At 47.5% G+C, this 115,343-nt stretch carries 110 protein-coding genes, 1 tRNA gene and 2 pseudogenes; 70 read left to right on the top strand and 43 right to left on the bottom strand.

The window, feature by feature from the left end:
• Positions 1–262: 262 nt before the first annotated feature.
• Positions 263–613, bottom strand: coding sequence for a hypothetical protein (locus Q7J08_RS09205; protein ID WP_304911400.1), 351 nt, complete (start codon positions 611–613; stop codon positions 263–265).
• 17 nt (positions 614–630) lie between these two features.
• Between Q7J08_RS09205 and Q7J08_RS09200 the strand changes: the two genes are divergently transcribed.
• The 5 genes from Q7J08_RS09200 to uvrA are packed head-to-tail and all read left to right on the top strand — an operon-like array spanning position 631 to position 6,977.
• Positions 631–1,122 (top strand): gamma carbonic anhydrase family protein, encoded by a 492-nt coding sequence (locus Q7J08_RS09200; RefSeq protein WP_304911399.1) that lies wholly within the window; start codon positions 631–633, stop codon positions 1,120–1,122.
• Complete coding sequence (locus tag Q7J08_RS09195; protein ID WP_304911398.1) at positions 1,115–2,401, top strand: CoB--CoM heterodisulfide reductase iron-sulfur subunit A family protein; 1,287 nt, start codon at positions 1,115–1,117, stop codon at positions 2,399–2,401. The genes Q7J08_RS09200 and Q7J08_RS09195 overlap by 8 nt, the downstream gene beginning before the upstream one ends.
• Entirely contained in the window at positions 2,398–3,414 is a 1,017-nt protein-coding gene (mtnA, locus tag Q7J08_RS09190) for an S-methyl-5-thioribose-1-phosphate isomerase (protein WP_304911397.1), read from the top strand. The genes Q7J08_RS09195 and mtnA overlap by 4 nt, the downstream gene beginning before the upstream one ends.
• Positions 3,415–4,152 carry a DUF116 domain-containing protein gene (locus Q7J08_RS09185; protein ID WP_304911396.1) on the top strand — a complete coding sequence of 246 codons (738 nt, stop codon included), beginning with the start codon at positions 3,415–3,417 and terminating at the stop codon, positions 4,150–4,152.
• 29 nt (positions 4,153–4,181) lie between these two features.
• Entirely contained in the window at positions 4,182–6,977 is a 2,796-nt protein-coding gene (uvrA, locus tag Q7J08_RS09180) for an excinuclease ABC subunit UvrA (protein ID WP_304911395.1), read from the top strand.
• Positions 6,978–7,360: 383 nt separating this feature from the next.
• Here the strand turns inward: uvrA and Q7J08_RS09175 are convergent, their stop codons facing one another.
• From Q7J08_RS09175 to Q7J08_RS09165, 3 genes are all read right to left on the bottom strand, one after another.
• On the bottom strand, positions 7,361–7,723 hold the full coding sequence (locus tag Q7J08_RS09175; RefSeq protein WP_304911394.1) for a hypothetical protein: 363 nt from the start codon (positions 7,721–7,723) through the stop codon (positions 7,361–7,363).
• Between the two features lie 34 nt (positions 7,724–7,757).
• Positions 7,758–8,690: a hypothetical protein gene (locus tag Q7J08_RS09170; RefSeq protein ID WP_304911393.1), complete on the bottom strand. Its 933-nt coding sequence runs from the start codon at positions 8,688–8,690 to the stop codon at positions 7,758–7,760.
• A gap of 1,003 nt (positions 8,691–9,693) precedes the next feature.
• Positions 9,694–10,659 (bottom strand): EF-Tu/IF-2/RF-3 family GTPase, encoded by a 966-nt coding sequence (locus Q7J08_RS09165; protein ID WP_304911392.1) that lies wholly within the window; start codon positions 10,657–10,659, stop codon positions 9,694–9,696.
• A gap of 148 nt (positions 10,660–10,807) precedes the next feature.
• On the opposite strand from Q7J08_RS09165, the gene Q7J08_RS09160 reads away from it, so the two are divergent.
• On the top strand, positions 10,808–10,990 hold the full coding sequence (locus Q7J08_RS09160; protein WP_304911391.1) for a hypothetical protein: 183 nt from the start codon (positions 10,808–10,810) through the stop codon (positions 10,988–10,990).
• 65 nt (positions 10,991–11,055) lie between these two features.
• Positions 11,056–11,733 (top strand): 2,5-diamino-6-(ribosylamino)-4(3H)-pyrimidinone 5'-phosphate reductase, encoded by a 678-nt coding sequence (locus tag Q7J08_RS09155; protein ID WP_304911390.1) that lies wholly within the window; start codon positions 11,056–11,058, stop codon positions 11,731–11,733.
• 3 nt (positions 11,734–11,736) lie between these two features.
• Here the strand turns inward: Q7J08_RS09155 and uvrC are convergent, their stop codons facing one another.
• The gene (gene uvrC, locus Q7J08_RS09150) at positions 11,737–13,338 is read right to left on the bottom strand and encodes an excinuclease ABC subunit UvrC (RefSeq protein ID WP_370651248.1); all 1,602 of its coding nucleotides are present in this window, start codon (positions 13,336–13,338) and stop codon (positions 11,737–11,739) included.
• A 30-nt stretch (positions 13,339–13,368) separates the two neighbouring features.
• Between uvrC and Q7J08_RS09145 the strand changes: the two genes are divergently transcribed.
• Positions 13,369–13,566: a hypothetical protein gene (locus Q7J08_RS09145; RefSeq protein WP_304911389.1), complete on the top strand. Its 198-nt coding sequence runs from the start codon at positions 13,369–13,371 to the stop codon at positions 13,564–13,566.
• A 15-nt stretch (positions 13,567–13,581) separates the two neighbouring features.
• Here Q7J08_RS09145 and Q7J08_RS09140 read toward each other — a convergent pair whose 3' ends face one another.
• The 4 genes from Q7J08_RS09140 to Q7J08_RS09125 are packed head-to-tail and all read right to left on the bottom strand — an operon-like array spanning position 13,582 to position 17,209.
• Positions 13,582–15,312, bottom strand: coding sequence for a DUF2070 family protein (locus Q7J08_RS09140; RefSeq protein WP_304911388.1), 1,731 nt, complete (start codon positions 15,310–15,312; stop codon positions 13,582–13,584).
• Position 15,313: 1 nt separating this feature from the next.
• A complete protein-coding gene (locus Q7J08_RS09135) occupies positions 15,314–15,970 on the bottom strand; it encodes a diphthine--ammonia ligase (protein ID WP_304911387.1) in 657 nt (218 codons plus the stop codon).
• The gene (locus Q7J08_RS09130) at positions 15,970–16,860 is read right to left on the bottom strand and encodes a PfkB family carbohydrate kinase (protein WP_304911386.1); all 891 of its coding nucleotides are present in this window, start codon (positions 16,858–16,860) and stop codon (positions 15,970–15,972) included. The genes Q7J08_RS09135 and Q7J08_RS09130 overlap by 1 nt, the downstream gene beginning before the upstream one ends.
• Positions 16,850–17,209, bottom strand: a complete 360-nt coding sequence (locus Q7J08_RS09125) for a DUF555 domain-containing protein (RefSeq protein WP_304911385.1) — start codon at positions 17,207–17,209, stop codon at positions 16,850–16,852. The genes Q7J08_RS09130 and Q7J08_RS09125 overlap by 11 nt, the downstream gene beginning before the upstream one ends.
• A 215-nt stretch (positions 17,210–17,424) precedes the next feature.
• Here Q7J08_RS09125 and Q7J08_RS09120 point away from each other — a divergent pair, with 215 nt between their 5' ends.
• From Q7J08_RS09120 to brxD, 13 genes are all read left to right on the top strand, one after another.
• The gene (locus Q7J08_RS09120) at positions 17,425–17,571 is read left to right on the top strand and encodes a hypothetical protein (RefSeq protein ID WP_304911384.1); all 147 of its coding nucleotides are present in this window, start codon (positions 17,425–17,427) and stop codon (positions 17,569–17,571) included.
• A 136-nt stretch (positions 17,572–17,707) separates the two neighbouring features.
• Positions 17,708–18,037, top strand: a complete 330-nt coding sequence (locus tag Q7J08_RS09115; protein ID WP_304911383.1) for a nucleotidyltransferase family protein — start codon at positions 17,708–17,710, stop codon at positions 18,035–18,037.
• Positions 18,034–18,381 carry a DUF86 domain-containing protein gene (locus tag Q7J08_RS09110; protein WP_304911382.1) on the top strand — a complete coding sequence of 116 codons (348 nt, stop codon included), beginning with the start codon at positions 18,034–18,036 and terminating at the stop codon, positions 18,379–18,381. The genes Q7J08_RS09115 and Q7J08_RS09110 overlap by 4 nt, the downstream gene beginning before the upstream one ends.
• A 379-nt stretch (positions 18,382–18,760) precedes the next feature.
• The gene (locus Q7J08_RS09105; protein WP_304911381.1) at positions 18,761–19,054 is read left to right on the top strand and encodes a DUF424 domain-containing protein; all 294 of its coding nucleotides are present in this window, start codon (positions 18,761–18,763) and stop codon (positions 19,052–19,054) included.
• Positions 19,054–20,145 carry a 60S ribosomal export protein NMD3 gene (locus Q7J08_RS09100; RefSeq protein ID WP_304911380.1) on the top strand — a complete coding sequence of 364 codons (1,092 nt, stop codon included), beginning with the start codon at positions 19,054–19,056 and terminating at the stop codon, positions 20,143–20,145. Before Q7J08_RS09105 ends, Q7J08_RS09100 begins: the two co-directional genes overlap by 1 nt.
• The gene (locus tag Q7J08_RS09095; RefSeq protein WP_304911379.1) at positions 20,096–20,965 is read left to right on the top strand and encodes a class I SAM-dependent methyltransferase family protein; all 870 of its coding nucleotides are present in this window, start codon (positions 20,096–20,098) and stop codon (positions 20,963–20,965) included. Before Q7J08_RS09100 ends, Q7J08_RS09095 begins: the two co-directional genes overlap by 50 nt.
• Positions 20,962–22,095, top strand: a complete 1,134-nt coding sequence (coaBC, locus tag Q7J08_RS09090) for a bifunctional phosphopantothenoylcysteine decarboxylase/phosphopantothenate--cysteine ligase CoaBC (RefSeq protein ID WP_304911378.1) — start codon at positions 20,962–20,964, stop codon at positions 22,093–22,095. The genes Q7J08_RS09095 and coaBC overlap by 4 nt, the downstream gene beginning before the upstream one ends.
• Positions 22,077–22,913: a pantoate kinase gene (locus Q7J08_RS09085; protein ID WP_304911377.1), complete on the top strand. Its 837-nt coding sequence runs from the start codon at positions 22,077–22,079 to the stop codon at positions 22,911–22,913. The genes coaBC and Q7J08_RS09085 overlap by 19 nt, the downstream gene beginning before the upstream one ends.
• Positions 22,906–23,643 (top strand): 4-phosphopantoate--beta-alanine ligase, encoded by a 738-nt coding sequence (locus tag Q7J08_RS09080; RefSeq protein WP_304911376.1) that lies wholly within the window; start codon positions 22,906–22,908, stop codon positions 23,641–23,643. Before Q7J08_RS09085 ends, Q7J08_RS09080 begins: the two co-directional genes overlap by 8 nt.
• Positions 23,630–24,628, top strand: a complete 999-nt coding sequence (locus Q7J08_RS09075) for a replication protein C (RefSeq protein WP_304911375.1) — start codon at positions 23,630–23,632, stop codon at positions 24,626–24,628. Before Q7J08_RS09080 ends, Q7J08_RS09075 begins: the two co-directional genes overlap by 14 nt.
• 86 nt (positions 24,629–24,714) lie before the next feature.
• On the top strand, positions 24,715–25,227 hold the full coding sequence (locus Q7J08_RS09070) for a DJ-1/PfpI family protein (RefSeq protein ID WP_304911374.1): 513 nt from the start codon (positions 24,715–24,717) through the stop codon (positions 25,225–25,227).
• Between the two features lie 6 nt (positions 25,228–25,233).
• Positions 25,234–27,057 carry a lipopolysaccharide assembly protein LapB gene (locus tag Q7J08_RS09065; RefSeq protein WP_304911373.1) on the top strand — a complete coding sequence of 608 codons (1,824 nt, stop codon included), beginning with the start codon at positions 25,234–25,236 and terminating at the stop codon, positions 27,055–27,057.
• Entirely contained in the window at positions 27,044–28,336 is a 1,293-nt protein-coding gene (brxD, locus tag Q7J08_RS09060) for a BREX system ATP-binding protein BrxD (protein WP_304911372.1), read from the top strand. The genes Q7J08_RS09065 and brxD overlap by 14 nt, the downstream gene beginning before the upstream one ends.
• A 293-nt stretch (positions 28,337–28,629) precedes the next feature.
• On the opposite strand, the gene Q7J08_RS09055 is transcribed toward brxD, so the two are convergent.
• Positions 28,630–29,061, bottom strand: coding sequence for a hypothetical protein (locus Q7J08_RS09055; protein ID WP_304911371.1), 432 nt, complete (start codon positions 29,059–29,061; stop codon positions 28,630–28,632).
• Positions 29,062–29,482: 421 nt separating this feature from the next.
• Here Q7J08_RS09055 and Q7J08_RS09050 point away from each other — a divergent pair, with 421 nt between their 5' ends.
• The 3 genes from Q7J08_RS09050 (at position 29,483) to uvrB (ending at position 33,336) form a co-directional block, all read left to right on the top strand.
• A complete protein-coding gene (locus tag Q7J08_RS09050; protein ID WP_304911370.1) occupies positions 29,483–30,424 on the top strand; it encodes an HD domain-containing protein in 942 nt (313 codons plus the stop codon).
• Between the two features lie 66 nt (positions 30,425–30,490).
• Positions 30,491–31,399 (top strand): DUF4013 domain-containing protein, encoded by a 909-nt coding sequence (locus Q7J08_RS09045; protein ID WP_304911369.1) that lies wholly within the window; start codon positions 30,491–30,493, stop codon positions 31,397–31,399.
• Between the two features lie 2 nt (positions 31,400–31,401).
• Complete coding sequence (gene uvrB / locus Q7J08_RS09040) at positions 31,402–33,336, top strand: excinuclease ABC subunit UvrB (RefSeq protein WP_304911368.1); 1,935 nt, start codon at positions 31,402–31,404, stop codon at positions 33,334–33,336.
• Positions 33,337–33,739: 403 nt separating this feature from the next.
• Here the strand turns inward: uvrB and Q7J08_RS09035 are convergent, their stop codons facing one another.
• Together Q7J08_RS09035 and Q7J08_RS09030 are read right to left on the bottom strand one after the other, a co-directional pair.
• Positions 33,740–34,663: an SDR family oxidoreductase gene (locus Q7J08_RS09035; RefSeq protein WP_304911367.1), complete on the bottom strand. Its 924-nt coding sequence runs from the start codon at positions 34,661–34,663 to the stop codon at positions 33,740–33,742.
• A gap of 263 nt (positions 34,664–34,926) precedes the next feature.
• A complete protein-coding gene (locus Q7J08_RS09030; RefSeq protein ID WP_304911366.1) occupies positions 34,927–35,418 on the bottom strand; it encodes a hypothetical protein in 492 nt (163 codons plus the stop codon).
• A 201-nt stretch (positions 35,419–35,619) separates the two neighbouring features.
• Between Q7J08_RS09030 and Q7J08_RS09025 the strand changes: the two genes are divergently transcribed.
• Entirely contained in the window at positions 35,620–35,877 is a 258-nt protein-coding gene (locus Q7J08_RS09025; protein WP_304911365.1) for a hypothetical protein, read from the top strand.
• Positions 35,878–35,971: 94 nt separating this feature from the next.
• Here Q7J08_RS09025 and Q7J08_RS09020 read toward each other — a convergent pair whose 3' ends face one another.
• Entirely contained in the window at positions 35,972–36,961 is a 990-nt protein-coding gene (locus Q7J08_RS09020) for a Fic family protein (RefSeq protein WP_304911364.1), read from the bottom strand.
• A gap of 251 nt (positions 36,962–37,212) precedes the next feature.
• Here Q7J08_RS09020 and Q7J08_RS09015 point away from each other — a divergent pair, with 251 nt between their 5' ends.
• Positions 37,213–37,788 carry a hypothetical protein gene (locus Q7J08_RS09015; protein ID WP_304911363.1) on the top strand — a complete coding sequence of 192 codons (576 nt, stop codon included), beginning with the start codon at positions 37,213–37,215 and terminating at the stop codon, positions 37,786–37,788.
• Positions 37,789–38,420: 632 nt separating this feature from the next.
• Here Q7J08_RS09015 and Q7J08_RS09010 read toward each other — a convergent pair.
• Complete coding sequence (locus tag Q7J08_RS09010; protein WP_304911362.1) at positions 38,421–38,624, bottom strand: hypothetical protein; 204 nt, start codon at positions 38,622–38,624, stop codon at positions 38,421–38,423.
• A 196-nt stretch (positions 38,625–38,820) separates the two neighbouring features.
• Between Q7J08_RS09010 and Q7J08_RS09005 the strand changes: the two genes are divergently transcribed.
• Both Q7J08_RS09005 and Q7J08_RS09000 read left to right on the top strand, forming a co-directional pair.
• Positions 38,821–39,705 carry a glycosyltransferase family 2 protein gene (locus Q7J08_RS09005; RefSeq protein ID WP_304911361.1) on the top strand — a complete coding sequence of 295 codons (885 nt, stop codon included), beginning with the start codon at positions 38,821–38,823 and terminating at the stop codon, positions 39,703–39,705.
• Positions 39,706–40,017: 312 nt separating this feature from the next.
• Positions 40,018–40,953: a hypothetical protein gene (locus Q7J08_RS09000; protein WP_304911360.1), complete on the top strand. Its 936-nt coding sequence runs from the start codon at positions 40,018–40,020 to the stop codon at positions 40,951–40,953.
• 11 nt (positions 40,954–40,964) lie between these two features.
• Here Q7J08_RS09000 and Q7J08_RS08995 read toward each other — a convergent pair whose 3' ends face one another.
• From Q7J08_RS08995 to acpS, 9 genes are all read right to left on the bottom strand, one after another.
• The gene (locus Q7J08_RS08995) at positions 40,965–41,444 is read right to left on the bottom strand and encodes a hypothetical protein (RefSeq protein ID WP_304911359.1); all 480 of its coding nucleotides are present in this window, start codon (positions 41,442–41,444) and stop codon (positions 40,965–40,967) included.
• A gap of 686 nt (positions 41,445–42,130) precedes the next feature.
• Positions 42,131–43,114, bottom strand: coding sequence for a transketolase family protein (locus Q7J08_RS08990; protein ID WP_304911358.1), 984 nt, complete (start codon positions 43,112–43,114; stop codon positions 42,131–42,133).
• Positions 43,111–43,941: a transketolase gene (locus Q7J08_RS08985; RefSeq protein WP_304911357.1), complete on the bottom strand. Its 831-nt coding sequence runs from the start codon at positions 43,939–43,941 to the stop codon at positions 43,111–43,113. The genes Q7J08_RS08990 and Q7J08_RS08985 overlap by 4 nt, the downstream gene beginning before the upstream one ends.
• A gap of 4 nt (positions 43,942–43,945) precedes the next feature.
• Entirely contained in the window at positions 43,946–44,692 is a 747-nt protein-coding gene (locus tag Q7J08_RS08980; RefSeq protein WP_304911356.1) for an SDR family NAD(P)-dependent oxidoreductase, read from the bottom strand.
• Positions 44,693–44,697: 5 nt separating this feature from the next.
• Positions 44,698–45,885, bottom strand: coding sequence for an acyl-CoA reductase (locus Q7J08_RS08975; protein ID WP_304911355.1), 1,188 nt, complete (start codon positions 45,883–45,885; stop codon positions 44,698–44,700).
• A complete protein-coding gene (locus Q7J08_RS08970; RefSeq protein ID WP_304911354.1) occupies positions 45,872–46,951 on the bottom strand; it encodes an acyl-protein synthetase in 1,080 nt (359 codons plus the stop codon). The genes Q7J08_RS08975 and Q7J08_RS08970 overlap by 14 nt, the downstream gene beginning before the upstream one ends.
• Positions 46,951–48,345, bottom strand: coding sequence for an AMP-binding protein (locus tag Q7J08_RS08965; RefSeq protein ID WP_304911353.1), 1,395 nt, complete (start codon positions 48,343–48,345; stop codon positions 46,951–46,953). The genes Q7J08_RS08970 and Q7J08_RS08965 overlap by 1 nt, the downstream gene beginning before the upstream one ends.
• A 29-nt stretch (positions 48,346–48,374) precedes the next feature.
• Positions 48,375–48,611 (bottom strand): acyl carrier protein, encoded by a 237-nt coding sequence (locus Q7J08_RS08960; protein WP_304911352.1) that lies wholly within the window; start codon positions 48,609–48,611, stop codon positions 48,375–48,377.
• Positions 48,612–48,646: 35 nt separating this feature from the next.
• Complete coding sequence (gene acpS, locus Q7J08_RS08955) at positions 48,647–49,021, bottom strand: holo-ACP synthase (protein WP_304911351.1); 375 nt, start codon at positions 49,019–49,021, stop codon at positions 48,647–48,649.
• A gap of 80 nt (positions 49,022–49,101) precedes the next feature.
• Between acpS and Q7J08_RS08950 the strand changes: the two genes are divergently transcribed.
• Positions 49,102–49,416, top strand: a complete 315-nt coding sequence (locus tag Q7J08_RS08950; RefSeq protein ID WP_304911430.1) for a holo-ACP synthase — start codon at positions 49,102–49,104, stop codon at positions 49,414–49,416.
• Between the two features lie 339 nt (positions 49,417–49,755).
• Here the strand turns inward: Q7J08_RS08950 and Q7J08_RS08945 are convergent.
• Positions 49,756–50,756 (bottom strand): annotated as a pseudogene (locus Q7J08_RS08945) (IS5 family transposase).
• A gap of 100 nt (positions 50,757–50,856) precedes the next feature.
• Positions 50,857–52,089: a glycosyltransferase family 4 protein gene (locus tag Q7J08_RS08940; protein ID WP_304911350.1), complete on the bottom strand. Its 1,233-nt coding sequence runs from the start codon at positions 52,087–52,089 to the stop codon at positions 50,857–50,859.
• A gap of 102 nt (positions 52,090–52,191) precedes the next feature.
• Here Q7J08_RS08940 and wecB (Q7J08_RS08935) point away from each other — a divergent pair, with 102 nt between their 5' ends.
• Genes wecB (Q7J08_RS08935) through Q7J08_RS08915 form a run of 5 tightly spaced genes read left to right on the top strand, consistent with a single transcriptional unit; the run spans position 52,192 to position 57,726 of the window.
• The gene (wecB, locus tag Q7J08_RS08935) at positions 52,192–53,295 is read left to right on the top strand and encodes a non-hydrolyzing UDP-N-acetylglucosamine 2-epimerase (RefSeq protein WP_304911349.1); all 1,104 of its coding nucleotides are present in this window, start codon (positions 52,192–52,194) and stop codon (positions 53,293–53,295) included.
• Positions 53,292–54,326: a polysaccharide biosynthesis protein gene (locus Q7J08_RS08930; protein ID WP_304911348.1), complete on the top strand. Its 1,035-nt coding sequence runs from the start codon at positions 53,292–53,294 to the stop codon at positions 54,324–54,326. Before wecB (Q7J08_RS08935) ends, Q7J08_RS08930 begins: the two co-directional genes overlap by 4 nt.
• Positions 54,323–55,432, top strand: coding sequence for an NAD-dependent epimerase/dehydratase family protein (locus Q7J08_RS08925; RefSeq protein ID WP_304911347.1), 1,110 nt, complete (start codon positions 54,323–54,325; stop codon positions 55,430–55,432). Before Q7J08_RS08930 ends, Q7J08_RS08925 begins: the two co-directional genes overlap by 4 nt.
• On the top strand, positions 55,433–56,563 hold the full coding sequence (gene wecB, locus Q7J08_RS08920) for a non-hydrolyzing UDP-N-acetylglucosamine 2-epimerase (protein ID WP_304911346.1): 1,131 nt from the start codon (positions 55,433–55,435) through the stop codon (positions 56,561–56,563).
• On the top strand, positions 56,560–57,726 hold the full coding sequence (locus Q7J08_RS08915) for a glycosyltransferase (RefSeq protein ID WP_304911345.1): 1,167 nt from the start codon (positions 56,560–56,562) through the stop codon (positions 57,724–57,726). The genes wecB (Q7J08_RS08920) and Q7J08_RS08915 overlap by 4 nt, the downstream gene beginning before the upstream one ends.
• A 276-nt stretch (positions 57,727–58,002) precedes the next feature.
• Here Q7J08_RS08915 and Q7J08_RS08910 read toward each other — a convergent pair whose 3' ends face one another.
• The 3 genes and pseudogenes from Q7J08_RS08910 to Q7J08_RS08900 all read right to left on the bottom strand — a co-directional run bounded on the left by Q7J08_RS08910 (position 58,003) and on the right by Q7J08_RS08900 (position 63,961).
• A complete protein-coding gene (locus Q7J08_RS08910; protein WP_304911344.1) occupies positions 58,003–58,908 on the bottom strand; it encodes a hypothetical protein in 906 nt (301 codons plus the stop codon).
• 1,718 nt (positions 58,909–60,626) lie between these two features.
• A pseudogene (locus Q7J08_RS08905) lies at positions 60,627–62,074 on the bottom strand (transposase).
• A 336-nt stretch (positions 62,075–62,410) separates the two neighbouring features.
• Positions 62,411–63,961, bottom strand: a complete 1,551-nt coding sequence (locus Q7J08_RS08900; protein WP_304911343.1) for a hypothetical protein — start codon at positions 63,959–63,961, stop codon at positions 62,411–62,413.
• A 327-nt stretch (positions 63,962–64,288) separates the two neighbouring features.
• Here Q7J08_RS08900 and Q7J08_RS08895 point away from each other — a divergent pair, with 327 nt between their 5' ends.
• From Q7J08_RS08895 to Q7J08_RS08850, 10 genes are read left to right on the top strand one after another with little or no spacing between them, the layout of a single operon-like run.
• Positions 64,289–65,272 (top strand): NAD-dependent 4,6-dehydratase LegB, encoded by a 984-nt coding sequence (locus Q7J08_RS08895; protein WP_304911342.1) that lies wholly within the window; start codon positions 64,289–64,291, stop codon positions 65,270–65,272.
• 14 nt (positions 65,273–65,286) lie between these two features.
• Positions 65,287–66,435: a LegC family aminotransferase gene (locus Q7J08_RS08890; RefSeq protein WP_304911341.1), complete on the top strand. Its 1,149-nt coding sequence runs from the start codon at positions 65,287–65,289 to the stop codon at positions 66,433–66,435.
• Entirely contained in the window at positions 66,432–67,490 is a 1,059-nt protein-coding gene (locus tag Q7J08_RS08885; protein WP_304911340.1) for a nucleotidyltransferase family protein, read from the top strand. Before Q7J08_RS08890 ends, Q7J08_RS08885 begins: the two co-directional genes overlap by 4 nt.
• Positions 67,483–68,124, top strand: a complete 642-nt coding sequence (locus tag Q7J08_RS08880) for an acetyltransferase (protein WP_304911339.1) — start codon at positions 67,483–67,485, stop codon at positions 68,122–68,124. Before Q7J08_RS08885 ends, Q7J08_RS08880 begins: the two co-directional genes overlap by 8 nt.
• Positions 68,121–69,119 (top strand): N-acetylneuraminate synthase, encoded by a 999-nt coding sequence (gene neuB / locus Q7J08_RS08875; protein ID WP_304911338.1) that lies wholly within the window; start codon positions 68,121–68,123, stop codon positions 69,117–69,119. The genes Q7J08_RS08880 and neuB overlap by 4 nt, the downstream gene beginning before the upstream one ends.
• Complete coding sequence (gene neuC, locus Q7J08_RS08870) at positions 69,116–70,294, top strand: UDP-N-acetylglucosamine 2-epimerase (RefSeq protein ID WP_304911337.1); 1,179 nt, start codon at positions 69,116–69,118, stop codon at positions 70,292–70,294. Before neuB ends, neuC begins: the two co-directional genes overlap by 4 nt.
• Entirely contained in the window at positions 70,291–71,277 is a 987-nt protein-coding gene (locus Q7J08_RS08865; RefSeq protein WP_304911336.1) for a Gfo/Idh/MocA family protein, read from the top strand. The genes neuC and Q7J08_RS08865 overlap by 4 nt, the downstream gene beginning before the upstream one ends.
• A 4-nt stretch (positions 71,278–71,281) precedes the next feature.
• Entirely contained in the window at positions 71,282–72,223 is a 942-nt protein-coding gene (locus tag Q7J08_RS08860) for a Gfo/Idh/MocA family protein (protein WP_304911335.1), read from the top strand.
• Positions 72,220–72,993, top strand: coding sequence for an acylneuraminate cytidylyltransferase family protein (locus tag Q7J08_RS08855; protein ID WP_304911334.1), 774 nt, complete (start codon positions 72,220–72,222; stop codon positions 72,991–72,993). Before Q7J08_RS08860 ends, Q7J08_RS08855 begins: the two co-directional genes overlap by 4 nt.
• A gap of 46 nt (positions 72,994–73,039) precedes the next feature.
• On the top strand, positions 73,040–73,459 hold the full coding sequence (locus Q7J08_RS08850) for a hypothetical protein (protein WP_304911333.1): 420 nt from the start codon (positions 73,040–73,042) through the stop codon (positions 73,457–73,459).
• Between the two features lie 225 nt (positions 73,460–73,684).
• Here Q7J08_RS08850 and Q7J08_RS08845 read toward each other — a convergent pair whose 3' ends face one another.
• Together Q7J08_RS08845 and Q7J08_RS08840 are read right to left on the bottom strand one after the other, a co-directional pair.
• Positions 73,685–75,259: an oligosaccharide flippase family protein gene (locus Q7J08_RS08845; protein ID WP_304911332.1), complete on the bottom strand. Its 1,575-nt coding sequence runs from the start codon at positions 75,257–75,259 to the stop codon at positions 73,685–73,687.
• A gap of 952 nt (positions 75,260–76,211) precedes the next feature.
• Positions 76,212–77,051 (bottom strand): hypothetical protein, encoded by an 840-nt coding sequence (locus Q7J08_RS08840; protein WP_304911331.1) that lies wholly within the window; start codon positions 77,049–77,051, stop codon positions 76,212–76,214.
• Between the two features lie 155 nt (positions 77,052–77,206).
• Between Q7J08_RS08840 and Q7J08_RS08835 the strand changes: the two genes are divergently transcribed.
• Positions 77,207–77,605 carry a hypothetical protein gene (locus Q7J08_RS08835; RefSeq protein WP_304911330.1) on the top strand — a complete coding sequence of 133 codons (399 nt, stop codon included), beginning with the start codon at positions 77,207–77,209 and terminating at the stop codon, positions 77,603–77,605.
• A gap of 62 nt (positions 77,606–77,667) precedes the next feature.
• Here the strand turns inward: Q7J08_RS08835 and Q7J08_RS08830 are convergent, their stop codons facing one another.
• Together Q7J08_RS08830 and Q7J08_RS08825 are read right to left on the bottom strand one after the other, a co-directional pair.
• The gene (locus tag Q7J08_RS08830; protein WP_304911329.1) at positions 77,668–77,850 is read right to left on the bottom strand and encodes a hypothetical protein; all 183 of its coding nucleotides are present in this window, start codon (positions 77,848–77,850) and stop codon (positions 77,668–77,670) included.
• A 172-nt stretch (positions 77,851–78,022) separates the two neighbouring features.
• A complete protein-coding gene (locus tag Q7J08_RS08825) occupies positions 78,023–80,521 on the bottom strand; it encodes an SIR2 family protein (protein ID WP_304911328.1) in 2,499 nt (832 codons plus the stop codon).
• 1,079 nt (positions 80,522–81,600) lie between these two features.
• Here Q7J08_RS08825 and Q7J08_RS08820 point away from each other — a divergent pair.
• The 10 genes from Q7J08_RS08820 to Q7J08_RS08775 all read left to right on the top strand — a co-directional run bounded on the left by Q7J08_RS08820 (position 81,601) and on the right by Q7J08_RS08775 (position 91,817).
• Positions 81,601–81,849, top strand: a complete 249-nt coding sequence (locus tag Q7J08_RS08820; RefSeq protein WP_304911327.1) for a hypothetical protein — start codon at positions 81,601–81,603, stop codon at positions 81,847–81,849.
• A gap of 494 nt (positions 81,850–82,343) precedes the next feature.
• Positions 82,344–82,610, top strand: coding sequence for a hypothetical protein (locus Q7J08_RS08815; protein WP_304911326.1), 267 nt, complete (start codon positions 82,344–82,346; stop codon positions 82,608–82,610).
• Positions 82,607–84,322: a DUF4129 domain-containing protein gene (locus Q7J08_RS08810; protein WP_304911325.1), complete on the top strand. Its 1,716-nt coding sequence runs from the start codon at positions 82,607–82,609 to the stop codon at positions 84,320–84,322. The genes Q7J08_RS08815 and Q7J08_RS08810 overlap by 4 nt, the downstream gene beginning before the upstream one ends.
• A gap of 51 nt (positions 84,323–84,373) precedes the next feature.
• The gene (locus Q7J08_RS08805; RefSeq protein WP_304911324.1) at positions 84,374–85,879 is read left to right on the top strand and encodes a hypothetical protein; all 1,506 of its coding nucleotides are present in this window, start codon (positions 84,374–84,376) and stop codon (positions 85,877–85,879) included.
• A complete protein-coding gene (locus Q7J08_RS08800) occupies positions 85,876–86,724 on the top strand; it encodes a DUF4350 domain-containing protein (protein ID WP_304911323.1) in 849 nt (282 codons plus the stop codon). The genes Q7J08_RS08805 and Q7J08_RS08800 overlap by 4 nt, the downstream gene beginning before the upstream one ends.
• On the top strand, positions 86,721–87,686 hold the full coding sequence (locus Q7J08_RS08795; RefSeq protein ID WP_304911322.1) for a MoxR family ATPase: 966 nt from the start codon (positions 86,721–86,723) through the stop codon (positions 87,684–87,686). Before Q7J08_RS08800 ends, Q7J08_RS08795 begins: the two co-directional genes overlap by 4 nt.
• A gap of 3 nt (positions 87,687–87,689) precedes the next feature.
• Positions 87,690–88,952, top strand: coding sequence for a DUF58 domain-containing protein (locus Q7J08_RS08790; RefSeq protein ID WP_304911321.1), 1,263 nt, complete (start codon positions 87,690–87,692; stop codon positions 88,950–88,952).
• Positions 88,952–89,386, top strand: a complete 435-nt coding sequence (locus Q7J08_RS08785; protein WP_304911320.1) for a hypothetical protein — start codon at positions 88,952–88,954, stop codon at positions 89,384–89,386. Before Q7J08_RS08790 ends, Q7J08_RS08785 begins: the two co-directional genes overlap by 1 nt.
• Positions 89,383–90,159: a hypothetical protein gene (locus Q7J08_RS08780; protein ID WP_304911319.1), complete on the top strand. Its 777-nt coding sequence runs from the start codon at positions 89,383–89,385 to the stop codon at positions 90,157–90,159. Before Q7J08_RS08785 ends, Q7J08_RS08780 begins: the two co-directional genes overlap by 4 nt.
• Positions 90,160–90,893: 734 nt before the next feature.
• On the top strand, positions 90,894–91,817 hold the full coding sequence (locus tag Q7J08_RS08775; protein WP_304911318.1) for a cation diffusion facilitator family transporter: 924 nt from the start codon (positions 90,894–90,896) through the stop codon (positions 91,815–91,817).
• A 22-nt stretch (positions 91,818–91,839) separates the two neighbouring features.
• Here Q7J08_RS08775 and Q7J08_RS08770 read toward each other — a convergent pair whose 3' ends face one another.
• The 5 genes from Q7J08_RS08770 to Q7J08_RS08750 are packed head-to-tail and all read right to left on the bottom strand — an operon-like array spanning position 91,840 to position 97,182.
• Positions 91,840–92,994, bottom strand: coding sequence for a DUF362 domain-containing protein (locus tag Q7J08_RS08770; RefSeq protein ID WP_304911317.1), 1,155 nt, complete (start codon positions 92,992–92,994; stop codon positions 91,840–91,842).
• Between the two features lie 51 nt (positions 92,995–93,045).
• Positions 93,046–93,702: a phosphate signaling complex protein PhoU gene (gene phoU / locus Q7J08_RS08765; RefSeq protein WP_304911316.1), complete on the bottom strand. Its 657-nt coding sequence runs from the start codon at positions 93,700–93,702 to the stop codon at positions 93,046–93,048.
• Positions 93,699–94,448, bottom strand: a complete 750-nt coding sequence (gene pstB, locus Q7J08_RS08760; protein ID WP_304911315.1) for a phosphate ABC transporter ATP-binding protein PstB — start codon at positions 94,446–94,448, stop codon at positions 93,699–93,701. The genes phoU and pstB overlap by 4 nt, the downstream gene beginning before the upstream one ends.
• A complete protein-coding gene (pstA, locus tag Q7J08_RS08755) occupies positions 94,445–96,328 on the bottom strand; it encodes a phosphate ABC transporter permease PstA (RefSeq protein WP_304911314.1) in 1,884 nt (627 codons plus the stop codon). The genes pstB and pstA overlap by 4 nt, the downstream gene beginning before the upstream one ends.
• Entirely contained in the window at positions 96,325–97,182 is an 858-nt protein-coding gene (locus Q7J08_RS08750; RefSeq protein ID WP_304911313.1) for a phosphate ABC transporter substrate-binding protein, read from the bottom strand. Before Q7J08_RS08750 ends, pstA begins: the two co-directional genes overlap by 4 nt.
• Positions 97,183–97,311: 129 nt before the next feature.
• Here Q7J08_RS08750 and Q7J08_RS08745 point away from each other — a divergent pair, with 129 nt between their 5' ends.
• Both Q7J08_RS08745 and Q7J08_RS08740 read left to right on the top strand, forming a co-directional pair.
• The gene (locus Q7J08_RS08745) at positions 97,312–98,313 is read left to right on the top strand and encodes a phosphate uptake regulator PhoU (protein ID WP_304911312.1); all 1,002 of its coding nucleotides are present in this window, start codon (positions 97,312–97,314) and stop codon (positions 98,311–98,313) included.
• A 2-nt stretch (positions 98,314–98,315) separates the two neighbouring features.
• On the top strand, positions 98,316–99,209 hold the full coding sequence (locus Q7J08_RS08740) for an A/G-specific adenine glycosylase (protein ID WP_304911311.1): 894 nt from the start codon (positions 98,316–98,318) through the stop codon (positions 99,207–99,209).
• Between the two features lie 339 nt (positions 99,210–99,548).
• Here Q7J08_RS08740 and Q7J08_RS08735 read toward each other — a convergent pair.
• Positions 99,549–99,620: transfer RNA gene (locus tag Q7J08_RS08735), tRNA-Arg, on the bottom strand.
• Between the two features lie 254 nt (positions 99,621–99,874).
• Between Q7J08_RS08735 and Q7J08_RS08730 the strand changes: the two genes are divergently transcribed.
• A complete protein-coding gene (locus tag Q7J08_RS08730) occupies positions 99,875–100,057 on the top strand; it encodes a hypothetical protein (RefSeq protein ID WP_304911310.1) in 183 nt (60 codons plus the stop codon).
• A 3-nt stretch (positions 100,058–100,060) separates the two neighbouring features.
• Positions 100,061–100,393: a hypothetical protein gene (locus tag Q7J08_RS08725; protein WP_304911309.1), complete on the top strand. Its 333-nt coding sequence runs from the start codon at positions 100,061–100,063 to the stop codon at positions 100,391–100,393.
• Between the two features lie 6 nt (positions 100,394–100,399).
• On the opposite strand, the gene Q7J08_RS08720 is transcribed toward Q7J08_RS08725, so the two are convergent.
• Both Q7J08_RS08720 and Q7J08_RS08715 read right to left on the bottom strand, forming a co-directional pair.
• Positions 100,400–101,083, bottom strand: a complete 684-nt coding sequence (locus Q7J08_RS08720; protein WP_304911308.1) for a small multi-drug export protein — start codon at positions 101,081–101,083, stop codon at positions 100,400–100,402.
• The gene (locus Q7J08_RS08715) at positions 101,080–101,802 is read right to left on the bottom strand and encodes a small multi-drug export protein (protein WP_304911307.1); all 723 of its coding nucleotides are present in this window, start codon (positions 101,800–101,802) and stop codon (positions 101,080–101,082) included. The genes Q7J08_RS08720 and Q7J08_RS08715 overlap by 4 nt, the downstream gene beginning before the upstream one ends.
• Before the next feature lie 99 nt (positions 101,803–101,901).
• Here Q7J08_RS08715 and Q7J08_RS08710 point away from each other — a divergent pair, with 99 nt between their 5' ends.
• Both Q7J08_RS08710 and Q7J08_RS08705 read left to right on the top strand, forming a co-directional pair.
• The gene (locus Q7J08_RS08710) at positions 101,902–102,627 is read left to right on the top strand and encodes a sugar phosphate isomerase/epimerase (RefSeq protein ID WP_304911306.1); all 726 of its coding nucleotides are present in this window, start codon (positions 101,902–101,904) and stop codon (positions 102,625–102,627) included.
• Entirely contained in the window at positions 102,624–103,379 is a 756-nt protein-coding gene (locus Q7J08_RS08705; protein WP_304911305.1) for a hypothetical protein, read from the top strand. The genes Q7J08_RS08710 and Q7J08_RS08705 overlap by 4 nt, the downstream gene beginning before the upstream one ends.
• Positions 103,380–103,392: 13 nt before the next feature.
• Here the strand turns inward: Q7J08_RS08705 and Q7J08_RS08700 are convergent, their stop codons facing one another.
• The 3 genes from Q7J08_RS08700 to Q7J08_RS08690 are packed head-to-tail and all read right to left on the bottom strand — an operon-like array spanning position 103,393 to position 105,463.
• Positions 103,393–103,716, bottom strand: coding sequence for a type II secretion system protein E (locus tag Q7J08_RS08700; protein WP_304911304.1), 324 nt, complete (start codon positions 103,714–103,716; stop codon positions 103,393–103,395).
• Between the two features lie 38 nt (positions 103,717–103,754).
• Positions 103,755–104,174: a DUF5804 family protein gene (locus Q7J08_RS08695; protein ID WP_304911303.1), complete on the bottom strand. Its 420-nt coding sequence runs from the start codon at positions 104,172–104,174 to the stop codon at positions 103,755–103,757.
• Positions 104,174–105,463 (bottom strand): proteasome-activating nucleotidase, encoded by a 1,290-nt coding sequence (locus Q7J08_RS08690; protein WP_304911302.1) that lies wholly within the window; start codon positions 105,461–105,463, stop codon positions 104,174–104,176. Before Q7J08_RS08690 ends, Q7J08_RS08695 begins: the two co-directional genes overlap by 1 nt.
• A 278-nt stretch (positions 105,464–105,741) precedes the next feature.
• Here Q7J08_RS08690 and pyrG point away from each other — a divergent pair, with 278 nt between their 5' ends.
• The 9 genes from pyrG (at position 105,742) to Q7J08_RS08645 (ending at position 114,998) form a co-directional block, all read left to right on the top strand.
• Positions 105,742–107,325 carry a glutamine hydrolyzing CTP synthase gene (gene pyrG / locus Q7J08_RS08685; RefSeq protein WP_304911301.1) on the top strand — a complete coding sequence of 528 codons (1,584 nt, stop codon included), beginning with the start codon at positions 105,742–105,744 and terminating at the stop codon, positions 107,323–107,325.
• A gap of 1 nt (position 107,326) precedes the next feature.
• On the top strand, positions 107,327–108,853 hold the full coding sequence (gene guaA, locus Q7J08_RS08680; protein ID WP_304911300.1) for a glutamine-hydrolyzing GMP synthase: 1,527 nt from the start codon (positions 107,327–107,329) through the stop codon (positions 108,851–108,853).
• 83 nt (positions 108,854–108,936) lie between these two features.
• A complete protein-coding gene (locus Q7J08_RS08675; protein ID WP_304911299.1) occupies positions 108,937–109,563 on the top strand; it encodes a flavodoxin family protein in 627 nt (208 codons plus the stop codon).
• Between the two features lie 609 nt (positions 109,564–110,172).
• Positions 110,173–110,712, top strand: a complete 540-nt coding sequence (locus Q7J08_RS08670) for a flavodoxin family protein (RefSeq protein ID WP_304911298.1) — start codon at positions 110,173–110,175, stop codon at positions 110,710–110,712.
• 145 nt (positions 110,713–110,857) lie between these two features.
• Positions 110,858–111,499 (top strand): putative quinol monooxygenase, encoded by a 642-nt coding sequence (locus tag Q7J08_RS08665; RefSeq protein ID WP_304911297.1) that lies wholly within the window; start codon positions 110,858–110,860, stop codon positions 111,497–111,499.
• Positions 111,500–111,696: 197 nt separating this feature from the next.
• A complete protein-coding gene (locus Q7J08_RS08660; RefSeq protein WP_304911296.1) occupies positions 111,697–112,824 on the top strand; it encodes an aspartate aminotransferase family protein in 1,128 nt (375 codons plus the stop codon).
• Positions 112,802–113,857: a histidinol-phosphate transaminase gene (locus tag Q7J08_RS08655; RefSeq protein ID WP_304911295.1), complete on the top strand. Its 1,056-nt coding sequence runs from the start codon at positions 112,802–112,804 to the stop codon at positions 113,855–113,857. Before Q7J08_RS08660 ends, Q7J08_RS08655 begins: the two co-directional genes overlap by 23 nt.
• Positions 113,854–114,366, top strand: a complete 513-nt coding sequence (locus tag Q7J08_RS08650) for an adenylate kinase family protein (protein ID WP_304911294.1) — start codon at positions 113,854–113,856, stop codon at positions 114,364–114,366. The genes Q7J08_RS08655 and Q7J08_RS08650 overlap by 4 nt, the downstream gene beginning before the upstream one ends.
• On the top strand, positions 114,363–114,998 hold the full coding sequence (locus tag Q7J08_RS08645; RefSeq protein ID WP_304911293.1) for a CDP-alcohol phosphatidyltransferase family protein: 636 nt from the start codon (positions 114,363–114,365) through the stop codon (positions 114,996–114,998). Before Q7J08_RS08650 ends, Q7J08_RS08645 begins: the two co-directional genes overlap by 4 nt.
• Positions 114,999–115,343 lie beyond the last annotated feature (345 nt).

The following is a 115,343-nucleotide window of genomic DNA, read 5'->3' as shown; positions in this document are numbered from 1 at the left end:
AGGATTTGCCCGAACACTCCCGATGAGGGATGAACCGGCGGGGCGATAAGACCCGCCGTGTTCAAGTGAGGAAAAGCAAATCCGATTCTGGGAGCCCGAAGGGCGGGATTCGCGCCGATTCGCGGTTTGTTTTTTCTCTTGTATCCACAACCAGCCAACTCCTTTCTTTTGAGAGCCACCAAATATCTCCCGTCCTTCCGCCCCTGTCTCCCTTTTCGTGCATTTCGTTGATTTGCGGGTTGGACGCTGAAAGCGGCCGACCTCAGCTGAGCAAATCTTTGATTTGCGTTTTCGCGAATTTCGTGTGGGGGGCGGGTTGGACGCTGAAAGCGGCCGACCTCAGCTGAGCAAATCTTTGATTTGTGAACAAACGGGAGGGGACGATATGCATGCCCCATCTCTCCTCTTTTAGATTTTTCGTGTTTTCGTCTTGTTTTCGTGAATTTCGTGTGATGGATGCGCCCATCAAAAAAATCCCGTACACGAAACCGAAGCGTACACCAAAAAGAAAACCAGCATCGGAAAAAGAAGGAGGCATGAATAGAGCGAAAGCCACTTTTGGACAAACCCGAAAATATTCATCCCTATCCACAATACTCATAACTTCCGGCATGCAATTATATAACCACTATGGACTTCGGCGGTTCTATCGGAAAAAACACCTATGTCGCACCCAATGCGACCCTCAAAGGCGACGTAACGCTCGGCGATAACGTCACCATCCTTTTCGGGGCGGTCCTTCGTGCAGATATGGAAAAAATATCAATCGGCAACGGCTCAAATGTCCAGGATAATGCCGTCATCCATGAAAGTGTCGGCTATCCCGTCTCGATCGGGAAAAACGTCTCGATCGGCCACGGGGCGATCATTCACGGGGCAGTGATCGAAGACAACGCACTCATCGGCATGGGAGCGATCGTTTTGAACGGTGCAAAGATCGGCAAAGGATCCCTCATCGCCGCCGGAGCTCTCGTCTCCGAGCGAAAGGAGATCCCCCCGAACTCGCTTGTCATCGGCGTTCCCGGAAAGGTCGTTCGCGAACTCACCCCCGAAGAGGCTGCCGGCAATCTGAAAAATGCGGCGACCTACGTCTCTCTTGGGCAGAGGTATCTCCATGAGTAATGTTGTTGTCATTGGCGGAGGGGTCGCCGGCATCCAAAGTGCCATGGACATCGCCAATCACAACATCCATGTTTATCTGATCGAGCGTGAGCCCTCGATCGGCGGCCACATGGCCATGCTCGACAAAACCTTCCCGACAAACGACTGTTCGATGTGTATCCTTTCGCCGAAGATGGCCGAGATCTCCCGGCACCCGAACATTACCATCCTCACCCTCGCCGAGGTCGAGAAGATCGAAGGAGAGGTTGGGAATTTCACCGTGACCGTCACCAAATATCCCCGATACATCAATGAAAAAGAGTGCACCGGCTGCGGAGATTGTATCACCATCTGCCCGATCGAAGTCTACAATAAATTCGATGCCGGCATCGGGGTTCGAAAAGCGATCTACAAACCCCATGCCCAGTCGATCCCGAACCTTGTCGTCAAAGACAATCTTCACTGTATTGAATGCGGCCTCTGCTACGGAGTCTGCGGCAAAGACGCCGTCCTCAAAGTCACCGAGGCAAAAGTTGAAACCCTCGAGATCAATGCATCCGCCGTCGTGATCGCGACCGGTTACTCGCTTTTTGACCCGCAGAAAAAGTCCAGATTCGGCTATCTTCGCTACCCCGACGTCATCACCTCCCTCGAGTTCGAACGGATGATCAATGCAGGCGGACCGACCGAAGGAAACATTCGCCGGCTCTCGAACGGCGAGACCCCGAAAAGCATCGTCTTTGTCCAGTGCGTAGGTTCGCGTGACATGACGATCAAAAGGAACATATGTTCCTGCGTTTGCTGCATGTATGCCCTCAAAAACTCCATGCTCATCAAAGAGCATTATCCCGACTGCGAGGTCTCAATTCTCTACTCGGACATCCGTGCCTACGGAAAAGGCTACGAGGAGTATTATGAACGTGCGATCAACGCCGGCGTCAAGATCATTCGCGGTCTGCCGGGGGATGTGCAGGACACCGGAAAAGGCCGGCTCGTTCTCCCGGTCGAGAACACCGAGACAAGGGAGTTCATCAATCTGGAAGCCGATCTCGTCATCCTCTCGGTCGGCATGCTGCCCGAACCGGACACCGTGCGTCTTGCGAAGTCGCTCGGTCTCGGCCTCGACGAACACCAGTTCCTGAGTTCAGCCGATATGAAGCTCGACCCGGCGGGAACGATCCGTCCCGGGATCTACATCGCCGGCGCCGCCCTTGCGCCGAAGGATATTCCCGACTGCGTAATGTCCGCCGGCGCCGCTGCGATGAAAGCCTCCATCGATGTCATCAGGAGCGAACAGTGACCGAGGACAAAACCATCTGGTGGAACGATGAAAACAGTTCCGTGATGCTGATCGACCAGACGCTTCTCCCGACCGAGTATAAGGTGATCGAGATCACCGAAGTATCCCGGCTCGCGGACGCGATCCGCCGGCTCGAGGTCAGAGGAGCTCCCGCTCTCGGCGTTGCCGGCGCATTTGGGGTCGCTCTCTCGGCGACACGCTGTGTCTCGGACGTCGAGTTCGACGAGACGATCGCGTCCGACGCTGCTCTCTTAAAGAGCACACGCCCGACCGCCGTGAATCTTGCATGGGGCGTGGACAAAGTTCTCCGCAGTATGGAGAACCTCCCGCCGGAAATGGCACGGATAATGGCGCTTTTCGCTGCGAAAAACATCGCTGAAAACGATACGAAAGCCTGCATGCTTCTGGGTCACAACGGCGCCTCGCTTCTCCCGCAGATCGGGACCGTTCTTACCCACTGTAATGCCGGAGCTCTCGCCTGCTCTTCATGGGGCACGGCTCTCGGGGTCATCCGCTCTGCCAAAAAAATGGGCAAGAAGATCTCGGTCATCTCCTGCGAGACCCGCCCTCTTCTTCAGGGCTCCCGGCTCACCGCCTGGGAACTTGCGAGGGACGACATCCCCGTGACAACGATCGTCGACTCCGAAGCCGCATTCCTTATGCGTCAGGGAAAAATCGACGCCGTTATCGTCGGAGCCGACCGGATCACGAAAGACGCCGTCTTCAACAAGATCGGGACCTACATGCACGCCGTCTGTGCAAAACATCACGGCATCCCGTTCTATGTCGCGGCTCCTGTCTCAACCTTTGACGCCGAGGCGTCCGAGACCGACATCACCATCGAACAGCGTGACCGAAACGAGGTCTCCGGCTTCTTTGGAAGAACGACCGTCCCGGAAAACGTTCCGGTCATCAACTACGCATTCGATGCGACGCCTCTCGCTCTCGTCACCGCGATCATAACCGAAAAAGGTGTCCTATATCCCCCGTATGATTTCCAGGACATGAAATAAATGGCTGCGACCCTCTCACTTGCATATTTCGACAGTCCGATCTGGAACAATCTTGCACTGATACTTGGTCAGCTTCTTCTGATCTTCATAGCCTTCTGGCTGATCTTTTCCATTCTGATGGCGATCTTGATCGTCATCTCGATCCATCAAAAACAGATGTACTTCCCGCGGCTTCTCCGGCCGTTCTTCACGATCATGGAAGGCACGGTCAAAATCGTCTGCCTCCTCCTCGGTGTCGACGGCAAAGAGCTGATGGAGTTTCTGATCCGGATCGACAACGAGATGAACTTCTCGAATTTTGCGAAGACCCCGGTGGAACAACGGGCCATCTTCTTTCCCCAGTGTCTTCGTGCCCGCGAATGCCCGGCGCGTCTGACCCCCGACGGGCTCAAATGTGTTTCCTGCGGACGCTGCGGACTTGGACGTGCGGTCCCTGCACTCAACAAAGCCGGATACAAGACCTTCATCATCCCGGGCTCGACCTTCATCAAAAGGATGGTAAAAAAATATCAGCCGAAGGCAATGATCGGCGTCGGATGTATGATGGAAGTCAAAGAAGGTCTCCAGATGGGACGAAAGATCTCCATGACGACGATCGGCTTCGTGACAAAATCGGACGGGTGCGTGGAGACGACCATGGACTATGAAGAACTCATGGAGGTCGCGTCCCTTGGGCTCGCCCACCCGGTGGTCATGAAATCCGTGACCGACGATAAACTCCCCGGTTCTAAAACATAATAACCCCATGCCGCAAACATGTACCCCGCATGAAAAACCTCATCGTGAAGGGTGCAAGACAGCACAACCTTCAGAATATTTCTATAGAACTCCCGCGTGACAAACTCATTGTCATCACGGGTGTTTCAGGCTCGGGAAAATCCACACTCGCTTTTGATACGATTTATGCGGAAGGGCACCGCAGATATGTCGAATCGCTCTCCGCCTACGCCCGTCAGTTCCTTGGACTGATGAGCAAACCCGATGTCGATTCCATCGAAGGTCTCTCCCCCGCAATATCCATCGAACAGAAAACGACGTCCAAAAATCCGCGCTCCACTGTAGGTACGGTGACGGAGATCTATGATTACCTGCGTTTACTGTATGCAAGGATCGGGGTGCCCTACTGTCCGGTCCATCAGGTAAAGATCGAGTCAAGGACCCCCGGACAGATCGCCGATTCGATCCAGAAAGAGTATCCGGAGACGATGGTCACGATCCTCGCCCCGATCATCCGGAAAAAGAAAGGGACCTACGAACAGCTGATCCGGGATCTGCATGCCGACGGATTTGCGAGGGTCCGGGTCGACGGCGAGATTTTCCGGACCGATGACGAGATCAAACTCGGCAGATACATCATGCACAACATCGAGATCGTTATCGACCGGGTCGATACGACCGACCGAAGCCGGCTGACCGAGGCGATCGAATCGGCGCTGAAGCATGCCGAGGACGGACTCGTGTATGCAAACGCCGGCGAGACGGACTCCGTCTACTCGGCACGGATGGCATGCCCGGTCTGCGGTCTCTCGTTCGAAGAGCTTCAGCCGAGAATGTTCTCCTTCAACAGTCCGTTCGGGGCATGCCCGACCTGTAACGGGCTTGGGTTCCAGATGGTCTTCGATCCCGACCTGATCATCCCGGACAAGACCCTCTCGCTTGCGGACGGCGCCGTCGCGGTGTACAAAAATTTCCTCGACGGGTTCCGTGTCCAGTATCTGGACGCCGTCGCGAAACATCTGGGCTTTTCCCTGATGACGCCGGTGAACGAGTTCACGAAAGAGCAGTATGACGGTCTGATGTACGGCGTGAACGAGGACATGAAGTTCAGCCATACCTCGAAGAATGCCGAGTGGGCATACCATGGAAGCTGGGAAGGTCTTCTGCCCCAGACCGAACGTCTGTATAAGGACACGAAGTCGGATTACCGCAAAGAGGAGCTGGAAAAGTTCATGCGGATCCTTCCCTGTCCGACCTGTCACGGCAGAAGGCTGAAGGATCACGTGCTCGCGGTCAAAATCGGCGGTCAGTCCATCGCGGACGTAGCCGATATGTCGATCGACGCAGCTCTTGAATTCTTCGAGTCGCTGCCGCTTACGCAGAAAGAGGAGGAGATCGCGAAGCTGATTCTTCGGGAGATCAAGTCCAGACTGAACTTCCTGAAGTCGGTCGGTCTCGGCTATCTGACGCTTTCCCGAAATTCCGGGAGCCTTTCCGGAGGGGAGGCCCAGCGTATTAGGCTTGCCACCCAGATCGGTTCGAATCTGATGGGGGTCTTGTATATCCTGGATGAGCCGTCGATCGGTCTCCACCAGAGGGACAACCAGAAACTTATCCAGACTTTGCAGAAGCTTCGTGATCTCGGCAACACGCTGATCGTGGTCGAACACGACGAGGACACGATCCGGGCGGCTGACTACGTAGTGGATATCGGTCCGGGCGCCGGGATCCACGGCGGCAGGGTCGTTGCCGAAGGAACGCCGGATATGATCGAGACCTTCCCTGAGTCCCTGACCGGCAGGTATCTTTCGGGCGAGCTCTCGATCCCCGTCCCAGAGAAGAGACGGCCGGCGAAGAAGTTCATCCGGATCAACGGCTGCACGGAGAACAATCTGAAAAATATCGATGCGGCGATCCCTCTTGGGACGCTGACGGTCATCACGGGAGTTTCCGGCTCGGGAAAATCCACGCTGATCTACGATACGCTGTATCAGGCTTTGATGAAGGAGATCTATTCGTCACGCGTGACGCCGGGTGCCTATAAGGAGCTGATCTTCGAGTCGGAGATCGATAAGGTGATCGTGATCGATCAGTCACCGATCGGAAGGACGCCGCGGTCGAATCCGGCGACCTACACAAAAGTGTTCGACGATATCCGGAAACTGTTTGCCGAGACGAAGGAGGCGAAGCTCCGGGGATACGGACCGGGCCGGTTTTCGTTCAACATCAAAGGCGGCCGCTGCGAGGCGTGTTCGGGTGACGGCGTGATGAAGATCGAGATGAACTTCCTGCCTGATGTGTATATCGAGTGCGAGGAGTGTAAGGGGGCCCGCTATAATGAGGAGACGCTCGAGGTGAAGTATAAGGGGAAGTCGATCGCGGATGTTCTGGGTATGAGCGTGGACGAGGCCCTTGAACTGTTCGAAAACGTGCCGTCGATCAGTGCGAAACTGCAGACTCTTGTCGATGTGGGTCTCGGGTACATCAAGCTCGGGCAGAGTTCGACAACGTTGTCCGGAGGCGAGGCCCAGCGTATCAAACTGACCCGTGAGCTTGCAAAGCGGGCGACGGGGAAGACGGTGTATCTCTTAGATGAGCCGACGACGGGTCTCCATTTCCATGATGTCAAGAAGCTTGTCGGGGTGCTGGACAGTCTGGTCGGGAAGGGGAATTCGGTCGTGGTGATCGAGCATAATCTGGATGTTATCAAGTCGGCGGATTATCTGATCGATCTTGGTCCGGAAGGCGGGAATGCCGGGGGAGAGATTATTGCCCAGGGGACGCCGGAGGAGGTAGCGAAGGTGAAGAAGAGTTATACGGGGCAGTTTTTACAGAGGATGCTGTAAGAATTAGCTGTTTTTTTTCGTTTTTTGGGGCCGGTTGGCGACGACCACAGCCAGCCGACCGGCTCGCCCTCAGGTATGCGAAGTATACAATGGTGGCGGGAGTTTTTTTGGTGTGCTTCGTGTTGGTGTAAGGGATTTTTATTGATTGAGCGAATCCATCACACGAAATTCACGAAAACGTCCACGAAAACACAAAAATAAAAAGAATGAAAAATGGTGGGAAAGATGTAGTGCCCTCCCCCGTCCCCCAACACCAAAAATCACAAAACTCAACAAAATTCACGAAAAGGGGGACAGGGGCGGAAGAACGGAAATTCTTCTTTTTTCTATCGTCCCGCGGTGGAGATATCCTGTATAGAGGTAATTAGTATGAATGTTCCGGGTTATTTGGTGTAGTTCACTTTTGTTTTGCAGATCGGACATTCGTGTGTTCCCATGACGTGATTAAACTGAGGTGGCGTTTTTTGTAATTGTATGAGTTCATGCTTACGATCCCAGCATGTTGCACAACGCAGTATTTTGTTCCCATCACTTTTTAGTGTAATATAGGGTTCATCATGACGCTCAATATCCGATTCTATTGCTTGAATTTTCCTGAGATTTTCAACTTCTTGACGCAAGTCCATAAGTTCTTCTTGAATGTCAAGGATCTGTCCTCGCACATCCATTAATTTCCCTAATAATTCAGGATCATTATATGTTTGTGCTAATTTGTAGGCATCTTGAATAGTTTCATATAATTTCATAGTTTTACCTCATACTTAATTTGAAATTCATTTTTCATTTAATACTGTTTTTCATTTCATCTGTTATTTCAAACATAAACTCATATATTTCATCATTAGTTGCAAGATGATATTCTGTTTCTGAGGTATTGTCCGAGGTGTAATTAAAGAAAAGGTTTAAATCATCAGTTTCTTGTAATGATGTCAAATCAAAATTAATTCCTTTTATCTCTCCATCGACATTCGCTAGTTTTACAGGGCTTTTGAGTCTTTTCGAAACAATTCCAACAAAATTTTCACCTAAAATATTCTTATAAAGTACCTTTATAACAAGTTTTGGCCCATATCTCTCGGATTCACCCGTCCCATACTTATATTCTGGATAATGTTCTGCACATTCTTTCATATCTTCTAAGAGTTGTGATAATGCCGAATAATCAAATGTAAGTTTTGCGGATTTCTTATCCCTCTCTTCTCCAAGTGCAACATAAGATGTCATACACGAGGGGCCGCTCATCCGTAATGATATTGGGGCATTTGGGAGATACTGCAATTCTAAATAACCTAATGTTTGTACAGACAATGCGGTATAATCCCCAATATTTTTGAGAGGTACATGAAATTCAAGCGCCCAATCTCTGTCTTTATTACGTTTAGCTGATCCAGAGGAGCCATAATGGAGAGTTGGGTAAACACAGGGTTGTTTATCTAACTGAATCTGATTTGTCATCACCTCCACTGATTTTTCCGAGGCTTTTTTCTGGGAATAAGCAGACACAGCGTAAAAACCAGTAATAATCGCAAGAATAACTGCGACAATAAAAGAAAGAAGTGAAGCGTAATATGTATTGATATCCCGCAGTGCCTCCCAAAAACTCTCGGCAATCATAATCTTGTTGATCAAAAGTGTAAGAAAAATTGTAACGGCACAAACTAGGATAGTAATCAGAATTACTCCTTTTAATGGGCATTGCCTTTTATTCTTCATTTATGCCACACCCAAAAGTTGTTATTTGTAATAATTATCATATAATTCTCGATCAATTATTAAAATATGGGTGACATAACCATATAAACCCATTACTGAACGGTGCGATATTGCCTCAAAAGTGCGCAAAAAAGGCGTTCTCGCTGAGCGAGATGAGTTTCAAAAAATGAACAAACCCAACATCTTGGTGACGAGATGTCCTAATTCTAGAAAAATAATGTAACTTCATTCTCTCCATCCTCTCCTAGTATGGCCCCCACCTATCAACCCCCAAACCCCCCACCTCCACACGAAAACCACACCCCAAACAAAAAATACGCCCATTCCTGCCGTATTTCCCTCCCAACACCCTCATCATATATAAACCCACAACCTGGACGTCCAGAAAAAACGATGACCCCCCAGAGACTACGTCCGTCCGTAAGTAACTACGGGAAGAAAAAGTGCTCATCAATCACTTTATTTTTATATATACTATATACTTTTTTTAGTACAGAAGAGAGAGAGAGCGCTTTTGTGTATATATATACATAAACACAAATCTCTTTACGTCCGGACGTAGTTTTCTCCGGGGTATCGTTTTTTTTGATTTGTGTAAATATGTATATAGATACATAGATGGATAAAAAAAGAGCCGGAGGGATATTAGGCGGATGGATAGGGGGACAGGGGCTGATGAACGGGGGAGATTGGGCATTTGTTCTGTCAGTACCCACTAATACAGACAATATGAAATGAGTATACATTAATAATGAGAATCCAATAACGGCTGGAATGGGGCGTGCCCGTCAATACTCCTGCCATAATTGGGTGTCCCAATCTTGCTCATACAAAATACTTCTCAATTTAAGTATGATTAATGTTCGGATAAATAAAGTCAGGATGATAACGGGCTAAAAGAGAATCATCCAGTAAAATAAGCATTGAAACTGACTATCATGATTCCAATTGACGCACCCTATTCAGCACAGCCCGTAAAAAAATCAAAAGAAAAAAAGAATGATCAGGGAAGTCTGATCGTCCCGACGACACGGAGCTTTCCCCCGTCGAGGTAATGAATGACCGCCGAATCACCCGGCTTATACACGAGCGGCGTATCGAGTTCGAGCGTCAGCTTCGGGGCATGCCAATCCGATCCGTTCTCCACTTTCGTGATCCGTGCAGATAAAAACTGCATCCAGTGTCCTATGGATACGACCATCTGCTCCTTGATCTCTCCCGGCCAGTACTTCACCAGGCGTGCGTCGCCGGTGACCGTCGTCGTGTGGGTCACTTTCGGGTCGGTCGTAAGAACGAACCCTCTGTCCAGCTCCTCGGCATCGATATCTTTCAAGGCACAGCCGACACGGTCGCCCGCATACGCCCAGGCAAAATCATCATCATGCTTTTGGACCGACCGGATCTGAGCGATCTTACCCAGCGGTTCGACCCGCATCTTATCATGCTTTTTGATCCATCCATCCGCGACGCATCCGAGGATCACCGTTCCAATACCCCGCACATTGAAGTGGTGGTCGATCGGGACCGATCCCGTCGCCCCCTCCTTCGGCTCGATATCAGGCTGCTTTGCTGCACGTTCAAGAAGTTCGGCAGAAAGTCCGATGAAATCCTCATCCATGATCGTATAGTTCTCAAGCACCGTTCCTTTGATAAGTGGAGCGATCTGATTCGGCTGGATATAATTCTTCAAAATGATCGTGCCGCTCTTCACATTAGCACAATCAAGCATCAGGATCCACTCGGCCACCATCGGTGTGATCTCCGAGATCACCACGATCGCCTCATGAGACATAGAAACAACATAGAACAGCGGAGCGAGTCTGTCCGGATATCTGGTCGGCTCCAAAAGTGTTACGGTATCGTGACCTTTTTTCAGATTGTAGAAGGTGATATCGGTACTGGTTCCCTTTTTCCCGAGATCACGGGCATATCCGTTCGGGGCAAGTACGGCGACGGTTAAGTTTGGCATGGTTATACTCATTAGTGTTTTTGGATGATTATATTTATGGGTTTTACCTCCCGCTGCCTCTTCCCACTCAGTACACTCACTGTAAATTGGCAAAATTTTCTGGAAAAACCCCGCAACATTTATCACGTAATCATGCACATTAACAGATATGAAAAATGTGAAAACCTCAGTTGATGGAGATATTCTTACAATTACAGTCGATCTTTCCCAGGAAGTTGGACCTTCATCCTCAGGCAAAACGATCATCATTGGTTCCAGCATGGGAAACAAACCGATCGATCGAAAACACCCCGAGGTTCGTGTTGGTGTAAACGTTTATAAGAAGGTCTGAGATTTCTTTAATTCATTCGTATTTTCTGTGATCTACCCACGTTTACGTATATCCAAGGTATTTGTATGCGTCCGTATGTAATTATTAATGCAGCAATGAGTGCTGACGGAAAACTTGCCACCAGTGAAAGGAAGCAGACCAAGATATCCGGTCAAGAGGATTTCCTGCGTGTGGATATACTCCGTGCCGAATCCGACGCGGTAATGATAGGCATAGGGACCGTCCTCTCCGACGACCCCTCTCTCCGACTCAAAAACGAGGAGTATGCCGGTATGCGCAAAGCGAACGGCAAAGATCCTCATCCCATGCGGGTCGTGATCGACAGTATGGCACGGATGCCTGCAGACGTGGACATGTTCAAAAAAGGACTTGGCCGCGTGGTTATTTTCGTCTCGGAAAAAGCCCCAAAGGAGAGATGCGACGCGCTGAAAGAAAAGGCCACGGTGATTTCTGCGGGTGCGGATTCAGTCGATCTGGAAACTGTGCTGGAAGAACTCGCAAAACTCGGGGTCAAACAGCTGATGGTAGAAGGCGGAGCGACCCTTCTCTGGTCGATCATGAGCCGGGGGCTGTTTGACGAAATACGCATATATATCGGTGCAATGATAATCGGCGGCAAGGATGCTCCGACCTTTGCTGACGGGAAAGGGTTCACCGACCCTGATGAGTTCACCCGTCTCTCGCTGAAAAACGTCGAGCGGATCGACGACGGTGTCCTGCTGACCTGGATAAAAAAGGCGTGAATATTATTTTACCAGCCGCTTTTTCCGAAGCAGCCTGTTATACGTGACCGCAAACCTGTGTGCCTCGTCCCGTATCTCCTGAAGGTACATGTTTGCCTTCGTCTTTTTTCCAAACGGCAGCGGGAACGGCACCCCTGATACGAATACTTCTTCTTCCGCCTTTGCAAGGGAAATGAGCGGGACGTTCGCCTCCAGTTCATCGAGGATCCGTTTCGCGGACGAGAGCTGACCTTTCCCTCCGTCGATCACGATCAGATCAGGCAGAGGTTTTTCCTCTTCGATCAGGCGGCTGTATCTCCGACGGACAACTTCAGCCATCGAGGCGAAGTCATCGATCCCGTCGACCGTTTTGATTTTGAACCGCCGGTAGTTTTTCTTATCAGGTCTGCCGGATACGAACCGGACCATGGACGCTACCGTATCCGTTCCTGAAAGATGGGAGATATCGAAACATTCGATGACGGTTGGCGGTGTCTTGAGATGAAGGGCCGCCTGCAGCTCCATGACCTTCAGTTCGTCGCCGAAATGGACCGTCTCGATATTTTTTCCCGCAAGTTCGAGGAGTTTTTTCTTCGCTCCCTGCTTTGGCACGGTGATCTTCACCATATACCCTGCCAGATTTCCCAGATACGCGGCGAGTGCTTCGTCAAGTTCCTCTTCGACGATGATCTCTTTCGGCGCAGGATTTTCGGTGTAATATCTCGCAACGAACTCCTCGAAAAATCCGTCCGTCCCCTCAAAGATGAACTCGTCCCTGCCGCCGAGCGTTCCCTTGTACACATGGAAGACCATCAGATATACCGTTCCTTCGGCCACGCGGTAGGCGATGACATCCTCATCATGATCGGTTTTCCGGGTAACATACTGTCGTGAGGAAAGGTTCTCGACCGCGGTGATCATATCCCGGCAGAGAAGGGCCGCTTCGAATTCCATCTCTCTCGCATACCCGGTCATCTCCTCTTCGAGTTTATTTTTGATCTCCTTTGTGCTGCCTTTCAGGACATCTGCAGTATATGAACACTGTTTTGCGTATTCTTCGACTGAGACATGCCCCCCGCATGGCCCGGTGCAGTTGCCTATATGATATCTGAGACAAGGCCGGTTCTTCGGCATATTTTTACAGGACCTGAGTCTGAAGGTTTTTTTCACGACCGAGAGCACATGGTCCCGTTCCTTTGCCGAGACGAACGGCCCGAAAAACTGCCCGCTGCCGCGGGTATTTCTCGCGATGCTGATTCGTGGATACGGCTCTTTCGTGAGTTCGATGTATGCGTAGGATTTTGCGTCCTTGAGATCGATGTTGTATTTCGGGAGGTGATGTTTTATGAGGGTATTTTCCAGAAGATATGCCTCTTCATCGGTCGCTGTGATGATGTATTCGACTGATCGGATCGCTGCCACGAGCTTTTTTGTTTTCGGGTCATGGTCCTTTTTCTGAAAGTAGGAAGAGACCCGTTTTCGCAGATCTTTTGCTTTGCCGACGTAGATTATCGTCCCGTCCCCGTCTTTATACAGGTAACAGCCTGGCAAATGGGGAATGTCGGCAAGGTCAAAGGGTGGCATTTTCGGCAGGTTAATGTATGGGGTGAATGTATCTTTAATCATATGGTTGTCCCTTGTTTAACATGTCCGCATATGGATTCACATGAATACACCTATGATACGGATCGGGATTTTTATAATTACCGTATCACCTGTAAACTCGGTGTCGTTCTTCCCGATCCTATGCCGAAAGCAGGATTCACCTGTGATAAATATGAAAACAAACTCGCGACGATGCCGCGAATAAGAAGAAGTACCTGTGCGATCGATGTCGAACAGGTTGAAAAATAATATTTTTTAGATAATTTACAATACGATCATACAGACGACCAGGATCAGCAGAAATGCCGTAGCCATCAGAAGTGTTGCGAGAGGAAGCAGGTTCGTGACGATGGCGTTCACGGTCGAGGTCAGCTGAACGATTCGTGAAGGGCCGAACACCTCGACCTCCTCACATATGTTGGTAGCCGCTCCGCCTGATGCCGGAGCAAGATCCTCGACCGCTTTTAAGACCGCTTCCGAAACATACGGGATGATCTCGCCTGGCGAGACTGCATCGCCGATCGGATTTCTGCCTGAGATCGAGTTCACCACATGCGAATCGGTTGTCATGATCTCGACCTCATCCAGCCCAAGTCCCAGAACAGCGTTTCGGAGGATCTCTCTGACACCAAGGTGAACATTGTTGCCGTCAAACAGCACATACGCCGTTTTTATGCCGGCGACCTCGGTGACCATCGCGATGATCCCCATGTCGGCGAACCCTTCGCCTCTGCTGAAAGGCGGGATGACCTGTGCCGCGCCGACAGAGAAAGGCAGCATTTCGGCATCAAGCATCCTGTTCATCGCATCATCCGCTCCGGAGATGAACTCGTTGCCGGTTTTGGTCGAGGGGTAGATGATGTTCGTGACCGCCGTCATACAGTTGTGGGCGTCAACAAATCCGATATTTTTGTATCTCCCTTTACTCTCTCCCATCACGATCCTGCCGATCGAGTAGTCCATGTCCTCCGTCATCTCGGGGGATCGGGTGGTGATCATCAAAAGGGAGTCGCCGAATCTCTGGGAGAGAATCGAGACCGTGCCGAAGCGCGTCCTGATAGGGCGGCTTGCATAGTCGGTATATATGACCGAATCCAGACTTTCCCGGATCGCTTTCGTGATACTCTTCGTTTCTCTATTGGAGATGAGATTCAGATCATGACTGGCGCATCCGTGGGATACGAGAAGCATCGCTTCTTCTGCAAAATCGTCGTGCAGGATCTTGGGGAAGTTACTGCCCCCTATCTCAGCCATCGGACCTGGGTGCAGGTTTGGGATGACGAACCAGACATCAGGTTTGTCTGCACGTCTGAAGAAGAACGTCGTTTCTGGAACGGAAACATACTCGCTGATGTGATGGAAATACTCCTCGAGATCGTTCGATCCGTTTGTCAGGTGGGCAAGGAAGGCATTGACGAAATGCATCGCCCCGACCCCGCTCGTCCGTTTCATCGGCAGATCGAACAGGAGTAAAAATCCGATGACCCCTACCGAGAATACTATGATCGACACGACGACCGGAATGACGAATCCGGGACCGAAGAACCAGACCCCCACAATTGCCCCCGCGAATGTCTGGATCGCGGCAGGTCCGTACATTCTCCCAAACCGGTAGTCTGCGACCGCGGCGAGAACGACCAGCCTGATCGCCAGAATGAATCCAACGCCGAAGACATAGGCAAATCCTGCCCCAAGAAAGAGGCCGGTGACCATCCAGAGAAGCATGAATATTTCAGAGGCAAGTGCCAGCATACCCGATCTGTTCCAGGTGAACTCCTGCCGTGCGGTCGCGCTCACGAGCGGCTTCGTAAGGATCAGCGCAGCTACGCCGGGAATCGAGAAGGCAAATCCGACCCCGCGTATCTCACCGGTAAACAGGAACACGACCCCGTCGATAGCGAGGCCGATCAGGATCATTATGGCTAATGATAATCCCCATTTTGGTGCGTTAAACAGATATTTCGTTAATGATTCGGTTTTTACTTCAGGTTTCATATTACCAGAACCTGTCGATGACGACTTCCCCACGGAGTCCTTCATAGCTGGACTTCATCTCTGAACAGTGTACCGGAGCTGAAAAGCATGGGGCGTTCAGTACAAGCGATTCATACTCCCCGCCCTCTCCGGCGAGGTGGATACGTCTGATCTTCTGAACGGAAAGAAGCATCCCGATCAGTTTTTCATCGATCTTTTTCCCGAGAACATTTTCGCCGAGCCCGTCTGCGGCACAGACGACGATCACGGCATCCAGCCGGGAAGCCACTTCATGCATAAGAGTAAGAGGATCCACCTTCCAGAGCGGAGCGAAAAGTTTCAGGCCGAGCCGGTCGCAGACTGCGGCGACTCTGGACCGCTGATACTCGGATTCGATTGCCCCGACGATGATCCCTTCGACCCCTAATTCTGCAAGGCCTTTTTCCATATCGGCGACCTCCTGTTCTTTGACACCTGCCGATCGTATCTCCACATACGCGGCCCCGCAGCGGTTTGCCATGACAGGTACGGCCGCCAGATTTGCCGAGTGGAACATGTATGACTCCGTATTTTCCGGTACGACCGTTACGAAATGTGAGACCTGCATGCCGGCGTCGATCGCTTTTTGTACCGCAAGGATCGAGTCCTTGCCCCCTGAAGTCAGTGCTGCCCAGCTCATTAACGCTCCAGTCTGCCGAATACCGGTCTGTAGCGCTGTTCCATCCGATCCCAGTCGGGAAGGTTGGTCTGCGTTCCGATCATTTCTACAACGAATGACGAGGTTACCGCGCCGATCTTTGCGCAGGTGACCGGGTCGTATCCTTTTTTCCAAGCGGTGAAAAAGCCGGCCCGATATGCATCGCCTGCACCGGTCGGGTCTTTTGCTTCGACAGAAACCGCCGGGATCTGCTCGGTTTTTCCGTCGAAGTAGAGGCTGCTGCCTGCTTTTCCATGGGTGATGATGGTAAAAGGCACCGAATCGAGAATGTCTTTTTCGCTGCAGGAGAGGGTATGTTCTATGATATCCATCTCATAGTTGTTGCAGATGAGCATGTCGATCTCTCCAAGCAGGGTCGTGAGATCGTCTGCAGTATAGTATTTCACGTCCTGGCCCGGGTCGAGCGAGGCAAACCTCGCCTGTTTTGCGAGGCTGATATTGAAGACGGCGTCGCCTGTCGCCATGTGGACAAATTCGCGTTTCGGCGGAACTGCTCGGGCAAAAGCCTCTCCGGCACCCCACTCGAAGTAGGTCACCTGGTCCCCTGCGGCATTGTTCACCATAAACGCGGTCGAACAGTTCTTCTCACTTCTGAACACCGTCGTTTTCACGCCAAGTTCTTCCAGATATTTTTCGTATTCACTGCCCGTGAAATCGCACCCAACTGCGCAGATGAGTTCAGCCTGACCGCCGAGCGTGGCGATACCGGCGGCGATGTTTGCCGCACCTCCGCCGAAGTATATCCTGCGTTCCGACACCCGTCTGGACTCGCCGACCGGCGGGTACTCATCGACGGTGAGGATGTAATCTACACAGAGATGACCGGAAACGGAGATCGTTTCACTCTGCAACGGTTTCACCCTCGATCAGTTCGACCGCATAGGTCGACAGGGACACGTCACGCAGTGCTCTGCCTATCACCGATTTGGCAATGTGTTCTGCGTGCTCCGGGTTTTCGGCTTTGAATACCTTCATAGAAAGAAGAAGGCCGACCAGTCCGGTCCTCGCGATCACGAGAGCAGTATTGATATCTTTCCCACAGTATGGACAGGGCATGTTCATCACATCCACGTCAACAAACTTTGCTGACGGGTGAAGGCGTTTTCCTGCTTCACTCACGGCTATTCCAATGGCATCCTGAACGGACTCTACATCTTTTACCGTCCATCCTGCCTCCAACGTCACTCGATAATCCGACATTTTCAACTCGTTGTGTATACGTTGTCGCTTCAAGATAATGGAATTTGTGGGCGGGCTGCCCCGTAGGGGTGGCCTTAGCCGAGCAAATCTTTGATTTGCGAGTGTGTTGGACGCGAAGTCTTCGACCTTTGACGATCACATTGATCAGCTTGCAGGTGTGCGGGTGAGAGAATATTGGGTGAACCGCCCGTCTCAAAGCTCCCAGAAACCGGGAATTGCCGACTGCGATCACCGCCTCCGCTGAAATCATCGACTCACCCAGCAACTCGCAAGGCAAAGCCTTGGTCGCAAGTTTCCTTCGAAAACTTGCTCGGCTGAGGTCGTCCGCTTCGCTTCGCTCGCGTCCAACCCGCCTCGGCTAAGGGACCTAAAGGTCCCCGCCTGCGCCCGTTCGCAAATCAGAGATTTGCTCAGCTGAGGGCGTCGACTTCGTCGCCACCCCGCCATCAAAGGCAAAACCTCATTACATGCGAAGGACAAATACTCAGATATTAGTCAATGTCTGAATATGTAAGTATCAAAAACTGTGTCCTTACACGACTTTCCTCTTCCCTTTTAACCCTCCAGACAGTGTACGGCATTGAGCTCCTCGCTCTCTTCGGTTCAGTCGCACGCGGGGACGACACACCCTACAGTGACATTGACCTCCTGTATGCATTCAAACCGGAATTCGACACATTCGACAATTATCTTGCTCTCGCTGAGTACCTTGAATCGATTTTGGAACGCAAAGTCGACCTCGTCTCCTTTGAATATCTTAAACCACGTATTCGCTCCAACATACAAAAAGACATCATCCTCTGCGGTGCAGGACAAGCTGCTGTATGAAAACACCAGATATTCTCACGTATTTAGATGACATCTGTGAACAATCTGAAAACATCATGACTGCTGTCAATCGCATGAGTTATCAGGAGTTCTCAACCGATCCGCTCTACAGCGGCGGTATCATTCGTTTCATTGAAATCATCGGTGAAGCAGCAAAACATATCCCTGAAGAAATTCGCACGCAATATCCCGAGATTCCCTGGAGAAAAATGGCCGGTATGAGAGACCGTCTGATTCATGCGTATGCAAATGTCAATCTAAACTACGTCTGGGATCTTGCAGTAAACGATATTCCGCCTCTTTATATGCAGATATCTGCCCTACGCACAGCACTTGAATCCTAAATTTGACAGTTGGCAAATATACTTCTATCACATCTCATTCCTTTTTCTGATTATGGGGGTGCGGAGCCGCGACTCCAGCGCGGAGCGGCTCGCGGTGGAATATCCTATTTTTTGGATTTAGGAGAGGTTTTTCTCTTCTCCTGTATCCACAACCTTCGGATTCCCCGCCGCTCGCAAGTCTTCGCTTCGCTCAGCCCTGGTCGCAAGTCTATCGACTTGCTCGGCTGAGGCCGCCCCTGCGGGTCAGCCCGCCTCAGCTGAGGGACCTAAAGGTCCCCGCCGCTCGCAAATCAAAGATTTGCTCAGCTAAGGCCGCCACTACGTGGCAGCCCGCCCGCCAACTGCTTATTTACCCATTAGCACCAAATGTATTACAGCAATGTACCTCAAGATACACAATATCCCTGGTCAGGGAAGCATCCTCGCTGCGTGCGATGCCGAACTCCTGGGAAAAACATTAACCAGTCCTTTATGCGACGTTGAAATAGATTCTTCCTTCTACGGCGATACGATAGCAACCGAAGAGGAATTTCTGGCAGCTCTCGGTGCTGTCTGCAGCGCGAATCTGATGGGCAAACGCGTCTGCGATATAGCGATCAAAGCAGGTCTCCTCGATTTAGAGTCGTGTCTGATGATCGCCGGCGTCCCCCACGCCCAGATATACGGAGTATAATGAGCCTTACACAAGGATTCTGTCCCAAATGCGGCGTCCCGTCGGAAAACGGCGAGCTTTGCGGAAAATGCCGCGTCAAAGATGCGGTATGGGTCACTATTGCAGATCGAGCGGAGTGTATCGTCTGCCCTACCTGCGGTTCAATAAAAACCGCCGGCATATGGTCCGATGTCGCGGTCGATAAAGAGGAACTCGGTCAGAATCTCGTCAACAGTGTCATCGTTTTCCACAAAGACGTTGAAGAAATCCAAAAAGAGATCAGTATCATAGATACCAGCAGCAACCGGTCACTTGCAACGGTCCATGTTATGGGAAATCTGTACGGCATTGCCCTCGAAGAGAGCAAAAAAGTCAAGCTCGTCTGGGCCCGTGAACAGTGTGACCGCTGCTGCAGGATAGCCGGGAGCTACTATGAAGGCGTGATCCAGGTCCGGGCTTCTGGGAGAAAACCCACCCAGTTCGAGCTGTTCCGTGCAGGAGAGATCGCCTATCAGATAGAAGATCAGCTCCAGACGGCAGGTGACCGGCTCTCGTTCGTTTCGGATATCGACGAGACAAAAGACGGGATCGATATCATCTTCGGTTCCCAGTCCATCGGAGCGTCGATCGCCCATGACATCTGCGGGGCGCTCGGCGGCTCGTTCACCACCCACCCGAAACTCGTCGGACAGAAGGGCGGCATCAATATTTACCGTGTCACCTACTCGCTTCGGCTGCCGCGATTTTCCCGCGGCGACATCATCAAACACGGCAAAGAGTACTTCGAGATCATGCGCCAGTCAAAGGACATGCTGTTCGTACTCGATCTGATGACCGGTCAGTCACGTGCGTTCAGAGAGGATGAGAGCGACCCGCTTCTTGGAAATATTCATGAACCCGAAACAGGCGTCGTCATCTACAAGGATGCCGGACTCTTAGGTATTCTCAATCTCAAGACTGAAGTGACCGAAGAGGTCGCCGAGCGTTCCTGGCTCGATACGAGGGAAGGCGACACGATCCTGTTCTTCCGGGACGGTGAGACGCTGGTTCTGGTGGGAAGAGATGAAGATCAGGAAGATTTCCAAGCGATCGCTCCCGAACAGAGCGAGTGAACCCTGGGTCGATACGACCCGCCGCGTCTACTGCGAAGGAGAGTATGCCTTCGTTCCGGTGAAGGAAGGGTATCCTTTCGAAGACGAGATCCCTGACCGCCGTCCGTATGACGGCCCGGGGTATCAGCGGATGGGTGACACCCTTCTTCTGCACGGAGACGCCCCGACAGCTGACCAGCTCGCCGCTCTTATCGCATGGGAAAATCCCTCCTGTGTGCTTCATGCCGCAGCCCACGAAGGGGTCATGCGCACGCCGAAAGCCGACGTTCTCTTTGGTCAGCCTCATGACGTGACCTTTCGGGAAGCCGGCATCACCTACACGCTTGACCCCTCGCAGGTGATGTTTTCGCAAGGAAACCGGGGCGAAAAACTCCGTCTCCGTTCTCTCGTGAGACCCGGCGAACGGATCGCCGACATGTTTGCCGGCATCGGCTATTTTACCCTCTCGGCGGCATTGGCCGGAGGTGATGTACATGCAGTGGAGATCAATCCGGTCTCCTTTGCCTATCTGCAGAAAAATATCGAGGCGAATGGCCTCGCCGGCAGGGTCATCCCTGAGTTGGGAGACTGCCGCGAAAAACTCACCGGGATCTATGATAGGATCCTCATGGGTCATTTTGAAGCTCCAGCGTTCCTGGAGAATGCGTTGAACCACGCTGAGCCAGGTACCGTTCTGCATGTTCACGGTATTGGTGACCGGAAAAATGAGATATCCGAGACTGTTGAAGGGGCAGGTTTTACGTATGTTATCAGCGAACATAAAGTAAAGAAATATGCGGGGCGCCTTTGGCACTCGGTCTGGGATGTGAAACTGGTATGAAAAGACTCAACAATATCCACATTGTTCTCGGCGTTTGCGGCAGTATTGCCGCTGTTGAGACGATCAAACTCGCTCACGAGCTTAGACGCCGCGGGGCGAAGGTGACCGGCATCATCAGTCCCGCAGGCTGCGGGATAATCCATCCCGATGCGCTGACCTATGCGTGTCAGAATCCTGCCCTGACCAGGATCACCGGCATGGTCGAGCATGTGAAGTACTGCGGCGAAGGAGGCGAAGCGGATCTTCTTCTGATCGCCCCTGCCACAGCGAACACCGTCTCGAAGATCGCCTGCGGTATCGACGACACCATCATCACGACTTTTGCTACCACCGCGATCGGCCGCGGTCTGCCGGTCGTCGTGGTTCCGGCGATGCATGAATCGATGTACCGCCACCCGGGCGTCAGGAAAAATCTGGAGACGCTGAAAGAGTTCGGGATCGATGTCGTCCCCCCCAGAATGGAAGAGGAGAAGGCGAAGATCGCGGGCATCGAAGAGATATGTCTGCATGTCGAGCGGGCCGTTTCTCCCAAGAAGCTTGCCGGTAAACGCGTTCTCATCTCCGGCGGGTCGTGCCGTGAGGAGCTGGACGACGTTCGTGTTCTGACGACGAGATCCAGCGGGACGATGGCAAAAGAGCTTGCGCTTGAGGCGTTCCGTCTCGGCGCCGAGGTCACTATCGTGATGAACCCGATGCACGGCATCGTTCCTTGTGTGAAGAACGTGCCGGTCATCACCGCGGCCGATATGCATGACGCGGTCCTTCGCGAAGCAGAGGGAGCGGATTATTATCTTTCGGCTGCTGCGATCTCCGACTTTGCCCCGAAGAGAGTGAACGGCAAGATTCCAAGCGGCTCAGAGGCGTCCGTAACGCTTGAACCTCTTGAAAAACTGATCACGAAGATCTCAGGCAAGGGAATAAAAACCGTCGGCTTCAAGCTTGGCAGGGATGCAGAAGAGGAGGGACTCCACCTTCTCGAATACGATAATATTGTTCTTGTTCTTGCAAACAAACCTGAGACGATGGGATCTGCCTTTGGCGAATACGTCTTTTTACAAAAAGACCATAAAGAAACGGTGTGCGGAACAAAAGACGAGATCGCAGGGAAAGTATGGGACGTTCTTGTATAACATTTGCTCCAGGTCATATCTCAGGCTACTTTAAGCGGATCGACGGTATCTCCGTCCAGACGACAGGCAGTCTCGGCGCCGGGATCGTGATCGACAAAGGCGTCACGGTCGAGATGCATGAAGCATGCAAAACCCGGATCCAGATCGGCGACGACCATACTGACGACTGGCTGATCCGCGAGGTGCTGTCATCTCTCGATGTGACGGCAGACGTGCGGGTCACGGTCGATATGCCGATCGGAGCAGGTTTCGGCATGAGCGCCGCGGGACTTCTTGCGGCGTATTCTGCGGCAAACTGTGTATTTGGCCTCGGCCTCACACCGGAAGATATCGCAGCTGCGGCCCACGAGGTCGAAGTCGCTCACGGAACGGGCCTCGGCGATGTGGCCGCGGCGACCGGCGGCGGTCTTGTCGTCAGAACGCATCCCGGCATTTCGGGCGTAACGACCCGTTTCTATCCGGAAGAAGAGTTCTGGACGATCTCTTTTGGCGGCATCTCCACGCACGACGTCATCACCTCTCATGAGAAGATGCAGCAGGTTGCCGCCGCGTTCCCGGAACGCGAGCCGACGTCCCTTGCAGAGTTCATGGAGAATTCCGCCTCCTTCACGGAAAAGAGCGGGCTTATGCCGCCCGACCTTATCCCGGTGCTTGCCGCCTGTAAAGCGGCAGGGATTCCTGCATCCATGACGATGCTTGGAAACGGCGTCTTTGCCGTCGGTCCCGCGGCTGAAAATGTTTTGAAACAGTTCGGAGAACCGATTCTACTGCATGTCAGCAGATCAGGTCCGGTCATTCTGGAGGAAAACCATGTCTGATATTCCCACATCACACCCAAGATACAAATCGCTTATCACGAGAGAACAGCTTGCCGCTCACGCAAAAAGCGGCGTCGTCTCTATGGAGGGTCTGACCTCCCACGGACGCGGTGAAGCGTTCGATTATCTGTTCGGCGAAAAAACATCCGCATCAGCGCTGGAAGCCGAGAAACTCGCCGCCCGTGTTCTGCTTGCGGCAAAGCATCCGGTCCTTTCCATCAATGGAAACACCGCAGCTCTTGCGGCGCACGAGATCGCTCTGCTGCAGAAGGCGAGCGGTGCCGAGGTCGAGGTGAACCTGTTCCACCGGACCGAGGAGCGGATGACACTCGTCACCGGTGTTCTCGAAGAGGCCGGGTGTATCGTTTCCAAAGGACCTGTCGAGCGGTGCGTCCCGCTCCCCCATGCCCGCGGTCTCTGCCGACCAGACGGTATCGGATCGGCTGACGTTGTTCTCGTCCCTCTCGAAGACGGTGACCGGTGCGAAGCCCTCATTGCGATGGGCAAACTGGTGATCACGGTGGATCTGAACCCGATCGACCGGACATCCAAGACCGCCACCCTGCCGATCATCGACGAGGTCACCCGTGCCTTGCCTAACATCGCTCTGGAATGCGAGCGGCTTAAGGCCTCGGGCGAGACCATCTCCATGCCCGAGATCGACGGAAGATATTTCCTCAGGCAGGCGATAAAGGATATTCAGGAATTCCTTGCCCATGCTCTGGATTGAAAAATACCGCCCGACATCATTCGAAGAAGTGATAGGACAGAATAGTCCGGTAAAGCAGTTATCGGCGTATGCCGCACAGGGAAACCTCCCGCATCTGATGGTGATCGGACGAAGCGGCTGCGGGAAGTCCTCAACTCTTGAGGTCTTCTCCCGACTTTTTTATACCGAAGCGGCTGCAGAAAACACGACCGTGCTGCCGGTGAGCGTGATGTTTTCTCAGGGTCACACCTATTTTGCAGAGAACGACCGGTTCGCTCACCTGTATCAGAAGAACAAATCCGTTCTCGCGAATTTCAAGTATGTCGTCAGGTGGCATGCCTCGCTTAAACCTCTCTCCGCTCCGTTTCGTCTGATCATCTTTGACGGAGCAGGCGATCTCACGAAGGACGCCCAGGCCGCTCTTCGCCGGATCATGGAACAGTACAGTCAGACCTGCCGGTTCATCTTCGTCACCAACTCTCTGGCATCGATCATCGACCCGATTAGATCAAGGTGCGTCCCGCTCTACTTTTTGCCGATCGATGAAGCAACGATGCGGGACTATCTGAAGCATGTGCTCGAACAGGAAGGATGCAATGATGCGATCTCCGACGAGAATCTGGATATGCTGATCCTCGGGTCAAAGGGCGATCTCAGAAAGGCTCTCGTCTGGCTGGAACTCATGGCCCTTCACGACGTCAGCGATCTTTCAGAGCTTATGACGACTGAGACCGGCGAGTTGTCGGCAGCGGTCATCCTTGCGGCCGGCCGGGGTGATTTTGCAGCAGCCCAACGCATCGTTGAAAATCTTCAGATAGATTACGGCATGGGTGCAGGCGACGTGCTCCGTTCGCTTCGTCAATGTCTTATTGGGAATATTACCCCGGATCTGGCACTGCTTTTCTCCAAGGCCGATATAACGCTCGTCGAGGGGCAGAACGAATATCTCCAGATGAACGCGTTCGTTGCCGAACTGACGGAACTGATCGGCCGCTCTTCCGTCTGATTCGGCCTTTCTTCGGAAAAATGACTGCAGTGAAAAGCATTGACAGGATGAACAACTTAAATCATCTCAAAACATAACCATATAGTATGAAGATTCTCTTCGTCATTGCATCAGACCGTTTCATAGATAAGGGATATACTGTTCCTAAAAAAATACTCGAAGACCAGGGCGTTGAATGTTTGACCGCATCAACCGTCCACGGGAAATGTTACGGCATGCACGGAGAGATCGTTGAGTCGGACTTCTCAATAAGTGAAGTACATCCTGCAGATTTTGATGGTATCGTCATCGACGGCGGGATCGGCTGCCAGGACGAACTCTGGCGAAATGAAAAACTCATCGATATAACCAACCAGATCGGCAGAACCGGCAAAGTCGCCGCTGCCATATGTCTCGCTCCCGTTATCCTGGCTGAAGCTGGCCTCCTTGCCGGGAAAAAAGCGACCTGTCTTCAGACGCCTGCAACGCTTCGGATCCTCACACTCGATAAAGCAGAGATCATGCAGGACAAAGTCGTCGTTGATGGTAACGTAGTTACTGCACAAACCCCCTTCGATGCTGAAGAGTTCGGACGTGCCATTCTGTCAGTAATACTCTGAAAAAACATGACCGACGACCCTGCTGCAACCGCCAAGAACCTCTCCGTTGGAATGGAGCTTTTCAACGCCGGAAAGTACGCAGAGGTCATCTCCTTTGCATCCGGCACAAGTGATCCTGCACTTCTTCTTTTAGCCGCACGGAGTTACACGGAGACCGGTCTGTATGACACGGCAGGCTCCCTCCTGAAAGATCTCATCCGGCTCATGCCGGCATCCTCGTATCTGCACAGTTATCTCGGTCTTGTTCTGGAACATTCTGACCGAAATACTGCCGCAGAAGAGTATGCGACCGCTCTGATCCTTGATCCGGAGAACAAAGCCGCTCTCCGGAAGTACGCTGCTCTCCTTCTCGAAAAGGAGGATATGAGAGGTGCCATACCCTCACTGCGTGCTCTCGTAAGACTGGAAAACAATCCGGATGACATCAGAAAACTGATGCAGACCCTTACCCGCGTCGGCGAACCCAGTGAGGCGATCGCTCTCCATATCCAGAACTTCGGGGACGATACCTTCAGTCATGAGTACATCGACGCACTGTATGCGGAAAAGGAGTATCAGAAGGCGATGCGTCTCTCCCTTCGTGCATGGAACACGCTCAAAGACACTGTCTATCTCAGGCAGAGTCTGGAGGCACTCGCCGCACTTGATCCGGCCGGCGCCGAGCGGGCATACCGTTCAGCACTGGACAGTCTTGAGGAGGCACATGTCGATGATGAAACCGTTTCGCAGATCAGGTTCTCCTACATCCTTCTCGAAAAACTTCTCGGCAACTATACCTCTGCGAGGTATGAGCTGGGCGAACTGCTCAAAACGACAAAAGATCCGGTGTACCGCCTGCTCTTTGCCGAACTGGAAGCACGCCTTGGAAACGGTGAAGCGGCGAACAGTGTTTACCGTGAGCTGATCACCCAGCTCTGCAAAGCTGATGACGCCGACCCGCTTCTTCAGGAACTGGTCATATCCAAATTCACCGCTTTTCTCTCGACCGTACGCACAAAAGAAGAGGTCGCGGGGATCATCAGCATCATTCTCTCACCGTATCCAACGCCGGTTTGTCTCGCGTGGATCGGCAAAGCATACGAAGAAGCAGGTTCCCTGTCTCAGGCACGGGACTGGTATTACCGGGCTTACCGGGCGGACTTCATCCGCGGTGGTATCGCCTATTCCGGTTTTCTCAGGCGAAGCGGAGACGAACGCGAGTGCGAGACAACGATCCGGTATATGATGGCGAATACGTCCAAAATCCCGGATATCGAGATCATCGCAGATTCCGTGTTCAATGGTGAGGAAGGGATCTATAAAAATGTCAAAGCAAAGGATATGATCATCAAGAAACTCAGCAGTGTCACCGACAAACTCTCTTCGAACGGACGCGAGATGCTCTCTGCAGGCTACCTGTATTCAGGCATCGATGCACTGGAACGGCAGGACTATGAGACCTGCAAATGGTGCTGTCTCGCAGGCATCGACGTTCTTCCCTGTTATCCGGCAAGGATCCGCGTGGAGGATTTCATGGATGTCCTCTCGCGTCTGAAAGGTCGGGCACTTGCCGAACGACCGGTCATCGTCGAGACCCAGGTGGAAGAAGAGGAGCAAAAAACTGACGCCTATGATCTCTCGTTCCTTGATTCGCGTGAGTCTGCGGTTTTCATCTTCCTAAAAGAACACCGCGAAGCAACAGAAATGGATCTTCGCGCCGTTCTCGAGACCCGGCGTGTTGCGGGTATCGTAAACTCGATGCTTACCAAACTTGCCGAACACGGGATCTCGCTGATCGAGAAACGCGGTGTCGGTGAACGCGGCGAGGTGTACGGTTATGTCGGAACATAACGGACATAGTGACCGGAAACTGGAGAGCGTTGGGATCATCAATGCACTTCGCCGGGGAACGGTGCCACAGGCCGGACTTTCCCGACTCGCGGTCGGTCTTTCGACCGAGGAAAAGGTCATCAGATCCCAACTGGAGTATGTGGCATGCGGGCATGCGGACTGCAAATTCGTTCGCGGTGAGTATGGATCCGGTAAGACCTTTCTGATCTCCCGGGCGGTCGAGATCGGACAGAAGCAGCGGTTCGTCACCTCGCATGTCGTCATCTCGCCGGACACGCCGCTTCATAAACTTCAGGCGATCTACGCCAGGATCTGTTCTGGATTCACTACAGGGACCGAGGAGCATGCGCTGAAAAGCATCATCGACACCTGGATCTACGGGATCGAGGACCGTCTGATCAGTACCGGGATCAAAGAGGATGATCCGCGTCTGGTCGATCTGACGGAAAAGGAGATCGAGTCGGTCCTTGAACGGGTGAGCGGGATGAGTTCCGGTCTTGCCTCGGCTCTGCGAACGTATTATCAGGCAAATAATAAAGGCGATTTTGCCACGGCTCAGGCGGCGATCGGCTGGGTGTCGGGAGAGTCAACGGTCGGCAGAAGCTTCAAGGCACAGGCAGGGGTCAAAGGCGGGATCACCGAGGGCGATGCTCTGCAGTTCCTGAAAGGTCTGGTGTATGTGATGACCCAGGCAGGGTATGCCGGTCTTCTGGTGAGTTTTGACGAGGCAGAAACTGCCCAGGCTTTTGCCCGTCCCCAGAGAGAGAAGGGGTATATCAATCTCCGGCAGATCGTCGATATGATCGATAAGAATGAGCTGCCGAACTGTTTCTTCCTTTTTGCCGGAACGCCGGCGTTCTTCGATAGTTCAAAAGGCATCCGTTCCCTCCCTCCTCTCTACGACCGGATCGGGATCATCGCTGATGACGGATTTTCGAATCCCATGCAGACCCAGATCGTTCTTCCCAAGTTCGATGTGGAGAAGCTTGGCGAGGCCGCAGGCAAGGTCATGAATATCTATGCAGAGGCATATCAGGAGGTGGATAAGACCCGCGTTTCACCCAAATTCATCAGAACGATGATCGAAAAGGTGACCAACCGGTTCGGCGGCCGGGTGGATGTTGTTCCAAGACTCTACCTACGCGAGTTCGTGGATGTTCTGGACAAATGCGCCCTGTATCCGAATTATCAGCCGATGGAGAAGTACGTGTTTGTCCCGGAGAACGGTGGAACCGTTCTCAAAGAGGAGGAAAAAGCGGTAATGGAAGTGTCTTGGTGACATGCAATGTCACCAAGGCTGAGCAAATCTTTGATTTGCGAGTGCATGGTGACGCGAAGTCCCATCGTAGTTGAAAAATCATCAGACTTGTGAGTTCCTGATGACATGCAATGTCACCAAGGCTGAGCAAGTTATCAAACTTTCGAGCCGCGGGTGATGAGTCTGTACCTGAGGAATACACCTTTTATGTCAGTATAATGTGTTATGTGTACACCTTTTTCCCACTTAACTATATATGGGAGTTGCTCATCTGATCGTTACTGAGAGGCGTATGTCGAATCAGTATCCCCATTTCAGGTAAACTTTATCGTATTGAGTTTGAGCAGGCTTGAACTACCGTCCGTAAAAATTCCGCGGACCCCAACTTTTCTGACACCCGTTATTCCGTTGCAGATATTCGAAAAAGTCACGATACCTGTTCCATATTCCGGTGCCGGCATCATCGACATCGAACTAGGGAGCGAAACACTTTCGATCTCCAGAACGAGCATCTGCAGTTCATTGACCCTTCTTCCCTCGTAGATCGTCACGATCACGTCCCCTCCCGACACCGTCATATGGAGCACCACATCCGGGTCCTCAAGCGACTTCTGGACTACATAATCTGATCCGAAAAATCCTATAATGGCCGCAAAACCGAGCACAATAAGGAGAATAATGAAAAAAGATACGATCGCCAACGTACGTTTTCCCTTCGGATTATCTCTCTTGTAGGTATGCGCCATTGTACTTCAATCCAAAAAATCATCTGGTCAGCTTACATTTTCATCATATGCTGATCAGGTACAAAAGGGGACCCGCATCCTCCTCTTGTACGGTCACGAACCAGACCATACGTTAGATCATCGTTCTGTCTCTGAGAATTGGACAGACTCATAATCTATATTAAGGTACTTTGATTGAATATTGCTACTTATCTAATATAAATGTATCACTTACGACACATATCAGCTATACCTTCTTCCGACTGCCGTTCACATTGGTATCATGATCCGGGACAAAACCTCCTCGTGATCATCACTGATATTTCGCCGATCAGCATACTCTCCCTTATCTGCACACCACCAAACAGAATCATGATTAGTCAAAACGACACACCAATATAATCAACTATACTTTCCCTGACGGTGAAATTGCGAGGATACCATGGAAAAAACCCAATTCGTAGAAAATATCAGCGAATCCACCCTGGTGGATTCACTCTTCCTGATAAAACGTGCCGACCTCAGAAGCAAACGCGGCGAACAGTTCGCCCACCTCACCCTTGCCGACCGGACCGGTGTCATCGAAGCAAAGTTTCATGGAGAAAAAGCTGAAGAGATCGCCAGGATCATACAGGTCGGCCGCGTCTATAAAATATCCGGCAAAGGCAGGATCAACCAGAACGGCGAGATCCATGTCTTCTCCGACTCGCTTGAGACCGCGAAAGATATCTTTGCAGGTCCCGTCACCCTGAAACCCGGTCAGGAAACCGCGTTCATCTACACTCCCGCCGACCTCAACGCCAATGCTCTCGAGATCCAGAAGATCATCGGCACCATCAAAAACGGCGACCTCAAACTCTTCGTTGCCTGCTGCCTCGACGGACGATTCTACGGATGTCCGGCAGCTATACGCCGCCACCACGAATACACCGGCGGTCTCTGTGAACACTCTCTCGAAACCGTCAAGATCGCCCTCTCGCTCGTTGATATCATACCCAGAACAGACATAAACCGGGACATGGTCATCGCCGGCGCTGTTCTCCATGACATCGGCAAGATCTTCTGCTTCGACAAAGTCGGATACGGCTATGTGCCAAACGACACCTACAACCTCATAGAGCATATCACGATGGGGATCATGTACATCGACGAGTACAAAAATCTCATCTCCGACGACCAGCTTCTTCAGCTCAGACACATCATCCAGTCCCATCACGGATCCTACGGGGACGTCATTCCGCTCACCGTCGAAGCGTGGCTCATCCATGAAGCCGATTCCGGTAGCTCCCTTCTCCGGAGCGTCGTCGACGATCTTGCCGAAACGCCCACCGGTCAGAAGAAAAAAGGTCTGCGTTCCGAGAAATTCCTATGGCATGCCGTATAATCACAGGGCCATAGCCAACAATTAATAATAGAGTCGGACAATAGTAATTACATAAGGACAGCACCCATGGAACATGCAGATATCATATCAGGAGCTTATACCTATACCAAAGAGGCGTTTTTCGGTCTGAAATTTTTACCGCGTTGGATCGTTCTGTTTCTCTACTTCGTTATTCCGATCCTGGTCTGCCTGGTCATCGTTTCACTCCTCTTCCAGCTCGCCGTTCTGCCGCTGCTCGTCAGCGTGTTTGTCAACAACAACTACGGATTCACTGCATCGAGTTTGTCCGGACTTCTGCAGTATCTTGCTGTCATCATCAGTCTTGCCTGTGTCTTCTTCGTCCCGCTGATCCAGGGATACTGTTATCGTATCGCCAAAAGCGAAGCCGGGGAGATGCCTGATCATAAGAATCTCTGGGGGCTGTTTTTCAGCGGATGGCGGATCAATTTCGTCGTTCTCTATTACGCGATCCCGATAATCGTCATCTCGCTCATCTATGCGATGATCTTTTATTATCTCTTCCCCGAAGCAGGGCTGTATACCACGATCGATGTGCTGGCGCTGGAAAGTCTGTTCACCGTTCTTATCACCCTGTCGTATGTGGCCATCCAGTTCATCACCATAATCCTGGTTTCGCTGTATGCGTTCGTGGGTCTCGTTCATCTGACAAGATCCGGCTCGCTTGGTCAGGCGACCCATATCCGCGAAATGTCCGCGATCATTAAAAAAATCGGCTGGTATGATTACATCCTCTCCCTCGTTATCATGAGCATCCTCTTCCTGCTGGTCACGTTCATCCTGATCACGCTTGCCCAGATCTTTGCCTTCAACGGTGTCGCGATCGTGATCCTCATTGGCGTCTATCTGTTCGTCATGATCCCGATCATCGTATTTTTCGTCAGATATCTCTCCCAGGTCTACGACACGGCATTCATTGTTCCGGAGGCTGACGAGGTCGACTTCGATGATTTCTGATCATGCCTGACCAGTTTTCCCTACAGTCGTCCTATTCCCCCAAAGGCTCCCAGCCGAAAGCGATCGAAGAGCTGACCGAAGGTCTTCAGGATGGTGAACGATTCCAGACACTTCTGGGTGTCACCGGTTCTGGAAAGACCTTCACGATCGCGAACGTCATACAAAATGTCCAGCGTCCGACCCTCGTTCTTGCCCACAACAAGACCCTTGCCGCCCAGCTTTACAACGAGTTCAAGGATTTTTTTCCGAACAATCATATCGAGTATTTCGTCTCGTACTATGATTTTTATCAGCCTGAGAGTTATATCGCGAAAAAGGATCAGTACATAGAGAAGGACGCCTCCATCAATCCGAAGATCGAGATGATGCGCCTTGCGGCGACCGCGTCGCTCCTGTCCCACCGCGATACCATCGTGATTGCGTCGGTCTCCTGTATTTACGGTCTCGGCAACCCGGAAAATTTCCAGAATCTCGGGTTTGAGATCCGTCAGGGACAGAATATCGGCCGCCGCGAACTTCTTGAACGGCTGATCTCGATCCTGTTTGAGAGAAACGACATGGAGTTGATGCCCGGCAGGTTCCGCGTCAAAGGCGACACCGTGGATCTCATCCCGGGTTACTTCAACGATATCATTCGGATCGAACTGTTCGGCGACACAATCGACCGGATCAGTGAGATCGATAAAACCACGGGAAAGGAGAAGGAGCGGATGGAGTACTTCTTCATCTATCCCGCCCGCCATTTCGTCACGCCTGAGTCGGAGAAGCAGGCGGCTATTGATTCTATCAGGGCCGAGCTGGAAGAGGTGCTTGCCGAGAACCGTCTGGACGATCTTGCGGCGCACAGGCTGCGTCAGAGGACCCAGTATGATCTGGAGATGATCGAAGAAACGGGTTCCTGTAAAGGGATCGAAAACTACTCCCGGCACTTCGATCGCCGGCTTGCGGGAGAAAAGCCGTACTGTCTGCTGGATTATTTCCCTGATGATTTTCTGATGGTTATCGATGAGAGTCATCAGTCTCTCCCGCAGGTTCGGGGGATGTACAACGGCGACCATTCCAGGAAGCAGTCTCTTGTGGAATACGGGTTCCGTCTGCCGAGCGCATTCGATAACCGGCCGCTGATGTTCGCTGAGTTTGAGAAGTATTTGAAGCAGGTGATCTTCGTTTCGGCAACGCCGGGAGATTATGAACGGGAGCATTCGTCTCAGATCGTGGAGCAGATCATCCGCCCGACGGGTCTCGTTGATCCTGTGGTGGAGGTCCGGCCGATCAAGGGTCAGACTGATGATCTGCTTAGGGAGATAGAGGCGGTGATCAAACGCGGGGATCGTGCTCTTGTGACGACGCTCACGAAGAAACTCGCCGAAGAGTTTACCGAGTATCTTGCAGGTCAGGGTATCAAGACCCGGTATCTGCACTCGGAGATCCAGACCCTGGAGCGGACCGAGCTTATCCGTCAGCTGAGGCTCGGTATTTTTGATGTTCTCGTGGGGATCAATCTGCTGAGGGAGGGACTGGATATCCCGGAGGTCGGGTTTATCGGGATCCTGGATGCGGATAAAGAGGGGTTCCTGCGGGATGCCCGGAGTCTTATCCAGATCATCGGGCGGGCTGCCCGGAATTCCGACTCGCATGTCGTGCTGTATGCGGATAAGATGACGGATTCGATGCGGGCGGCCCTTGCCGAGACGGCACGCCGTCGTGAGATGCAGATCGCATTCAATGAAGAACACGGGATAACGCCGGTGACGATCATAAAACCGGTGCGGGAGAAGGAGATCGATATCAAGGATATCCGGCACCTGCCGAAGTTGGAGATCCCGAATCTGATCATCGAGCTGGAGTCGGAGATGAATGCAGCGGCGGCGTCGCTGGATTTCGAGCGGGCGATCCAGCTCCGGGACCGGTTGAAGGCGTTGAGGAGCGGGTCGTGAAGGGAAATTAAAGAGAAGTAATAATTCTCACGTATTTTTGGGGTGCGGGGCCGCGACTGGCGAGGGGAGCGAAAGCGACGTAAGCCTTGAGCAAGCCAGAGGCTGGCGACCGGCGCGGAGCGGCCCGCGGTGGGATATCCTATTAAAATATCTTAGGATAAGATTATGCATTTTAGCGATTAAAAATCGAATCCCCTTTAATACGAGTATGTTAAATATTCCGCAGCAGATGAACCCATGGAAATGTGTGTGCCTCAAAATAAAGATATTCCACCGCGTCGGGCTCCGCGCCGGAGTCGCCCTCCCGCACCCCGATGATATGAGATTACGGAAAGGAAGTTATGAATCTGAAATCAGCGCTATTGTTTGATTTTGTCTCTCATTCTTTTTTTTAAGTTCCTTTTCAAAGGAGGTCTTTGAAGTATGCGACCGTCTCTTTGATCCCGTCCTCGATCGAGTACTTCGGTGCATATCCCAGCTCCTGTTTTGCCTTTGAGATGTCGGCGACCGAGTATCTGATGTCGCCAGGTCGTGGATCCTGATAGATTATTTCGCAGGTGACCCCCGCTGCACGCATGATCATTCCTGCAAGATCGTTCAATGAGGTCTGGATCCCGGTCCCGATGTTGAAAAGGCCGCTCGTATGGGAGTTCATCGCGAGCATATTTGCCTGGACGACGTCTTTGACAAAGACGAAGTCACGTGTCTGGTTCCCATCGCCGAAGATGATCGGCTTCTCTCCGTGGACGATCTTTTCGGTGAACTTCGGGATGACGGCGGCATACTCGGCATTCGGGTCCTGACGCGGGCCAAACACGTTGAAGTATCTGAGGGCCACGGTCTCGACGCCGAAGAGGTCGGCAAAGTTTCTGCAGTACATCTCTCCTGCGATCTTTGAGACAGCGTACGGCGAGAGCGGCTCAGGCAGCATGTCTTCTCTTTTCGGGAACACCGGGTTGTCGCCGTATGCCGCGGCTGACGTAGAGAGGACGACTTTTCGGATGGTGTGTTCTTTTGCTGCGTTGAGGATATTCATGGTGCCTGTCGCGTTGACTTCATGGACGAGTGTCGGATCCTCGATGGACTTCTGGACGCTTGCGACCGCTGCTAGATGGAAGATGCCTTCGAAGGTATGGGTCTTACAGATCTTGTCGAGAAGGGCACGGTCCGTGACCGAACCTTTGATGAATTCAGCGTCAGGTTGGATATTTTTAGCGCTTCCTGCAGACATATCATCGATGAGGACGACGTCATGGTTTCTGGCAATCAGGTCTTCTGCTATGTGGGATGCGATGAATCCGGCACCGCCGGTGATGAGGTACTGCATATTCTCTGTCTCCTTACGGTGTTTTATGGTGTGAAGATGATATCAGGATTCCTATTTGGCTTTACCTTGAGCCCAAGTCGATAGACTTGCGACCAACTCGATAGATTTGCGATTAAGCGAGGGCTGTAAGCCCGAGTCGGCGAGCAAATCTCTGATTTGCGAGCGGGCGTGTCAGCACACTACGTCTGATTTAGGAGTAAGGAGCCCGACGCGCTGGAAATATCCTGTATCCAAGGCTCACGTTAGGGTTTTTCCCGGCTCATTTAGGACTTAAGAGTCAATTCGATCTCACTCTCTTCATCATCCTCTTCATCATCCGGGTACTGTTCGGGCGGCTCTCCCTTACTCCGTATCACAACCGGCTTTTCTGTATCCTCATCCAGAACCTGCAGGACCCGGCAATTAAACGTCCATTGCTCACCAAAATCAAACACATAGACAAACTGCTTCCCCTTAAATAAAGCAAGCTGACTCAGTCGGACATCCCTGTCGATCATGTCCCCGGGCTGATTTCCGCCGTTCGCATCATATCCATAAAAGCTGTCACGACTCCCCCACACTTTATTGTCCATAAAAAACGCATGCAGATGCTGAACATCCAAGAATTCTGTCTCTGATATAATTATCTCATGCAAAGCCTCCAGTGTCATATTTGCCGAGATGCGAATATGCCTGTAGCAGCCCGGCTGGATCGAGACACTGATAATATAGGACCGCCGGACATCCGGAACCTTGGGTCTTCGCCTTTGAATCATACACAAGAGAGGAAAGCCGGAGATATATATTTTGCCAATTCTCTTGCCGCATACAGAGAAACGCCAAACCTGATTACACCCAAAATGGAGCCCTTGACTGAGGATCACGGTTGATTTCATCTGCGATGATCGGTTTTCCGTTTCAATCGATCTCAACAGGATATCTTAATGATATGAACTTGATATATAGTGTGAGAAATCATGGTCACGATCGAAAGCAAAAAGGAGCAGATAGGGTTTCGGATCAGTCCGGAGTATTACCGCAAAATCAAGGAGTTATGTCAGGGAGATGACACCCCGTTCACATCGATCAGCGATTATATGACCTCACTCGTAGTTGCAGATATGACCCGGAGAGAGATGAGTGTTGATACTCTCACCTCCCGGTTCATGGAGGCTCTTGAGTCGCCGGAGATCCAGATAAAGATCCGGAAAATCATTGAGGGAACGCAGCCCTGATTTTTTCCGAACGTTTCACCCGAGCATTCGCCCATCAACCCGTTCCCTACAAAACAGGCTTCTTATTCCTTACGGTCGCAGGCCAGGCGGTCGCTCATTTATCGATCAGCGGATAATACCCGCCGTTTTTTGCAGCACCCCGGAACTCGATTCTGCCGTTTGCTTTGAGAATACGGATATACCGTTCAACACTGGATCTGCTCTTACCTGTCAGTTCAGCCAAATCCCTGGTATTGAGGCCCGGCTGCCCGGTTATGAGTCTGCATACTGAATTTACTCCTTCATTTTCCAGGCTGACCTTCGGATTTGCACCTTCATTTATCTGCTTTGCACCTTCATCCAGTGTTGTTGACTCTCCAAATAATCTCAGGATATCCTTTTCCGTTTCGATGATCCTGCCGGCGATGAATTCGATGAAGGGTTTTGTATCTTTATGAGCGAGTTCGAGGGATTCGACGTATTCATGCCGCAGTATCGGTGGAATAATGCAGATCTGATATCCTGCACGTAATAATGCGAGGTTCATGATGAGTCTTGCGACCCGTCCGTTGCCGTCGATGAACGGATGGATGAAGACGAATCTCTGGTGGGACAATGCTGCAAATCGGACCGGATCCGTGGTTTTTTCATGTGCATTGAACCAATGGATGTATTCTTTCATTTTTTCCGGGATCTGCTCCGGTTTTGGCAAGGGATAATGACTGCCGGTGACAACAACACGCTCTTTCCTGTAGATGCCTGCATTGCCTGTGTCTATCTGGTCATAGAACAACCGGTGGAGTGTTTTGATATGGTCTTCGGTTATTGTTTTGGCTGAAAGGATGTCGTAGATGTATCCGTATGCTTTGGCATGGCCGAGTGTTTCATAGATATCACGCAGAGGCTTGCCGCTGACGGTGAGTCCGTCTTCTATGAGGACCTTTGTTTCCGATTCGGTAAGACTGTTTCCTTCTATTGCATTGCTGGTGTAGGTGAGACCTACACGGAAGTATTTTTTTAATGAGGCGAGTGTTTCCGGAGGGAATGGACGTAATGCGTCTATTCGTTTTTTATAATATCTGCATTTTTCAAAGGTGTCGGTCATGGTGATCACAGAAAAAGACCCGGCAGCATGCAGGCATTCAGGTGCTGCTTTCGTTGTATAGTATGTTGGTTTTACAGCCTCAAATAGCTATTTCCAAGGTCATGGGTATGATCCGTCGAGGGAATTTGAACTGCTTTTATCCCTGAAAATATACATGATAATACACATAATGAGGGCTGTGACAATTCTCTCATTTAAGATTCTGATATTCAACCAAGATGTATTTTATCTTACACAAACAACTACCTGTTATGACCGATACACAGTCACCTTCCGATAAAGTTCTCTGTTATATTTCTGCATTGATTTTACTATACGAAAAGAAGAAAAGACTTTTGGAATCAAATATGGATGATATATTTAGAGGGAATGGGGGTACTGCTTCACTTAAAGAAGTGGATAGACATCGCCACTCTTCCAAAGAATTGTATGATATTAAATGTGAAATCGAGGAGCTACTGGATGATGCAGATTCACTGAAATGGCTTGAACAATTCAAAGGTGTTGAAGATGGCGACACAGAAGATTCACGTAAAATCAAGGCAGAAAAGTATGATTCACTGTTGAATGAAAAATACGTAAAAGCAGACGCCATTCAGTTAAAAATTGAGAATTTGGAATGTGAGCTTGAAGACTTAAAACGTCAAAAGCAGAATCTTGATAATTATGGTCGTGCGTTGTTTTTGAGGTGGGAAGAAGTCAGCGGTATATTAGACCTTGAAGATGATCCTGATTATAATCCGCTTTATAATGTGGAGGCTGAGACGATCTGGAATCTTGATGATTTGAAATCCAGATTACATAAGGTGAATGTTACTATAGAATAGGAGTTACGGGGTGTTGGTGTGAATCCAATTCGGAAGGGAGATGACTTGGTGTGGATGTATGAGAAAAAACCAACCGCGAATCGGCGCGAAATATACAAGGGTGCAGAATCTCTTTTTTTGGGTGTACGTCGAGTTCATGTATTAGAAAGTGTAGATGCATATCTCCATCACACGAAATTCACGAAAAATCCCCGAAAACACGAAAAAGAAAGAATCAGCCGGGTTGACCCCTGAAGAACCCTCCCCCGTCCCCCACGTGAAAGCCACCAAAATCAACGAAATGCACGAAAAGGGGGACAGGGGCGGAGGAAAGGAAGTTCTTCTGTTTTTAATAGGGGAATAGTGCGAACTCTTTTTTTATTCGGGGTGCGGGGACGCGACTCCGGCGCGGAGCGTCCCGCGGTGGAGTATCCTATTTGCTGGGGTCCCTGTGTGTTGCAAGGTAGTTCATCAAGAGTGGGGTGCTCAGATTGAATGTATGTGATATTTGTGTGGATTCGATTCGCGGTTGGTTTTATCTCATCCATCCACACCCAGCCATATACTCTCCTGACTTCAAGTGATGGTTCTCATCCCAAGTCAGAGAGCGAATCGGCGCGGAGAGCAAGGCGTAGCCATGCAAACGCGGTTTTTCATCCATCCACACCCGCCTGTATCCTCTCTACAATCCATGCATGGTGCTCCATCACGCATCTGCACCCCCTTCCCTCCTCTTCCTCCTCTAACAGCGCTCTGACAACGCAGCGCCGGAGCCGCTGTCTTCTTTTCCGGATGGAGATGGTCTTCGTCGCTCCATTCAGTTTCTTCGTCTTCGTGTTTCTTCGAAGGTTCAGCATCCCAATCAAAATGAAGCATCAGAGCGGAGCCAAGCAGAGCCCGCCTACCGTGAAATATAACCCTCATCGAAGCACAAATACCTATGTATTCCTATAGTGAGAGATACACAATGGTGGTAGTGTGGCCAACAACGATACAACAACTTCTCATTTTTCTATACCCAGTCAGGACCCCCTCTCTGAAAAGCCTTCCGTAATGGTTGCGATGCCTGCCTATAACGAGCAGGATCGTGTGGGCGCCACAGTTGCTGCTGTGAAGCCGTTTGCTGACGTGGTCGTTGTCGTAGATGACGGATCGAAGGACAATACCATAGCTGCTGCTGAAGAGGCTGGTGCGGTCGTTATCCGTCACCGGATCAATCAGGGATACGGCGGGGCTCTGCGTACGATCTTTCTGACTGCACAGAAATACAAGCCTGATATTCTGATCATCATCGACTCCGACGGTCAGCACGACCCGAAGGATGTTCCCCGGTTCGTTGAAAAGATCATGGAGGGGTATGATGTTGTCATCGGCTCACGGTTTCTGGAGACGTCAAGTAAGGATATGATTCCCGGTTACCGGAAGCTCGGGATGAAGGTTCTCGACCGTGCAACGCTGATGGCAGCCGGAAACATCCGCGTGAGCGATTCGCAGTGCGGCTACCGGGCATATGCGAAGAGTGCGTATATGGTGATCCATCCGTCGGGAAAAGGCATGTCTGCCGGCTCCGAGATCCTTGTGCAGATGAGCGATCACCGTCTGAAGGTCGGGGAGATCCCGATCAAAGTGCGGTATGATATCGACGGCACGAGCTCGCAGAATCCGTTCAGGCACGGGATCACGGTCCTGATGAATGTGTTACGATTTGTAACGATCAGGCGGCCGGTGACGGCGTTCGGGATCCCCGGGCTGATCATTCTGATCATCGGGGTCTTTCTCGCCTATCAGGCGCTTTTGATTTCAGTGCAGACCGGCGCCTGGTCCCCGACGATCACACTCGTCTCGATGATGATGCTGATGATGGGGATGCTGCTCTGCTGTGTTGCGGTGATTTTGTATGCGGTGGCGCAGATGATACAGATGGTGGGGAGGGAGTGACAATATATATCGTGCCCGGACCCTATTCGGCAATCATCATGCTTTGCTCCATTGTCCGGTGATGTAAAGCACCCAATCCTGCTTTTGGAAATGCTGTTCGATTTCTGTTTTTGTAAGCAGGATGTATCGAGCTGATTTATGATATCACATAGTACAGCATCCAATGACGGCTCTCTTTTATAAATTTCGCGGTCAATATCTATTGAGAATAATCAAAACTGAATACTGTGTTTCTTCATTTAAGCTGCATGATCTCTTCATTGTTGTTGCGCTGCTTGAAGATCTGCGTTCAGAATATCGGAGACCCCGCAGATGATGCTTCCAAAACCCCTTGATGATGCAAGAAAAACACTCGTAAATCCACGCTGGGCCATTGGGCTTATCCCCGATTATGCTCCCGGCGATATTTTACATAAACGATTTCAACATATCCTCTGGTTCAAGCCGCAGGACAAGTACAACTTCTATGCCGACTGTTTTATAACCCGCTATTTCGGCGAACCCCTGATTTTTTTTGAAAACTGGGAGTCGAAACGCGGAACCGGGATAATTTCCTATGTGTCTGCCGCTGACGTCTGCAGGCATGCAGAGGACATCGAGCCGTACGTGCATACGGCTCTTGAGGGAGAAACTCATTTTTCCTATCCGTATCTTTTTGAGTATGAGGGAGGGCTTTATATGATCCCTGAGAACTTCCAGTCCGGCGAGTTAGCAGTTTACCGTGCGGATGGAAGCCCTGACCGCTGGGAGAAGGCAGCAGTTGTTCTTCCGGATTACCAAGGGATCGACCCGGTGATCTTCCATCACGGGGGTCTTTGGTGGCTGTTTGTAACGCCGTATTCTTCTCTGCATCGGGATGCTGAGCAAAAACTCGAGATATGGTATGCGGAGGATCCGCTTGGCACATGGACGCCGCATCCGATGAATCCTATTCTCTATGACACGTCTATTGCACGTGACGGAGGAAGGCCGTTTGTTCACGAGGGGGTCCTCTACCGCCCGACACAGGACTGTTCACGTACCTATGGCGGAGAGCTCGCCATTATGCGCATCGACACGTTAACACGCGAGGAGTTTTCTGAGTCGGTCGTATCGATCCTGCCCGGGTATGCACCGTATGCAAAGGCGTTTCATACGTTTTCGTCCAGCAGGGATATGGCGGTGATCGACGGGAATGCGGCCGAGTACAGTCTGCGCATGCCGCTGTATTTTGTGAAATATGTGATGAATATATTCCGGAAAAAATAATCGGGTGCTGTTCAGATAAATCCCACATCAGGATCCAGATCAGATGGAACATAGATACTGTAAGGGTCGACATCAGTGATCACATTTTTCCGGAATTTAACATAATATCTGTTGTCGGTTTTAAGAGACAGGAGTATGTGTTTATGCAGGAGTTTGTCGACTGCAGGGTCGGGGTTCTGCAGACCGGAATAGACCGCCGCACAGCCTGCATTTTTCGCTTCGATCTTTGCGTGTTTGAGGATGAGTTTTATGACGGCATCTTCAGGTTTCAGGAGCTGGAGTTCGCGTATGCGAAGGGTCGTGTCTTTTCCAACGTGCTGGATGTCGTAGATGAAGTATCCGCAGTATTCTCCGGTTTTGGTGAATATCTGTGCGGTTGTCCGGTGAAGGAGAGCCTGTACTTCAGGTGAGAAGAGGATCCAGTCAAGGGTGGTTTTGTCTTTGGAGAGTTCGATGGTGTCACCTTTTTTGTGGAGGTGGAGATACTGCATGAAGGCGGATGAATCGTGGCATATGTGGAGATAATGGGTTGTTGATGACGTAAGAGCTGGGACACTCTTTATCTTCCTTTTTGGAATTACTCTAGATATAGCATTACATGATGCCTGCATTATGGATAAGAGTTTTTTACGCATTCCCGTTTCAGATATCATAAAGTGATTTGCCAAATACGAGATCATTGAGAGAAAATCTCTGCAACATACAATTATCATGTAATTCGTAATTGTATCCATATTTCCTACACGGCGATACCCCATTGAGCAAATCATTTTATGTGATAGGGCATTTGTTGTTGTAGAAATCATAACATCAACATATTTATGCCGTGATGGTTGAATCCCTAAAGCAGTACTTAACGCACCTCTTGCTGATGGAGTCACATAAAAAGTCCCACTTCCCGCAGCAAGAAGTTTCTTATCACCATGTTGAAATAAAATAGGTATGCTTGCATGAAACCCAAATATTTCATCCATTTCATCGTTAGAAATTATCCAACATGCAGGCATGTCATCCGTAAGATAGGGGTTATCCTTCCACCAATAAGCAAATCTTTTTCTCCATAATTCAACACTATCTCCAAATCCCTCAGTTGTTAACTTCGCCATTTTATCCAAGAGAGGTTCAAGTAAATCATTATTGTAAATTGTTATTATCTTCATACGTGAACATTAATGAATCATCTATTACAGTGTTCAGATTGCAGATATTGAAAGATACTGTCACTAATCGATGGGGGACATAAACCACATTTTTCAACTAAATGTTCATACGTTCCCGCATGCATAAATATATCCGGCAATCCCACTCTCAATAATGGAGGATGTCTATTCATTCCAGCTAAACATTCCGCTACCGCTCCGCCGAGTCCACCGATCATGCTATGCTCCTCCACCGTGACAATTAACTTTGCATTACACGCCTTTTGAACTTCATTTTCATCCAGCGGTTTAATTGTGTGCATATCAATAACTCTGCATGATACACCTTTCTCTTCCAGAAGTTCAGCAGCTCTACATGAATTGTACACCATTGTTCCCGTAGCAATTATGACAACATCATCTCCTTCTCGAAGTGTAATTGCTTTACCTATCTCAAAATTATAATCTTCTTTGTATACAATGGGATTATTCATCGTCCCAGACAATCTGAGATAAACTGGTGATTCTATTTCTGCACTTGCAATTACAGCTTTAATTGATTCCATACAATCTGCAGGGGACAATATTACAATATTTGGAATTGCACGCATTACTGCTATATCTTCAACACTCATATGAGTCGCTCCAAGAATTCCAACCGAGAGACCAGCTGTCAAGCCAACCAGTTTAATCCCAAGTTTCATGTAACCCATATTTACGCGCACCTGATCAGCACATCTTGTTGCAGCAAAGGTAGCATATGTTGTAGCAAATGGAATGAAATTCTCTTTTGCAAGACCACCGGCAATCCCTACCATATTCTGCTCAGCAATTCCAACATTAAAAAAACGGTCAGGATATTTTGTTTTAAATCTGTCAAGACTGGAATAAGTACATAAATCAGACGTTAGAACAACACATCTATCATCTATATTTGGGAGTTCCATGGCAGCAATTCCAAATGCACCACATGAACCAAGCATTGACCAGGTACGGATATTGCGTGATGTATACTCAGTCATGCATTACACCCTAATTCTTTCATAGCTTGATCATATTGTTCTTTTGTTAATCGTGAATTATGCCATTTAGGGTCGTTTTCCATAAATGACACACCTTTTCCCTTTATTGTATTAACAATTATTGCAAGAGGTTTATCCGACTGACGAGATAATGCATCATATAACTGTGGGATATCATGTCCATCAACAACAAAAGTATTCCACCCAAATGCAGTCCATTTCTCATCAAGAGGATCCATTGAGAGGATAGAAGAAGTCAGTCCATCATATTGGATGCCATTCTTATCGATTATGGCAACAAGATTATCTAATTTATAGTGTGATGCAGACGCTGCAGCCTCCCATACTGATCCCTCATCACATTCCCCATCGCCGAGTAAGACGAACGTCCGTGATGTGTTATTGTTTTTTCTTTTGAGGGCTAAACATACACCAACACCCAGGGATAAACCCTGACCGAGACTCCCACTTGAGAACTCAATACCTATTTCTGGATTCATTGACGGGTGACCGTGGAGATAACTATCATTCATCTTAAAGGTCCACAAATCTTCCTTTGGAATAAAACCTGCTTGATTTAATGCTGTATACAAGGCTAATACCCCATGACCTTTACTAAGAATAAAACGGTCACGCAGCTCGTTTGATGGGATATCAATGTCATATTTCATAATCCCCATATACAACACAGCCATAGTCTCAACCATAGAAAGACCACCCCCAACATGAGCTCCAATATTCCCTGCACATAAGGTCATGGTTAGAGCATCTTTTCTCATCTCTTTTGCCGCCGCAGTACATCTGCTTATAACATCATTCTTATCCATGGAATTACTTACGACCTCCATCTACTCTGATTACCTGACCATTAATAAATGAGGATAAATCTGATGCTAAAAATAAAACGGTATTCGCAATTTCCTGAGGGCTTCCCAATCTACTGAAAGCAGAATCGTTTACCATTTCCATTCCCGCATTTTCTTCCATTAAAGTCGCCATTCTCGTATCCGTAAGCCCAGGTGCAACTGCATTAACACGCACTCCATACGAACCTAATTCTGATGAAAGCGTCTTTGTCCAGGCAATAACAGCTGCTTTTGAAACACCATATGCACAATTACCTTTCTTTAAATCAATCCCCGATATCGAAGCCATGTTAATTATAGATCCTGATTTCTGTTTTGTCATTATTCGTGTAACAAGCTGGGTTATTTCCATCCCTGCAAAAAAATTCACATCAAATACATCTTTTATCTGCTGAACCGGCGTCATCTGAAACAACCCGCCATGTGCAATACCAGCATTATTTACCAGAATATCAATCCTTTTTTTTGATCTGATAAGATTTTTTATAGATTCTCTAAGTAATTCCGTATCCGTCATATCAAAATAAACGGGGATAATCTCTGTCCCAAATTTTTCAGATAATACATTTACTTCATTTGAAAAAGATACAGACTCACAGCGTGCATGAGCCCATATTGTACTGCATCCCTCTCGAGCAAATGTCTCAAGAATTGTATGACCTATTCCACGATTTGAACCCGTAATGATCGCCGTTTTTCCATTCAATAACATAGCCTCTACCTCACATCCACGATCCTTGACAGTGTTCTAACCAGATCATATCCATCCCAGATAACATCGATATCCAACGCCTGACCAACGGGAACAATCCGGTCAATCCCTCTCAACTGATTATTCACCACAAACTCAGATAATTGTATCGGTGAAAGCCCATAATATACCAGAGTCTGATACTTCTCATTAACCATGCGGGAAATCGCATCAATATCCTTACACAAATATTGATAGAAATACCCGCAGGTCCCGCGCAACTTATCAGCATCATCAGGCAGTTCTCTTAAGTCAGCAGCATACAGCACGTTTCCATAGCGTGTAACTCTCATCACATACGGATTCTCTATCGCCTCAATACAAAGCTTCGTAAATTTATCAACCACAGACACCGGTTGAAGCGTATACTTCTTTTCTGCTGCTGCAGATACCGCATGCCAAAACCGCTGCTGTGCTTCGTGATAATGGTCCCCAATCCAGACAACAAGCTGCGGAGAAGAACAGGCATTCTGGTCCATCAGATACGTATCATTATAAAACGCATATGCAACTCTCCCCATCTCCTTTTCATCCGCCTTCAAAACTGCATCGGAATCAATTACTGCAAAGGAGTAACGATCAGAAAATGCAATATCCACTCCTCTTGGGGGAAGAGAAAACTTACGGATATACGCAATCGCTGAATCCCCGCCCCAGATGATCCTTCCCTGAGAGATTGAAGAGAAATATTCTGTCACCTCATCCTCATGGCCGTAACGGACAAAAGCAGTTGAAGCTTTAATTTCAGCATATTTCGGATCTTCCAGGACCTGATTAACTGCACTGCAGATGATCTCGATATGAGGATATTCTTTGGATGGAACACGGACAATATTGCCATTACCTGCAAGCAGTCCGAACACATAGGAAAATGCAAAATTTACCGGAACATTCGACGGGGCAATGTGAAAAATTATTCCCCGGCCAAGTCGAATCCTCTGCTCTGCAAAATTTTCCTTCTTTTTATGGATGTTCGCTTTCCGACAGAAATATGCAAACGAAATAATATCAGGGTACTGACCCGCTGTTTGATTTTTAAGCAGATTCTGTGAAAGGTCACTCAGAAAACTGCAGACAACATCAGCATAAGGTTCAAACACTATGTATTTCGGAACCGAATTTCCGACGATCCAGGTGATTTTACTTTCGTTCATATGTATCACTGCACCCCCTGATCTCAGCATTTTTTATTCTGCCATGAATAACAAATGTCTTTCCGTGCCTGCCGCATGGACAGTCATCCTCTCCGATAAGTTCACCGATATCTTCCGTTAAAATGCTGTGTCCGGGATATGATTCTGGAAGGAGTGAGACCAACTGGACAATACCCGGCTCTCCAACCCCGCAAACGGAAAAATCATCCGGATTCCTGATAATGACATCCGAGTAGTTCGAAGCATGCAGTCTTCCACACTCACACTCCATGAAAATCGATCCGGTCTGTTCAACCATGCCGTAATAATTCAGGACCGTAATATCTCCGCAGCGGCTGGCAAGAGATTTTTTAAATATCTCATTGTCCACCTGCTGATCAATCAGCTTCTTCCATCCCCCGCCATGGATCACAACTGCACCATCGAGTGGAAGTTTCGTGTCGACCCGCTCCAGTTCCTTGAAGAAATGCTCCCAGATAATTGAGGTAAAACCAAAGAGCATGATAGGCTCCCCGGCATACTTTCCCAAAAATGCATTGACTGCATCCAAATCCAAATGCAGATCCTCATCAAGCGCATATGTCGCACCGCGTCCAAGCATTGAAAAGCCAATAATGCCCGCCCCTCGGGCAGAAAACATATTTCGATCTTTTAATACCGACTTTGAATCGATTATCAGCATTGGGCGGCGCTTATTCCCTAGAAACTCGGAACATATTTTTGTCAGAACCTTTGTCTGATTTGTTGAAGTTGTCCGGTCGAGATATATTTTTGAAACTCTCTGTCCTGTCGTCCCTGATGAGGTCATGGTTTTTACCACTGCCTCCCTCGGTACATTCAAAAGATCATACTCTTTAAACAGACGAACCGGCAGAAACGGGAACTCTTCTATTTTGTGCTCAGCAGATGCATCATAAACCAGAATGTCAAGAATTTTTTTGTAGAGACCGCAACTTGCATAACTGTTCTTTGTCAGATTTCCAAGCTCTTTTTCATACAGTTGTTTTTTTTCTTCATGGGACAAAGAGAACGGCTCCTCTGCGAGCAGTTTTTCAACAACTGACATCAGACCTCCTCGAGATGGGTATACAGGACCTTGCCTGCTTCATTCCGCGGAATCGCAGGAATATAAGCTGATGAAAACGCCGCAGGGTTCAGCCCTGTCTTTTCACTGACGAAATGTCTCACTTCCTCGCATTTAGTTTCATCAGTCACAAAGATCTTCATATGGTCATCCACACCCCCTACAGCACAGTCGTATCCTTTTGATTTCAGCAGACCCTCGACCTCATCAAGGTTCACCCGATTGCCGTAGATTTTCAAGAATCTTTTTTTGCGGCCGACAATATAGAAAAATCCATCCTCATCCATCTCCGCCATATCTCCAGTCAGGAGAACTCCATACCGTTCATCACCTTTTGCAAGATCTTCCACGGCATCAGCATAACCGAGAGTGACATTTGCTCCCTCGTAAACAAGCTCCCCGGTAATATGGGGAGCAGTGATCGTATTCTCAGTTTCGTCAATGAGCCGGAACTTTCCGTGTGGGATTGCAATTCCCATGCTTCCGGCTTTGGAAATGGCATATTCCCACGGAAGATAGGACATACGTGCGGTAGCTTCAGACTGGCCGTACATAACGATGAATTTTATGCCCTTCTCTTTGCAGACTGTGGCAAACTCAAGAGACAGTTCTTTGGACAACTTGCCTCCCGCCTGTGTGACATAAGAGAGGGACGGCAGATCCATGCGTGCAAATCTGAGCTTTTTGAGCATCTCGTAAGTGTATGGGACGCCTCCGAACGTTGTCGCCTTCTTATCTTTGAGCAGTGTCCAGAACGACTTGCTCATGAGGGATGCATCGGTCAGAATTACGGTGGCCCCTGCTGTAAGGTGTGTGTGAAGAATAGAAAGGCCATACGTATAGCTAAGAGGAAGCGTAGTTATAGCGCGGTCTTCTCTAGCAATATTCAGATACTCCATAATTGAATATGTGTTACTCTCAATATTTTGGTAGGACTGTCGGACTAATTTTGGGCTTCCGGTACTGCCGGACGTCGTCAACAAGAGCGCAAGTTCCGGATAGAGGTCGTGTTCTTTATAGTAGTCGGTTTTTGTCAGTTCATACGCTCCGTATGAGTACACACATTCTTTTTCAGAAAACTGTTTTGGTGCCCACACGAAGGAGGGCTGATACGTATGTTCCAGTTCGGAATACAACTCTCTGTCGACATCAGGATTGATCAGGACAGGAACTATTCTAGCACGCAGAAATCCCAGATATCCGGCAACTGACTCGAGGTTGTTGCTGCACACACAAAATACCAGAGAGCGTTTTGTGATGAAACCGGCAACTCTGTCTGCATCCTTCACTAATTGCTGATACCCGACTTCAATACCATCATCGGTTATCAAAGCTGTTTTTTGTCCGTAATTCTCGAGCGAGTTGAAAAATGACATGGGCGGTTACCATTAGCACATTGAGTTATTCAAAATTCAATGTCGTATTTAGCAAGTATTTCTTTTCCTTTTTCATAGGAAGAAAGATCAATGATGTCATCCGTTTCCATCATGATGTCAAAGGCATCTTCAAGGGCTGCAATCAAACTCATGTGCCCAACCGAATCCCATTCAGGAATACTCTGATATATTAATCCTATAAGTTTTGAATCATTGATTCCGAAGGCTTCTGTGAAAGCATTGTTGTATTTTTCCACGTTGGACATAGATGATAGTTATTCTCTTTATGTTGTCTTATAGTTTATTTTTCATTGGTGTATATGATAACAACAGCTATGGCAGATGTTTCCGAGTGGCTAAGGCTTATGTCTGATTTCAAGGAGAGAATATCTTCATTGTCTGTATAGAATTTTAGATAGGGACGACTATTATGCTGATTGCGGACTTCTATTTTGTTATAGGGAAGGGTGAGATCCAGACCAGAGAGAGCTTTAATGACGGCTTCCTTTGCAGCGAAGCGTGCGGCGAAGTGCGGACTCGGGTCAGTTTTAGAGAGGCAGTAGGTTTGTTCGGCGGGGGTGAAACAAAGGTTGAGAAAGGTTTGCTTCTGTAGGGATGGGTCATTGAAGCGGGATATGGTGACTATGTCGACGCCGGATAGGAACATGTACTTCATATATCGATTTTGTATGGAATAAAAGTATATGCAGAGGAAATTTGGAGAGATAGTATAAAAATTCCCGGTTTGGTCCGGACATCCTTGCTGATGAACAGTTTATGGATCGTTTTTTTTCCAAGGCTGAGCAGGAGTACTGCAATTCTCAATCTTCCCATGGCGAACATTATGCAGCACGGTTTGCAGCAAAAGAGGCTGTGGTGAAAGCATTTTCGGGATTTGGCATAAGAATAAGGCTTTGGGATGTTGAGGTTGTTTTGGATCAGCTGGGGGTTCCAAGGGCACGTGTTTGTGATGTATTGGACAATGTTGATCATGAGATAAAAATCAGCATATCCCATAGTGAGAGGGAGTCAGTGGGGTTTGCGGTAGTGTGTATGGAAGAGTCTGTATGATCGTGGGATTACACCAGATATTATGAGCCCTATGTCTACATTTAATGGATATTACTATTGTTGGTTTAGTAAAATGAAAATGAAAAATTAACCATTAAAAGATATGCAACTGTATTTTCGGTTTCATCGTTCAGATGAAAAATATCAGTTATGTCAACTCTCCTAAATATTAAGGAAAACAGTTCCATCAAATTTAATATAGAGAATATCTACCAACCCTTTTTTTTTAAGATGATGAAGTCGCCCAATCTCTTTTGCCTTTCCACCCCCCCCCAAAAAACAGATTCACATAACCATTTCCCTAATTTTCCCCTCTATTTTCTAAAAAAATTCGAAAGCTTACGCTCCTGACTTCTTCAAATCTATGGTCTTTAGCTGATACATATTATAACAAAATGCAGCCAGCATATTTTTGACTCGTACTCTTTGCAGCGTTGTTACCTTCACCAACCCTGCATGAAAAACATTTTTGATCACTGCATAGGGTCTCTCCCCCTTTGATCTCTTCCTACTTATTCGCATATTTCTCAGTTTATCTCGTATTCCAATTGGATGTCCTCTCGCTCCCCGTTTCATTGTGGCACTATATCCCTTACATTTTGCTCCCTGATATCCCCGATCCCGATAGACCACTTCCCCTTTTTCTGACAGATCCACCTGACTATCATGAACATTTGCCGTGGTGGTTTCAATGCGTCGAATAAGATCATGCGTTGTATCCATAATGGTATGAAGTTTATAACCATAGTGTATTTTGCCATTCTTGGACATGATTTTTCCATCTTTATCCCGTCGTGTTTTTGCCTGATCTCCTCGCGGCGTGTCTTTCTTACAATGACCGGGTTCAGCATACACAAACGTTGCATCCTGAATCATGCCTTGTTCAATTTTGAGACCTTTCAGGTCAAGCTGCCTCTGAAACTCCTGCCAAACCACTGTGTCAACGCCTGATTCGGACATACGCTCCCGAAATAACCAGATCGTTGAATTGTCGGGTATTTTGTCAGGACACCCGAGAGTTCGCAAGATAAAATCTTGCTCACCGTTTCGGGCTAACGCCCTCACTTACAATGCCAAAAGGAGAGACGATCATAAATTTCACGTTCAACAGCGAGATCAGACAGATTATACCAGACTTCCAGAAGCTGAATCTTAAACATGAGTATTACATCGACATTGGGATGACCACCCTTGTCGGATTTATTTGCATACATGGATTCAAGAAGAGGACGAAAAACATCCCAATCAAGTGTTTTACCAACATCGGAGAGGCGGTCGCCAAGTTTTTCATAACGTTCGTGATATGCCTGGTTGAGACCAAAGCTGCTGAAAGTCCCCATACATACTACTCAACGTACGGAGAGAAAGTACTTTCTGTCGGGAAAAAAAGGGTTGTTAGAAATTCTCATATAGTATCTCTCATCGTAAGGAATGTTATTCTCAGTTCAGATTCTGAATAATACTTTCGTATCTTGAGGTTGCAACATCTAGTGTCATATTATTTAACACGAATTCTCTCCCTTTTTCTCCATACTCAATACATAACTCCAGATGATCCTTTAGATTTAATATTTTATCCCGGATTTCCGGCACTGTTTCTGTAGATATTATTATACCAGCATTTGCCTCAAGGATTGTTTTGGCAGCATCACTATCAGATGATAAGAAGGCAAGTATAGGTCGCTTCAAAGCCATAATATTCATTATTTTTCCAGGGAAACAAGGACATGAATCAGTTTGATCCAATGAAACAATGGATAAATCCGATGATTTAATTAAATTTATATATTCATCTCTTGGTAAGAAGTTACGTGTCGTAATATTTGTAATCTTTCTTTCATGAATCAGACGTTCTAGTTCTTGTTTGTATGGACCGTTTCCTACGATATAAAACACGATTTCTGTTACATCCTGTAAACTGTGCGCAACATTTAATATCCGATCATACCCGCCGTCTGACATGATTCTTCCCGCAAATGAGATGAGATATTTATCCTCAATATTTTCTTTTAGTTTGTAATCACTGATAATATTTGGATTATCAAGAACATTTAAGTCAACGCTGTTAAATATATTGGCTATTTTATTGGGGTTTGCACCACGGGCTACCATATATTCAATACCCCCACGAGAATGAGATGTGATAAAATCTGCCTGAGTGTATGCTTTATGTTCAATATGCTCCAGTATTTTTATCCAGAGTTGGTTTTTGACAACACCTGCTTTAATTAATTCTCCCGGATGAAAATCCTGATAATTTATAATTGATGGTGTGCCGTCATATTTTTTAATGAATTGAGCAAGATAGCAGAACGGCAACGGAGGAGAATGAATTATACACGCATCAAATTTTATGCCCAATTCCTTTCTAAGCGACTTGTATCTCCGAAAATAAAAAAATGGCATATAGAAATGTTCACCCCCCCTAAGGATCATGTTTTCTACACCCGGGGCATGATGCTGAACGCGGTGAATATTAATGCCATGATCAGTTTCATCTAACGGGATATTTGATAACAGGACATCATCAGGGAGGTTATAATACCGGGGGTATGAAGTTAAAACATGTACCGTATGCCCTTTATTACAAAACCCAGTTGCCAAATCATAGTATATTTGAGCTGAACTTCCAATCTCTGGAGGAAACACAGGAGATATCAACAAAAGATTCATTAACTATCTATTATCGACAATAGAATAAATTAATTGTGAAAATCACAAATATCTATTACAGATGGAATTAATCGAAGTGGAATCATATTTTGAGGCTATGTGATGTATCAAACATACAAGAAAATAGTATTCATCCTAGGAACCAGACCAGAAATCATCAAACTCTCTGCACTCATCCAGACCTGCATCAAACTAACCATCCCATTCACGCTTATCCATACCGGCCAGCATTATTCTTATGAGCTTGACACACTCATCTTCAACGACCTTGAGCTCCCGGAACCCAGCTACAACCTCCACATCGGTTCAGCCCCGCACGGGGAGCAGACCGGGAAAATGCTCATAGGTATCGAACAGATCCTGCTCAAAGAAAAGCCGGACATCGTCCTCGTTCTCGGCGACCCCAACTCAGCCCTTGCCGGGGCCCTTGCAGCCGCAAAGCTTCACATACCAGTCTGCCATATCGAAGCCGGAAGACGGAGTTATAACCGATCCATGCTTGAAGAGCTGAACCGGCTTATGATCGATCAGATTGCGGATTACCTGTTTACTCCAAACGAATGGACCAGACAAAATATTCTCAAAGAAGGGATTCCGGATAATCGGATCATCGTCAGCGGGGACCCTATCGTCGATGTCGTCACCAGCAGCAAGGATACTGCAGCAGTATGCTCTGACATCTTACAACGACTCAGTCTCGAGCCTGAAAAATACTTCCTGCTTACCCTCCATCGCCCGGAAAATACCGACAGTCCGAACAAACTGCAAACGATTCTGAACACCCTGGATTTCATCTCTGCAAAGTACGCATATCCGGTCATATTTCCCTGTCACCCGCGTACAAAAAAAGTGCTTGCGATGCATAAGCTGATCCCGGAAAATATTCTGATAACAGAGCCGCTTGGTTACATGGATTTTCTTCAGTTGGAGACACACGCGTCAGTTATACTCACCGACTCGGGTTCCATGCAGGAGGAGGCCTGCATCTTGCATACGCCCTGTGTGACCCTGCGGGATGATACTGAACGCCCGGAAACGGTTCAAATTGGGGCCAATATTCTTGCCGGAACCAGACCTGAATCAATTCTTGATGCTGTGGAAGCTATGCTTCATACAGAAAGAAAATGGCCGAATCCCTTCGGCGAACCAGGTGTTTCAGAACGTATTATACGCGATGTGCTCCATATAATTACAAAGATAGCATGAGTTACCAGCAGTCCCTTAATAATAAAACGATTCTCGTGACCGGCGGAACCGGCTCCTTTGGTCATCAGGTCGTTGAAAAGATCCTTGAGGTAGCCGACCCAAACGAGATTATCATCTTCAGCCGCGACGAAAAGAAGCAGTTTGATATGAGGAACGAGTTCCAGAACGATAAACTGACTTTTATTGTCGGGGATGTTCGGGACAAAGACTCTGTTACGAAAGTCATGAAAAACGATGTTGACTACGTCTTCCACGCAGCAGCTTTAAAGCAGGTTCCTTCCTGCGAGTTTTTCCCGCTTGAAGCAATCAAAACCAATATCCTTGGTGCCTCCAATGTTCTTGACTCTGCCGAGGAGCAGAATGTCGAGAAAGTCGTCATTCTCAGCACCGATAAAGCAGTCTATCCCATCAACGCTATGGGCATGACCAAAGCACTCATGGAAAAACTCATGCTTGCCAAGGCACGCTCGTCTCGTTCCGAGACTATCTTCTGCGGAGTCCGTTATGGAAATGTCATGTACTCCCGCGGATCGGTCTTTCCCTTTTTCTTAGAGCAGATGCAGCGCGGCCTTCCGATCACCGTTACCGAGCCGAACATGACGCGCTTCCTTCTTCCGCTTCCGGTCGCGATCGACCTTGTGCTCTTTGCGATGGCAAATGGTGAGAACGGCGACATCCATGTCCGGAAATCACCGGCAGCCACAGTTCAGCATATGGCAGAGGCGATGCGTGATCTCTTCAAGCCGGACACCGAAATAAAATCCATAGGTATACGGGAGGGAGAGAAGATGCATGAGACGTTGGTGACACGCGAAGAACTGATGAAGGCGGTGGAGTATGATGACTACTACCGGATCCGGAATCTGGAAAAGATCGATTACGACAAATACTTCTCCGAAGGAAAATCGGTCCCTGTTCCAACAGAAGATTACAATTCATTCAACACCAGACGCTTAAGCCTCTACGAGACCAAGGAACTTCTGCTCTCACTTAGGGAAATACAGGAAGCACTTAAACACCCGATCGTATGAAACTCAGAGTCGGCATAACCGGACAGAACGGCTTCATCGGTTATCACACAGTGCAGCATCTCCGCTTATTTCCGGAAAAATATGAGATAATCCCCTTCGAAAAAGACTACTTCAATGATCCTGCCGGACTGCAGGAGTTTGTGAAAAGCTGTGATGCCGTTATTCATCTTGCTGCCATGAACCGCGGTGATGAGAAGGAAGTCTATGCAACCAATATCTCGCTCGTTAAAAAACTCATCGCGGCAATGGAAGCTTCAGGCGCGGTTCCGCATATTCTCTTCTCCTCATCCACGCAGGAAATCAGAGGCAATCTCTATGGCACCTCAAAGAGAGAAGGAGCTGAACTGTTTGCAGCATGGGCAGAAAAGAACCATGCGGTCTTCTCCCACTTTGTCATCCCGAATGTATTCGGGCCGTTCAGCAGACCTTATTATAACACTGTCGTCGCAACCTTCTGTCATCAGCTGACGCACAACGAGACGCCAAGAGTTGATGTCGACGCAGTGATGAATCTGATCTATGTGGGCGATCTGGCAAAGGAGTTCATCGCTCATCTGCATGATGAGGCGTCAACTGTCATCTCCCCGCAGCCAGTTGCTGAGATCAGCGTCAGCGGACTCCTTGCCAAACTGGAAGAGTTTAAGGTATGGTATTTTGAAAAGGGAATGATCCCCTCCTTGTCAACCAGATTCGATGTCAACCTCTTCAACACCTTCCGCAGTTTTGCAAACGATATCATGCCCATCTATCCGGAGCTGCATACCGATCCGCGGGGGACCTTTGTTGAGGTCATGAAGGAGATGACGGGTGGTCAGACTTCATTTTCAACGACTGTCCTGGGTATCACCCGCGGGAATCATTATCATCTGCGCAAAATAGAGCGGTTCTGTGTGGTAAAAGGCAAAGCACTGATTCAAACGCGGCGTGTCGGAACCGACATTGTTAACGAATATGAAGTCAGTGGAGACAAACCGGCCTGTATCGACATGCCGATCTACTACACGCATAATATCAAAAACATGGGAGATGAGGAACTCCTGACGATTTTCTGGATCAATGAGCTCTTTGATCCAAATGATTCTGACACCTATTTTGAGGAGGTATAAATGAAAAGCACATTAAAAGTCCTGACCATTGTGGGCACCCGCCCGGAGATCATCCGCCTGGCTTGCGTGATGCAGGAACTGGACAAGTATGTCAACCAGATCATCGTTCACACCGGTCAGAATTATGATTACGAGCTGAATGAGATTTTCTTTAAGGAACTGGAGATTCGAAAGCCGGATTACTTCATGAACGTGGATACATCCTCGCTTGGAAACGTTCTAGGCGGCATTCTCATCAAAGCAGAAGAGATTATGCGGGCAGAACGTCCTGATGCCGTCCTCATTCTTGGAGACACCAACAGCAGTATTGCCGGTATTATGGCCAAGCGGCTCAAGATACCCATCTATCATATGGAGGCTGGAAACAGATGTTTTGACTTCAACGTTCCCGAAGAGATCAACCGCAAAATCATTGATCATATTGCGGACTTCAATCTGGTGTACACGGAGCATGCCAGGCGGCATCTGCTATCCGAAGGACTGCAGCATCGGAGGATCTATCTGACGGGTTCGCCGATGTATGAGGTCCTGCATAAGTATGAAGACCGAATTCTGAGTTCAAAGATTCTTGAGGAACTGGGACTTGCAGATCAGAAGTATTTTGTCGTGAGTGCTCACCGTGAGGAGAATGTGGATAATCCTGCGCATCTGAAGAGCATCCTGACGGTTCTGAATACTCTTGCAAAGGAGTATGATGTCCCGGTGATCGTCTCGACGCATCCTCGTACACGCAAGCGGCTGGGGAGCTTATCCAGTGTTGAGATGGATCCCCGCGTGCGATTCCTAAAGCCTTTCGGGTTCTTTGATTATGTGCATCTGGAGATGCATTCTCTTTGTTCTATTTCAGACAGCGGGACGATCTCGGAAGAAGCGGCAGTGATGAAGTTTCCTGCGGTGACGATCCGTGAGGCGATCGAGCGGCCTGAGGCACTTGATGCCGGATCGATCATTATGACGGGGCTGGATCCTGATGTTGTGCTGGCTTCTGTTGCTTTGGTGATGGATAAGCGTGGAGCTGATGTAAAGCGGCAGGCACCGGCTGAGTATGAGGTTGCGAATACTGCTGAGCGGGTTGTAAAGCTGGTGCTGGGAACGGCAGGGCTGAGCAATGGATGGTGGGGTATTTTATGAAAATATTGCAAGTTACTGAATCATTTAAACCCATGTGGGAGTCAGGGGGGGTTGCACGTGTGTCATATGAAATATCAATGGAGCTAGCAAAGCAAGGTCATTTAATAACCGTATACACACTTAACCGATCTCAACAACATGGTTTAAAAGACAATGAGTTTGTGATGGCTGAGAATCTCTCTATATGCTATTTTGGGATAAATAAGATAGATTATTTGAATCGACGTCTTGGAATGATTCCATCTTTAAAATCTATTAGAATCATTAGAAATACGATTAATAGATATGACTTTATTCACATCCATGATTATAGATCATTATTAACAGTAATAACTGCCCACTATGCTAGGAAATATAACGTGCCTTATTTGATTCAAGCACATGGAGCACTTCCAAAAAATAACAAGTCAGTTATTAAAACGCTATTTGATGCGATATTTGGCAAGCGACTTTTGCATGACGCTGTTGCCGTTGTTGCTCTTTCTGAATTGGAAAATACGAGTTATCGTCATCTTGGTATTTTACCCGATTGCATTCATATCTTGCCGAATGGAATTGATTCCAACTATTTCCCTCTACCAGCACATGGAGAATTCAGACGAAAATATGGATTAACGGATACAACAAAATGTATTATCTTTGTTGGGCGTTTGCACCCATCAAAAGGGATAGATCTCCTAATTCGTGCATTTGCATTTACACATAAAGTTATTCCTGACACTCGTTTGATACTTGTTGGTCCTTGTGAAAATAAAGAATACTCAACACGCCTATTATCTCTTATTGAGGAACTATGTATCTGCGATTATGTAATTCAAACTGGATTTGTTACTATTGAAGAGAAGAAAATGGCATTGATGGATGCAGATGTATTTGTAACTCCCACATATTCGGGATTTCCTGTCACGTTTCTTGAAGCTTGTGCCTGCCAAGTTCCCATTGTGACAACGACATCAGGTGATGATCTTGGATGGATTGATGGCGATGTAGGATTTGTTACGGAGGCAACTCCACAAAGGATTGCAGAAGGAGTATTATCTGTCCTTTTAGACAATCAATTATCACTGATTTTCAAAAATAAGGAAATGGATTTGATTGTAAACAGATTTAACTGGGAGTGCATAGTAAAAGAGTATGAATCTCTTTATTCAAAATTAAGATAACTTGACTTTAACAGTTAACTGAAAATCTCCAAAATATCCACACTCATATTTGATAGTTCGGTGAACAACTCTTTCTAAAACGTGTATTTCTTAGAAGATATATGTAATCACCAAATATTCTAGCTCAATTTAAAGAGATATGGGAATCCAGAATATGAACTGTCAATTTTTTGTCAAAAAAAATATTTTGACCAAACAATCTTATTCCGGGTTAAACAGGTCTGGCTATCGATTGCATAGATTCTGATAAATACTCATACAAAGTATTACTTGATATCATCTGCAGATGAGTATGGGAGATGAATATAATATATTTATTTCATGATGATTTATTACAGATTTGGCCATTTGGTATGGGTATACTTGTGACCAATCATCATTCGTTGCTGGAGCAGAAATCATCTTTGGATTTATTACGAGGTATTCATTAAGCAGAATTGTGTTATCTGTTTTTGTTATTTTAAATATTATATCTTGTGAATAATAGGTCAATTGCGTATTGTAAGTATATCCTTTATTTTCATACAACAACATATTCATGAGGCCACCGGTTATAAAATCGCTATATTTCATAGAATTTTTAGGGATAAAATTCTCCATCCAATATGATCCAGCATTATTTAATGATTCATAGTTATTCTGTGATGTGCTATCAAGAATATTTACGGCGTGTGTGACTGATGTTATAAGCAATAATATCAGCAGTACACTGCAACCTAACTTAAAATATTTTGATATTCGTATAAACGTTTTTTTTGTGTGTAATGGTGTTCTGTAATTCAAATACCATATCCTTGGTATAATTAGACAAACAAATGTAAAAGAGAATGATAAAAAACCAGTTGAGCCTATTAACAGTCGAATTATTCCAAAAAACCCCAATCCCAAAAAACAAGACAAAATAATATAATCTAGTTGTGAGTTTGTATTCTCTTTGTTGACTAATATACTGATTAGATAAATTAATATAAAGACTCCCAGTATTGCATATGAAATATATCCATATAGTGAATAAGTTGATCCACCAGAAAGTACAGACCCCCCAGTGCTACCTCCTCCAGTGAACAATCGCGCAATAAATTCGCTGAAATTGGTGAGATCTGCATTTGATGAGATATATTCTATTGCAGTATCGTATATAAAATCCATATATAAGAGTAATATAGTGGATAATATTGCCATTAAGATAATCCCTTTTTTCAAGTAATTATGTACATTAGTAACAAGAAGTGGATGGAGAGAGCTACTTAGTCGTCCAATTAGCAATGACAATAAAATTAAAGCTACATATGTTATGTATATTAGGGAATAGATGGGGAAAATATCATATGAAGAAAAATAGATTGAGAACGCGCATATACATTGAGTAATAATAAATTGTGTGTGTGAAATCCGACCAAGAAGATATAATATCAGAATATATAATGCCAATAAGAGAAACATTGAGGAAAATGTATGTGAAAATATTGAATATGCTGCTGCGTCAAAAATATGTATCTGAATTATAGTAATAGAAATAGCAAGTAACTGATTTTTGAATAAAGCATATGAAAGTGAAAATGCCAATAATGAGATTAACAATAATCCTAAGGGATAGGTAAATATTACACTAATTTGAAGTGAGGTAACTATGGATCCAATAAGGCAAATCAGATGACTAACAGAACATACATTCGATTTTAAAAATCCGGATTCTAATTCTTGAAATAATTGAATTCCAATGTTATTTGGAGCATAAGATGAGACTGAACCTGATGCATTACATATGATAATACAATAATAAATTATAAATAATATAAATAATAGCTTAAATACTCTATTATTGTTCAAGCCACAATATCTGTCTGTTCTTACATTATGTCGCATAATATAATTGTTCCTCAAGTATAATCTAATTTAATTAATCAAATTTCATGTAGAATAATAAATCTTTAGATTCTTAATTAGATGTCAGTCCAATGCTTTTTTGTATTTGTATCTGAATATAATTTGACTTAGTAATACTTGAAAATACCTATTAAACCCAGTATTTTTCTATGATTTAATCTAATCGTGAAAATGAAAAGACCAAACGAATCGCAAAATTTCTCGGATGTAATGTACTCTTTGATAATGGAGGTAAAAACTCGCTTGATATCAGCACTAAAAAAAAGTCTATCATAACCTCTGGGAGAAAATACTAACCTAGCTTACCCATCCTTTCCGGTGATAAGGTCCTATCGCACTGTGAGCAGTGAACACAACAAAGCATCAGGCCTCTCAATCAACGCCTTCCTAACAGAGAATCAGTGATATCTTTCCTGATTTCAACCGGAAATTTGTTGGGATCCAGCATTACAACGTAACCAGAAGGTTTTGTAGCAAGACAAACATTTCTAATCGTTATGAACATACGTTTAGATCTATGCGCGTTCTTCCAATGAGTCTATCATTTACGATGGATGCTATTGATGAGGTGAGAAGCAATCTTCACATATATAGTCATAGTGAGAGTATTGCTGATGAGGAGTTATTTGTTGAAGCATCTCTCAAGGAATGGATGAACATCGATATTATACGCCCACATATATGGTTTCTTTATTCAGAGTTGGCATGGATCAGGTGAGGATTTGTGATACGTGTGGACTTGAGATAGGAATCTAGGTAAAATTTGTGGATATCCCTCAGCTTCAATGCGATTCTTAAGTGATCGATAAAGATATCTTTCCATTAATGGTGTTTTTAACTTTGGAGGGATACAAGGGATTAGTCGCTTATGATAGGGAGATTTATCATCTCTTCGCTCTGCATCCTAACTTTGACAGTTGGCAATTCCCCCCCCTTTAGCGCTCTCGCTCCTCACCCTTCCAAAAATGGGAAAAAGAGAATTTGACAGTTGCCTCTTATCCTCCTTTCCACCCTCATCCCACCCCGCATTTTAGCCCGAGTATCGCCGTATTCAGCGCATCAAAATTGGAAAAAAAACATCGACGACCTCCCTCTTTCCCCTTCATCATCGTAACTGTCAAATTCATCAGCGAATATTTGATGAATTTTGTAGCCACATGCCGTACTTCCGGCACCTCATATCGAACCAGAGACACAAACAGCTGTGCCAGAAACCCGATCAGAGTTGCGCCGCGAATACTATTCTCCGTCCATACTCTCAGTGGTTTAATCTCGATCTCATTCTTCAGCGAATGAAAGATCTTCTCAATCGAATCCTTTTTTCGGTAGCGTTCAAGCGCTTCTGCAAGTGTCAAATTCCTGCTTGAAGTTAGGGCGAAAAATCCTCCTCTTCCGGAATTCAGCTTCTCCCTGAGAAAGGCAATCGCTTCCTCTTCCGACATCTCTACGAGTTTTGTCTGAACCGAATAGGAAATCTTCACCAGCGGATTTGCGATCCCGATCTTCTTCGGTAGCTTTCTGTTTCGGGAAATACACTCCTGAATCACCTCCGCTTCCATGAACTGCCGGTAAACTTTCCATGACAGTGCATCCATATTCTGCGCCTCGAGCCCCTCCGAGAAATAGAAATAGGTTACACTGCCGGGTTTCACGATCTTTATCCCGTATATGCCGTGGTTTGGTTCTGCCTCCTCCGGATTGATCTTGATCGGATCCCTCTGCCAAAACGTTTTTATGATCTTATCGTCACTGGTGTTCAGTTTCTTTGCGGTCAAATAGTCATGCCTGCATGCTCCAATGAATTCCAGATTTTGTTTTGATCCGGCTCCTTTATCGAAGATGATCAGGGAACCTTCGGTGAGTTTTTCTGGGATTGAAGAAACGTTGACCGAAAATGGGTGACGTCATTCACATTTCCGGCTTTCACCGTTACGCCGATCGGTACATTGATCGGGTGGGCAAGTTCGGTAATCCCAAGAGTTATCTGCTGTTTATCCGGTCGATGGTCACGACTGTAGCCGTATTTTCCCAAAGGTGAGGCACTTCCGTGAAGAACAAGGCTTGTCCAGTCGAGATTTACGTCGGTGTGCTCAAACTGATAGCGGGAAAATATTCTGTCCTGCAGTCCGGAGATGATGAATCCGCTGTTTTCACCGAGCGTTTCGAGAAGACGATACAGCGTTTTTCCCGTGAACGAAGGGAGATCGTAGTATTCTCTGGTTTCCGGCTGCATGAGCCAGGTATGAGCACGTTTGATGCTGAAGTTGTCGCTGAGTTTGTAGGCGGGGAGGGATTTGATCAGGGTAGAGATGTCGATTCCTTTCTTTTTTAGCGGGGAGAAGAGGGAGGGGAGGTCAAGGGAGGTGAACATTTTTTCGCTGAGGAGGAGAGGGCCAATCGGAAAAGATATGTGAGGAGTGGGTGTAATACTGAGTGTCTCTGTGCGTCTGTTGGTTTTCATTGTGCAAAATTAAATTGACGGCTCACAGGGACTAGTTTTCTCTTTTGTTGCGTTTACGGGATGTCTGGATGAAGGATATTTTTGCAACTGTCAAAGTCAGGCTGCATATTGAGTTTGGGGCGAATATAGGCTTTCATTGGTTCTGGTGGAGCGGAGAGAGTTTTCTTGTGTGTTGTGCAGCCATGGGAGTGATGGGTAGATATTTAGGTGCGTGCTTTCGAGATAAGGGAAGGGGGAATTTTAGTTTAATGTGATCTCATCGGAGAGATTTTCTGGAATGGAAAGGAAAACTACTGGAGTACGCTGATCATAGAGATAAACTCGGTATGGCCTTTTTCAAAAAGAATTTGATTTCAAGACCAGATTCTTAACCAGATCATCAGGAATCATAAAGTACAAGTCTGGAGTACATATAAATAATTTATGTTGCAAACTTTTTATAATATCATTCATATCATTTGGTCCTATTTTGTGATTTTCAATTTGCTTCAAACAAGCAGAAATATCACTTTGATCTTTCACACCAAAAATGAGCGGTGATTCATAAGACAAAGTATCTTTATCAAACAATAGTGTTGGGATATCATTAATAATAGCTTCAAGAGTGATAGATCCATTAATTGTTGCTACCAAATTTGGTCGAGGATTCTTGCTGAGGATATTCTTATTGAGCAAAGATTGACTAGAGATTCGGTAATCTAAGAGATATGTATTTGGAAAAGAGCATATCTTTTCATAGTATTTTTCATCGCGATAAACAAAGGAATTTTTTAGATACATCCCGCCTTTAACTGTGTTAAATTGCATTGGATGCTCTTTAACATATAATTTCCATCCATCAGGTAATGATCTTGATAGCATAGATATGTTATATAGCTGACTATTATAGGTGGTTCTTGCCATAAATGATGCTTCTGGCTCTAAGTGAAGAGCATATAATATATATTTCTGACAATTCGGAATCTCTTTGACGGAATGCCTCTGGTAATATTGCCTGAGATGATTAACATAATGCCAACCATGGATATATTTTTTTGCGGGGGCATATGTTACGTGACCCTGGAGTTCATTTTTTATACTTTTTCTGGTTATATGAGACAACCAATAATTCGAGTATGAATAAACCAAAGCAAATTTCCAGAATATTTTCATACCTTTCTCTTTGGTATTAAATGATTTACCGGTAATTAAAGCGATTTTTTTTGGAACAAAGAGTACGCTATTAATAACCTTCGATAACGCAATCTTTTTTGAATAACTAATTGAAACATAGATGTCGGTCAGAGTTATTTTATCATCATTATTATATGAAATGACTGCAGGTTTGTGGGAAAATGAACTTATAAATGCATCTATGTTTGGAATGCATTTGAAGTCAGGTGTTAGGGCATCCAAATCTAGATATGTGTTTGTATTACAGCATTTTATTGAAAAATACTGATTTCGGTCATCATAATTGAATAACATAATTTCAAATAAATATGTTGGAATATTTTTTTCAACTGCAATATCAATAAGCAGTGTATCTGCAGGACTTCCATGATCAATCTGACCAATCAAAACACAATCAATGCAAGTATTATTGAATAGATTTATCCAGAATGCTAGACTGGAATAATAATATGCTAGTCTTTCAGATGAGGAACAATCTGCGTACCTTTCAAAAAAATGTTCTACTTTTATCTGACTTTTGTAATGAGATTTGATTTCATCTTGGGTTACAAATGATTCATTCCAGTTAATAATATCGTTTGTAAGATATATAGATAACTCTGGAAAGTGAGATTTTATTTCTTCTTTTTCATATTGATGCTTCACATGAACACCAACAATATTTATTTCTGGATACATTATTAGGGATGACAATAGTTGATTATTATAATCCATTAGAAACACATTTTTTTGAGAAGAGGGCATCATATATTTATATCAGTTATATTCATTATTTATTATATGTATAAATAATGGTCTGATACAAATATGAAGCGAGTTTGTCCAATAGACATCCAAATACATTGAACAGAATATTGTAGATTGAATGAGACTACTCTCATCTCTGAATAGAAGCAACCGCTCATATGACCTCTGTGAAAATGTAAGGTGAAATTCAGCGATCAGGCTTTTTTTAAGTACGTATCAGTAGTTTGCAAAGTGGGTATTCAGATATATGAATATGCTTATCCATAGATAGGAACAATATTCTTAACTATACCAATGTCCTCTATCCTCATCACCGGCGCAGACGGCTTTATCGGCAGCCATCTTACAGAGTATCTGGTCGAAAACACAAATAATAAGATCCGTGCATTTGTCTACTACAACTCTTTCAATTCCTGGGGATGGCTTGACACCCTACCAAAGGAAACACAAGACAAAATAGAGATATTTGCAGGAGACGTCCGCGATCCAAACGGTGTCCGTGAAGCAATGAAAGGAATCGACACAGTGTATCACCTGGCAGCACTTATTGCCATTCCATTTAGCTACCACTCACCTGATTCCTATGTGGATACGAACATAAAAGGAACCCTCAATGTCCTGCAGGCAGCGCGTGATCTGCAAACAGAAAGAGTACTTGTTACCTCTACGTCAGAAGTCTATGGGACGGCACAATACGTGCCGATCGATGAAAAACACCCCTACCAGGGTCAGTCGCCTTACTCAGCAACGAAGATAGGTGCCGACCGTCTTGCTGAAAGTTTCTATCGAAGTTTTGATCTGCCGATATCAATAGTTCGTCCATTTAATACGTTTGGCCCGCGACAATCGGCACGTGCAGTGATCCCAACCATCATCACGCAACTGCTCTCCGGAGCTAAAGAGATAAAACTTGGCTCTCTCACACCCACCCGCGATTATACCTATGTGAAAGATACGGTGAATGGCTTTGTCAGTATTGCAAACTGTGATGCTGCGATCGGTCAGGAGATCAATATCGCTTCCCAATATGAAATCTCCATTGGAGATTTGGCACGGGAACTGATTCGTCAGATTAACCCTGATGCGGAAATAATTTGTGATGATCAGAGGCTGCGCCCGGAGAAAAGCGAGGTGAACCGTCTGTTTGGCTCTAATGAGAAGATTCTCAAATTAACCGGATGGAAACCGGAATACTCACTTGCTGAAGGGCTTGCAGAAACAGTGGGATGGATGAAGCAAAACCTTAACAGCTACAAAACTGATATTTATAATTTATAAGGAAGCGGTTCTGCATGAGCAAATTCATACCATTATCTGTCCCGAATCTGAAAGGGAACGAAAAAAAATATGTTGATGATGCCATTACTCAGGAGTGGGTTTCAACAGGCGGGGCCTATATCAACCGCATGGAAAAAATGATGGCAGAGTATGTGCATACTCCAGATGCGGTTGCCTGCCAGTCTGGAACGGCTGCCCTGCACCTTGCATTGATATGCTGCGGAGTAAAAGCTGGAGAAGAAGTTATTGTTCCCACTCTGACATTTGTTGCAGCAGTAAACCCGGTGAGATATGTGAACGCAGAGCCGGTTTTCATGGACTGCGATGATACATTCTGTATGGATATGGATAAGCTTGAGCGATTTTGTGCCGATGAGTGTGAAATGCGGGATGGAAAACTCATTGACAAAGTCAACGGCAAACATATCTCTGCTGTGATAGTTGTCCACGTCTTTGGAAATATTGCCAATATGGAAAAACTCATGGAACTTAAATCCAAATATGGATTCAAAATCATTGAGGATGCAACCGAGGCGGTGGGAAGTTATATAAAATCAGGAGAATTCGCAGGTAAATTTGCCGGAACGATCGGAGATATGGGGGCACTTTCGTTCAATGGAAATAAAATCATTACAACGGGCGGCGGCGGTATGCTGATCTCGGAAAACACCGGACTTCTTGAAAAAGCCCGTTATCTTTCGACCCAGGCAAAGGATGATGCGGTGTATTTCAAGCATAATGAGGTTGGCTATAATTACCGCATGACAAATCTTCAGGCGGCTGTTGGTATGGCACAACTTGAGCAGCTTGAGGATTTTATTTCAATTAAACATGCAAACTATAATACTTATGTTGAGAACGGCATTCCCTTATATCCGTTCAGAGCAGACACAAGGTCAAACTATTGGTTCTACAGCTATCTGACAGAAAAGCGTGATGAATTGATAACGTATCTTGGAGAGAACAATGTCCAGTCCCGCCCGATATGGCATCTGATCCATGCTCTGCCTCCGTATATACATTCACGAAACTATTGTATTGAAAAAGCTCAGTACTTTTGGGAGCATGTGGTCAACATTCCGTGCAGCACAAATCTGAATAAAGAGGATGTGCTATATGTGTCTAATTTGATTCATGAATTTGAAAACATGGGAGAGAAATGACTGAACTCAGCAGCTATTTAGTTTCACCCGTTGCCACAGTGCTTGATGCAATGTCTGTTATAGATACGGCAGCGAAAGGTGTCGCTTTTGTCTGCAGTGATAAGAAGATTCTCGGGGTCATAACTGATGGCGATATCCGCCGGTATATTATTCGCGGCGGTGATCTGTCCTGCAATGTGATGGATGTTGCAAATCGGAACTTCAAATTTCTGCGTGAAAGTGATTCCGTCGATGCGGGAGTGATCAAAAAAATCAGGTCAGATTACAAAGCACTGCCTGTTTTGGATGCTGAAGGCAGGATTCTGTCGATTATTTTTGAGGATGATACTGCTTCACTCCCGCCTGCAAATCTGCATATTCCTGTTGTGATCATGGCAGGCGGGAAAGGGACACGGTTGTACCCTTATACGAAAGTTCTTCCAAAACCTCTGATCCCAATTGGTGATGTACCGATTACGATGCATATTATGCAGCATTTCGAAAAGTATGGATGTACTCGTTTTACGATGGTGGTGAATCATCAGAAGGAGTTGATCAAGGCATATTATTCTGACCCTGATCTTCCCTATGATATCGATTTTGCTGATGAAAAGGAACCTCTTGGAACTGCAGGTGGTTTGAAACTTCTTGAAGGAAAGATCAGCGGGACATTTTTTATGACCAACTGTGATATCCTGATCGATGCGTCTTATGATAAGATCTATCAGTATCATAAGAAAATGCAGAACCTGGTTACAATGGTCTGTGCGGTGAAAAAGATCACGATTCCCTATGGAACTGTTTACATGAATGATGCCGGGCGTATTGAGAATATGGTGGAAAAACCAACACTATCATATCTGGTTAATACCGGATACTATGTTGTAGAGTCGGAGTTTATTTCTGAAATCCCTAATGATACATTCATTCATATGACTGATGTCGTGCAGAAGTGTATAGATGCAGGAAAACCGGTTGGCGTGTATCCGATCAGCGAAGGTCAGTGGTCTGATATGGGCCAGATTGATGAGATGGAGAGAATGAGAGACAAATTGATTGGCGGTAGGGATGGGTAAAAAATTAGTTCTTGTTGGCGGCGGCGGGCACTGCAAATCTATTTTATCGTCAATTGATATTAACGTATATTCAGACATAGTGATTATTGACTCTCCGGGTAAAGTTGGTGATACTGTTGATGGTGTTTTGATTGGTGGTACAGATGATGATCTGCAGAAATTTTATAATAATGGTTATTCCAACGCCTTTATCGCGGTTGGAACAACATCGTGCAGTACCAAACGGCAGAGCATCTATAAATCTTTAAAGAAAATTGGATTCTCATTTCCATCAATAATTGATTCATCAGCGGTTATTGCGAAATCTGCCATAATCGAAGAGGGTGTTTTTGTTGGGAAAAATGCAGTTGTGAATGCAGGAGCTCAAATCGGCAGATTTTCAATTATCAACACTGGTGCATTAGTGGATCATGACTGCAGTATTGGTAGTTTTGTTCATTTATCTCCTGGCGTAATATTGTCCGGAGCTGTCACTGTTGGAAATAATACCCATATTGGGACCGGATCATGCGTAAAACAATGTGTGACTATTGGGGAGAGTACTACAATTGGGATGGGTAGTGTTGTACTTGGAAATCTGCCGTCAAATTGTACTGCATTCGGCGTTCCCTGTAAAGTTCGCGAGGAGTCATGAATCACATATTTATTATTGCAGAGGTCGGCGTCAATCATAACGGCAGTCTTGAGCTCGCCAAAAAAATGATCGGTGCTGCAAAAGATGCGGGAGTGGATGCTGTCAAGTTTCAGACCTTTGTATCTGAAAATCTCGTCTCGTGTTTTGCAGAAAAAGCAGAATATCAGAAAGCTGCAACCGGAGCCGCCGAAAATCAACTTGAGATGATTAAAAAATTAGAGTTGTCATATGATGACTTTAGAGAGTTGAAATTATACGCTGCGATGCTTGATATTATTTTCATGTCTACCCCGTTTGATATTGACAGTATTGATTTGCTGGCTGAACTCGGGATGGATATTTTTAAAATACCCTCGGGAGAAATTACAAACCTGCCGTATCTGATCAGAATCGGTAACTTAAAGAGAAAGGTGATTCTTTCAACAGGTATGAGCAGTCTGTCCGATATCAACGAAGCTGTTACTATTCTGCAAAATGCAGGAACAGACGATATCACACTTCTCCACTGCAATACGGCATATCCAACCCCTTATAATGATGTCAACCTTAATGCCATGAATACCCTTCGTGAAACATTCCACTTGCCGGTTGGATATTCAGATCACACAAATGGGATTGAAGTGCCGATAGCTGCGGCAGCTCTTGGCGCTGTTGTTATTGAAAAACATTTCACGCTGGATAGAACAATGGAAGGTCCGGATCACAAAGCAAGCCTTGAACCGAGTGAACTCAAACAGATGGTTCAGGCGATCCGTCATATTGAACAGGCACTCGGCAGTTCTGAAAAACAACCAACAGGATCAGAACTTGTAAATCGGGATATTGCAAGAAAAAGCATTGTTGCTAAATGCGGGATCAAAGCCGGAACTGTATTCACCGAGGATAATATCACGGTAAAACGACCTGGAAACGGGATATCGCCCATGAAGTGGTTTGAGGTCCTGGGACAAAAAGCGTCTCGTGATTTTATTCGGGATGAGTTGATTGAATTATGACGAAAACGATCTGTGTGGTCACAGCTACCCGTGCAGAATGGGGATTACTTCGTCCTCTTGCTGAACTTATTAAAAGGGATGGGGAATTTAATCTCCTTCTTGCTGTAACAGGCACTCATTTTCGCAGTGAATTTGGCAATACCTATAAGGAAATTCTCGCAGATGGTTTCTCCATTGACGAACGTGTGGACATTATCCTCTCGCCAATACAGAATGCGGTTGATGTCAGCAGTACAATGGCACGTGCCATATCGGGTTTTGCAGAAATGTTTTCCAGACGCACTGTGAATTTGCTGATTGTGCTGGGTGATCGATATGAAACTCTCGCTGTTTCCATAGCGGCCCTCAATGCAAAAATTCCTATTGCACATTTGCATGGCGGAGAACTGACTGAAGGGGCAATCGATGACTCAATCAGACACGCCATAACCAAATTATCCTATCTTCATTTCACGAGCTGCGAAGCATACCGAAGACGAGTGATCCAGCTTGGGGAACAACCGAATCGTGTATATAATGTTGGAGCCATCGGGATAGACAACGTCAGACAAATGGAGCTGTTATCAAAAGAGGATCTTGCATCGATCCTGAATATTGACATTAAAAACTCAAAGTATTGTGTTGTTACTTTTCATCCTGAGACGCTCAATAATAAGAATGTGAGAGATCAATGCACTCAGCTGTTACGGGCTTTATCTGCATTCCCTGATCTAAAATATATCATTACGAAATCCAATGCTGATGAAGGAGGGATGATCATTAATGAGATGATCGACGCCTATGCAAAAGATCATCCAAATGTTCTCACCGTTGCATCTCTTGGAAATTTAAAATATCTGAGTGCTCTGAAACATGCATCGGCGGTCATTGGAAATTCATCCAGCGGGATTTTGGAAGTACCCTACTTTAAAATTCCCACAGTCAACCTTGGAATAAGGCAGAAGGGACGAATCATGGCAGAGACTGTGATCAACTGCAGTATTGAAACGTCAGAGATCGTAGGTGCTATGAAGACTGCGATGTCAGAAGATTTTTTGCATAGGGCTGCGTCTGCCGCGTATCCGTATGGGGATGGACACGCAGCTGAGCGTATTCTAGCTGTCTTGCATGAGTGGCTGGATAACGGCAGGATCGATTTAAAAAAAGAGTTCTATGATATAGAGGTACACGAATGAACATATTAATTGTTGGTTTAGGTTCAATGGGTCAAAGAAGATTACGTCTCGTACAAAAAAATTATCCGAACATATCTATATTTGGGATTGAGTTTTCAGAAAAGCGCCGTAACGAGATATCGGAGGCATATAACATCAAATGTTTTGACTCTCTTTTAAATGCTTTAGCCGAAACGAACGTTGACGCTGCCTTCGTCTGCACCCCTCCTGCTACGCACCATACCGTAATCAAAGAATTACTTGAGAACAGCATCAACGTATTTACTGAACTGAACTTGATTAACACAGGATATACTGAATTACGTGAATTAGCTGCACAACATAATTTGCATATATTCATGTCTTCTACGTTATTGTACCGTAAAGAGATTCAAAAAATATGTGAGATTGTGCATTCAGAAAAATTACCTCTCCAATATATGTATCATGTTGGTCAGTATCTTCCTGACTGGCATCCATGGGAAAGTTACAAAAAATTCTTTGTTGGTGAGAAGGAAACGAACGGTTGCCGTGAAATATTTGCAATTCAGCTGCCGTGGATATTGAATTGTTTTGGCAGGTCGGTATCCGTAGGTTATACTTCAAAAAAGAAAATCAGTAATCTGGATATTACGTATCCTGATTCATATCTGGTGACCTTGGAACATGAATCTGGAAATAGAGGTGTAATGATAATAGATGTGGTATCAAGAAAAGCCATTTCTTTACTGGAGATTGTCGGAGAAAACCTACATTTATTTTGGGATGGAACACCTTCGGGTCTTAAGAGATATAACATAGATACCAAATCATTTGAATCTATTGAATTATATGATTCGTTTGAACATAATCAGAATTATGCATCTAATATAATTGAGGATGCATATCTTGCTGAAATTGTTTGTTTTTTTGATTTATTGTCTGGAGTTGGGAACCCCTTATACTCTTTGAATGATGATATACGGACCTTGAACCTTATTGATAAAATTGAAGGCAGGTTGTAACGATATGAAGATCTGCTTTATAGGTCTTGGGTCTATTGGTACCAGACATCTTCATAATTTAGTGCAGATCCTCTCAGAGAGAAAAATACTCTCAGATATTCATACGCTTCGCACTACACACAGACCTCTTTCAGATGATATTGGAAAAATAATTGATAAAGAATTTACCTCTTATGAGAATCTTAATGATGATTACGATATTGTGTTTATTACAAACCCGACGAACAAACATTATGAGACATTAAACAAGATTCTCTCTCATACAAAACATATATTCATTGAAAAACCTTTGTTCATGGATACGAAAAATGATTTAAAATCATTGCTGCTTAATACGGATTCTGTATACTATGTTGCAGCTCCACTACGGTATAACGGTGTGTTCCCTATACTCCAAGATTTTGTAAAAAAGAATAAAGTCTACTCAGCCAGAGCAATTTGCTCCTCATACCTCCCGGAGTGGCGCAAAAATATTGATTATAAGGTGAACTACAGTGCTCATAAGGAAATGGGTGGTGGTGTTAGTCTTGATCTGATTCATGAATGGGATTATCTGAAATATCTATTTGGAATGCCAAACAAACTATCATATTTGAAGGGAACAAAATCAGAGTTGAACATAGATAGTGATGATATTGCAGTTTATATTGCCGAATATTCTGACAAAATTGTTGAACTGCATCTTGATTATTTTGGAAGGAGGGCAACACGCCAACTGGAATTATTCACCAAGAATGGGCTCTTGAAAGTTGATTTCATTAGTCAAACTGTTAGTTTTGATAATGGTATTGAAATCATTCCGTATCCAGTTACTAAAAATGATGACCCATATATCGCTGAAATGAACTACTTCCTTGATTTATGTACCGGAAAAGAGACAAAAAATCAAAATGATATTTATAATGCATTTGATACATTAAAGTTAGCTTTAGGTGAGTTGGAATGAACATTTTATTTACTGTCTGTGGACGTGCCGGATCGAAAGGCGTTAAAAATAAAAATTTAAAAAATCTGCTTGGTAAACCATTAGTTTACTATACTCTTTCGGCAATCGATTTATTTATCAAAGAAAATAAAGGTGTGGATACGATTCATGTATGTGCAAGTTCAGACAGCCAAGATCTTCTTGGTCTGATTACCTCCCAAAAGGCGTTTCCTGTTTTCACAGTTGATAGGTCGGCAGAACTCAGTGGCGATACTATTGGGAAAATAGCTGTAATTAGAGATGCACTTCTTCGTTGTAATAAACACTATAGTGTTGAGCATGACATGGTTATTGATCTTGACATCACATCACCTATTCGTAGACTTCAGGATATTGTGAATATTTATGAAATGAAGAAAAATTCACCAGATTTTGACGTTGTTTTTTCAATAACAAGTGCCAGACGTAATCCATACTTTAACCAGGTCAAAAAAATTCCAGTCACTGGGGGGTATGAGTTGGTCATGAACCAGGGACTAACTTCAAGACAGCAGGCCCCAGTGGTTTATGATATGAATGCATCAATCTATGCTTATGATGGGGAGTATCTTATTCGTTCAAATTCAGATAAATTATTTGATGGGAGATGTACAGCTATCATGATGGAGGATACCGCAGTTCTTGATATTGACAGTGAAGAGGATTATGAGCTGATGGAAGTTCTTATGAAAATATTCATAGATAAAAAGGCAGATTTGTCGATGCTATATCAAAATATAGATACTTTATGATGTAAACATCAATTTAAACCCCTATTTTAGGAAATATTTGTTACATTTGAATTGGTATGAAGCAGGCGGTAAAACATTTGATACATTTGCTCTTCTTCAGCCGACATCTCCGTTGCGGACTGCAGAAGATATTATGAATGCTTATGATATCTTCACTCAAAAGAAGGCTTGTGCTGTAGTTGGTGTAACTGAAATGGAGCATTCTCCATTGTTGTGCGGAATGCTGCCGATTGATGGTTCTATGGTTGGATTCATTAAACCAGAGGCAAAGGATAAGCTGCGACAGCCTCTGGATACGTATTACCGAATCAATGGAGCTATGTATATTGCATTGATTAGGTATTATCGGGAGTGGGGGGACTTTTATCGGGAGCGGTGCTATGCATATGTGATGGGGAGAGACGTTTCTGTGGATATTGATTGTGATATGGACTTAAAGATGGCGGAGTTTTTGATGAAAAAATAGATTTTTGATTAATTATTATTTATGATTCCACACTGGATCTTTAAGTAGATATTCGCCGCAATCATTTTTCTTAAGAGTTCTTTGGATAGTGTAACGAGTTTGCTGGGTACGGAAGAAATCTACATCTGTAAATATCATTATGTCAGATTATGAAATGCATGGAAGTATCAACTCAAAAAAAAGGGAAATACTCTACGTTTTATAGTAAAGACATTGAAGAATTGGTTACAATATCCACTCTGGTATCAATTTACCAATAGTCTTTGGAATACATGATCTAATTAGATCTCTCTCATTCTTTTTAAGAATGAGTTTAAGAATAATCAGAAGATAAATAATTGAAAATCCAGTTCCTGCAATTATTAGCATTAATAGTGAATCTACAGATATGAATGATGTGAATATTATACCCACAACTAATAGCCCTGCTAATGATATATATCCATAAAGCATAGATTTTATAAACGTAAAATGTGGAGCTCCCAGGATATAAGCTATGTATATTGGTGTATATATTGCAATTCCAAGTATAACTCTTGAAATAAGATAAGATAAAGCGACATTATAATATCCAATATCAAACAAGAAATTAAAGAGCAAAATAAGACCTATATTAAAAAATCCACATAATACCGCATAAATCGCTGGAAACCGAACCCGAAGACATGCAATATTAACTCCACCGATCGCAGCAACCTGTACTTCAAGAAGTGATGGAATAATTAGAATCCACATTAATGGAACTAAATATGTATATTCACTACCTACCCAGAGAGTAAGAAATTGAGATGAGAAAATACATACAAGACCAACAGGAAGAGCAATGAGCAGACCAACTATTTTTATTGAAAATTTAGAAAAGGTTATTAGACCCGACATATCTCCCTTACTATAATAAGAATATATCATTGGCGTAAGTATACTAGTAATAAGGCTCCCTATTGATACCAACAATATGTTAAATGTTAAAACAAGAGAATAACCGGTTTCGGCGACAACACCATATAATATATTTACAAATATCAGTGAAACGTTTGTAACGAGCAAACCCCCGAATCTATTAATAATTAACCAGAATGTCACCCCCCCCATTTCCTTAAAACGCAACTTTGAAAAATAATGATGATTGGTTTTTAACTGTGGGCATGTCTTTCTTGAAAATACATAAGATACAAATACTGAAATTACCGCCGCCAATAGATATGATGTACCCACTGCTACCAAAGAAGGACCAAATATCAAAAATATGCTGACTATTAATATGACCGGAATCAACTGGTACACGATATTAACTATATTTCTTAAGTCCATCCGATTGTAGGCAAACAATGTTGTCATGAATGTGCTGCCGAATGCTCTTAGAAGGACGGAAATAAAAATCAGAGAAAATAATAGAACCACATCAACTACTGCAGAATCTCCTATATCAAAAAAAGAGGGAGATGAGATGGCGATTAGGATGGAAATTGGCACACACATGAGCACAATTAACAGCATACCAAACAATGATGTGTTGTAAGTCTCATTTGCGCGGGCAAAATCAGATCGCTGTAAATCAATCGTAAGATATCGTGAAATAGAGCCATTTACAGCATCTGTGAAAATAGTGATATAACTCGTGAGCGATGTCGCCAGCGGAATCAACCCATATGCAGCAGGTCCCAACGTGTCCAAAAAAAACGGGACCAGAGCAAGCCCAATAATAACATTCAGAACAAAATACACCACATTGGAAAGCAGATTCTTCGAAAACCTCTGTTGAAACTTAATATCCAGCGTCGCACCCTGTTCTTCCGTCATCTATTCCACAAACCTGCCCATTCTCTTTTATACTAATCTGCCTTCACGACACATAAATACTGCCGGATGGACTCTGCGAAAAAAAACCCGTTCCTCTGCACCATAGCTCCCCGCCGCGATCCCCCCTCCTGCCTCCCTGACAAAAAGCCCGCCTCTTTTTCCGGCACGCGCTCAGTAACGGGGGCTGGTCGGGTCGCAACATCCGAGCAGCTTTGGGTGGTTGCAAGGGCGAATTGCAGCCGCGGAGGAAATATCTTATGTCCAAGGATCATGTTAACGTTTCACTTGGCTCCTCTGTCGCAAAATATTCACGAGTTACACCCTGAATTTGACAGTTGGCAAATATGCTCCCCCACATCTCTTTCCTTTTTTCTGATTAAGGGGTGCGGGGACGCGACTTTGGCGCGGAGCGTCCCGCGGTGGAAATATCTTATGTTCAAGGCTCGCGTTAACGTCCTGCTTAGCGAATCTGTTGTTGAATAGTCAGAACGGAAGGGATTGGGGGGGTATGAGAGGGAAGTGGTTTGGGAGTATGATCATGATCTAATACTTCCCGAATTGGATCTACACCCCAACACCGCATACGTAATATCTGAATATTCCATCTCCATCAAACTACCCGGAAACATATGGGGGCAACGGCATATAGGATACTCCACCGCGTCGGGCTCCGCGCCGGAGTCGCCCTCCCGCACCCCATAATTAGAAAAATATGTGATACATTGAAGATTTATTCTGAAAAGTAAGTGACTCGCGAGAGAGTTTATCATGGCTTTTGAAAAATGCTCAGGGGCATTCATTATGTGGCATTTCCACTAACTGTCAAATTCAGATTACACCAGCATAGGTTTGTTGTAGCCTGAAAGAAAAGCTGCAGGATAACATCACGAGTCTCATAAAAGTTTACATAAAAATGAGGGGTTACCTTGATATTGACTCATTGAGATAATAATTATATAATAGAATGCTGTTTTTTCACCATAAATCCGTAAAATACATATGGATTTATCATGTGGGGCTGATACACAAATGAACAACATGCATTATCGGCGTCCCAATGCAGTGTCCCTTGTTTAAGAAGTTTATGTCTTCCATCAAAACGATCAAATTCATATATATTAACTGGAGTATATTCATATTTTTCGTCATATATGTGGATAATAATCGTCAAATTTTCAGTGTGTTTTGAGTAATTCTTTGGATCAATGCAGTATAAATACCCATTGAAACTTGGTTTGTCTGTTGTCTCTTCTCGAATAAAATCGAACTTAAATGTCTCGGTAGGAGCTAATGACTCTCCAGACTTCAAAACATCATTAAATGGAATGCCTACTTTCAAGATTGTTTTCTTCATTGTAATTATAGTATAGGAAGCGGGAACACGCTCCGGTATAAATGAATTAGTTGGCTTACTGATTTTATAATCTAAGGTATCAAATCCTTCACATAAAGGAGAGATCAAATAAAATATCATCTCATCTATAGATTTAGACGAATTATTCCTACCGGCAAACTGGTAGGTTATGGACTCTTTATACTGTCGGTTATTATTTACAGAGAATGGTTTATCCAAGTTAAAAGTAATCGTAAGATCAGAAATTGCAAAAGTATTGAAGTCTTTTCGTTCCTTACTAAAAACTAAATAACTAAGAGTTGAGATAATGGGGGTATTATCTATGTATAATATAGGCTCACCTAATTTTCCAAGTTTCAGAACATAAAGAGCAAGTAGTAAGAAAATTATAATCGAAATCAATATGAATATAACTAATTTTTCAGATTTATTCTCCATTAATAAACTAATTATCGATGAAATTATACTTAATAAGATTGAACTCACAATACAGATGATTAGTGCGATTATTGCTTCGGAGACTGAAATATGGTTATAACGTAGTATCCTCTTAAGAAGCGCACAATTAATCATCCGTAGTTTCATAAATTTTAATGAATGGTATAGACAATAAAGGCTTGCTACGGGCTATTATATTACCTGACTTTGACACTATCAAAACTACCCCAATTGCACCTCTCTCCCTCAGCGAAAAAATATTCACCTCTCTTCACCTCCCATCCCTCTTCTCCCTGCTGAAAAAGAAAGGAATTGATATCTGCACATCGATCAAAATCCATGCTGTACATACAAAATCACCGACAACTTCAGCATCAAATGTGCTCACGATTGATTCATGCACCCTGAAACCAGAGAATGACGCAACCTCCCTTCATTCAAAGAAAGAATACGTTACCGCCTTCTGGAAATCCTCGGTGAAAATAGTGTTTTCCTCATCTCTGGACTGCGGGACAGAATATTTTCCCGCTGCAAGTTTCAATACGCAAAAGTAAACATGGACTGGACAAGTCGTGTTCGTTACAACACCACACCATCAAAATGCCTATCTTGGTACTCAAGGACCCCGCATCTCCAGCTCCTTCTCTTTCCCTTCCCCCCTTCCTGTGAATGCCCCCTGCCTCATGTCCGCGGTCCGTTTCCACGCATAGATGAGAACAGTAGCCGCAATCTTGAACCTTGTATGAATCAAAAATATCGGGATATTCTTTCTGTTCTGGCTCATCAGTTTTCTGATCATAATCACGTTCTATGTCGAAAGGATACTTTGATCAAAAAGCGCACGCCGGCAGAATAACATAATCCACTTATGTTGATCATGGTGAAGCCGCCTCATCCGAAACCTATAACATCATCTTCCCCGTCATCGGCCTATCAAAATATCGTTCCTATACAATACAAGCGTATCACGATTAACGTATTGTATCTAAATAATCTGAAACTTTCCTGTAGACATCATTAAGCTCAGTTGTTATCTTAGAGACATCAAAAGACCCAGACCAGACAACGTCAACGTTTTTCAATGATTCGTAATCAAAACCCGTCAGATTCCGCAGTTGGATTAATTTTCGACTCTCCTGATAATTTTGTCTGCCGAACTTGTGTTTCAACATTTCATCCCATTTTAAACGATAAATTTCAGACACCTTTTCCGCGTAATATTGTGCCGTTGATTCATCATCTTCAGCCAAACACAGAATTGAGAGAAGCCTGCACTGCTCATGCCAGGTATCTTTTGGAATAATCTGTTGAAGTTTCACCTCATCCGTATACTCTTTAAGCCAGGATGAAACTCTTGCAATCACATCTTTAGGACCGCAACATAGCACAAGACACTTGAAATAATTGTACAGAGAATTCAGTTGAAGAGATTTATCCTTCCATTGGAACTGGATATCAGCATTTTCAGGACGAATATCCAGACAACGAAGACAGTTGGTAAAACTTGATATTGCCTCATTACAGTATTTACAATGAAGCTGCTTGTCAGAGGTCATTTCCTGCGCCAAAGCCAACTGGCTCAATCCCAAATTCCGATAACCCTGGTGACTTTCTCTGATAAATCTGGATGCATTTGCATCGTTGCAATGTATACTAAAACAGTCATTTGCTTTCTGATACTCCCCCATCCGAAGATAGATCAATCCCAGAACATTACTGGTCTGATTCGAGCCGCGTTCTCCCCTCTGGTTTCCCCTCATTCCATAGATGGTAAGACTCAGTAAACAAAGATTACTGCAGGCCTCCAGCAATCCGGTTAATTCCTTCTTTTGTGATAAATCTGTTAAAGGAGGAATATCCGGAAGTGCAGTCATAACCGTAAGTGCAAGATGCCTCAGTGATTCAGCAAGATCGTCAACAGTCTCAGGTTTTACATTCAGCAACTGAATACATTCCTGAATTGCAATAGATTCCTGTTTAAATGCCAGATCTAAGTTACCATTCAATCGATAGAGATTCGCAAGGACACTTCGTGTATATATAGATTCATCCAAGTTTCCCTGTTTAATAAATACGTCTAAAGAATTTTTTGCTTTCTCTATACCTTCATTAATAAGAGATGGCTGGAAATGTCGCTGCCCGCACTTATACGCACATTTCGCATCACATATATCCAGTCTAGCGTTACGTAATCTTTGATCCGAGTCTATGAACTCCAAATTTATTGCTCTCTTTTGAAGATTGCATGCCGCAATATCATATTCAGATTTGTTACAATATTGTAGTATTTCTGCAGAAATATTCAATTCTTCAACTTTAGTTAAGGATGAATACCACTCATCAATGATAGACTTCGTATAATTCTGAATATTCAGCCTCGTATCACAACCTTGGTTCATATCCATACATAATCGGTGTGAGTCCGGGTGAGATATGCAGGGAGCAAACATTGTTTGGTTATCATCGCTCAGATTCGTACAATTAGAATCGGACTGAAGACCAATACATTTCCATAAATTTTCTATAAATTTCATTGTATTGATTTCCAGCAAAACACTTTTATCTCCATACGCATGGAGAATCTTATACATATTATTAGCAGACACATCTTTCCAGGACTGAGTGGCAGGTGGTTGTGCATTCCATTTCGATAAAAATACCGATGCCCCTTTTGTGATCATCCCTGAAAAATTCAGATCAGAATTATGCTTTATCCAGTATATCCCGTTTGTAAACTGATCCGGTGTTGAAGAAAGAACCTTGTATATATCATACTCATCCCTTAGACTGTGCCCTAAAACGATCCAATCATATTTTCTGAGAACATGGATGACATTGATCTTGTGTTCTACGGCATTACTCATATGCTGGGAAAGCAAAGTGACGATTGAATCTTTTGTATCTGCACCATCCGGACGATAAAACGAGCCATGAATTTTAATTAGACACCCATTTGCATCTTGAGGTTTTTTGCTTATCCTGTCTAATTCATTATCATATATGAGACAGCTATCATTTATTAACGCTTTCCCATTTAAATTATAATATGCATCTTCAATAAGCCCATCAAAATTAGTGGAGACAACAATATGTCCCAGTGAAAGCATATGTGCAAGGAAATAATGAATCGCATTTGGGCAGATAATACAACCCCTCTGTTTTGCATAATGTGTATCCAGTACGCGTAAGGGCAGAAACCCCCGCTCTTGACCTTGATGATGTTGCAGAATCTGAAAAAAGAATTCCGGTCTTACCCGGTTAATGATAAGATCACCACTAATTTGCTGCAGTGATGAGAGCTTAGAGATACACTCCATCTGAGGAAAGATAGATAAATTACAGGGAGGATTAACGGAAATCCCTGCACCAACCAAAAATACGATTGGGTTTTCTGTCCGGGTAGCATAATTCTCAGGACATATTTTTTGCCGAATTTCAGCATATAATGTTTTCAATTCAATATCACTCATAATCAAAATAGATGAGATTAAAAACCATATACTTTACGCACAGTTCTTATCAGTAGGGATATTTAACCACAGATGAACCAACTTAACCTCTCAATGAACTCCGAAAACAGGATATTTCCACTATGGGCCGCTCCGTGTCCAATCTGCTGTCACCTCCCCGCACCCGGGTTCAACCCAGATCAAGAAAATATAATAGGTAATTAGGGATGTATTTTGAAAGGAAGTTCTATCTGAATTCTTCGCTTCTGACAAACTACTTTGAAACGTATAGGGGCCCCAACAAATAGGATACTCCACCGCGGGCCGCTCCGCACCCCAGTATCAAAAATAGGATTGGGAGATATGAGATGTATTTTGTATCCACATGCATCCCACCTCCTCACCCACCAAGAACATCCACTCCGCATCGCCCATGATCACTACCGCTTCGCCACATCACCCCTCGACCCGCTCTTTTTCTCGTCATACCTCTTGCGCGTCCACCACGCTCCCCCTTCCAACACGAAATGACCCCCCAAAAAACACCACTCCCAAAAAACCAAAAATCTTAAATACCAAAACTAGATTTGCAACAATGCTTAACCCCCTTCCCATTCACTGAGCACCCCTTCTCAAACACACCAGGGGGCATTATCGCACCGCGCGGTCTGGGGTTTATAACCTCTTAGAACGAATCTCAACACTAAAACAGACAAATACTCATAAAATTATCGTAATACGCAAAAAATAACCATTAAATATCTAAAAAACCAACTAAGTATTAACAACATCAGGTAAATGAAAAAAGGCAGGGGCTAGCCCGGAGCACGAGTCCTGCGGGACGGCAAGCTGCTAGGAGCATGGAGTCAGGTATCACGCATACTAATCCCTCTGCCACGGGTGAACCCTGAAGCCTTTTTTCATTCCCTGAATGAACATGCCGGCGCGGGAATCGTGCCGGTCAACGGAAAACACGAAGAGGGTACTCTGTCCCTCTCTCGACAAAAAAGGCATGCCGCTGGGTCAATCGGCATGAATCGACATTGAATAACCTGCCTTACGCAGGCATTGTTCCAAAGAGAACACCACAAGGACATAACATGGTCAATGAAGAACCAAGTACCCGGATCTGTCTCAAAATGAAACAGGTCATCATGGAAACGCCCGTCGAATACAATGGACAGATCACCACACGGCTCCCGATGAAAAAGAAGCAGTGGTTCTATCTCCGTGCAAAAAAAGAGGGCATCAAACCCGCCGAACTCCAGCGCCGGATCATCAACCGGGAAATGAACAAATGGCATGAAGAGGAACTGGAGGAAGAGCGCCGGAAAATGGAAAGAAAGTGAGGGCCGGGAAACCGGCCCCCCTCCACTTTGGGTTTGTGCTCGGTGACCTGAAAGTGGAGGTATCGAACATCTATTACCCATCTCATGTGTCCACTCTAAACTAAATCCCTCTAAACCCACCAAACCAACTCTTTTTTTTATCTCCCATTCTCACTCCCTGCTCGGTCTTCATTCTCATGGCAATCACTCATTTCAGATATGGTATGTTCTGCTGCAGATGAAGATGAACTACCTGGAAACGTGTATGGGTCTCGGAAATAGGATACTCCACCGCGTCGGGCTAACAGCCCTCGGATGTTCGCCAACCTTTGGCTGGCTCTCCGCTTCGTTTCACTCGCTTAATCGCAAACCTATGGTTTGGTCGCAAGGCAAAGCCTTGCTCAGCTGAGGCCGCCCCTACGGGTCAGCCCGCCTCAGCTAAGGTCGGCCGCTTCGCGTCCGACCCGCGAACCAAAACCTATTACCCTCTCCAAAACAAAACCACTTAACTACCCATGGCTCCCGCGAAGACTCAGACCGCAGCGCTCCTCCTCCTTGCATGGATGGGCACAGTTGTTGCGATCATGATCCTCGCCCGGACCATCAATATCGAGATCTTCTTCGTTCTCTGGCTCATCGGCTTTTTGATCATAACCGAATTCCTTGTGGTAACGACACTGCGGCCCAAAAGCGCACGCTGGCAGCGCCTGATCGGCATCGCCGGTGTCGGCATCTTTGCAGTCATCATCATCATCAAAATCGTGGAGATCATTGCAAAATGAAACCGACTCCCGCTGCAGCGGTCGCATTACTTGCCGTCATTGCCGCTGTCCTGCTGATAGTGCTGCTTGCAGGGAGCGGCACGCTTCTCTACTCAGCCGAGGGAAACACCAACACCTCCGACCACGCTGACCCATCCACGATCGCCGTCATGACCACCGAAGAGGCAGAGACCATCCTTCCTCTCATGGTAGACATCATAGGTCTTTCTTATGACGCGATCTACCAGCTCTATCTCAATGACCCCGAGTATGCCGCACGCTATCTCGCCGCGTATCAAAACACCGTCAGCCGGCTCGGCACCAACGTCGGCAAGATCAAGCTGACACAGACCGACATCAATCAGTACCGCAAGGAATCATCCGCCCTCGGCACCTCCATCCAGATCGTCCAGGAAGACTCGGTTCGCCTTGATGTGATCGAAGATCTCAAACAGCAGTATGCATCCGAAGGAAACACCGCAGGACTGTATCAGCTCGCAGCCGAGTCAACACTCATCAACAATGAACTCGCCTTAACTGCTCAGAACTATGCCGGGTCTGCCGAGATCATGCTGCAGATCGCCGCATACTATGGATTAGACGCGACCCAGCTTCAGGCATCCATACCGCTGCTCAATCAGGTCATCACCGCTGCCACCTCGGGAAAGATCACCGTCACGACTGATGCAGAAGGGAACATTATCATCACTGACACCTCAGGCACCACAACAGACACCTCCGGTTCCATCACTCTCTCCGTTGATCCGGGCATCGCCTCCTACGGCGACACCATCACAGTGTCAGGTATCGCGAGAAATACCCGCCCCTCCCTTGACATCTACTGGGACACAACGCACTGGGGGACTGTATCAACTGACACCACCGGAGGCTATGCTAAACGACTCACCGTCGGGCAGATCTCCGAAGGCATCCATGCGGTCACTGTTCAGTCAGGCGGTATCACCTCAAAGCCGGTCTACATCACCATCCTTTCGAAGCCCTCGGTCGTTACCATCCTCAAAGCTGACCAGACCGCCGGCGAAGTACACCGCCTGCTCACCCTCTACGGTTCTCTTCGAACCGAAGACGACATCCCGGTCGTCGGAGCACCCGTCACTGTCTACTCCGAAGATCACATCAACATCGGAACAGGCATCACTAATACAAACGGCATCTGGAACGTGTCTGCGGAGCTGATCGACGGAGGCTATGCCTTCTACGCCGTCTTCGACGACGCGTCGTTCCCGCTTGACGAGAGCATGAGCGACCTGTATCCTGTTATGATCCTAGATCCGACGATCTACTACATCCTTCTCGTCGTCGCCGGCGGTGTTTTCCTCGTCCTGATCATCCGCTTTGTGAGAAATCGAAAACCCAAAGCGGTTCCCGGCGAAGCTCCGCCCCTGATCCTTGGAAATAAGCCGGCGGCTCCGAGCACCGTTGAAAAAATCCGCACCCGCATCTTCAAAAAAGAGGACACCGACCCGGATCGGCTCCGCCGCATCTACAAAAAGACCGCTGCCGTCCTTGCGGCCGTCGCCAAAATCGAAAACGTCGCGGTCTTCACCCCCAGAGAACTCTTAGCAGCGATTCCTTCCCCGGCAGAGAAAATCCAAGAGTTTATAACAACATATGAGTATCTTCATTATGCGAATGTTTCGGCGGGTCCGGACCAGATACAGCGTCTGGAAATCCTCTCCAAACAGATAATCGAGGGCTATTATGAAAAATGAATCCACACTGATCCTGACACATCTTCCTGAGCCGATGAGCGGGGGCTCGATATGAAACCTGCAGTTATGCTGCTGATCCTGACACTTCTCCTCGCGGGAGGGATATGCGGTTATGCAATGGCCGATGAACCAATTGAGAATGTGACCGCCGGAATCGGTCCATATGCCGGCATCGAAGAGCAGCTTTCTGCCGTCGCCGATGATCTGAACTTGACGGCTAAGGCTATGATCGCCGGGACGCCCGCAGCATCAAGTGCCGAAATTCTGACGATCGCGGTCGATCTTGACGCCGCACAGACTGCACTCTCGGGAACTCCACTTGCATCCGCCGATGTCCAGGATCTCATCAGGATAAAAAACAGTCTGGAGACTGCAGGTTCCGAGCTTCTCTATCCTGATGCCGACAAAGCTTCCGTTCTTTCGACCCTGCAGACGGCACATACCGATCTTACTGCAGTCAAAGATCATCTCGCTTCAACGCTTGCATGGGCAAAAAACGACCAGGAATCCTTCAGCTCCGATATCCTCATCCTTGAGCAGAGCCTCACTGATCTTACAAATATATCAGCTTCACTGGAAACTGCGACCGCTTCCCTTGTTGGAGGTGCCCAGGATCTATCCGTGACCCGTGACCAGCTTCAAACGCATATCGATGAACTTATCCTCATCAGAGACGAGCTCATCGCCGATGCGGTCCCGCTCACGATCACCGACGACCTCACCGTCATCATAACCGGCCTCCAGACGTCGGTCGATGCCTTGGAGAGCGGCGGGGATCCCGCTATGATCTCTGCCGAGATAACCCGCGCCGCAACAGCAATCGAATCGCTGAATGTGCAGATAGCTGATCTCCCTGCTCCGGAAACGCTTATTCCAACCGAGTCGCCGACCGCGACAGAGACCGTCGCCACCGCAACCCCGGTCCAGCCGACCGAAACGGAAACGGCCCCGACACCTGAGGTCATCATCCCAACCGGGACGCAGGCTCCTGAAGGAGATAATGGCGCAGGTATGATCATTCTGGTCATCGTCATCGTTTGCGCAGCAGGCATCGGAGCAGGCATCTTCGTCATCAAAAAACGCAGCAGCCGCGAAAAAAGTACCGGCGTCAAAAACGACCCGCTGAACGTTACATCTTCTGGGTCGGCAGACCAGGTCTCCCCAATGAACTGGGAAAAAGAGGAATTCGTTGCAGTCCCGGCATTCAGGAAAGAACCTGAGGCAGTTTTGGAAAAACCCGTCCTGGCTCCTGAACCTGTTCGTTCACCTGAACCTTCGGTAAAGCCTGCTGAACCGCAACAACCTGTCAGCCTGCCCTCAGATGCCGGCCCGGCCGGGCAGTACAAACTCATTGCATCGGCCATCGCCAAAAATCGCGGCATCATGAAAAGCGAAGCCCTCTCACCCCGGGACCTCATTGACAAGAAAAATCCGGACCCCCTGCTCCTTGAGTATGTCACCCTCTACGAAAAGGTACGCTACTCCCCCCGCTCCACACCTGAAGACACCGCACGCCTCACTGAGCTTGCGACCCGGATCCTGAAAGAAAACGCATGAAAAAACGAGTCATCATAGCCCTCCTCCTCCTTCTCGTTGCCGGACTGATAGTGACCGCACAGTTTGCCACGACCGACGACGAATACAGCCGGTACAACATCAACTGGAACGGCACCTCCGACTTCTTCGGACTGGCAGCCGATGAAAAATTTGTTTACAGCTATGATGATCTCCGCTCTGCGGAGTCGGGCGGCACGCTCCTGATCATCGCACCCGGCACTGACTTTACCGGCCTTGCAGACTACATCTATCAGGGCAACACCGTCATTATTGCCGACCAAAGCGGAAATGCCAACATCTTCCTTGAACAGATAGCGAGTTCCATCCGTGTCCATAATGAACAGGTCCGGTCCACCAGCATGGAGTACAAAGACATGGGAATTTTCCGAGGGACGGTCGTTGGTGACCTTTTTGGATCCAATGTCACGACACTCACTTTCAACTACCCCGGCTACCTCACCGGCGGCGACATCATCGCCGCAACATCCTATCTCTCATGGATAGACACCAATGCAAACAACATCCCTGACAGCAACGAATCACTGAAAGTTTATTCCCTTATCGCATCAGAAAATATAGGTAATGGTCGTGTCATTGTCATTGCTGATCCCTCGGTCTTCATCAACAGTATGCTTGTGCGTACAAACACCGAAAATATGCAGGTCATCAATGCCCTTCTCGAGGAGGACCTCATAATTGACCAGACCAACTCTGCAACGACCTCTGGCGGCGGACTCTGTCCTCTTCTTCAGACGATGCACAGATACCCTGCTCTTGGGACCATCCTCATAACCATTCTTTTCATCCTTGCAGCCGTGATCGGCATACGGAGACTCCATCAATGACAGACGCGCAGAACCTTAATAACATACACACATTTCATGAACAGCTGAAGGAACGACTGCATCAATGCATCATCGGGTATGACGACCTGATGGATCTTCTGACCATTGCATTTCTCAGTGATGGCGCTCTTCTCATGGAAGGGGTCCCGGGAACTGCAAAGACCACGCTGTGTAAATTCTTTGCGCAGAACATCGGCGGCAAATTCGGCCGCCTGCAGGGTGCGGTCGATATCCTTCCAATGGACGTTATCGGCGTCCAAAAGTATCATCAGGACAAGAATACCTTCACCTTCTCGGAAGGTCCCGTCTTCTCCAATCTCTTCCTCGTTGACGAGATCAACCGGATGACGCCCAAGGCGCAGGGTGCTCTCCTTGAAGCCCTCGCCGAACGTCAGGTAACGATCGACAATAAAACCATCCACCTCCCAGAACCGTTCATTGTCATCGCGACCCAGAACCCGTATGAGATGGAAGGTACTTTCAACCTCATCGAGTCGCAGAAGGACCGGTTCACCCTCAGTTACCGGATCAAACACCTGGATGTCGAGGACGAAGTCTCCGTTCTCAGAAAAGGTATGGGCAGCGGTCTCGATTTAAATACCTACATATTCGATGCCCCACTCATCAGTGACCCGACCGAGATCCTGAAAATGCAGGAGACGGTCAGATCAATCTATGCAAGCGACGACATCCTCTCCTACATTGGCGATCTCGTCGAAGCCACCAGACACCACAATGATGTCAGGCTCGGCATCAGCACGCGTGGATCCCTTGCTCTCCTGCGGAGCGCAATGGCATGTGCCGCGATCTATGGTCGTGACTACGTTATTCCCGACGATGTCAAATATATCGCTCCTTTTGCATTCGCTCACCGCATCATCCTCAAACGCGAATCGGCACTCGGCGGAGTATCGATCGAGAAGATAATTGCTGAGATCCTTGGGACCGTCCCGGTGAGATGATCCATGCGTCCCACACTGCTGACCGGCTTCCTCCTGCTTTTTTGCCTGGTCTGTTTTGTCTATGCATGGATGATGAACGCTGGAGAAGCTGCAGCTGCGGGACTTGGGATCCTGGTCTTTCTTGCAGTCCGGGCGTTCATCTTCCAGACCGAACTTCGCGGCCTTGCCGTCTCCCTCTCCGTCACCCGTGATGCTGACAAAACCATCCTGCATCAGAGCTCCATCGTCAACATCAGATCCTCGATAACTGCCGTCACAAAACATCTGACCGCTTCGTTCGAAGACGTGTTCCCGGCAGGGGCCGTTCTCACTGCAGGCTCTCCCCGGTTCACCGAAGGCCGGGCATCTTACTCGCTCAACCTCCCGGTGATCGGCGACTCCTTTTTCCAGGGGGTCCGGATCACCTGCAGCGATATGTTTTTCATGAGCACGCTCCTTGTCGGACGTGACGCAGAGCAGCCGAAGCTCACTATGTATCCGACCGGCATCGCTGCGACCCATCATGCCGTCGGTCACGGGGCCGGGTGGAGTGCACAGGAGTATGACCGCCCCGCCCTCATCGCAGGATTCGACACCAGGACCATGCGCCCCTACTCCGAGGGGGACAGTATCCGGGATCTCGACTGGAAACTCTCAGGAAAACATCAGGAGCTGTATGTCCGGCTGAGAATGGATGCATCCGGCGGTCTTCCTGCTCTCCTTATCGATCTTCCTCAAAGGGGCGCTTCAGAGGAGCTCTGCCTGCATTTTGCCGAAACGGTCGTCGGCGTTCTGGAAAACCTCAAAACTGGTGAGGAGTATCCGGTGATCTTCATTTCGGGCGCCATGTATCTCGACACGATCCGCTCCGGAGAGAGCGACAAGATCATCGCGATGCTTAAAGAGGCTGGGACCATCTATGCGCCCGAATATCTGTACAGGCTGCGTCACCCCTCCGTTATCAGAAGAAGCACAGAGCGCGGTCATCAGTTGTCAGATCAGGAGCGCCGCATCGAGGGACTTATCCGGCTGTATGCCGGCCGATACCCGACCGACTTTGAACGCACCGTTCGAAACATCTCAGCTTCTCTCGAAAATGAAACGCATATCACCTATGTCACAGCGGCACACGGAGACCTGAGTCATATGACCTACCTCATACATGAGACACACAAGAATGAACGGCATGCAACGGTTTTTGTCGTCGGCTCCGCCGGCACTCCGCGTGAAGCGGAGATCCGTAACGCCTTTACCCTTGCCGGAGCAGATGTCGTGGAGATGATCTGATGAACATTAAGATCCCCGCGATCATCACGGCAGTCATCGCCGTCGCCGGCGCCTCAAACGACCAGCGGATCATTGCGGGCATTATCGGTGCGGCCTTCGTTCTCTGCACCTTCATCCCGCTTCCGCTGGAAAAGCGCATCCTGTTCCTCTCAGCAACGGGATTCCCGCTCGTTTTGACTGCAGGTCACCCGGCAGCCGCAGGTCTTTTGATCTTCTGCGTCGTTATGACCCTCCTCGCCGCATCCGGCGTGAAAACCGGGCTCCGCATGCTTCTTGCGGCAGCCGCAGCAGGGATCGCGGGCGGCATCTTCGCGCTCCAGCTCTCGGTCGCCGCTCCTGTCCTGACCGCGGTCCTCTTCACTCTCGCGGTCATCTATATCCTTTTCGTCAGAGAATATCGTCTGAAAAAAGAAGTTGAGGGAACAAACAAATGAAACTCAAACCATCACTGATAACATCGGTATACTTCGCACCGACCGTACTGTTTCTCGCTGCCGTCCTGACCTTTACGGCATATATCTTCACTAACCGCGGCGATATGACCAGCGCCCTTCTTCTCCTTGCAGGGTTCATGCTCTTGATCACGGGTATCCTTCTGCTGACCCTCGCCGACCGGCGCCCTCTCCCGGCAAAACTTACCGAAACACTGCCGATCGCCGGAACGATCAACCTTGCCGCGATCCTCGCGGATCTGGGTGTCACGAGCAATACCATCCACCGCCTCCTGCCTTCAGGTGAGTATGTCCAGATCAATCCGGTCACCGGGGGACGGGTCCCGGAGCTTTCAAAGGATGTAACGTTTGTCTCGGCAGGCGGCTGGAACGGAGTCCAATATCATGCCATGGCGGGACCCCTGATGCGTCAACTGAAATCAGACGACGCTCTCGTCGTTCCTACCGGCGATGTCTCCCAGCTTGGTACCTGCATCTCTGAAGTGATGAACGATACGCTTTCACTTGCAGAAAAGGTCACCGTTGCAACGACCGACAAATCAGTGATAATAACTCTTGACGGGTTTGCAATGAAAAAAACCTGTCTCGCCCTGCAGGCCCAGTCTCCAAAATGCTGCACCATGGTCGGCTGCCCAATCTGTTCGCTTATGGCGGCAATACTTGCCGAGGGAGCAGGCCGTGATGTGGAAAGCACGAGCGCTGTCCTCAACGGTTCCACCCTGACCGTTTCCTTTGCACTTCTTCCGGCGAAGTGAGCAGAGCAGAAGAATACTTTTTTTTACATAGGACTTACGCGGTGGAATATTAACCGAAAAACGGATGTACTTGTGAGATGTACTTCGATTTCGTGTAAAACTTAGTGTAGAAACATAAAAAAATCAACCGCGAATCGGCGCAAATCCGCCCTGCGGGCGAGCGAATCGGATTTGCTATTCCTCACTCTCGCAATCCAGCTTCGCTGTCTTGCTCGCCCCTCATCGGGAGCGTTCGGGCAAATCCTTTCGGCGCCCCAGCGCCTCCTGTGAGAGAAATATCTGGAGAATTTTTTCATGGAAAAGAGGAGGTGAACTTATTATCGGGAGCCGCTGGGGCGGCGACAGGATTTGCCCGAACGTTCCCGATGAGGGATGAACCGGCGCGGCGATAGCGGATTGGACGCTGAAAGCGGACGATCTTAGCTGAGCAAGTCGATAGACTTGCGAGATGCCCGCCGTGTTCAAGTGAGGATTAGCAAATCCGATTCTGGGAGCAAGCCAAAGGCTTGCGGGATTCGCGCCGATTCGCGGTTGGTTTTTCTCATCTATCCACACCCAACAAACTCCTTCCCAAATCGGAGCCACACCAACACCGCGTAACTCCTGTTTAAATAATTTTGGGTGCTGATGATAGTACCGATATATGCATATTTTCAGCGCACGTGGGACATAATTTTTCACATGCCGTACGAATACCTTTTGGGTACTTCCGTTCAACAATACTACAGTAAATCGTGTCCGAAGATACCGCCAAACAAAACGTTGCACGTCTTTCCATACTCTCAAATGCCTTTCTAACTATAGCAAAGCTCATCGCCGGCCTAAGTATAGGTTCCGTGAGTATAATCTCTGAGGCTATCCACTCAGGAATGGACCTGTTCGCCTCCTTTATCGCCTACTTCTCTGTCAGAAAATCCGCTCTGCCTCCAGACACCGATCACGCATTCGGTCACGGAAAATATGAAGATGCATCGGGTCTCATCGAGGCACTGCTCATCATCCTTGCTGCAGGCATCATCATCTGGGAAGCTGTGAACAAACTGATCTACGGCGGCGATACCCTTTCAACGAATCTTCTCTTCATCGGTATGATCGTGATGGGAGTTTCTGCCTGCCTGAACTTCATTGTATCGCAAAAACTGATGAAAGTGGCAAAAGCCACCGATTCCATTGCCCTCGAAAGTGACGCCTGGCACCTGAGGACCGATGTGTTCACCTCTGTCGGAGTTGTTGCCGGGCTTATTCTGATTCAAATAACCGGACTCAGATTCCTCGACTCGGTCATCGCCATACTCGTTGCACTGCTTATCCTGCGTGAAGCATTCTCCCTCATCAAACGCTCATTCAGCGATCTTATGGATCAAAGCCTCGATAAAAAAGATGTGGAAAAGATATGTGATATCATCTGCAGACATCAAAACGCCTATACCAATTATCACAGTCTCAAAACACGAAAAGCAGGGCCCGACAAATTCGTCGAGTTCCATCTCATGATGCCCCATGCAACCCCTCTTTCAGAAGCCCACAAGGTTTTGCAGGAGGTCGAAGATGAACTGAAAGCAGAGATACCCCGGGTCACGGTCATCGTTCACCTGGATCCCTGCGACGGCAGATGTAATCGTGACACATGCACGTTCTTCTGCCGCAGAAAAACGTGAGAGATCGGCGGGGCCCGCCGACTCACCGTAAAAACATATGCAGGAATCTTCCTGCAGCACTTCTTTTCATTTTGATCGCATGGTACTGACACATTTCATGGCAGCAGTAGCACCGTATGCATTTTCTATGATCGAACGACGCTTTTTGTCCTTTCATCACAGCGGCCCCAACAGGACATATCCTCACGCACTGCCCGCAGCCGACGCAACTATTCTTCTTCACGACAGGCGCCGGGGCATAATATTTCCCCATAGTCTGGAACCTGCGAAGCACATTTTTTCGAAACCAGGTGCTCTTTGACGGAGTATAATACGTCGATGGATACACAAAATCGGTAAGCGGAATGACCGAATCGCCGGCAGTCGCTACGCAGTCGGGATCGACCAGCCCGCGGGCAGCCGCGGCAGCGGTCGTTGGGATCCGTAACGGATCCATAGAGACCAATCGCTGGGCGGTAACATCCAACCCGTACACTGACTTTGATGCGAGGATGTAACCGACGTTTCGCGGCACGCCGCTCATCGGGCCGCTCCCTTCCATCCCAATGACCGCATCCATGACAACAAACTCCGGTCTCACCAGTTCGTTTAAGTCAACAAGCATCCCGGAAAAATCTGCCGGATCCGGAAATCGGGAATGAAACACCGGCTTGTCGAGGCCGGGCACAACGCCGAAGGTATTCTTGACCGCTCCAGAAAACTGGGTGAACATGTGCGTCTTTAACTTGCAGACCGAGATGATGACATCAGCGTCGCATGCAGGATCGATGACCGTGAAATGCTTCATCACCTGCCCGTCTGGAAACGGACGCTCCTGAAACCCGGTATCATATGAAAGAGTGATACCCAGATCACCGGCGACCTGCGTGATCCCGCATTTCTGATACACGCGTTTCATCACGCGGGGCGTATATAATATTCCTGCCCCGGGACTGTCCGCGATCAAGAGGGTGCCGCCGGCTTCGATAACCAGTTTACCAACTGCATAGAGTACTTCCGGATGCGTACTCACCGCTTTCTCATACCCGGCATCCGAGAGGAGATTCGGTTTGAGAAGTACCCTTTTTCCTGCGAGATCCGGGAGTCCGCCGGCAGCTTCGATTGCGTTCTCTACCGCCCGGCAGACCTCTTCCCGGTCATATGAACTGCATTTTGCAGATCCGGTTATCTGGTTCATTGAATTATTACTTCTATTACACGGCAGCAGTAAAAAGGATATTTAATGAGATCATTCCTCGCTGATCTCTTCGAGAGGCACGCGTTTGCCGGTCTGCATATAATACACCTTCTCTGCCATTCTGCAGGCATGATCCCCGCAGCGTTCCAGATACCGGTTCACCATATGGCAGGCGCTCCCGAATGGGATCGTCATGCTGCCCTCTTCCATCGCCGTGACGATCTCTTTATAGAGAGCGGCATACAGCGTATCGATCTCCTCCTCGATTTGTGCACATCCGTTCATTCTGGAGGCATCTCCCGACTCGAACGCGGTATAAACGGCATCAAGGATCGAGATCGCTGCCTCGCCCTCTTTGTGGAGATCAGGCGGGATCTCTTCCGGGATGCTCGCTACGACAAGTTCGGTGATGTCCTTTGCGTAGCGGCCGACCCGCTCAGAGGAGGTCACGATGTCCATACAACTCGAGATCGTTCGAAGATCCTTTGCCATCGGCTGGTTCAGAGCTATCAGCAGGATACCCCGTTCATTCAGGATCTCATACTGATTGTTCACATACTCTTTTTGCCGGATGATATCCGCGGCGATCATGAGATCGGTCGACTCAAATGCCAGAAGCGAGTTTTTCAGCAGGGCGAGGGAAAAACGCCCGTACCAGTTCACTTCGTTTTTGTAGGCATCGAGTTCTAAATGGAAGTAATCGTTCATCCAAATCTCCCGGTGATGTAGCGTTCAGTTAGCTCTTCCTGAGGGTTGGAAAAGATCAGCTCGGTCTTTCCCGTCTCGATCAGTTTACCCAGGTACATGAACCCGGTGATGTCACTGATCCGTGCAGCCTGCTGCATATTATGGGTCACGATAATCACGGTGTAATTCTTTTTGAGATCCAGGATCAGCTGCTCTATCTTTGTCGTAGCGATCGGATCAAGGGCCGAACACGGCTCATCCATCAGGATCACGTCAGGATTCACGGCAAGTGTTCGTGCGATGCATAACCTCTGCTGCTGGCCGCCGGAGAGACCAAGCGCCGACTCATGCAGACGATCCTTAACTTCATCCCAAAGAACAGCCCCTTTGAGACTGTTTTCAACGATGTCGTCAAGGATTTTCACATCCTTCGTACCATGGGCACGAGGACCGTAGGCGATGTTGTCGTAGATGGATTTCGGAAACGGATTCGGCCGCTGGAAAACCATCCCGATTTTTCGCCGGAGGAGGACAGGGTCGCATTTTGTTATGTTCTCTCCCCGATACAAAATATCTCCGGTTATTTTACAGTCAGGGATCAGATCGTTCATCCGGTTCATACACCGGAGAAGGGTCGACTTCCCACAGCCGGACGGGCCGATCAGTGCGGTAACGGACTTCTCCTCGAACGGCAGATTGATGTCGTAGAGGACCTGTTTCGATCCGTAGGAGAGGTTCAGGTTTTTTGTTGATAGAATGGAGGTCATAGTAATCTCTTCTGGAAACGTTTTCTGATCACGATCGCAACGAGGTAGATCGCCATTACAAGGGATATGAGTACGACCGCGGTCCCATATTGCTGGGTCTCTGACCCCGGGACACTTGTCGAAAGGACATACAGGTGAAACGGTAAGGCCATCACCGGATCGAAAAGATCCATGCTGATGAACCGTTTGGAAAATACCACCGCGGTAAACATGATCGGAGCAGTTTCTCCCGCGGCTCTTCCGATCGAAAGGATCGTTCCGGTTAGGATCCCCGGGGCGGCCGACGGCAAAACTACTTTTTTGAGTGTCTGCCATTTGGTAGCACCAAGTCCGAGCGACGCTTCACGGAGCGAGTTGGGAACGGATCTGAGGGCTTCTTCCGTGGTTTTAATGATTGTCGGGAGGACCATCAGCGCGAGACAGATCATACCTGCAAGCATACAGACACCCCATCCAAGGAAAATAACAAGGAAGGCGAACCCGAACACCCCGAAAACGATTGACGGCGTCCCGGAAAGCAGATCGTTACCCGTCCGGAGAAGACGTGTCGCGACATTGTCCCGGGAGTATTCATGCAGATAGATCGCGGACCCTATCCCGATCGGGAGAGCGAGAAGGATCGCCCCGCCGACCAGCTGGAGTGTCCCGATGATCGCAGGGAAGATCCCCCCTTCAAGTCCCATATTACGTGGAGCGGTCGTTAAAAATTCCCAGGAGATCGCCGGGATCCCGTTGATGAAAATGTTTGCAAGAATGACGAAAAGTATCCCGATAACGAGAAACGTTCCTGCATAAATTATCCCAAACGCTGTCCGCTCGATCGATCTGTGGGACATGATCCTCCGAAGGAAAAACAGTCCAAAAACAATGGCCGTAAGAATGAGCGTTGGAACGATCCCTATTGCATACATCAAGATGCAGACCGCAAATATCACCCCGCAGAGCTTGAGGATCTTTTTGATCTGTGCAGGCATGCTGAAGACCGACCCGCCGCTCTGGATCTTTTTCGTGATCCTGACCGAAATGAGATTGATCACAAGCGTGATCGCAAGGAGTACCGCGGCGACCCCGAAGAGAGCATAATAATGCATCGAGCCCGACGCGACTTCAGCGAGCTCGATACCAAGCGTTGCCGTCAGTGTTCGGACAGGCGAGAGCACATCCCAGATCGGCGACGGGATCACTGCCGCGTTTCCCGCGACCATCATGACGGCCATCGTTTCGCCGATCGCACGACCCATCCCGAGAATGACGGCTGCCGAAATACCTGATGCGGCCGCCGGGATCAGGACACGGGAAATGGTTTGCCATTTGGTTGCTCCAAGACCGAGCGACGCTTCTGTGTAATCCTTCGGCACGACATAGAGTGCATCCTCGGACACGGATACGATCGTCGGCAGTGCCATGATCCCGAGAAGGATCGAGGCGGCAAGCCAGGAAAATCCGCTCGGGATATCCAGAACGTTCTGCAGGAGACTGCAGAGAACGACCATCCCGAAAAATCCGTAGACAACCGACGGGATCCCCGCCAGCAGTTCGATCGCCGGCTTGACGATGTCGCGAACCTTTTGAGGAGCGAGGTATGCAAGAAAAACGGCACAGATGATACCAAGAGGCACGGCAAAAATCATTGCCCCAAACGTTACCAGAAGTGTGTCGATCAGAAGAGTGGCGATTCCGTAAGACGGGACAACCCCAGTTGGGTTCCAGACTGTATTAAAGAGAAATCCGGAGACGCCTGTTTCAAAAAAGATCGGGAGGGAGGTAAGAACAAGGTATCCTAAAATGAACACCACCGCTGAGGCGGCGATCAGTGCGGTTGCCAGCCACACTGATTTGATACCTGTCTCTTTCCATCCCGACATTAGGTGGGTGTTCATACATTAACCGGAACAAAACCGTTTTCTGCGATGATGTTCTGACCTTCATCCGAGAGAATGAAGTCGAGGAACTTCTTTGCAAGTCCTGTGGGCTCACCGTCCGTGATCATCAGAAGAGGACGGTTGAGTCCATAGGTGTTGTTGATGACGTTTTCGACCGTTGGTGCAATGCCGGAAAGTGTAAAGGCTTTGACGGAATCATCAACGAATTCGAGAGACACATAGCCTATCGCACCAGGTGTCTGGGCTACAGCCTGCTGCACAGCTCCGTTTGAACTGTATTCCTGCATAGTGCTTGCTGCATCTTCCTTTTTCAGGACGAACTCGGTAAAGAATTCCCGGGTGCCGGATGCACTGTCACGACCGATCAGGACGATTTTCATATCAGCTCCGCCGAGTTCTTTCCAGTTCGTGATCTTTCCCTGATAAATGTCTTTGATCTGTGCAAGGGTCAGATCCGAAACCGTGTTCGACGGGTAGGCGATCAGGGCGATCCCGTCTTTTGCGATGACGAATTCTTCCAGATTGCTGCCTTCTTTTTCAGAATCTTTGAGTTCACGCGAGAGCATGCCGATATCGGCAGTTCCTTCTTTTACTGCAGTTACACCAACGCTGGAACCTCCGCCGCTGACCTGAATGTCGGCAGTCGCGTGCTCGTCCATGTAAATTTCTGCAACGGTCTGAGCGACCGGTAGAACGGTCGTAGATCCCGCAAGGGTGATAGTTTCTGCTTCTTCGCCTTGGCTCACACAGCCGGAGGCGAATACAAGGAATACAGCGAAAATGACTGCTGCTACTCCAACAATACTCATGGTTTTTCTGTTCATAACCATAACTGAATTGGAGATGGTCATGTATAGTAATATTCGACATAGATTGTGGATATTATGATTTATCTATATCTCCCCATAATTCCAATAGATATATGATATCTCTATAGATTTTCGCAGAGATTAAATACTGTGCAGGTGAATATATACTGAATGGAAATCCGGAAAGTTCAGATGACAGGCGGATCATCTTATGTACTATCTCTCCCAAAGGGATGGATCCGTGAGAGAAATATTCAGAAGAATGATCCCCTGGGCGTAGTGTCTCAGGCCGACGGCACCCTGCTTATCACGCCGAATCTGCATTATGACAGCACGGCAAGGACAAAAGAGTTTGGACTCAAGGATTATCCCGACCCGACGACGCTTCTGCGTTCACTGATCGGCGCATATATCTCCGGATTTACAACAATAAAGATCACATCTGCCGGCAGGATCCCGCCGAAGGTTCGGATGGCAGTCCGGAAATTCACGCAGATGACGATCGGCCAGGAGGTCTCGGAGGAGACGGACAACAGTATCGTTCTCAAAGACATCCTGAACCCCACCGAGATGCCTTTTGAGAACACCATCCGCCGGATGTATGTGATCGTGAAAGGCATGCATGAAGATGCACTCAACGCTCTTGAACAGGGACGACTCGATCTCGCCGAAGACGTCATCGCGAGGGACACGGATGTCGACCGTCTTCACTGGCTGGTCCACCGCCAGTTTTCCCTGATCGTGGAAAACCCGTCGCTTTCTCTGAAGATGGGGATCACGCCAGGCATCGCCGCGACCTATTATCAGATCTCCCGGATCATCGAACGTGTCGGCGACCACACGGTTCTCATCGCCGAGGCGGCTGCAGTCCTCATCGAAAAAGGGATCGACCGGATGCTCGTTATGAAACTGACCGAGCTGAGCGAGTTTTCACTGGATATCTTCAATAAAAGTATACAGGCCATATACTCCGGCAGCATTCCCGGGGCAAATAAGATCATCACCGAGGTGGAGGATATGGGACCAAAGTATCATGGTCTTGCAGATTCGATCCGCAAGATGCGGGTCCCCGAGGCGGTCGCCGTGACCCAGATCGCTCAGAGTCTTCACAGGATCACCGAGTACAGTTCTGATATCGCCGAGATCCTGATCAACCGTATGGTCTCACAGTAAAGATGCTTGTCTCCGAGATTCGGACCCGGTTTAGGGAAGAGGGGATCACCCCCTCGCTTATTGCAGATTTTCAGCATCATGTTCTGGAGTTTTACGCTGCAAAGGGTCGGCATGACATGGAATGGCGGCACACCGATGACCCGTACAGGATCCTGGTCTCCGAAGTTATGCTTCAGCAGACCCAGGTCCCGCGGGTCGCGGTGATCTATCCGAAGTTCATCGAAACGTTTCCCGACATCTATGCTCTCGCGAAGGCAGAGCAGGCAGATCTTCTCGCCGCATGGCAGGGGATGGGGTACAACCGCCGTGCTCTCAGCCTCAAAAAACTTGCGGGCGTTATCGTGGATGAGTACGGCGGGAAGATCCCGGATGATCCGATGATCCTCAGGACGCTTCCGGGAATAGGGCCTGCCACATCCTGCTCGATCGCGGCGTTTGCCTTCAACCGACCGGTCGTATTCATCGAGACAAACATCAGGAGAGTATTCATCCATTATTTTTTCGAAGAAGGCGGAATCGTTGATGACTGCGAGCTTCTTCCGCTCATCTCAGCCATGCTCCCGGCAAACTCCCGGGAGTGGTACTGGGCTTTGATGGATCTTGGAACGGCACTGAAGGCATCCGTAAAAAATCCGAATCAGCGGAGCCGCCAGTACACGAAACAGAAGACCTTCGAAGGCTCAGACCGGAAGATCCGCGGCAATGTTTTGAAAAAAATGCTCGAACGAAAATGTGGGAGCCCGGATGTTTTTGCAACGGAGATGAACGAGGACCCGGTGCGTGTCCGGCGAATCATGGATAAAATGGCGGATGAGGCTTTTTTCGTCAGGGAATCTGAACATCAATACCGCTTGTCCGGTCGATCGCTGGATGAAAGCAATACCCATCAGGGCTGAACGTATTTTTTTCAGCCTGAAATTGACAGTTAGTGGTAATATCACATAATGAGTATCCCTGATCATTTTTCATAAGCCTTGATAAACGCTCTCGTGAGTCACTTACTTTTTAGAATAAATTACCATTATTCAGAAAAAGGAATGAGATGTGGGAGAAGTATATTTGTCAACGGTCAAATTCAGGTTTCTGCAAAATCGAACGCCTTTTAATCAGCTCTCTAGCCTGCATCGATCCGATTCGGTGCCGAGAGCATGATAAATCATAACATCAGAGTGTACACGAAACAAAAATAATCTACAAAAAATGGACGCTGCCGATCCCCGATGGATCGGCTGATACGTCCCGGCGGGGACTTGAACCCCGGTCAAAAGCTCCGCAGGCTTCTAGGATATCCTCTACCCTACCGGGACTTGACTTTTGCACACTAAGTGCTCTACTAAATAGCCTCTCGGAAGTTATAAAGCCACCGTTTCAATCGGGAGAATGTCAGACTCTTCCGGGGATTATCTGCCTATGTGTATCGTACAGCCCGTCGTATTCACGCCAAAAACCCGCTCCAAACCTGAGAGCGCAGAGACACCCGATTCAGCGGAGGTCGGACATATCGCGGGCATGCAAAAACACCCCGCTCTTTTCATATGGAAGAAGGGACATATGAATATCCATGACACAGGAAAATGTACCGGTCAATCACCCGAAACTCATCTGCACAGCCATTGGTCTTGCCATGGGTGTCGCGGTCTTTGTCCTATCCCTCATGCAGAAGATCCAGCCGGAGTCCGCGATCCTGATGCTCTCCATTGGCGTATCCCTTTATGGTGTAGCACTCCTTCTCTTCAACAAATAGACCATGAAACCGCTTATCCCTGTCTTTTTCGGCACACTCGTCTTCCTCGGCCTTATCTATTATCTCCTTCCCGCTCCATTTCTTCTGGCGGGCGGGCCTGCCTGGTTTCTTCTCCTCGTAATCAATCCCCTCGCCTGCCTCATAACAGGCATTGTTTTCGGCCTCATCTGCGGCTTAAAAAAATCCGCTATCCTTCACCCGTTCATCGCAGGCATTGCCTTCATCCCTACTTTGTATCTCTACTACAATGACTCGGCTCTGGTCTACCTTGCCTTTTATGTCATCACTGCAGTAATGGGAGTAGGTATCGGCTGGATAATATATCTGAAAAAATAAGGACCTTCACTCTTTTTTTGGGAACCGACGGGCAGTAAACTTCTGCCAGCCGATATAGATCAAAATACCGACGGCGATCACCGCCGCCACTGCCCCTACTGCATATATCGGCTGCACAAACCAGAGATCGATGATCGCCCTCGCGCCAAATGCCATCGTCAGCGTTGCAAGGATGCTCCCCGCGAACACGATCGGCAGGATGATCTTCGGATGGATCGAAAGGAGTCTTCCGATGATCGAAGTGTCGATCGCACTCGATCCCATAAACGGAACATACATGAAAATCAGCAGGCCACCTACGGAAAGACCTTTGATCCACGGCCGTTTCTGCAGGATCTTGTTCGTTTTCTCCGTAAAAAACATCAGCACCTGACCAAGTACCGGTATCTTCAGCAGCAGATCAAAGTTAAAGGAGATCAGGACCGCAAGTGTCATGTCGATCGTTACGATCCCGGCGAGCACCAGCCACCAGGGATAGCCAAACCCCATCATCACCGGGATGATACTCTCTTTTCCCGCACCCGGCGCCATATACAGAGCGAACAGAGAGATTCCGAGAATGAACTGGTCGGTCGGCAGATACGCAAAAAGCCAGATGATGAAAACGGCGAGAATGCCCAGCATCCCAAACGTCATCACCACTCTTGTCTTCAGCTGCGGTTTATAATACGGGGAAATCTCCTCGCTCATGTCCCCTCCAAGCGGTAAAACCTCTTTGTAAACCTGCTCCAGAAGTACGCGATCACCACGATCGCCGCAAGGATGAGAACGGCAGCGGCAACACCAAGAAGCGGATGGATGTACCACAGCTGGATGACCGAGGAAGCGCCCAGTGCGACCGTCAGCGTGGAAAGCACACTCCCGATAACGACCAGACCGAGACTCACAGCCGGTTTATACCCAAGCAGCCGACCGAGCACCGAACAGGTTATCGATCCCGATCCCTGCAGCGGGATGTACATAAACAGCAGCAGTCCTGCACTCGACAGCTGTTCGATCCACGGTTTCGTTTTCCTGAGCTTATCAGCAGTCCGCATGACCCATCTGATCCATCTGCCGACAAGCGGGACCTTCAGCAGCAGATCAAAGTTTAAGGAAACAAACGTCGCCGTGACGATGTCCATGCCGACGACTCCGAGAAAGATCACCCATATCGGATACCCCAGACCGAGTGCCAAAGGGACGATCGTTTCTTTCCCGAACGGCGGGACGAGATAAGCGCCCATAAGGCCGATTAGTGCGAGATACTCCGTGCTTGGCGGAAGCGTGAACACACCTGTCTGTGGCGGATACACGAACCAGAAAACGCCAAGAAGAATGAGATATACCAGTATCGGGACGACCAGAAAGAAGACGCGTTTCAGGATACGATATATCCACTCCTTTCTGGTCTGTTCTCCCGTATTCATGCCTATTTGTTTGTGCGTGGATGATAAAGAGTTGGCGGGCACCTATCCGGTGTGCGGGTGCGAATCATTTTTTTGTGCGGACCTTCAATACTTAGCATTATGGATTACTCTATCTCGACGCATTGCCTCCACTCCACTCCGCTGGATGCTGCGCTGGAAACACTTGCCCCCCACACGGGTCATGTCGAGATCATGGATGACGGACCCCATTTTCTGACAGATGCAGCGCTCCTTCTCTCATACTCATACAAATACAGCATCCATGCTCCTTCACGCGGGGTGAACCTCGCCTCGGTTCTGGAACCTATACGCCGTGCCGCCGTGGAGGTCATCCATGACACATTATCAATAGCTGCAGAGGTCGACGCTCCGGTCGTTATCCACCCGGGATATATTGCATGGGAGTACGAGCGGGAACTCGCCGGCAAAAATCTCCGTGCCTCCCTTGCACAGATCCGGTCGGATGCTGCCGAGTTCGGCGTGACGTATTTTATTGAAAATATGGGGAACTGGGGATACTTTTATCTCCAGACCCCGGCCGATATTGAACTCCTGGACGGCGCCCTTTTCTGTCTGGACGTGGGCCACGCCAACGAGTGTGGAACACTGAAAGAGTTTCTGGAGGTCCCCTTCTCCCATGTTCATCTCCATGATAACGACGGAAAACATGACAGCCACTCGGCGATCGGTGAAGGTAATATCGACTTTGATAAGGTCATGACCAAAGTTCGGGAAAACAATGTCAGCCACCCGGTCATCGAAGTCGAGACACTGGAAGGAGCACTGCAAAGCCTGAATGTGCTCCGAGAGGGGGGATATTCATGAAGCTGAAAGATCTCACCTGGGAAATACGGCTCGCCTGCATGCTGATCGCCGTATCCGTCATCGTATACGCAGTTAAATTCCTGTTCTTCGGGGACAACGGTGCGAGTAACACACTCTCCTATATATTCAACAGTCTCGGATTTCTCCCGATCAACATCCTTATCGTGACGCTGATCATCAACCGCCTCCTGACCATGCGGGCGAAACGCGAACAACAGGAAAAAAGCCGCATGATCATCGGTCTGTTCTTCTCCGAGATGGGCGACATCCTTCTTAGGAAGATGATCCAGTGGGATAAGTCACCCGAAATGCTTCGTGAGAATATGCAGGTCATAAATACCTGGACCAAAGGGCAGTATACGGCGGCGAAGGATCATGCATCCAAATTATGCACACGAACGGTCCCAAGTCCCGACGATCTGAACGAGATCCGGGAAATCTTCATGAAAAATCATGACTTCCTGCTTCGTTTGATCGAAAATCCTGTACTTCTTGAACACAATACCATCTCCAAACTTCTGCAGGATCTGTTCCATCTGGGGGAAGAACTCGCAAGTCGGGATGATTTTCATACTCTGCCGGTCACCGATCTCGCCCACCTTACAGGAGATGTGAACCGGGTCTACTGTCAGCTCACTACCGCGTGGCTGGAGCATATGGAGTATCTGAGCAGAAACTACCCGTATCTTCTTTCCCTCTGCTTACGCAAAAGCCCGTTCCTGCTGGAAAACCGGGTAGTTGTAACTGAATAAAAAAAGATAATACCTATTTTTTAAAGAACCCGCGGCGTGCCGGTTTGACCGCAGCGGTATCCTTCTGCAGATTCAGCAGATGGTGCATGACCCGCACCTCTTTTTTCAGTTCATCGATATTTCTGACCAGCATATCGATGTTCTTCTGCATCCGGATCGTCTCCTTAAAACTCCTCTCCCTTGGCGGAGGCACGATCCCTGCCTGTTCCGCCTGCATAAGTCCCCCTTCGATCAAACGAAGCAGGGCTTCATTTCTCTCCAGCTCCTGCTTCTTTGCAAAAATATCCACCCGCTCGGCAAGCTCGGGATCCAGAGTAAAAGAAAGATGAATTGCCATACTAGTACTACTCCATTAGTATTCCGACTAATTTTAACTTATGGATGTTCCTGTGCGAGACCCCATACATGGAACGTCTGCACAACACCCAGAGGATCGGGCACGCCGTCCGGGACGCGTGCCGAGGTCCCGTTTTCCAGGATAACGACGCGAAACGAGATGTTCCAGCCCTCGATCAAAGCCGCAGACCTGGTCTCATACACTTCGCGAGCCAGATCACGGGTGAGATAAACGTCATGCTCTGTATCTTCAAAGAGCACTTCTTTCATATATCGCATGATATACCAGCGAAGTTCGCTCGCCATAGCAAGACCGCTTGATATGGTCGCCACCTCAAATGTCACACCCCAAGGTGTCTCCTTTGGGTGATAAAAACGGAGGATATGCCGGCTCGTCTCGGAATCCGAGAGGGTCCGGTAGAGATCCACGCCTGGTTTTCCAATACAGACCAAATGCATTAGATATACATTATATCGCGACGGTCATCATCCTTATCCTGATGCTTGACCTTGCGGATCGCCTGCGTGAAGTTCACGCCGGTGATCATATCGTCATTGTTTCTGATGGCAAGCATTCCTGCCTCGCGGCAGATCGCCTCGATCTCGGCACCGGTCAGATTGTCGGTCATTCTCACCAGTTCATCGTAATCGATTCCTGAGAGGGAGCCTGCTGCTTCCATCTTCTTCATGTGGACCTTGAAGATCTGCATCCTTGCTTCGCTGTCGGGTGCGGGGATCTTGATCAGGCGGTCGAACCGTCCCGGGCGGAGCAGTGCTGAATCCAGCATGTCGGGGCGGTTTGTGGCCGCCATGATCCGGATGTTCCCGCGGTTGTTGAACCCGTCCATCTCGGCAAGAAGCTGCATCAGTGTCCTCTGGACCTCGGCAGAGCCGGAAGTACCGTCATTCGTACGCATACTGCCGACCGCGTCGATCTCATCGATGAAAACAACAACACCGTTGTTTTTCACTGCAAGATCACGTGCCATCTCAAAGAGATCGCGGACCAACTGGGCGCCTTCACCGATGTATTTGTGCACAAGTTCGGAGCCTGCCATTCTCAGGAACGGAACGCCGGCATTGTTTGCGACCGCTTTCGCGATCAGCGTCTTACCGGTACCAGGCGGACCGAACAGAAGCACGCCTTTGGGTGGGATGACCCCGAACTTCTCGAAGGACTCGGGCCGTGTGAGCGGGTATTCGACCGCTTCGCGCACCTCGACGATCTCATTCTTCAGGCCGCCGATGTCGGCGAACGTGATCGTCGGTTTCTCTTCAAGCTCCATCACGCGGACACGCTCATCGATGGTGTTTCCAAGGATCTTCACGACCGAAAGCGTATTGTTGACCGCGACTTTGGTCCCTGCCTTCACTTCAGCATAGATCACAGGGTTTGCCTGGGTCACATACTCCTGATTATTGCCGAGCTGACGCAGATACAGTTCATTCTCTTCGAGTTTCTCTATAACGACCGCAACAAACAGCGGCAGACGCTTGAGCTGCGCATTCTCCTTTTTCAGCTGGGCATTGTCCATCCGGATCTTGTTGTTTTCCAGCCTGAGCGACTCGTTCTCGGTTTTCGTGGTCTTGATTATTTTATGGAGAGAATCGTTCTCTTTTTTCAGGAAGATCGCCTCTTCGTGTAACTTAGCATATTGGTCATTGAGGTCCCCGAAGTCGAGGGCATTTGGGGAGATGTTTGATTCGCGGGTTCGACCGGTATTGGGGGATTTTATCTCTTCTTCCATATAGTACTGTTTATGTTTGGGATTGAGCATTTATATTTTATCTGATTAAGGCATGGAAAAACTGTCACCGGCAATTCTGCAAACAGGAATCTGAGCGGAGTGCTCTCTGCAATGCATAAAATATATTCGCCGGGGGTATGTGGTGCGCGTGTGTCAGAGTATCTCCGGAATGATTCTTCGAAGAGCGAAAGCATCATCTCCCTCTCATTCCCGTATTCTTAATACTGTTCAGGATCAATAGATAGACATTATTTGATTTCGGAAAAGGAAGGGCAAAAATGAAATATGTAGTAGTAACCGGAGGAGTAATGAGCGGACTGGGAAAAGGCATCACTGCTGCATCTATCGGCCGCATTCTCATCAACAGGGGATATCACGTCACGAGCGTAAAGATCGATCCCTACCTGAATATCGACGCAGGACTCATGAACCCAGCCCAGCACGGCGAGGTCTTTGTCCTGAAAGACGGCGGGGAAGCTGATCTCGATCTGGGAAATTACGAGCGTTTCCTGGACATCGAACTTACCAGTGATCACAACCTGACCACAGGAAAGATCTACTCCTCGGTCATCTCGAAGGAGCGCCACGGAGATTATCTGGGCGCCACCGTCCAGATCATCCCTCATATCACCGATGAGATCAAAGACCGTATCAAACACGCAGCCGAGTCCTGGGTCGACAAAGACGGAAATCATGCCGAGATCTGTATCGTCGAGGTGGGAGGGACCGTGGGCGATATCGAAAGTATGCCGTTTTTGGAAGCTGTCCGCCAGATGCACTGGGAGTATGGAAACGGCGACTTTGCCCTCGTCCACGTCACACTCCTGCCGGCCGATACGATGGGCGATCTGAAAACGAAACCCACTCAGCACTCTGTCAAAGCTCTTCGCGAACTCGGTCTTGAAGCCGACATCATTGTCGGGAGAAGCAACCTTCCTGTCTCTCTCTCTACCAAACGAAAGATCTCCTCCTTCTGCGACGTGGATGTTCACGCCGTCATCAGTGCTCAGACGGCACCCGATACCTACCTCGTTCCCATGGAACTCGAAAAAGAGGGAATGGCCGAGGTCCTGTTAAAGCAGCTCCACCTTGAGTCGGGAAAACCGGACAACAGCTGGTATTCACTGATCGCCCGCGAATACACCAACCGTATCACTGTTGGTATCATCACCAAATACGGAGTTGAGGACGTCTATATTTCCATCAAGGAGGCCCTCAAACACGCAGGCCGTCTTCTCTCAACCGAGGTCGTTATCCACTGGCTCGACGCAGAACTCTACACCACTGAAGACCTCGCCGATCTGGATGGTATTCTCATCCCAGGCGGATTCGGCAACCGCGGTATCGAAGGCATGATCTCTGCGATCCAGTATGCCCGTGAACACAAAAAGCCTCTTCTTGGTCTCTGTCTCGGGTTCCAGCTCTGTGTCATCGAGTTCATGAGAAATGTTGTCGGCTATAAGGATGCGACAAGCGAAGAGATGGGTCCGGGCACCCATGCGATCGCTATTCTTCCCGAGCAGGAAGGCGTTGAAGACCTCGGCGGAACGATGCGTCTTGGCGACTACCCGGTCACCCTTGACCCGGCTTCCCGGCTTGCGGACCTCTACGGTTCGACCGAGATAGTCGAACGTCACCGGCACAGATATGAAGTCAACCCGGCCTACATCACTGAGATCGAAGCAAAGGGTATGAAGTTTGTCGGTCGAAACGGCAAACGTATGGAAGCACTTGAACTGGATGACCACCCGTACTTTGTTGCGACCCAGTTCCACCCTGAGTTCAGATCACGTCCTGCCCGCCCGTCTGCACCGTTCATCGGTTTTGTAAAAACCTGCCGCGATATTCAGAGAAAGGAGTAACATGGAATCGATCTTAGTTCTTGATTTCGGCGGCCAGTACAATCAGCTGATTGCCCGCCGCGTCAGAGAAGCACATGTTTTCTGTGAAGTGAAGCCCTGCACGATCCCTCTTTCGGAGATCAAAGCAGGGAACTATGCGGGAATTATTTTCACCGGCGGACCGGCGAGCGTGTATGCGAAAAACGCTCCGACCGTTGATGCCGGCATCTTCGATCTCGGTGTCCCGATCCTTGGGATATGTTACGGCGCACAGCTCACGGCATATCTCCTTGGAGGAAAAGTAGCATCTGCCGCGACCCGCGAGTACGGCAGAACGTTCGTCTCCACGGAGGAATCTGTCCTGTTCAAAAACGTCCCGAAAGAGACCACCTGCTGGATGAGTCACACGGATTATATCAGCGAGGTCCCTGCCGGATTCACGAGAGAGGCTCATACTACCGTATGTCCGGTCGCTGCGATGGCAAACCCTGCAAAGAAGATCTACGCAGTTCAGTTCCACCCGGAAGTCATGCACACGCCTGAGGGCATGACGATGATCAAAAACTTCCTCTACGATGTCTGCGGATGCAAAGGCACCTGGAGAATGTCCTCTTTTGTTGAGGACATGATCCTTCAGCTCCGTGAGAAGATCGGCGACAAGAAAGTTCTGTGCGCACTGTCAGGAGGAGTCGACTCATCCGTTGCTGCGGTCCTTGTCCACAAAGCTGTTGGAAAACAGCTGACCTGTATCTTCGTTGATCACGGTCTTCTCAGAAAGAACGAGGGAGATGAGGTCGAGCAGATCTTCCGGAAGCAGTATGATATCAATCTGATCCGGGTCAATGTCGAGGACCAGTTCCTCGGGAAACTTGCCGGCGTCAGCGACCCAGAACAGAAACGGAAGATCATCGGTGAGGAGTTCATCCGCGTCTTTGAAGTCGAGGCAAAAAAGATCGGCACAGTGGATTTCCTTGTGCAGGGAACGATCTATCCTGATGTGATCGAGTCGGGCCCGGGCGCGGCTGCGGTGATCAAAAGCCATCATAATGTCGGCGGTCTGCCGGATCATGTGGATTTCAAGGAGATCATCGAGCCGCTGCGAGTCCTTTTTAAGGATGAGGTCCGTCGTGCCGGTCTCGAACTTGGCATCCCGGAGAATCTGGTCTGGCGTCAGCCGTTCCCGGGTCCGGGTCTCGCGATCCGAGTGATCGGTGATATCACGAAGGAAAAGCTGGATATCGTGCGTGATGCTGATGCGATCTACCGCGAAGAGATCGCGAAAGCAGGGATCGACCGGGACATCAACCAGTATTTTGCGGCACTGACGAACATGCGCAGTGTCGGGGTGATGGGCGATGAGCGGACGTATGACTATGCGATCGTCTTACGTGCGGTCACGACGACCGATTTCATGACTGCCGACTGGGCACAGATCCCCTTCCCGCTGCTCGAAAAGGTCTCGAGCCGAATCATCAATGAAGTTCGGCACGTGAACCGTGTCTTATACGACATCACCAGCAAGCCCCCGGCAACGATCGAATACGAATAAATTACAGGATGCTGCAGAACATAATCTTCGGAAATAAAATCCCGGGATTATAATTCTGGGAATGCAAGCGAATGGTGTAATTTATGAAAATAATCGGATTAATAGGAAGCTATAGGAAAAACGGGAATACTGATACAGCTGTGAGAAAAGTGCTTGAGGGTGCTATGGATCAGGGTGCAGAAGTAGAAGCTATCTATTTAAAAAATTATGAAATAAAAGATTGCAATGGATGTGAAGGGTGTAAAACGACCTTTGAGTGTGTTATTCAAGATGATATGCAAAAAATATATCCTAAAATAATGGAGGCAGATGGTGTCGTCATCGGATCTCCAACCTATTTTTACAACGTAACCGGTATCATCAAAAATATGATAGACCGGCTCTATTGCTATGAGGTTTTTGATGAAGACGACCGGTCAGTGTGGATGGGGATACACGAAGCAACGGGAATTAAATATGCAACGGTCGTTGCCGTTTGCGAGCAGAAAGATCCGGAAGATCTGGGATATACTGCAGTTACTATGACCAGATCCCTGCAGGCTCTTGGATACAGAGTCGTGGATGAGCTTAAAATATATAATGTATTTAATAAAAATGAACTATTATTGGATACGAATCAGTTGATCAAGCTGGAAAAAGCTGGAAAAAAGTTAGTCAAAACGATTCTTCTCAAGGATAAAATACTGAATATTATGAAATCAAAAATGTAAGAGGACATATGTTGAGAAAACGCTCTCGTGAATCACTTACTTTTCAAAATAAGTCTCCAATATTTCATATATTTTTCTGATAATGGGGTGCGGGAGGGCGACTCCGGCGCGGAGCCCGACGCGGTGGTTATATCCTATTTCCAAGGCTCAAGTTAACGTTCTGTCTAGCTCATCTGTCGCTGAAGAGTTAAAAAAAAGGGATTGGGAGGTGTGAGGTGTATTTTGAAAGGGAAGCGGCTTGGGAATATGGTTACAATCTAATATTTCCCGAATTGAATCCACACCCCAACACCGCGTACGTAATATCTAAATATTCCATCGCAATCGAACTACCGGAAATATATAGGGGTCACGGTAAATCGGATATAACCACCGCGTCGGGCTCGCAAATCAGAGATTTGCTCAGCTAAGATCGCCGGCTTTGCCGTCAATCCGCCTCCGCGCCGGAGTCGCCCTCCCGCACCCCATATTCATAAAAAGGAATGAGATGTGGGAGAAGTATATTTGCAACTGTCAAAACCAGGCTCCAACTTCCCATTATGTTTATTTGGGTGTGGATATATAAAAAAATGAACAAATAAATTCAAATTAATAGTAAAGAGGTAAAACATGAGCAATATTGCAGTAATTGTCGGAAGCGTTAGAAAAAACGGGAATACAGAAATATTAGCGAAAGCCTTTGTTGATGGAGCGAAGAAGAATAATAACGTGGAAATTATTTCAGTTGCCGATTATAAAGTAAATCCATGCATCGGTTGCAATGCTTGTTTTTCGAGAGAAGGTAATGCATGTTTTCAGGATGATGATATGCCAAGGATTTACAAAAAGTTGACAGAAGCTGACATCATAGTTGTTGCATCTCCAGTCTATTTCTACGGAATTAGCGCACAATTAAAGGCAATTATTGACCATTTACATACGCCTTTAAGAAACACGTTTAACGTTAAAAAATTAGGATTATTATTAGTTGCAGGGGAAACGCTTCCGGCAGTATTTGATTCGATAGAATTGCAATATCAATTAATTTTAGATTATTTCAATCTCCAGGATGCGGGAAGGGTTTTTGCAAAAGGCTTAAAAAATAGAGGCGACATCAAGGGAAATCAGGCGCTGGCAGAAGCTCGGAAGTTAGGCGAACAAATAAGATGAAATATAAATTTTTCATGCGATTTAATTCCAGTTATGATCAAAATGATAAATAAAACATGCGAACGTGTATGCAATTACTAATGAGGGAAGAGTTTATATGAGCAGCAAATTGGAGTTTGATTCGGAATTTTGTAATGTAAGATATATGAAAAATGAAAAGGTGGTGTTTCTAACATGGAAAAAATTTGCCTGTTTGAATGATTACAGAAAGCCTACCTTATTTGCATTAGATTTATTGAAGCAATTTCCGCATAGTAATTTTGTTGTTGATGCAAGGAATGGATTTGAGGATGACAAAGAAGATGTAGAATGGGGGTTTTCTGAGTTGCTTCCCAATATATCAAAAACTGATTGTGAATACGTTGCATTCATCATGCCAGAGACGGAGGATATTCAAGACGAAATGGATATGTGGACAAAAGAGTTCGGAAAGTATTTTGCAGTTGTTAAAGCAAAAAGTTTTGAGCAGGCTTTAAGTAAAATTAATGACCGAATTCTTGTAAATGTCAAATATGCAGTCATTCCAGGCAAACGGGATGAGTTTCTTGAAAAAGTTGTTGAAAATGATATTATTACCGCTTCAAGGGCAGAGCCGGGCAATTACAAATATGAATACTATAAACCCGTAGATTCAGAAGACATCTTGTTTTTAATGGAAATTTGGGTAAGCAACAAAGCTCAGACGTTACATAGTAAAACAGAACATTATCAACGGTTACAGTCTTTGAAAAAAGAGTATGTTACCAACGTGACTATTGAAAAATACAGCATAAGCGCAATAGTCTGAAGTACGTTGATCTACCATCTTGTTATGGGCACAATGAGCCGAGCGAGAGCAAAAATGAACTTTGATGTTACCTGGATTACTCCCGGAGCGCTAATCCATAGAAAAACCCTCGAATTTGCCGTATTTCCCCCCGATCAACATGCAGTTTCAATACACAGAACGACAAATATTTATCTAAATATCAGCGAGAAAAAATCATGTCCACCTACAAAGAACTTGATGCAAAATACTACATGCCCTGCTTTGGACGGTCGATGGAGATCGTCAAAGGAGAAGGCTGCACTGTTTGGGACGATAATGGGAACAAATACCTCGACTTAGTCGCAGGAATCGCGGTCTGCAGCACAGGTCACTGCCACCCCGAAGTAGTGGACGCTATCTGCCGCCAGGCACACGAACTTATCCACTGCTCCAATCTTTACTACATACCAGGTCAGGCCGAACTTGCAGAAAAACTGAGCAAAGCAAGCGGCATGGGCAAGGTCTTCTTCGGCAACAGCGGGGCCGAAGCAATCGATGCGGCTCTCAAACTTGCCAAGGTCCGCACGGGACGGAAAAACTTCGTCTCCTTCAACCACGATTTCCACGGACGGACCATCGGATCCCTCGCCGTCACCCACAAACCCCAGATCAGGGAACCCTTCGAGCCGCTTGGAATCCACTGTGATTTCCCGGACTACGGCGTCCTCGAGGGTCTCAAAGCTGCCGTCAATAAAGATACTGCAGCCGTTGTCTTCGAACCTATTCAGGGAGAGACCGGCATCATCATCCCGCCCGAGGACTTCCTGCCCGGGATCAGGGATATCTGCGACGACGCCGGAGCTCTTATGATCTGCGACGAAGTCCAGAGCGGCATGGGACGGACCGGAAAATGGTTTGCATTCCAGCACTCCACCGTCCAGCCCGATATCATCAGCATTGCAAAAGGGATCGCGTCAGGCATCCCGATGGGTGCGATCATCGCCCGGGAAGGACTCGAGTTCACCAAAGGCGAACACGGCAGTACCTTTGCCGGCGGTCCTATCGCCTGCGCTGCAGGAAACGCCACATTCGGCATCATCGAAAAACTTCTGCCGGGCATCGCTGCAAAAGGCGAACTTTTCAAGAAAGGTCTTGCTGCATTCAACCCGCGGGTACGGGGTCTGATGGTCGGGTTCACACTCGGCGACTCTGCTCCGAAACTTGCCGAAATCTGTATGGAAAAGGGTGTTCTCATCAACGTTGCCGGTGAAGGCAATATTCGGATCGTCCCGCCTCTGACAATCTCGGCCGACGAAATCAACTATGCAGTCGGAGTGATCAATGAAGCCGCGGGTCAGATCTGAATTCATCAAATCAGGGTATGTCTTTGCAAAATCCCCTGCGGATATCGCAAAGGAATACGGATTCTCCGAAGTTGCCCTTCTCGGGAGCAACGAAAATCCCTATCCCCCGTCAGAAAAGGTCATTCGCGCAGCAAAAGAGGCTTTATCCGGCGTAAACAGATATCCGGATCCGAAGGCGGCAGAATATCACGCGGCGCTTCGTGCGAATATCTGCGATGCTCCTGTCGTTACATCGGGACTTGGCATGGACGGTGTCATTGAGACCGCCATCCGAACACTGGTAGCTCCAGGTGAAAAAGTCGTCATTTCCACACCGACATTTTCCATGTACGGCCTCGCTGCAAAAGCAGCGTCTGCAAAAGTGGTAAATGTCCCCCGTAAATCTGATTTCACTGTGGATCTGGACGTGTTCCTCCAGGAAGCGAAGGACGCGAAAATTTCCTTCCTCTGTACACCGAACAATCCCACCGGGACCGTGACTCCGATCGAGGACATCGAATATATTCTCGACCGGATCGACGGCGTTCTTTTCCTGGACTGTGCCTATGTCGAGTTTTCGGATGTCAACTATCTGCCGCTTCTCTCCCGCGACAATCTCATCATCGGACGGACCATGTCCAAGGTCTACGGTCTTGCGGGGCTTCGTATCGGGTATGCATTCGTTCCCGAATGGTTCGAAGGTCCCTACAACGTTGCGGCAACCCCGTTCACCCTGAACCGCGTTTCCGCAGCTGCGGCAGCCGAAGCGGTATCGGATCATGTCTATAAAGATAATTTCATCGCTCATGTCAGGAAATGGCGTGAGGAATTCATCAAAGAGATCCCATTCCCGGTATCTCCCAGCGGTGCGAACTTTGTTTTGATCAATGTCGCACCCAAGTTAGGGGATGACGCAATGGAAGCCCTTGCAAAGCAGGGAGTTCTCGTTCGTTCCTGTGCAAGTTTCCCGGGACTTGGGGATACGTTCATCCGTGTGAGTGTCGGCGATGTCTGGGAGAACGAGAGGTTCCTTTCAGCGGTGAAAAAATTATGATGATCGGGATAACCGGAACTCCCGGATGCGGGAAGACCTCGGTTGCTGAACTTCTGCGGGAAATGGGTCATCCGGTTCTCGATCTGAAAACCACTGTGGCCCCGTTTGTTCTTGAACATGATGACGAATCGGGTTCGGATGTTGTGGACGTGGATGCATGGGCCGATGCATTTCCCTACACCGACGGATTTGTGGAAGGAGCATTCGCCCATTATCTTCCCTGCGATAAGATCGTGATCCTCCGGTGTCGTCCGGATGTTCTCAGAGAACGTCTCGCTCCCCGCGGATATTCAGAGGAAAAGATCAACGAAAATGTGGAGGCAGAGGCTTTGGACGTGATCCTGATCGAAACTGTTGATGCCTTTGCATCGGAACAGATTTATGAGATAGACACTACAAGTACAGATAGAGAATCTGTGGTCAGGAGTATCATCTCTTTTGTTAAGGGGGAATCTCCCGCATCATTTGGATCGCTTGACTGGTCAGAGTATATAGCAGATGTCTTATGAGTCTTGATTCACTTCGTCCGAAAATCCAGTGGGTACTAACGCCGATTGCACATGCGTTTTCGAAACTTCCGATAACGCCGAATATGTGGAGCGTCGTCTCTCTGATATGTGCGTTTATCGCCGGAGTTTTTTTCGCATTCGGTCAGCCGTTTTTCGGTGTGCTCTTTGTTGTTTTGAACTCGTTTCTGGATGTTCTGGACGGAGCCCTCGCCCGGTATACGGGACTTGCAAGCCCGATCGGTGATTATCTGGATCATGTCTTCGACCGGTATGCAGATGTGTTCATCGTCACCGGTATCATCGTTTACGGGGTCCAGACCTGGCAAGCGCCGGTTCCGTCGTGGGTGATAGGTATTTTTGCGATCACCGGCGTTCTGCTTTCATCCTATATGGGGACCCAGGCACAGGCAGTTGGTCTCAAGCGAAACTACGGCGGGGTCCTCGGGCGTGCCGATCGTCTGGTTCTTTTGATGCTGTTCGGTCTTGCCGAGGTCATCTATCCGGCACCGATCCTGTTTGGTCTGCCGTTCCTTGGCTGGATGCTTGTCGTGTACGGATTCTTCGGGCATATCACCGCGATCCAGCGGTTCGTGATGACGCTCAAAGAACTGAACGCGGGAAAAGGGCAGTAGATATTAATCACTATTTTTTTCTAATACTCTATCTCTAATAGGAATTACGCTGTGTTGGTGTGGATCCAATTTGGGAGAGAGGTAACTGGGTGTGGATGGATGAGAAATAACCAACCGCGAATCGGCGCGAATCCGCCCTTCGGGCGAGAAGAATCGGATTTGCTATCCCTCACTCTCGCTCGTTGGGTCTAGTCGTAAATCAAAGATTTGCTCGGCTGAGGTCGTCGACTTCGTCGACAACCCGCTCGACCCAACGGCTCGCCCCTTCATCGGGAGCGTTCGGGCAAATCCTGTCGCCGCCCCAGCGGCTCCTGTGAGAGAAATATTATGGTAGTTTTTAATGAA

The organism is Methanocorpusculum sp. (genome assembly GCF_030655665.1).
Classification (GTDB): domain Archaea; phylum Halobacteriota; class Methanomicrobia; order Methanomicrobiales; family Methanocorpusculaceae; genus Methanocorpusculum.
The sequence above is the reverse complement of the archived record's forward strand: the minus strand, read 5'-3'. Positions and strand labels throughout refer to the sequence as shown.

What these genes read in the sequence shown, in the direction of transcription:
- acpS (WP_304911351.1), bottom strand. Translation starts at nt 49,021, where the DNA reads ATGAAGTACATGTTCCTATCCGGCGTCGACATAGTCACCATATCCCGC.
- Q7J08_RS08880 (WP_304911339.1), top strand. Translation starts at nt 67,483, where the DNA reads ATGGGTAAAAAATTAGTTCTTGTTGGCGGCGGCGGGCACTGCAAATCT.
- Q7J08_RS09000 (WP_304911360.1), top strand. Translation starts at nt 40,018, where the DNA reads ATGATGCTTCCAAAACCCCTTGATGATGCAAGAAAAACACTCGTAAAT.
- Q7J08_RS09170 (WP_304911393.1), bottom strand. Translation starts at nt 8,690, where the DNA reads ATGAAGAATAAAAGGCAATGCCCATTAAAAGGAGTAATTCTGATTACT.
- Q7J08_RS09135 (WP_304911387.1), bottom strand. Translation starts at nt 15,970, where the DNA reads ATGAGCTGGGCAGCACTGACTTCAGGGGGCAAGGACTCGATCCTTGCG.
- Q7J08_RS08805 (WP_304911324.1), top strand. Translation starts at nt 84,374, where the DNA reads ATGAAACCTGCAGTTATGCTGCTGATCCTGACACTTCTCCTCGCGGGA.
- Q7J08_RS08800 (WP_304911323.1), top strand. Translation starts at nt 85,876, where the DNA reads ATGAAAAAACGAGTCATCATAGCCCTCCTCCTCCTTCTCGTTGCCGGA.
- Q7J08_RS08890 (WP_304911341.1), top strand. Translation starts at nt 65,287, where the DNA reads ATGAGCAAATTCATACCATTATCTGTCCCGAATCTGAAAGGGAACGAA.
- Q7J08_RS09035 (WP_304911367.1), bottom strand. Translation starts at nt 34,663, where the DNA reads ATGCAGTACCTCATCACCGGCGGTGCCGGATTCATCGCATCCCACATA.
- Q7J08_RS08695 (WP_304911303.1), bottom strand. Translation starts at nt 104,174, where the DNA reads ATGCATTTGGTCTGTATTGGAAAACCAGGCGTGGATCTCTACCGGACC.
- brxD (WP_304911372.1), top strand. Translation starts at nt 27,044, where the DNA reads ATGTCGGAACATAACGGACATAGTGACCGGAAACTGGAGAGCGTTGGG.
- Q7J08_RS08930 (WP_304911348.1), top strand. Translation starts at nt 53,292, where the DNA reads ATGAGTTACCAGCAGTCCCTTAATAATAAAACGATTCTCGTGACCGGC.
- Q7J08_RS08815 (WP_304911326.1), top strand. Translation starts at nt 82,344, where the DNA reads ATGGCTCCCGCGAAGACTCAGACCGCAGCGCTCCTCCTCCTTGCATGG.
- neuB (WP_304911338.1), top strand. Translation starts at nt 68,121, where the DNA reads ATGAATCACATATTTATTATTGCAGAGGTCGGCGTCAATCATAACGGC.
- Q7J08_RS08710 (WP_304911306.1), top strand. Translation starts at nt 101,902, where the DNA reads ATGGATTACTCTATCTCGACGCATTGCCTCCACTCCACTCCGCTGGAT.
- Q7J08_RS08940 (WP_304911350.1), bottom strand. Translation starts at nt 52,089, where the DNA reads ATGAATCTTTTGTTGATATCTCCTGTGTTTCCTCCAGAGATTGGAAGT.
- Q7J08_RS08820 (WP_304911327.1), top strand. Translation starts at nt 81,601, where the DNA reads ATGGTCAATGAAGAACCAAGTACCCGGATCTGTCTCAAAATGAAACAG.
- Q7J08_RS08770 (WP_304911317.1), bottom strand. Translation starts at nt 92,994, where the DNA reads ATGAACCAGATAACCGGATCTGCAAAATGCAGTTCATATGACCGGGAA.
- Q7J08_RS09160 (WP_304911391.1), top strand. Translation starts at nt 10,808, where the DNA reads ATGAAAAATGTGAAAACCTCAGTTGATGGAGATATTCTTACAATTACA.
- Q7J08_RS08665 (WP_304911297.1), top strand. Translation starts at nt 110,858, where the DNA reads ATGAAAAATGAAAAGGTGGTGTTTCTAACATGGAAAAAATTTGCCTGT.
- Q7J08_RS09195 (WP_304911398.1), top strand. Translation starts at nt 1,115, where the DNA reads ATGAGTAATGTTGTTGTCATTGGCGGAGGGGTCGCCGGCATCCAAAGT.
- Q7J08_RS08885 (WP_304911340.1), top strand. Translation starts at nt 66,432, where the DNA reads ATGACTGAACTCAGCAGCTATTTAGTTTCACCCGTTGCCACAGTGCTT.
- Q7J08_RS08660 (WP_304911296.1), top strand. Translation starts at nt 111,697, where the DNA reads ATGTCCACCTACAAAGAACTTGATGCAAAATACTACATGCCCTGCTTT.
- uvrC (WP_370651248.1), bottom strand. Translation starts at nt 13,338, where the DNA reads ATGATTAAAGATACATTCACCCCATACATTAACCTGCCGAAAATGCCA.
- wecB (WP_304911349.1), top strand. Translation starts at nt 52,192, where the DNA reads ATGTATCAAACATACAAGAAAATAGTATTCATCCTAGGAACCAGACCA.
- Q7J08_RS08965 (WP_304911353.1), bottom strand. Translation starts at nt 48,345, where the DNA reads ATGTCATTTTTCAACTCGCTCGAGAATTACGGACAAAAAACAGCTTTG.
- Q7J08_RS08740 (WP_304911311.1), top strand. Translation starts at nt 98,316, where the DNA reads ATGCTTGTCTCCGAGATTCGGACCCGGTTTAGGGAAGAGGGGATCACC.
- Q7J08_RS08675 (WP_304911299.1), top strand. Translation starts at nt 108,937, where the DNA reads ATGAAAATAATCGGATTAATAGGAAGCTATAGGAAAAACGGGAATACT.
- Q7J08_RS08645 (WP_304911293.1), top strand. Translation starts at nt 114,363, where the DNA reads ATGAGTCTTGATTCACTTCGTCCGAAAATCCAGTGGGTACTAACGCCG.
- Q7J08_RS09025 (WP_304911365.1), top strand. Translation starts at nt 35,620, where the DNA reads ATGGTCACGATCGAAAGCAAAAAGGAGCAGATAGGGTTTCGGATCAGT.
- Q7J08_RS08960 (WP_304911352.1), bottom strand. Translation starts at nt 48,611, where the DNA reads ATGTCCAACGTGGAAAAATACAACAATGCTTTCACAGAAGCCTTCGGA.
- Q7J08_RS08985 (WP_304911357.1), bottom strand. Translation starts at nt 43,941, where the DNA reads ATGGATAAGAATGATGTTATAAGCAGATGTACTGCGGCGGCAAAAGAG.
- Q7J08_RS08990 (WP_304911358.1), bottom strand. Translation starts at nt 43,114, where the DNA reads ATGACTGAGTATACATCACGCAATATCCGTACCTGGTCAATGCTTGGT.
- Q7J08_RS09015 (WP_304911363.1), top strand. Translation starts at nt 37,213, where the DNA reads ATGACCGATACACAGTCACCTTCCGATAAAGTTCTCTGTTATATTTCT.
- Q7J08_RS08730 (WP_304911310.1), top strand. Translation starts at nt 99,875, where the DNA reads ATGACACAGGAAAATGTACCGGTCAATCACCCGAAACTCATCTGCACA.
- Q7J08_RS08995 (WP_304911359.1), bottom strand. Translation starts at nt 41,444, where the DNA reads ATGCAGTATCTCCACCTCCACAAAAAAGGTGACACCATCGAACTCTCC.
- coaBC (WP_304911378.1), top strand. Translation starts at nt 20,962, where the DNA reads ATGAAAAGACTCAACAATATCCACATTGTTCTCGGCGTTTGCGGCAGT.
- Q7J08_RS08690 (WP_304911302.1), bottom strand. Translation starts at nt 105,463, where the DNA reads ATGGAAGAAGAGATAAAATCCCCCAATACCGGTCGAACCCGCGAATCA.
- Q7J08_RS08900 (WP_304911343.1), bottom strand. Translation starts at nt 63,961, where the DNA reads ATGGATTATAATAATCAACTATTGTCATCCCTAATAATGTATCCAGAA.
- Q7J08_RS09140 (WP_304911388.1), bottom strand. Translation starts at nt 15,312, where the DNA reads ATGAAACCTGAAGTAAAAACCGAATCATTAACGAAATATCTGTTTAAC.
- Q7J08_RS09030 (WP_304911366.1), bottom strand. Translation starts at nt 35,418, where the DNA reads ATGATTCAAAGGCGAAGACCCAAGGTTCCGGATGTCCGGCGGTCCTAT.
- Q7J08_RS09010 (WP_304911362.1), bottom strand. Translation starts at nt 38,624, where the DNA reads ATGCTGAACCTTCGAAGAAACACGAAGACGAAGAAACTGAATGGAGCG.
- Q7J08_RS08895 (WP_304911342.1), top strand. Translation starts at nt 64,289, where the DNA reads ATGTCCTCTATCCTCATCACCGGCGCAGACGGCTTTATCGGCAGCCAT.
- Q7J08_RS08910 (WP_304911344.1), bottom strand. Translation starts at nt 58,908, where the DNA reads ATGGCAATATTATCCACTATATTACTCTTATATATGGATTTTATATAC.
- Q7J08_RS09115 (WP_304911383.1), top strand. Translation starts at nt 17,708, where the DNA reads ATGTCTGAATATGTAAGTATCAAAAACTGTGTCCTTACACGACTTTCC.
- wecB (WP_304911346.1), top strand. Translation starts at nt 55,433, where the DNA reads ATGAAAAGCACATTAAAAGTCCTGACCATTGTGGGCACCCGCCCGGAG.
- Q7J08_RS09165 (WP_304911392.1), bottom strand. Translation starts at nt 10,659, where the DNA reads ATGCCAAACTTAACCGTCGCCGTACTTGCCCCGAACGGATATGCCCGT.
- Q7J08_RS08975 (WP_304911355.1), bottom strand. Translation starts at nt 45,885, where the DNA reads ATGAACGAAAGTAAAATCACCTGGATCGTCGGAAATTCGGTTCCGAAA.
- Q7J08_RS08795 (WP_304911322.1), top strand. Translation starts at nt 86,721, where the DNA reads ATGACAGACGCGCAGAACCTTAATAACATACACACATTTCATGAACAG.
- uvrA (WP_304911395.1), top strand. Translation starts at nt 4,182, where the DNA reads ATGAAAAACCTCATCGTGAAGGGTGCAAGACAGCACAACCTTCAGAAT.
- Q7J08_RS08750 (WP_304911313.1), bottom strand. Translation starts at nt 97,182, where the DNA reads ATGACCATCTCCAATTCAGTTATGGTTATGAACAGAAAAACCATGAGT.
- Q7J08_RS09005 (WP_304911361.1), top strand. Translation starts at nt 38,821, where the DNA reads ATGGTTGCGATGCCTGCCTATAACGAGCAGGATCGTGTGGGCGCCACA.
- Q7J08_RS09085 (WP_304911377.1), top strand. Translation starts at nt 22,077, where the DNA reads ATGGGACGTTCTTGTATAACATTTGCTCCAGGTCATATCTCAGGCTAC.
- Q7J08_RS09075 (WP_304911375.1), top strand. Translation starts at nt 23,630, where the DNA reads ATGCTCTGGATTGAAAAATACCGCCCGACATCATTCGAAGAAGTGATA.
- Q7J08_RS09125 (WP_304911385.1), bottom strand. Translation starts at nt 17,209, where the DNA reads ATGTCGGATTATCGAGTGACGTTGGAGGCAGGATGGACGGTAAAAGAT.
- Q7J08_RS09105 (WP_304911381.1), top strand. Translation starts at nt 18,761, where the DNA reads ATGTACCTCAAGATACACAATATCCCTGGTCAGGGAAGCATCCTCGCT.
- Q7J08_RS09110 (WP_304911382.1), top strand. Translation starts at nt 18,034, where the DNA reads ATGAAAACACCAGATATTCTCACGTATTTAGATGACATCTGTGAACAA.
- Q7J08_RS08830 (WP_304911329.1), bottom strand. Translation starts at nt 77,850, where the DNA reads ATGATCAGAAAACTGATGAGCCAGAACAGAAAGAATATCCCGATATTT.
- Q7J08_RS08650 (WP_304911294.1), top strand. Translation starts at nt 113,854, where the DNA reads ATGATGATCGGGATAACCGGAACTCCCGGATGCGGGAAGACCTCGGTT.
- Q7J08_RS08855 (WP_304911334.1), top strand. Translation starts at nt 72,220, where the DNA reads ATGAACATTTTATTTACTGTCTGTGGACGTGCCGGATCGAAAGGCGTT.
- Q7J08_RS09070 (WP_304911374.1), top strand. Translation starts at nt 24,715, where the DNA reads ATGAAGATTCTCTTCGTCATTGCATCAGACCGTTTCATAGATAAGGGA.
- Q7J08_RS09045 (WP_304911369.1), top strand. Translation starts at nt 30,491, where the DNA reads ATGGAACATGCAGATATCATATCAGGAGCTTATACCTATACCAAAGAG.
- Q7J08_RS09080 (WP_304911376.1), top strand. Translation starts at nt 22,906, where the DNA reads ATGTCTGATATTCCCACATCACACCCAAGATACAAATCGCTTATCACG.
- phoU (WP_304911316.1), bottom strand. Translation starts at nt 93,702, where the DNA reads ATGAACGATTACTTCCATTTAGAACTCGATGCCTACAAAAACGAAGTG.
- Q7J08_RS08970 (WP_304911354.1), bottom strand. Translation starts at nt 46,951, where the DNA reads ATGTCAGTTGTTGAAAAACTGCTCGCAGAGGAGCCGTTCTCTTTGTCC.
- Q7J08_RS09020 (WP_304911364.1), bottom strand. Translation starts at nt 36,961, where the DNA reads ATGACCGACACCTTTGAAAAATGCAGATATTATAAAAAACGAATAGAC.
- Q7J08_RS08825 (WP_304911328.1), bottom strand. Translation starts at nt 80,521, where the DNA reads ATGAGTGATATTGAATTGAAAACATTATATGCTGAAATTCGGCAAAAA.
- Q7J08_RS09205 (WP_304911400.1), bottom strand. Translation starts at nt 613, where the DNA reads ATGCCGGAAGTTATGAGTATTGTGGATAGGGATGAATATTTTCGGGTT.
- Q7J08_RS09095 (WP_304911379.1), top strand. Translation starts at nt 20,096, where the DNA reads ATGAAGATCAGGAAGATTTCCAAGCGATCGCTCCCGAACAGAGCGAGT.
- Q7J08_RS08720 (WP_304911308.1), bottom strand. Translation starts at nt 101,083, where the DNA reads ATGAGCGAGGAGATTTCCCCGTATTATAAACCGCAGCTGAAGACAAGA.
- Q7J08_RS08780 (WP_304911319.1), top strand. Translation starts at nt 89,383, where the DNA reads ATGAAACTCAAACCATCACTGATAACATCGGTATACTTCGCACCGACC.
- Q7J08_RS09100 (WP_304911380.1), top strand. Translation starts at nt 19,054, where the DNA reads ATGAGCCTTACACAAGGATTCTGTCCCAAATGCGGCGTCCCGTCGGAA.
- Q7J08_RS09050 (WP_304911370.1), top strand. Translation starts at nt 29,483, where the DNA reads ATGGAAAAAACCCAATTCGTAGAAAATATCAGCGAATCCACCCTGGTG.
- Q7J08_RS08980 (WP_304911356.1), bottom strand. Translation starts at nt 44,692, where the DNA reads ATGTTATTGAATGGAAAAACGGCGATCATTACGGGTTCAAATCGTGGA.
- Q7J08_RS09145 (WP_304911389.1), top strand. Translation starts at nt 13,369, where the DNA reads ATGGATTCACATGAATACACCTATGATACGGATCGGGATTTTTATAAT.
- Q7J08_RS08925 (WP_304911347.1), top strand. Translation starts at nt 54,323, where the DNA reads ATGAAACTCAGAGTCGGCATAACCGGACAGAACGGCTTCATCGGTTAT.
- uvrB (WP_304911368.1), top strand. Translation starts at nt 31,402, where the DNA reads ATGCCTGACCAGTTTTCCCTACAGTCGTCCTATTCCCCCAAAGGCTCC.
- Q7J08_RS08865 (WP_304911336.1), top strand. Translation starts at nt 70,291, where the DNA reads ATGAACATATTAATTGTTGGTTTAGGTTCAATGGGTCAAAGAAGATTA.
- Q7J08_RS08790 (WP_304911321.1), top strand. Translation starts at nt 87,690, where the DNA reads ATGCGTCCCACACTGCTGACCGGCTTCCTCCTGCTTTTTTGCCTGGTC.
- pstA (WP_304911314.1), bottom strand. Translation starts at nt 96,328, where the DNA reads ATGAACACCCACCTAATGTCGGGATGGAAAGAGACAGGTATCAAATCA.
- neuC (WP_304911337.1), top strand. Translation starts at nt 69,116, where the DNA reads ATGACGAAAACGATCTGTGTGGTCACAGCTACCCGTGCAGAATGGGGA.
- Q7J08_RS08810 (WP_304911325.1), top strand. Translation starts at nt 82,607, where the DNA reads ATGAAACCGACTCCCGCTGCAGCGGTCGCATTACTTGCCGTCATTGCC.
- Q7J08_RS09065 (WP_304911373.1), top strand. Translation starts at nt 25,234, where the DNA reads ATGACCGACGACCCTGCTGCAACCGCCAAGAACCTCTCCGTTGGAATG.
- Q7J08_RS09175 (WP_304911394.1), bottom strand. Translation starts at nt 7,723, where the DNA reads ATGAAATTATATGAAACTATTCAAGATGCCTACAAATTAGCACAAACA.
- Q7J08_RS09055 (WP_304911371.1), bottom strand. Translation starts at nt 29,061, where the DNA reads ATGGCGCATACCTACAAGAGAGATAATCCGAAGGGAAAACGTACGTTG.
- Q7J08_RS08715 (WP_304911307.1), bottom strand. Translation starts at nt 101,802, where the DNA reads ATGAATACGGGAGAACAGACCAGAAAGGAGTGGATATATCGTATCCTG.
- Q7J08_RS08725 (WP_304911309.1), top strand. Translation starts at nt 100,061, where the DNA reads ATGAAACCGCTTATCCCTGTCTTTTTCGGCACACTCGTCTTCCTCGGC.
- Q7J08_RS08915 (WP_304911345.1), top strand. Translation starts at nt 56,560, where the DNA reads ATGAAAATATTGCAAGTTACTGAATCATTTAAACCCATGTGGGAGTCA.
- pstB (WP_304911315.1), bottom strand. Translation starts at nt 94,448, where the DNA reads ATGACCTCCATTCTATCAACAAAAAACCTGAACCTCTCCTACGGATCG.
- Q7J08_RS08655 (WP_304911295.1), top strand. Translation starts at nt 112,802, where the DNA reads ATGAAGCCGCGGGTCAGATCTGAATTCATCAAATCAGGGTATGTCTTT.
- Q7J08_RS09200 (WP_304911399.1), top strand. Translation starts at nt 631, where the DNA reads ATGGACTTCGGCGGTTCTATCGGAAAAAACACCTATGTCGCACCCAAT.
- pyrG (WP_304911301.1), top strand. Translation starts at nt 105,742, where the DNA reads ATGAAATATGTAGTAGTAACCGGAGGAGTAATGAGCGGACTGGGAAAA.
- Q7J08_RS09155 (WP_304911390.1), top strand. Translation starts at nt 11,056, where the DNA reads ATGCGTCCGTATGTAATTATTAATGCAGCAATGAGTGCTGACGGAAAA.
- Q7J08_RS08745 (WP_304911312.1), top strand. Translation starts at nt 97,312, where the DNA reads ATGGAAATCCGGAAAGTTCAGATGACAGGCGGATCATCTTATGTACTA.
- Q7J08_RS09185 (WP_304911396.1), top strand. Translation starts at nt 3,415, where the DNA reads ATGGCTGCGACCCTCTCACTTGCATATTTCGACAGTCCGATCTGGAAC.
- Q7J08_RS08835 (WP_304911330.1), top strand. Translation starts at nt 77,207, where the DNA reads ATGAATGGTATAGACAATAAAGGCTTGCTACGGGCTATTATATTACCT.
- guaA (WP_304911300.1), top strand. Translation starts at nt 107,327, where the DNA reads ATGGAATCGATCTTAGTTCTTGATTTCGGCGGCCAGTACAATCAGCTG.
- Q7J08_RS08845 (WP_304911332.1), bottom strand. Translation starts at nt 75,259, where the DNA reads ATGACGGAAGAACAGGGTGCGACGCTGGATATTAAGTTTCAACAGAGG.
- Q7J08_RS08705 (WP_304911305.1), top strand. Translation starts at nt 102,624, where the DNA reads ATGAAGCTGAAAGATCTCACCTGGGAAATACGGCTCGCCTGCATGCTG.
- Q7J08_RS08860 (WP_304911335.1), top strand. Translation starts at nt 71,282, where the DNA reads ATGAAGATCTGCTTTATAGGTCTTGGGTCTATTGGTACCAGACATCTT.
- Q7J08_RS08670 (WP_304911298.1), top strand. Translation starts at nt 110,173, where the DNA reads ATGAGCAATATTGCAGTAATTGTCGGAAGCGTTAGAAAAAACGGGAAT.
- Q7J08_RS08700 (WP_304911304.1), bottom strand. Translation starts at nt 103,716, where the DNA reads ATGGCAATTCATCTTTCTTTTACTCTGGATCCCGAGCTTGCCGAGCGG.
- Q7J08_RS08785 (WP_304911320.1), top strand. Translation starts at nt 88,952, where the DNA reads ATGAACATTAAGATCCCCGCGATCATCACGGCAGTCATCGCCGTCGCC.
- Q7J08_RS08840 (WP_304911331.1), bottom strand. Translation starts at nt 77,051, where the DNA reads ATGGAGAATAAATCTGAAAAATTAGTTATATTCATATTGATTTCGATT.